At 40.4% G+C, this 115,343-nt stretch carries 95 protein-coding genes and 2 CRISPR repeat arrays (1 of these 97 running past the window's edge); of the genes, 37 read left to right on the forward strand and 58 right to left on the reverse strand.

Going from position 1 to position 115,343, the window contains the following annotated elements; genetic code table 11:
* Nucleotides 1–790 precede the first annotated feature (790 nt).
* From ACKTT2_RS41715 to treY, 5 genes are all read left to right on the forward strand, one after another.
* Nucleotides 791–1,480 carry an alpha/beta hydrolase family protein gene (locus ACKTT2_RS41715; protein ID WP_407897628.1) on the forward strand — a complete coding sequence of 230 codons (690 nt, stop codon included), beginning with the start codon at nt 791–793 and terminating at the stop codon, nt 1,478–1,480.
* Between the two features lie 104 nt (nt 1,481–1,584).
* Entirely contained in the window at nt 1,585–2,661 is a 1,077-nt protein-coding gene (cax, locus tag ACKTT2_RS41720) for a calcium/proton exchanger (RefSeq protein ID WP_407897630.1), read from the forward strand.
* 269 nt (nt 2,662–2,930) lie between these two features.
* Entirely contained in the window at nt 2,931–5,057 is a 2,127-nt protein-coding gene (gene glgX, locus ACKTT2_RS41725; protein WP_407897632.1) for a glycogen debranching protein GlgX, read from the forward strand.
* A gap of 10 nt (nt 5,058–5,067) precedes the next feature.
* Nucleotides 5,068–6,915 (forward strand): malto-oligosyltrehalose trehalohydrolase, encoded by a 1,848-nt coding sequence (gene treZ / locus ACKTT2_RS41730; RefSeq protein WP_407897634.1) that lies wholly within the window; start codon nt 5,068–5,070, stop codon nt 6,913–6,915.
* 176 nt (nt 6,916–7,091) lie between these two features.
* Nucleotides 7,092–9,881 (forward strand): malto-oligosyltrehalose synthase, encoded by a 2,790-nt coding sequence (gene treY, locus ACKTT2_RS41735; RefSeq protein ID WP_407897636.1) that lies wholly within the window; start codon nt 7,092–7,094, stop codon nt 9,879–9,881.
* Between the two features lie 1,603 nt (nt 9,882–11,484).
* On the opposite strand, the gene ACKTT2_RS41740 is transcribed toward treY, so the two are convergent.
* Nucleotides 11,485–11,637: a hypothetical protein gene (locus tag ACKTT2_RS41740; RefSeq protein ID WP_407897638.1), complete on the reverse strand. Its 153-nt coding sequence runs from the start codon at nt 11,635–11,637 to the stop codon at nt 11,485–11,487.
* Between the two features lie 337 nt (nt 11,638–11,974).
* On the opposite strand from ACKTT2_RS41740, the gene ACKTT2_RS41745 reads away from it, so the two are divergent.
* Nucleotides 11,975–13,084 carry an alkene reductase gene (locus ACKTT2_RS41745; protein ID WP_407897640.1) on the forward strand — a complete coding sequence of 370 codons (1,110 nt, stop codon included), beginning with the start codon at nt 11,975–11,977 and terminating at the stop codon, nt 13,082–13,084.
* 26 nt (nt 13,085–13,110) lie between these two features.
* Here ACKTT2_RS41745 and ACKTT2_RS41750 read toward each other — a convergent pair whose 3' ends face one another.
* On the reverse strand, nt 13,111–13,317 hold the full coding sequence (locus ACKTT2_RS41750; protein ID WP_407897642.1) for a cyclic nucleotide-binding domain-containing protein: 207 nt from the start codon (nt 13,315–13,317) through the stop codon (nt 13,111–13,113).
* A gap of 179 nt (nt 13,318–13,496) precedes the next feature.
* Nucleotides 13,497–13,712, reverse strand: a complete 216-nt coding sequence (locus ACKTT2_RS41755; RefSeq protein WP_407897644.1) for a DUF3122 domain-containing protein — start codon at nt 13,710–13,712, stop codon at nt 13,497–13,499.
* A 651-nt stretch (nt 13,713–14,363) separates the two neighbouring features.
* On the opposite strand from ACKTT2_RS41755, the gene aroF reads away from it, so the two are divergent.
* The 6 genes from aroF to trpD all read left to right on the forward strand — a co-directional run bounded on the left by aroF (nt 14,364) and on the right by trpD (nt 22,045).
* A complete protein-coding gene (gene aroF / locus ACKTT2_RS41760) occupies nt 14,364–15,464 on the forward strand; it encodes a 3-deoxy-7-phosphoheptulonate synthase (RefSeq protein ID WP_407897646.1) in 1,101 nt (366 codons plus the stop codon).
* 77 nt (nt 15,465–15,541) lie between these two features.
* Nucleotides 15,542–17,737, forward strand: coding sequence for an anthranilate synthase (locus ACKTT2_RS41765; protein WP_407897648.1), 2,196 nt, complete (start codon nt 15,542–15,544; stop codon nt 17,735–17,737).
* 142 nt (nt 17,738–17,879) lie between these two features.
* A complete protein-coding gene (trpC, locus tag ACKTT2_RS41770; RefSeq protein WP_407897650.1) occupies nt 17,880–18,722 on the forward strand; it encodes an indole-3-glycerol phosphate synthase TrpC in 843 nt (280 codons plus the stop codon).
* A 47-nt stretch (nt 18,723–18,769) separates the two neighbouring features.
* A complete protein-coding gene (gene trpA, locus ACKTT2_RS41775) occupies nt 18,770–19,582 on the forward strand; it encodes a tryptophan synthase subunit alpha (protein WP_407897652.1) in 813 nt (270 codons plus the stop codon).
* A gap of 106 nt (nt 19,583–19,688) precedes the next feature.
* Nucleotides 19,689–20,918, forward strand: coding sequence for a tryptophan synthase subunit beta (gene trpB / locus ACKTT2_RS41780; RefSeq protein WP_407897654.1), 1,230 nt, complete (start codon nt 19,689–19,691; stop codon nt 20,916–20,918).
* A 26-nt stretch (nt 20,919–20,944) separates the two neighbouring features.
* Nucleotides 20,945–22,045, forward strand: coding sequence for an anthranilate phosphoribosyltransferase (gene trpD, locus ACKTT2_RS41785; RefSeq protein ID WP_407897656.1), 1,101 nt, complete (start codon nt 20,945–20,947; stop codon nt 22,043–22,045).
* Between the two features lie 65 nt (nt 22,046–22,110).
* Here the strand turns inward: trpD and ACKTT2_RS41790 are convergent, their stop codons facing one another.
* From ACKTT2_RS41790 to ACKTT2_RS41835, 10 genes are all read right to left on the reverse strand, one after another.
* A complete protein-coding gene (locus ACKTT2_RS41790) occupies nt 22,111–22,542 on the reverse strand; it encodes a type II toxin-antitoxin system VapC family toxin (RefSeq protein ID WP_407897658.1) in 432 nt (143 codons plus the stop codon).
* Nucleotides 22,539–22,817 (reverse strand): DUF2281 domain-containing protein, encoded by a 279-nt coding sequence (locus ACKTT2_RS41795; protein ID WP_407897660.1) that lies wholly within the window; start codon nt 22,815–22,817, stop codon nt 22,539–22,541. The genes ACKTT2_RS41790 and ACKTT2_RS41795 overlap by 4 nt, the downstream gene beginning before the upstream one ends.
* 211 nt (nt 22,818–23,028) lie before the next feature.
* Nucleotides 23,029–23,151, reverse strand: a complete 123-nt coding sequence (locus tag ACKTT2_RS41800; RefSeq protein WP_407897662.1) for a hypothetical protein — start codon at nt 23,149–23,151, stop codon at nt 23,029–23,031.
* Nucleotides 23,152–23,274: 123 nt separating this feature from the next.
* Nucleotides 23,275–24,771, reverse strand: a complete 1,497-nt coding sequence (locus tag ACKTT2_RS41805; RefSeq protein WP_407897664.1) for a ThiF family adenylyltransferase — start codon at nt 24,769–24,771, stop codon at nt 23,275–23,277.
* A gap of 68 nt (nt 24,772–24,839) precedes the next feature.
* Entirely contained in the window at nt 24,840–25,325 is a 486-nt protein-coding gene (locus ACKTT2_RS41810) for a hypothetical protein (protein ID WP_407897666.1), read from the reverse strand.
* Nucleotides 25,326–25,380: 55 nt separating this feature from the next.
* Nucleotides 25,381–25,578, reverse strand: coding sequence for a hypothetical protein (locus tag ACKTT2_RS41815; RefSeq protein WP_407897668.1), 198 nt, complete (start codon nt 25,576–25,578; stop codon nt 25,381–25,383).
* Between the two features lie 40 nt (nt 25,579–25,618).
* Nucleotides 25,619–26,005, reverse strand: coding sequence for a hypothetical protein (locus tag ACKTT2_RS41820; protein WP_407897855.1), 387 nt, complete (start codon nt 26,003–26,005; stop codon nt 25,619–25,621).
* Between the two features lie 41 nt (nt 26,006–26,046).
* Nucleotides 26,047–26,619: a LabA-like NYN domain-containing protein gene (locus tag ACKTT2_RS41825; RefSeq protein WP_038079029.1), complete on the reverse strand. Its 573-nt coding sequence runs from the start codon at nt 26,617–26,619 to the stop codon at nt 26,047–26,049.
* A gap of 161 nt (nt 26,620–26,780) precedes the next feature.
* Complete coding sequence (locus ACKTT2_RS41830; protein ID WP_407897670.1) at nt 26,781–27,383, reverse strand: PIN domain-containing protein; 603 nt, start codon at nt 27,381–27,383, stop codon at nt 26,781–26,783.
* Nucleotides 27,380–27,853 carry a hypothetical protein gene (locus ACKTT2_RS41835; RefSeq protein WP_407897672.1) on the reverse strand — a complete coding sequence of 158 codons (474 nt, stop codon included), beginning with the start codon at nt 27,851–27,853 and terminating at the stop codon, nt 27,380–27,382. The genes ACKTT2_RS41830 and ACKTT2_RS41835 overlap by 4 nt, the downstream gene beginning before the upstream one ends.
* Nucleotides 27,854–28,008: 155 nt before the next feature.
* Between ACKTT2_RS41835 and ACKTT2_RS41840 the strand changes: the two genes are divergently transcribed.
* Nucleotides 28,009–28,611, forward strand: a complete 603-nt coding sequence (locus ACKTT2_RS41840) for a hypothetical protein (RefSeq protein ID WP_407897674.1) — start codon at nt 28,009–28,011, stop codon at nt 28,609–28,611.
* A gap of 110 nt (nt 28,612–28,721) precedes the next feature.
* Nucleotides 28,722–30,085: direct repeats of the CRISPR family, unit length 37 nt; unit sequence GTTTCCAATTATGCGCCTCCACATTGTTAGTGGAGAC.
* Nucleotides 30,086–30,351: 266 nt separating this feature from the next.
* Here the strand turns inward: ACKTT2_RS41840 and ACKTT2_RS41845 are convergent.
* The 10 genes from ACKTT2_RS41845 to ACKTT2_RS41890 all read right to left on the reverse strand — a co-directional run bounded on the left by ACKTT2_RS41845 (nt 30,352) and on the right by ACKTT2_RS41890 (nt 43,825).
* Nucleotides 30,352–32,091, reverse strand: coding sequence for a hypothetical protein (locus tag ACKTT2_RS41845; RefSeq protein ID WP_407897677.1), 1,740 nt, complete (start codon nt 32,089–32,091; stop codon nt 30,352–30,354).
* A 54-nt stretch (nt 32,092–32,145) separates the two neighbouring features.
* Nucleotides 32,146–34,101 (reverse strand): RAMP superfamily CRISPR-associated protein, encoded by a 1,956-nt coding sequence (locus tag ACKTT2_RS41850; RefSeq protein WP_407897679.1) that lies wholly within the window; start codon nt 34,099–34,101, stop codon nt 32,146–32,148.
* Between the two features lie 112 nt (nt 34,102–34,213).
* Nucleotides 34,214–34,702 carry a hypothetical protein gene (locus ACKTT2_RS41855; RefSeq protein ID WP_407897681.1) on the reverse strand — a complete coding sequence of 163 codons (489 nt, stop codon included), beginning with the start codon at nt 34,700–34,702 and terminating at the stop codon, nt 34,214–34,216.
* A gap of 59 nt (nt 34,703–34,761) precedes the next feature.
* Nucleotides 34,762–35,652, reverse strand: coding sequence for an RAMP superfamily CRISPR-associated protein (locus tag ACKTT2_RS41860; RefSeq protein WP_407897683.1), 891 nt, complete (start codon nt 35,650–35,652; stop codon nt 34,762–34,764).
* The gene (locus ACKTT2_RS41865) at nt 35,652–36,695 is read right to left on the reverse strand and encodes a type III-B CRISPR module-associated Cmr3 family protein (protein WP_407897685.1); all 1,044 of its coding nucleotides are present in this window, start codon (nt 36,693–36,695) and stop codon (nt 35,652–35,654) included. The genes ACKTT2_RS41860 and ACKTT2_RS41865 overlap by 1 nt, the downstream gene beginning before the upstream one ends.
* Complete coding sequence (locus ACKTT2_RS41870) at nt 36,662–38,428, reverse strand: Cas10/Cmr2 second palm domain-containing protein (protein ID WP_407897687.1); 1,767 nt, start codon at nt 38,426–38,428, stop codon at nt 36,662–36,664. Before ACKTT2_RS41870 ends, ACKTT2_RS41865 begins: the two co-directional genes overlap by 34 nt.
* Before the next feature lie 272 nt (nt 38,429–38,700).
* Nucleotides 38,701–39,525, reverse strand: coding sequence for a hypothetical protein (locus tag ACKTT2_RS41875; protein ID WP_407897690.1), 825 nt, complete (start codon nt 39,523–39,525; stop codon nt 38,701–38,703).
* Between the two features lie 385 nt (nt 39,526–39,910).
* A CRISPR array of direct repeats spans nt 39,911–41,031; the repeat unit is 36 nt; unit sequence GTTTCCAATTATTCCGATTTAACCCAATCGGTGGGG.
* A gap of 218 nt (nt 41,032–41,249) precedes the next feature.
* Entirely contained in the window at nt 41,250–41,525 is a 276-nt protein-coding gene (gene cas2 / locus ACKTT2_RS41880) for a CRISPR-associated endonuclease Cas2 (RefSeq protein WP_407897692.1), read from the reverse strand.
* A gap of 168 nt (nt 41,526–41,693) precedes the next feature.
* On the reverse strand, nt 41,694–42,698 hold the full coding sequence (gene cas1 / locus ACKTT2_RS41885; protein ID WP_407897694.1) for a CRISPR-associated endonuclease Cas1: 1,005 nt from the start codon (nt 42,696–42,698) through the stop codon (nt 41,694–41,696).
* A 176-nt stretch (nt 42,699–42,874) separates the two neighbouring features.
* A complete protein-coding gene (locus tag ACKTT2_RS41890; RefSeq protein WP_407897696.1) occupies nt 42,875–43,825 on the reverse strand; it encodes a reverse transcriptase domain-containing protein in 951 nt (316 codons plus the stop codon).
* Nucleotides 43,826–44,143: 318 nt separating this feature from the next.
* Between ACKTT2_RS41890 and ACKTT2_RS41895 the strand changes: the two genes are divergently transcribed.
* Nucleotides 44,144–45,175 carry a M48 family metalloprotease gene (locus tag ACKTT2_RS41895; protein ID WP_407897699.1) on the forward strand — a complete coding sequence of 344 codons (1,032 nt, stop codon included), beginning with the start codon at nt 44,144–44,146 and terminating at the stop codon, nt 45,173–45,175.
* Between the two features lie 354 nt (nt 45,176–45,529).
* Here the strand turns inward: ACKTT2_RS41895 and ACKTT2_RS41900 are convergent, their stop codons facing one another.
* From ACKTT2_RS41900 to ACKTT2_RS41940, 9 genes are all read right to left on the reverse strand, one after another.
* Nucleotides 45,530–47,032: a TIGR03985 family CRISPR-associated protein gene (locus ACKTT2_RS41900; protein WP_407897701.1), complete on the reverse strand. Its 1,503-nt coding sequence runs from the start codon at nt 47,030–47,032 to the stop codon at nt 45,530–45,532.
* Between the two features lie 89 nt (nt 47,033–47,121).
* Nucleotides 47,122–49,197 carry an AAA family ATPase gene (locus tag ACKTT2_RS41905; protein ID WP_407897703.1) on the reverse strand — a complete coding sequence of 692 codons (2,076 nt, stop codon included), beginning with the start codon at nt 49,195–49,197 and terminating at the stop codon, nt 47,122–47,124.
* 134 nt (nt 49,198–49,331) lie between these two features.
* Nucleotides 49,332–49,736: a hypothetical protein gene (locus ACKTT2_RS41910; protein WP_407897705.1), complete on the reverse strand. Its 405-nt coding sequence runs from the start codon at nt 49,734–49,736 to the stop codon at nt 49,332–49,334.
* A 280-nt stretch (nt 49,737–50,016) separates the two neighbouring features.
* Complete coding sequence (locus ACKTT2_RS41915) at nt 50,017–51,489, reverse strand: C2 family cysteine protease (RefSeq protein ID WP_407897707.1); 1,473 nt, start codon at nt 51,487–51,489, stop codon at nt 50,017–50,019.
* Nucleotides 51,490–52,036: 547 nt separating this feature from the next.
* Nucleotides 52,037–52,894: an MBL fold metallo-hydrolase gene (locus tag ACKTT2_RS41920; RefSeq protein ID WP_407897709.1), complete on the reverse strand. Its 858-nt coding sequence runs from the start codon at nt 52,892–52,894 to the stop codon at nt 52,037–52,039.
* Nucleotides 52,895–53,095: 201 nt separating this feature from the next.
* A complete protein-coding gene (locus tag ACKTT2_RS41925; RefSeq protein ID WP_407897711.1) occupies nt 53,096–54,106 on the reverse strand; it encodes an SDR family oxidoreductase in 1,011 nt (336 codons plus the stop codon).
* Nucleotides 54,107–54,485: 379 nt separating this feature from the next.
* On the reverse strand, nt 54,486–55,520 hold the full coding sequence (locus tag ACKTT2_RS41930; RefSeq protein WP_407897713.1) for a hypothetical protein: 1,035 nt from the start codon (nt 55,518–55,520) through the stop codon (nt 54,486–54,488).
* A 420-nt stretch (nt 55,521–55,940) separates the two neighbouring features.
* Nucleotides 55,941–56,969 carry a metal ABC transporter solute-binding protein, Zn/Mn family gene (locus ACKTT2_RS41935; RefSeq protein ID WP_407897715.1) on the reverse strand — a complete coding sequence of 343 codons (1,029 nt, stop codon included), beginning with the start codon at nt 56,967–56,969 and terminating at the stop codon, nt 55,941–55,943.
* Between the two features lie 271 nt (nt 56,970–57,240).
* Nucleotides 57,241–59,454, reverse strand: coding sequence for a GAF domain-containing sensor histidine kinase (locus ACKTT2_RS41940; RefSeq protein WP_407897718.1), 2,214 nt, complete (start codon nt 59,452–59,454; stop codon nt 57,241–57,243).
* An 813-nt stretch (nt 59,455–60,267) separates the two neighbouring features.
* Between ACKTT2_RS41940 and ACKTT2_RS41945 the strand changes: the two genes are divergently transcribed.
* Nucleotides 60,268–65,676, forward strand: coding sequence for a trifunctional serine/threonine-protein kinase/ATP-binding protein/sensor histidine kinase (locus ACKTT2_RS41945; protein ID WP_407897720.1), 5,409 nt, complete (start codon nt 60,268–60,270; stop codon nt 65,674–65,676).
* Nucleotides 65,677–65,713: 37 nt separating this feature from the next.
* Here ACKTT2_RS41945 and ACKTT2_RS41950 read toward each other — a convergent pair whose 3' ends face one another.
* From ACKTT2_RS41950 to ACKTT2_RS41960, 3 genes are all read right to left on the reverse strand, one after another.
* Nucleotides 65,714–65,992: a hypothetical protein gene (locus ACKTT2_RS41950; protein WP_407897722.1), complete on the reverse strand. Its 279-nt coding sequence runs from the start codon at nt 65,990–65,992 to the stop codon at nt 65,714–65,716.
* Nucleotides 65,993–66,079: 87 nt separating this feature from the next.
* Nucleotides 66,080–67,153: a WD40 repeat domain-containing protein gene (locus tag ACKTT2_RS41955; protein ID WP_407897724.1), complete on the reverse strand. Its 1,074-nt coding sequence runs from the start codon at nt 67,151–67,153 to the stop codon at nt 66,080–66,082.
* A 197-nt stretch (nt 67,154–67,350) separates the two neighbouring features.
* Entirely contained in the window at nt 67,351–68,322 is a 972-nt protein-coding gene (locus ACKTT2_RS41960; protein ID WP_407897726.1) for a CobW family GTP-binding protein, read from the reverse strand.
* Nucleotides 68,323–68,793: 471 nt separating this feature from the next.
* Between ACKTT2_RS41960 and ACKTT2_RS41965 the strand changes: the two genes are divergently transcribed.
* Both ACKTT2_RS41965 and ACKTT2_RS41970 read left to right on the forward strand, forming a co-directional pair.
* Nucleotides 68,794–69,732, forward strand: coding sequence for an all3515 family Zur-repressed PEP-CTERM protein (locus ACKTT2_RS41965; protein WP_407897729.1), 939 nt, complete (start codon nt 68,794–68,796; stop codon nt 69,730–69,732).
* 674 nt (nt 69,733–70,406) lie between these two features.
* A complete protein-coding gene (locus ACKTT2_RS41970; protein WP_407897731.1) occupies nt 70,407–73,271 on the forward strand; it encodes an MFS transporter in 2,865 nt (954 codons plus the stop codon).
* A gap of 287 nt (nt 73,272–73,558) precedes the next feature.
* Here the strand turns inward: ACKTT2_RS41970 and ACKTT2_RS41975 are convergent, their stop codons facing one another.
* Together ACKTT2_RS41975 and ACKTT2_RS41980 are read right to left on the reverse strand one after the other, a co-directional pair.
* Entirely contained in the window at nt 73,559–74,098 is a 540-nt protein-coding gene (locus ACKTT2_RS41975; RefSeq protein ID WP_407897733.1) for a hypothetical protein, read from the reverse strand.
* A 9-nt stretch (nt 74,099–74,107) separates the two neighbouring features.
* Nucleotides 74,108–74,296, reverse strand: coding sequence for a CsbD family protein (locus ACKTT2_RS41980; protein ID WP_407897735.1), 189 nt, complete (start codon nt 74,294–74,296; stop codon nt 74,108–74,110).
* A gap of 496 nt (nt 74,297–74,792) precedes the next feature.
* Here ACKTT2_RS41980 and ACKTT2_RS41985 point away from each other — a divergent pair, with 496 nt between their 5' ends.
* On the forward strand, nt 74,793–75,779 hold the full coding sequence (locus ACKTT2_RS41985; RefSeq protein ID WP_407897737.1) for a beta propeller repeat protein: 987 nt from the start codon (nt 74,793–74,795) through the stop codon (nt 75,777–75,779).
* A gap of 113 nt (nt 75,780–75,892) precedes the next feature.
* On the opposite strand, the gene ACKTT2_RS41990 is transcribed toward ACKTT2_RS41985, so the two are convergent.
* Nucleotides 75,893–76,039 (reverse strand): hypothetical protein, encoded by a 147-nt coding sequence (locus tag ACKTT2_RS41990; protein ID WP_407897739.1) that lies wholly within the window; start codon nt 76,037–76,039, stop codon nt 75,893–75,895.
* A 124-nt stretch (nt 76,040–76,163) separates the two neighbouring features.
* Between ACKTT2_RS41990 and ACKTT2_RS41995 the strand changes: the two genes are divergently transcribed.
* Nucleotides 76,164–76,781, forward strand: coding sequence for a hypothetical protein (locus ACKTT2_RS41995; protein WP_407897741.1), 618 nt, complete (start codon nt 76,164–76,166; stop codon nt 76,779–76,781).
* Nucleotides 76,782–76,791: 10 nt separating this feature from the next.
* Here ACKTT2_RS41995 and ACKTT2_RS42000 read toward each other — a convergent pair whose 3' ends face one another.
* On the reverse strand, nt 76,792–77,697 hold the full coding sequence (locus ACKTT2_RS42000; protein WP_407897743.1) for an alpha/beta fold hydrolase: 906 nt from the start codon (nt 77,695–77,697) through the stop codon (nt 76,792–76,794).
* A 74-nt stretch (nt 77,698–77,771) separates the two neighbouring features.
* Nucleotides 77,772–78,194, reverse strand: a complete 423-nt coding sequence (locus tag ACKTT2_RS42005) for a SufE family protein (RefSeq protein ID WP_407897745.1) — start codon at nt 78,192–78,194, stop codon at nt 77,772–77,774.
* 226 nt (nt 78,195–78,420) lie between these two features.
* On the opposite strand from ACKTT2_RS42005, the gene psaK reads away from it, so the two are divergent.
* Nucleotides 78,421–78,684 (forward strand): photosystem I reaction center subunit PsaK, encoded by a 264-nt coding sequence (psaK, locus tag ACKTT2_RS42010; protein WP_407897747.1) that lies wholly within the window; start codon nt 78,421–78,423, stop codon nt 78,682–78,684.
* 236 nt (nt 78,685–78,920) lie between these two features.
* On the opposite strand, the gene ACKTT2_RS42015 is transcribed toward psaK, so the two are convergent.
* Nucleotides 78,921–79,301: a hypothetical protein gene (locus ACKTT2_RS42015; RefSeq protein WP_407897749.1), complete on the reverse strand. Its 381-nt coding sequence runs from the start codon at nt 79,299–79,301 to the stop codon at nt 78,921–78,923.
* Nucleotides 79,302–79,727: 426 nt separating this feature from the next.
* Here ACKTT2_RS42015 and dapB point away from each other — a divergent pair, with 426 nt between their 5' ends.
* The gene (gene dapB / locus ACKTT2_RS42020; protein ID WP_407897752.1) at nt 79,728–80,558 is read left to right on the forward strand and encodes a 4-hydroxy-tetrahydrodipicolinate reductase; all 831 of its coding nucleotides are present in this window, start codon (nt 79,728–79,730) and stop codon (nt 80,556–80,558) included.
* A 20-nt stretch (nt 80,559–80,578) separates the two neighbouring features.
* Complete coding sequence (locus ACKTT2_RS42025; RefSeq protein ID WP_407897754.1) at nt 80,579–81,268, forward strand: DUF8619 family protein; 690 nt, start codon at nt 80,579–80,581, stop codon at nt 81,266–81,268.
* A gap of 166 nt (nt 81,269–81,434) precedes the next feature.
* Here the strand turns inward: ACKTT2_RS42025 and ACKTT2_RS42030 are convergent, their stop codons facing one another.
* A complete protein-coding gene (locus tag ACKTT2_RS42030; protein WP_407897756.1) occupies nt 81,435–82,052 on the reverse strand; it encodes a precorrin-8X methylmutase in 618 nt (205 codons plus the stop codon).
* A 109-nt stretch (nt 82,053–82,161) separates the two neighbouring features.
* The gene (locus ACKTT2_RS42035) at nt 82,162–82,971 is read right to left on the reverse strand and encodes a TPM domain-containing protein (RefSeq protein ID WP_407897758.1); all 810 of its coding nucleotides are present in this window, start codon (nt 82,969–82,971) and stop codon (nt 82,162–82,164) included.
* Between the two features lie 336 nt (nt 82,972–83,307).
* Here ACKTT2_RS42035 and ACKTT2_RS42040 point away from each other — a divergent pair, with 336 nt between their 5' ends.
* Nucleotides 83,308–84,894 (forward strand): NCS2 family permease, encoded by a 1,587-nt coding sequence (locus ACKTT2_RS42040; protein WP_407897760.1) that lies wholly within the window; start codon nt 83,308–83,310, stop codon nt 84,892–84,894.
* A 451-nt stretch (nt 84,895–85,345) separates the two neighbouring features.
* Here ACKTT2_RS42040 and ACKTT2_RS42045 read toward each other — a convergent pair whose 3' ends face one another.
* The 3 genes from ACKTT2_RS42045 to ACKTT2_RS42055 all read right to left on the reverse strand — a co-directional run bounded on the left by ACKTT2_RS42045 (nt 85,346) and on the right by ACKTT2_RS42055 (nt 86,678).
* Complete coding sequence (locus tag ACKTT2_RS42045; protein WP_407897762.1) at nt 85,346–85,804, reverse strand: hypothetical protein; 459 nt, start codon at nt 85,802–85,804, stop codon at nt 85,346–85,348.
* A 14-nt stretch (nt 85,805–85,818) separates the two neighbouring features.
* The gene (locus ACKTT2_RS42050; protein ID WP_407897764.1) at nt 85,819–86,166 is read right to left on the reverse strand and encodes a YtxH domain-containing protein; all 348 of its coding nucleotides are present in this window, start codon (nt 86,164–86,166) and stop codon (nt 85,819–85,821) included.
* Nucleotides 86,167–86,348: 182 nt separating this feature from the next.
* Entirely contained in the window at nt 86,349–86,678 is a 330-nt protein-coding gene (locus tag ACKTT2_RS42055; RefSeq protein WP_407897766.1) for a hypothetical protein, read from the reverse strand.
* 260 nt (nt 86,679–86,938) lie between these two features.
* Here ACKTT2_RS42055 and ACKTT2_RS42060 point away from each other — a divergent pair, with 260 nt between their 5' ends.
* Nucleotides 86,939–87,169, forward strand: a complete 231-nt coding sequence (locus ACKTT2_RS42060) for a hypothetical protein (RefSeq protein ID WP_407897768.1) — start codon at nt 86,939–86,941, stop codon at nt 87,167–87,169.
* A 49-nt stretch (nt 87,170–87,218) separates the two neighbouring features.
* On the opposite strand, the gene ribD is transcribed toward ACKTT2_RS42060, so the two are convergent.
* From ribD to ACKTT2_RS42080, 4 genes are all read right to left on the reverse strand, one after another.
* Nucleotides 87,219–88,409, reverse strand: coding sequence for a bifunctional diaminohydroxyphosphoribosylaminopyrimidine deaminase/5-amino-6-(5-phosphoribosylamino)uracil reductase RibD (gene ribD, locus ACKTT2_RS42065; protein ID WP_407897770.1), 1,191 nt, complete (start codon nt 88,407–88,409; stop codon nt 87,219–87,221).
* A gap of 519 nt (nt 88,410–88,928) precedes the next feature.
* On the reverse strand, nt 88,929–89,546 hold the full coding sequence (gene mreD / locus ACKTT2_RS42070; RefSeq protein WP_407897772.1) for a rod shape-determining protein MreD: 618 nt from the start codon (nt 89,544–89,546) through the stop codon (nt 88,929–88,931).
* 2 nt (nt 89,547–89,548) lie between these two features.
* The gene (gene mreC, locus ACKTT2_RS42075; RefSeq protein ID WP_407897774.1) at nt 89,549–90,361 is read right to left on the reverse strand and encodes a rod shape-determining protein MreC; all 813 of its coding nucleotides are present in this window, start codon (nt 90,359–90,361) and stop codon (nt 89,549–89,551) included.
* 100 nt (nt 90,362–90,461) lie between these two features.
* Nucleotides 90,462–91,469: a rod shape-determining protein gene (locus ACKTT2_RS42080; protein ID WP_407897777.1), complete on the reverse strand. Its 1,008-nt coding sequence runs from the start codon at nt 91,467–91,469 to the stop codon at nt 90,462–90,464.
* Between the two features lie 371 nt (nt 91,470–91,840).
* Here ACKTT2_RS42080 and ACKTT2_RS42085 point away from each other — a divergent pair, with 371 nt between their 5' ends.
* Nucleotides 91,841–92,203 carry a single-stranded DNA-binding protein gene (locus ACKTT2_RS42085; RefSeq protein ID WP_407897779.1) on the forward strand — a complete coding sequence of 121 codons (363 nt, stop codon included), beginning with the start codon at nt 91,841–91,843 and terminating at the stop codon, nt 92,201–92,203.
* Between the two features lie 168 nt (nt 92,204–92,371).
* Here ACKTT2_RS42085 and ACKTT2_RS42090 read toward each other — a convergent pair whose 3' ends face one another.
* Nucleotides 92,372–93,118 (reverse strand): SIMPL domain-containing protein, encoded by a 747-nt coding sequence (locus ACKTT2_RS42090; protein ID WP_407897781.1) that lies wholly within the window; start codon nt 93,116–93,118, stop codon nt 92,372–92,374.
* 163 nt (nt 93,119–93,281) lie between these two features.
* Here ACKTT2_RS42090 and ACKTT2_RS42095 point away from each other — a divergent pair, with 163 nt between their 5' ends.
* The 5 genes from ACKTT2_RS42095 to murI all read left to right on the forward strand — a co-directional run bounded on the left by ACKTT2_RS42095 (nt 93,282) and on the right by murI (nt 101,772).
* Nucleotides 93,282–93,713 (forward strand): EVE domain-containing protein, encoded by a 432-nt coding sequence (locus ACKTT2_RS42095; RefSeq protein WP_407897783.1) that lies wholly within the window; start codon nt 93,282–93,284, stop codon nt 93,711–93,713.
* 65 nt (nt 93,714–93,778) lie between these two features.
* Nucleotides 93,779–95,194: a cation:proton antiporter gene (locus tag ACKTT2_RS42100; protein ID WP_407897785.1), complete on the forward strand. Its 1,416-nt coding sequence runs from the start codon at nt 93,779–93,781 to the stop codon at nt 95,192–95,194.
* A gap of 841 nt (nt 95,195–96,035) precedes the next feature.
* Nucleotides 96,036–97,994: an N-acetylmuramoyl-L-alanine amidase gene (locus ACKTT2_RS42105; protein ID WP_407897857.1), complete on the forward strand. Its 1,959-nt coding sequence runs from the start codon at nt 96,036–96,038 to the stop codon at nt 97,992–97,994.
* Between the two features lie 772 nt (nt 97,995–98,766).
* Nucleotides 98,767–100,788, forward strand: a complete 2,022-nt coding sequence (locus ACKTT2_RS42110; RefSeq protein ID WP_407897787.1) for an N-acetylmuramoyl-L-alanine amidase — start codon at nt 98,767–98,769, stop codon at nt 100,786–100,788.
* A 144-nt stretch (nt 100,789–100,932) separates the two neighbouring features.
* Nucleotides 100,933–101,772, forward strand: coding sequence for a glutamate racemase (gene murI, locus ACKTT2_RS42115; RefSeq protein WP_407897789.1), 840 nt, complete (start codon nt 100,933–100,935; stop codon nt 101,770–101,772).
* Between the two features lie 100 nt (nt 101,773–101,872).
* On the opposite strand, the gene ACKTT2_RS42120 is transcribed toward murI, so the two are convergent.
* Entirely contained in the window at nt 101,873–102,046 is a 174-nt protein-coding gene (locus ACKTT2_RS42120; protein ID WP_407897791.1) for a hypothetical protein, read from the reverse strand.
* Nucleotides 102,047–103,110: 1,064 nt separating this feature from the next.
* On the opposite strand from ACKTT2_RS42120, the gene sds reads away from it, so the two are divergent.
* Nucleotides 103,111–104,082 carry a solanesyl diphosphate synthase gene (gene sds, locus ACKTT2_RS42125; protein ID WP_407897793.1) on the forward strand — a complete coding sequence of 324 codons (972 nt, stop codon included), beginning with the start codon at nt 103,111–103,113 and terminating at the stop codon, nt 104,080–104,082.
* 124 nt (nt 104,083–104,206) lie between these two features.
* Here sds and ACKTT2_RS42130 read toward each other — a convergent pair whose 3' ends face one another.
* Nucleotides 104,207–104,680 (reverse strand): hypothetical protein, encoded by a 474-nt coding sequence (locus ACKTT2_RS42130; protein ID WP_407897859.1) that lies wholly within the window; start codon nt 104,678–104,680, stop codon nt 104,207–104,209.
* 95 nt (nt 104,681–104,775) lie between these two features.
* On the opposite strand from ACKTT2_RS42130, the gene hetZ reads away from it, so the two are divergent.
* From hetZ to gmk, 5 genes are all read left to right on the forward strand, one after another.
* Nucleotides 104,776–105,966: a heterocyst differentiation protein HetZ gene (hetZ, locus tag ACKTT2_RS42135; protein WP_407897795.1), complete on the forward strand. Its 1,191-nt coding sequence runs from the start codon at nt 104,776–104,778 to the stop codon at nt 105,964–105,966.
* A complete protein-coding gene (locus ACKTT2_RS42140; RefSeq protein WP_407897800.1) occupies nt 105,959–106,942 on the forward strand; it encodes a PatU in 984 nt (327 codons plus the stop codon). The genes hetZ and ACKTT2_RS42140 overlap by 8 nt, the downstream gene beginning before the upstream one ends.
* Nucleotides 106,943–107,195: 253 nt before the next feature.
* On the forward strand, nt 107,196–109,505 hold the full coding sequence (locus ACKTT2_RS42145; protein WP_407897803.1) for a transglutaminase TgpA family protein: 2,310 nt from the start codon (nt 107,196–107,198) through the stop codon (nt 109,503–109,505).
* Between the two features lie 423 nt (nt 109,506–109,928).
* Nucleotides 109,929–110,195: an extracellular matrix/biofilm regulator RemA gene (gene remA, locus ACKTT2_RS42150; protein WP_038079793.1), complete on the forward strand. Its 267-nt coding sequence runs from the start codon at nt 109,929–109,931 to the stop codon at nt 110,193–110,195.
* 175 nt (nt 110,196–110,370) lie between these two features.
* On the forward strand, nt 110,371–110,970 hold the full coding sequence (gmk, locus tag ACKTT2_RS42155; protein WP_407897806.1) for a guanylate kinase: 600 nt from the start codon (nt 110,371–110,373) through the stop codon (nt 110,968–110,970).
* 82 nt (nt 110,971–111,052) lie between these two features.
* On the opposite strand, the gene ACKTT2_RS42160 is transcribed toward gmk, so the two are convergent.
* From ACKTT2_RS42160 to ACKTT2_RS42170, 3 genes are all read right to left on the reverse strand, one after another.
* A complete protein-coding gene (locus ACKTT2_RS42160; RefSeq protein WP_407897861.1) occupies nt 111,053–111,571 on the reverse strand; it encodes a photosystem I reaction center subunit XI in 519 nt (172 codons plus the stop codon).
* Between the two features lie 343 nt (nt 111,572–111,914).
* Nucleotides 111,915–112,046 (reverse strand): Photosystem I reaction center subunit IX, encoded by a 132-nt coding sequence (locus ACKTT2_RS42165; RefSeq protein WP_407897808.1) that lies wholly within the window; start codon nt 112,044–112,046, stop codon nt 111,915–111,917.
* Between the two features lie 89 nt (nt 112,047–112,135).
* Nucleotides 112,136–112,633 carry a Photosystem I reaction center subunit III gene (locus tag ACKTT2_RS42170; RefSeq protein WP_407897810.1) on the reverse strand — a complete coding sequence of 166 codons (498 nt, stop codon included), beginning with the start codon at nt 112,631–112,633 and terminating at the stop codon, nt 112,136–112,138.
* 323 nt (nt 112,634–112,956) lie between these two features.
* Here ACKTT2_RS42170 and tsaD point away from each other — a divergent pair, with 323 nt between their 5' ends.
* Complete coding sequence (tsaD, locus tag ACKTT2_RS42175) at nt 112,957–113,997, forward strand: tRNA (adenosine(37)-N6)-threonylcarbamoyltransferase complex transferase subunit TsaD (RefSeq protein WP_407897812.1); 1,041 nt, start codon at nt 112,957–112,959, stop codon at nt 113,995–113,997.
* A gap of 52 nt (nt 113,998–114,049) precedes the next feature.
* Here the strand turns inward: tsaD and ACKTT2_RS42180 are convergent, their stop codons facing one another.
* A complete protein-coding gene (locus ACKTT2_RS42180; protein ID WP_407897814.1) occupies nt 114,050–115,000 on the reverse strand; it encodes an alpha/beta fold hydrolase in 951 nt (316 codons plus the stop codon).
* 93 nt (nt 115,001–115,093) lie between these two features.
* Nucleotides 115,094–115,343 carry the final stretch of a hypothetical protein gene (locus ACKTT2_RS42185; protein ID WP_038105829.1) on the reverse strand. It continues 470 nt past the right edge of the window, so the window shows 250 of its 720 coding nt (coding positions 471–720); its start codon lies off the right edge, out of view — the gene reads right to left on this strand; it ends in the stop codon at nt 115,094–115,096.

The raw sequence follows: 115,343 nt of genomic DNA on the forward strand, positions 1-115,343 counted from the left end.
AGCCAGGATCAAACTCTCCGTTTTGAAAAGTCTTGTAAAAACTTACATCGTATGTCTTTACTTCTTGGCTACTTTATCTATATTTTTGTTTTGGGTTGGCACCCGCCACTTAATTTCTTGACGAGGATTTGAATTGCTTGGCTTTCAAACTATTGCTTTATCTTGGTTCGGTTGTGGAAGCGTTGTTCTCGCTCGCTTCTCACTTTATCTAGATTAACAACCCGCTTTGGGTTTGTCAACCTTTTTCTCAAACTTTTTTTCCAAATCCCAGATAAACTCGCTCAAACCCTTACCCATCAAAAATTCCAAAGCTTAGTTCTTTTATAGGAATCTGTCTGCGCTCGGAGGACGCAATGCCCCCGCGCCTCTACAAAGGTAAATATTTTTCAGAAATCGCTTTACATTTATATGCGATGATCCTGGTACGGCGTGCTTGTACAATCTTGTTTTTAGCACCCCCTCAGTATAACTGAACTATCTAGAGGGTATAGAAAAAAGTGTACTCAATTTTAGTACATTACTGACTGACCAAGGCAGGAGAGCGAACAAATTAGTGAGTTTTTGGCATTCCATGTAGTTGTCTATCTCTATAGACCCATAGATAGAGGCTACTTCTTAATGCTGGATGGAAACTGGATACAAGTTTAAAACATATGGAAAAAATTTAGAACTCATACACCAGAGTTGCTCTAGTAGAAAATAGTGCAACTTCAAACTGCTAATTGATATTTGTGTCAGCTTACTTTCAGTTTAATACGATCGCAACTTCAGAAATTAGGAGGAAGGTTTCGTGCAACCTATCTACGATGAATCATTTGAGATGATTGTTGAAAAGGCTGAAGAAAGACCCCAAGAGGAGGAATACCACCCTGTAAGACTAATAACAAGCAGGGGTTCTATTCATTGCCGCTACTATTTAGTAGAGAACGCGAAGAAAGCAGCGATTTTGGTAGGAGGTGTAGGTGGTGATTGGGATACACCTGCTCGAGGGCTGTATCCATTATTAGGAGAAGTTCTACGGAAAGACGGAATAGCTTCTCTACGAGTACAATACCGCAATTCAACAGATTTAGTAGAATCTACTTTAGATGTTTTAGCAGGTCTAACCTATTTACAAGACAAAGGTATTGAAGAATTTGCTTTAATCGGTCACTCTTTTGGAGGTGCAGTGGTTATCCAAGCAGCTGCTCAATCAGCAGATGTTCGCACTGTTGTCGCGCTCGCCACCCAATCATACGGTACAGATCCAGCCAGCGAACTAGCAACGAGATGTTCCCTTTTACTGTTACACGGTACATCCGATCCAGTCTTGCCATCTTCGTGTTCGCAATACGTCTATCAAGTTGCACGCGAACCAAAACGTATTGTTTTGTACCCAAATGCGGGGCATGGTCTTGATGAAGTTGCTGATGAAGTATACCTCGTAGTACGGGATTGGATCGTTCAACAACTTAATCGTACCACCGCTAGTGTGTCGTAATGATTTTATAGGGAAAAGGAAGCTTTGCATAACTGCAAGCTTTTTTTATCTAATCGATTGGCAGTAAGATTTTATAGTTGCCTGCCGATCGCTAAGCACTGAATATGAAACAGAAAAATCTAATTCTGCTATCAATGCTAGTTTTTGTGCCAATTTCAATAGCAGCACAAGAGCTACACTTAAACCCCTTAATTATTTTTGCGACTTCTGGTTTAGCAATTATTCCTTTAGCAGCATTAATAGCGAACTCTACAGAAGCGATCGCATCTGTAATCGGTCCGGCGTTAGGAGGTTTACTCAATGCGACCTTTGGCAATGCGACTGAGATGATTATCTCAATAGTTGCTCTTCGCTCTGGCTTAGTTGATGTAGTCAAAGCTAGCTTAACTGGGGCAATAATTGCCAACTTGCTCCTAGCACTGGGACTAGCGATCCTGTTTGGTGGCTTACGCTTTAACGAACAAACATTTCAACCTGCTGTTGCTCGTATTAACTCTTCTTCTCTAACACTAGCAGTCATTGTTGTGCTTACACCTGCTGCCATTCAATTTACGTCAGATGGTTTGCCACCTTCTACTCTAAATAATTTTTCCTATGCAGCCTCCTTATTACTACTGACATTTTACTGCTTGATGCTCTTGTTTTCAATGAAAACTCACAAGTATCTGTATCTTGTAGATGAAGAAAATGAAGAACCTTTAGAATCATCAAGCGAACACAAAGTCAATATAGGATTACAAATAGTAATACTTCTAACTTGCACTGTAGTTCTTGTTTTTGTTTCTGATATTTTGGTTGAAAGTCTAGAAAAAGCTATTTCCACTCTAGGATTGACCAGTCTCTTTACAGGTGTCATTCTTATTCCCTTGTTTGGTGGCTTTGTAGAATATATTACCTGTATCTCCTTTGCTATTAAAAACAAAATGGAATTAGCTGTTGCTGTAGCAATAGGGTCAAGTCTACAGATAGCTTTGTTTGTAGCTCCCGTACTAGTGCTAGTGGGTTGGGTACTGGGTCAACCCATGAATCTCAGCTTTAATCCTTTTGAACTTGTAGCAGTTGCGATGGCTGTAGTTATTACCAATTCCATTAGTAATGATGGACGTACCAACTGGCTAGAGGGAGTTTTGTTACTCATCGCCTACGCTGTATTAGGAACGGCATTTTACTTTCATCCTTAACCTGTCTCGAGAACAAATAAAGTATAGGAGAATACTTATTTGTAATTAGCAGAGTTAGTTATTAGGAATTAGAAAAGAGTTGGCTTTTTACTCCTTAAGATAAATGAGTCTGCTATGAAAGTACCAGAGCCCAGTTAAGCTAGTTCTATCTACTTAGATATAAACATCCTCCTATGGATAGGCTCACAAAGAACCATTTGTAGCAAATAATTAACAGAAGTTACTCTGCACCATCTTCATAAACATAAGTTTATATCTGCGATTTATCTATGTACTTAGCACTTTGGCCCGGAAACGTTTATCCCCTAGGATCGACTTGGGATGGAAAAGGCACAAACTTCGCCCTATTTTCAGAAAATGCAACAGGTGTTGAACTTTGCCTCTATGATAAAGACGATCGAGAGACCCGCCTAGCTTTAACTGAAGTTAGTAACTTCGTTTGGCATGGTTACTTACCTGGGGTGGGACCCGGACAAAGATATGGGTATAGAGTGCATGGTCCTTACGCACCGCACGAAGGGCATCGCTTTAATCCTAATAAACTGCTGATCGATCCTTATGCAAAAGCTATAGATAGTGACGTTGGGAACGGTCCAGAACTATTTGGTTACTCTTGGGACTCTCCAGAACAAGACCTTTCTTTCTCAGATTCGGATAGCGCTTCTCTAATGCCGAAATCTGTAGTTATAGACCAGTCTTTTGATTGGGAAGGCGACCAACTTTTACGAACCCCTTGGCACGAAACTGTAATTTATGAAACTCATGTCAAGGGATTTACCAAAAAGCATCCAGATATACCAGAAGAAATGCGAGGTACTTATGCAGGTCTGGGTCAGACTGCAGCGATCGAACATCTTCTCCGACTTGGGATTACAGCAGTAGAACTCATGCCCGTGCATCATTTTCTCTCGCATCCCGGACATTTGATAGATAAAGGGTTAAAGAATTATTGGGGTTACGACTCTGTTAACTATTTTGCTCCTTATGCTGGATACAGTTCTAGTGGAACTTTGGGAGAACAAGTCACAGAATTTAAGGAGATGGTTAAAGCCCTTCATCGTGCTGGAATAGAAGTTATTCTAGATGTTGTTTACAATCATACAGGAGAAGGCAATCACTTAGGTCCAACACTAACGCTCCGAGGTATTGACAACGCCATTTATTATCGACTGGTAGAGAACGACCCGCGCTATTACATGGACTACACGGGGTGCGGAAATTCTTTATACGTGCGGCAACCACAAGTTCTAAAACTCATTATGGATAGCTTGCGGTATTGGGTTTTGGAAATGCACGTAGATGGTTTCCGCTTTGACTTGGCTTCAGCTCTAGCACGAGAGTTGTATGAAGTCAACAGTCTGGCAGCTTTCTTTGATATCATTCATCAAGACCCCGTACTTGCTGGTGTGAAGCTGATAGCTGAACCTTGGGATTTGGGAACTGGTGGTTATCAAGTCGGTCAATTCCCAGTTCTGTGGTCTGAGTGGAATGGTAGATATCGCGACACGGCACGAGACTTCTGGCGCGGAATTGATGAAAGTTTAGGGAAATTTGCGTACTGTTTCACGGGTAGCCCCGACCTATATGCACTCAACGGGCGACGGCCTAATGCAAGTGTTAACTTCATTACAGCACATGATGGTTTTACCCTAAACGATCTTGTTAGCTACAACGACAAACATAACGAGGAGAATGGGGAAGGGAACAATGATGGGGAAAGCCACAACGGTTCTTGGAACTGCGGATATGAAGGTGAAACAGACGATGTAGAAGTCTTGCAATTGAGAGAACGCATGAGGCGAAACTTCTTAGCAACATTGATGTTATCCCAAGGGATTCCAATGTTACTAGGGGGAGATGAAATGGGACGGACTCAAAAAGGCAATAACAATGCTTATTGCCAAGACAATGAAATTTCCTGGTTCGACTGGGAGTTACCTCAAGGAAATGAGGACTTAGTAAATTTTGCCCGCGAACTCGTCTACTTCCGCAAACAACATCCCGTTTTTCGACGCCGTAAGTGGTTTCAGGGCAGACCTATTTATGGAAAGGGTATCAGTGATATCGAATGGTTCAACCCTGATGGCAGTGAAATGACTCAAGAACAATGGGATATTGGTTATGCTAAGTCAATTGGCGTGTACTTAGATGGAAACCAATTGCCGAGTGTTGGCCCTAAAGGCGAACGTATCAGCGATGATAGTTTTCTCCTATTCTTTAACGCTCACTATGAAACCATTGAATTCTCGCTACCAAACGCAATGCAACATAGAGAATGGATAGTTGTGATTGATACCAAAGAACCTCGATTCCTTCAAGAGGAAAGACGTTATACAGGCAATCAAGCTGTTCCTGTTGTAGCGCGGTCAATGGTTGTATTAAAACGCTTAGGTTAGGAGTGGGGTTATGAAAATTGGCGCACAGTACTTAGGTAACGGTCATTGTGAATTTAGCGTTTGGGCATCGAATGCAGAAACGGTGGTAGTAAAAATTGTCTCGCCTCAAGAACGCATACTTCCGATGCAGCAAAAGGAAGGAGGCTACTGGCAGTTGACTGCTACAGATATTGACCCAGGCACGCAATACTTCTATCAATTAAATAACGGTGAAAGCAGACCCGATCCTGCATCAAATTACCAACCTTTGGGCGTACACACTGCTTCAGAGGTTATTGACCATAATTTTGACTGGAATGACAGCAACTGGTCGGGCATTTCTTTAGAAAATTTGATTATTTACGAGTTGCACGTTGGAACCTTTACCCAAGAAGGAACCTTTGAGGCAATTATTCCCCGACTTAAAGATTTAAAAGAGTTAGGGGTTAACGCAATTGAAATCATGCCCATTGCACAATTCCCTGGTGACAAACCGACAGATAACGGTAGTGCGTATCGAAACTGGGGCTATGATGGCGTTTATCCATTTGCGGTACAAAACTCTTATGGGAGACCGGAAGCGTTGAAGCGGTTAGTAGACGCTTGCCATCAACAGGGAGTAGCAGTGGTGCTAGATGTGGTTTACAACCACTTTGGTCCGGAAGGGAATTACATGAGCCACTTCGGTTCCTACTTTACACACGCTTACCGCACCCCATGGGGCGATGCCATGAATTTTGATGATGCTCACAGCCCTGATGTGCGTAGCTACTTTATCCAAAATGCTCTGTACTGGCTGCGGGATTATCACATTGATATACTCCGCTTAGACGCCATTCATGCTATCTACGATTTAGGGGCTAAACACTTTTTAGAAGAACTGGCAGAAAATGTTACTGCTCTTTCAAAACAACAGAACCGAAAACTTTATTTGATTGCAGAAAGCGATTTAAACGATCCTAGAGTCGTTCGTCCTGTAGAAAACGGCGGATATGGCTTGGATGCTCAATGGAGTGATGACTTCCACCACGCCTTACACGCTTTGCTGACAGGAGAACAAACAGGATATTACGAAGACTTTGGTAAGTGCGAACACTTGGCAAAAGCTTATCGAGATACCTTTGTGTATGACTGGAAGTACTCGCCCCATCGGAGACGCTTTCATGGTAACTCGGTACGCGATCGCTCTCCCAATCAATTTGTCGTTTGCACTCAAAATCACGACCAAGTTGGAAACAGAATGCTAGGCGAGAGGCTTTCCCATCTTGTCTCATTTGAAGCTTTAAAATTAGCAGCAGGTGCTCTCATACTCTCTCCAAACATACCCATGTTATTTATGGGTGAAGAGTATGGAGAAGAAGCTCCCTTTCTCTACTTTGTTAGCCACTCCGATCCAGATTTAATTAAAGCCGTTCGACAAGGACGAAAACAAGAATTTGCCGCCTTTCATGCTGAAGGTGAACCACCCGATCCAGAAGCATCCGAAACATTTCTAAAGTGCAAGTTGAATTGGGAAAAACGCAAAGAGGGAAAACATCAAGCTTTGTGGTCATTGTATCAATACCTCATTCAATTGCGAAATACAATTCCTGCTTTAGTAGAGCGAGAACGTCAAAATATGGAAGTAGACTTTCTAGAAGATAAGAAAGTCATTTGGTGGCGGAGATGGAGCCAAAACAATCAAATCCTTTGCTTGATGAACTTTAATCAAAGTGATATTCATCTTGGTTCTGCCATGCTAGGAGATGGTTGGAAAAAGATTGTAGATTCTGCCGATGAAAAATGGCAAGGTTCTGGCTCTCAACTACCAGAAGAACTAAGTAACGGCAAAGAATTAATTTTACGTCCTCAAAGTTTTGCAGTTTATCAACTCTCCTAACTTTTACACCTCTCTTGTTACCCTTGTTCCCAGGCTGAGCCTGGGAATACATTATAAGAGGCTCTGCCTCTTTTCATAGCTTAATAGAATAACCATAATATGAGGCAGAGCCTCATCATACACATTCCCAGGCTAAGCCTGGGAATGAGAAAGACACCAACCACTAACCACTAAACATGAGAATTCCAACAGTCACTTATCGAATTCAATTTAATTCTGCCTTTGGTTTTGACTCAGCAAAAGCAATTACCAAATACATAGCCGATTTGGGAATTTCCGATCTTTATGCTTCTCCCATTTTCAAAGCAAGAGCGGGAAGTACTCACGGATACGATGTTGTCGATCCCACTCAAATAAATCCAGAATTAGGCACAGAAGAAGCTTTTGAAGCTCTAGTTAAAGAATTACAACAATATAACATAGGTTGGTTACAAGATATTGTCCCCAACCACATGGCTTATGACACCCAAAACCAGTATTTGATGAATATTCTGGAAAACGGTCCTGATTCAACCTATGTTGATTACTTTGATATTTCTTGGAATTCTCCTTTTGCAAGTAGCAACGAACCTATCTTAGCTCCATTACTAGGTAATTTTTTTGCAACTAGTTTAGAAAATGGCGAAATTCAGTTGAAATATGAGGAGACTGGATTAAATGTTAACTATTATGGTTTAAAATTACCTCTGAAACTTGAATCTTATGCCAGATTTTTGAATCAAAATATAGGCAAACTAAGCAAAAATTTAGGAAGAAATCATCCAATTTTTGTGAGATTACTTGGGATCCTCTATATAGTAAAAAACATTCCTTCAGAGGTGACAGCACAGCAAAGACGAGACCAAGCAGCTTTTGTGAAAGGGCTTCTTTGGGAACTTTACACAGATAATCAAGAAGTTAAAACATTTATTGACGAAAATCTTCAACTTTTTAATGGCGAACCAGGAAAGCCAGAAAGTTTTAATCTTTTAGAAAGTTTATTATCCGAACAGTTCTTCCGCCTCACTTACTGGAAAGTAGGCGCTGAAGAGATGAATTACAGAAGATTTTTTACGGTTAATGAACTGATCTCAATGAAAGTTGAAGATTTCAAAGTCTTTAAAAATACTCACGCTCTAATTGGCAAGCTGGTTGATGAAGGTAAGTTTACTGGTTTGCGAATAGACCACATTGATGGGTTGTACGATCCAAAGCAATATTTAGATCGGTTGAGAGAAAAGACAGGTGATACATACATTACCGTTGAAAAAATCTTACAACAAGGAGAAGATTTACCAAGCAACTGGTCAGTTCAAGGTACTTCTGGCTATGATTACTTAAATTATATCAATGGCATTTTTTGTCAGAGTGAAAACGAAGAGAAATTTACTCAAATTTACTCTAACTTTACAGGCATTAAAACTGATTACGAGCAAATTATCCCAAATAAAAAGCACTTAATCATAGATAGAAATTTAGCTGGTGATATTGATAACCTGGCTTTTCTCTTAAAAACGATCGCTGGCAACTATCGCTATGGTAGTGACTTTACAATCAACGGTTTAAAACGAGCACTTGCAGAAGTTTTATCTCGCTTTCCTGTTTATCGAACTTATACTAATCAAGAAGGAATTTCTGACATCGATCGCTCCTATATCCAAGAAGTGGTTGAAGCTGCCAAACCACATACACCATTCTTGCACAATGAATTAAACTTTATTCAGAAATTACTGTTGTTAGAATACGATGATTTTCTCACCCAAGTAGAGAAAGACCAATGGCTGTACTTTGTTATGAGAGTGCAACAATATACAGGGCCATTGATGGCAAAAGGTGTTGAGGATACGGCTCTATACGTCTACAATCGCTTCTTATCCCTCAATGAAGTTGGTGGTGAACCTGGTAAATTTGGCATTACTCTTTCAGAATTTAATGAATTTAATCAGCACCGACAAACTCGTTGGCCTCTTGCAATGAGTACTACCTCAACCCACGATACTAAAAGGGGCGAAGACGTTAGAGCAAGACTCAATGTTCTCTCAGAAATTCCGGAGGAATGGCAAAAGCAAGTCTATACTTGGAGCGACATCAATCGTTCGCATAAAAAAACTATCAAGCGTTTTGCTATGCCAGATAGGAACGATGAATACCTTTTCTACCAAACACTCGTAGGGGCTTTCCCATTTTTAGACCATGAATATGGAGACTTTGTTGAGCGTGTAAAGGATTATGTACTCAAAGCCATTAGAGAAGCAAAAGTTTATACGGCATGGTTGCGACAAAATAGCACTTATGAAGATGCATTTGTCGATTTTGTCAAGTCTGTTTTAGAAAAATCGGATAATAATCTTTTCTTAAAAGAATTTATTCCTTTTCAACAGAGAGTGGCTTTCTATGGCATTTTCAACTCACTCTCTCAAGTCTTGTTGAAAATCGCCTCTCCTGGAATTCCAGACTTCTATCAAGGAACTGAACTCTGGGACTTCAGCCTTGTCGATCCCGATAACCGTCGTCCAGTTGACTTTGAAACTCGACAATCTTATCTCAAAACCATTCAAGAACAAACTAAGACAGATATTCTGAAATTGATAGAACAACTACTATCAACAAAAGAAGACGCTAGAATCAAGCTGTTCGCGATCGTTCAAGCTTTAAAAGCAAGAACAGAGAATATAAAAGTTTTCAATGAAGGAAATTATTCTCCTCTAGAAGCAAGTGGTCAGTTCAAGGAGCATATAGTTGCTTTTGCAAGAAGTCATGGTAATAAAACAATTATCGCCATTGCTCCTCGCTTCTTCACTAGCTTAATTCAACCGGGAGAGTACCCACTCGGACAACAAGTTTGGCAAGATACTTCTCTAAAATTACCTTCAGGAATGCCATCAGCATGGAAAGATGCTATTACAGGTCAAACAGTTCAAGCCAGTGATACAGTGTCGATTGGCGAAACGCTAAAATATTTCCCCATAGCATTACTCGTGAGTTAAAGCTAAAACCTTTTTGCGGTAGTGTACACACAAGTAGATTTACCCCCCTTAGTCCCTCCTTGTAAAGGGGAGAAACAAGAAAGCAAGTTCCCGCTTGTAAAGGGGAGAAACAAGAAAGCAAGTTCCCGCTTGTAAAGGGGGGAAACAAGAAAGCAAGTTCCCGCTTGTAAAGGGGGGAAACAAGAAAGCAAGTTCCCGCTTGTAAAGGGGGGAAACAAGAAAGCAAGTTCCCTCCCCAATACATCGGGGAGGGCTAGGGTGGGGTAAAACTGAAACCAGAATTTCGCTCTGTTAGTTATAGCGGTTTTCGGTTGGGTACAATACATAAATAAAGTTATGGAACCGCAGATGAACGCGGATGCACGCAGATAAACTTGTACTTTATTCAAGCGAAAACTGCTATATTTTAGACTTTGGTATACTGTAGCTTTTTAAATAAGGATCATCTATCGCTAAAAATTGGAGAAACAGCGCTATCTAACTTTTTATTTTTATAAATAATTAAAAAGAATATAAGGTAACCAATGATATTAAACAAATCATCAAAAAGAAGAGTAAGCCATAGGGAGATATAACATCTGGAGAGTAACTGCTAACTTTTTTTAAATCTGATTCAATCCAGTTTAACATCGGCAACCACGGTCCTCTAATGATATATGTTACGATGTAAACAACTATAAAACCGCGATCGCAAAAAAATCTGACTGATTCGGAGCCAATTAACCCAGCCGATCCCGTTAAACAATATTCATGACTCTATGCTTATTCAATAAAGAGTAATTTCAGTAATTGCTTTTGGCAGATGTTATTAGAGTACAGTCCTATCCTCTGCTTATGTAAAAAATATTTAACAAAACAGATAACAATGTTCAAAGTCAGTGGATAGTATTTAGTAGATTAACAGAGTATCAAGCTTAAATATTGCCATTGATACACTATTGAAAGAAGAAAAAACTCAAGCTAACTATGTGATTTCCTTTAAAAAGGGTGTTATATTTAAAACAAATAATCTCTAATAAAAGATAACACTGTATATAAAATTTAAAATTGTTTCGTGATTTACAAAAACTTCAAATTTTTCTCCTCCTATTAAATTAGGGTCTTTCAAAGAAAAAAATGTAAGAGGATGTTTTAAAAGTGATAACTGAGGTATCTAATATTCCCGATTCCCCTAAATCTCCCTTAAAAAGGGGGACTTTTAGAACATTTTCCTCCCTTTTGAAGGGGGACTTTTAGAATATTTTCCCCCCTTTTGAAGGGGGGCTAGGGGGGCTCTTGATACAATGGTAGACTTTACAAACATCCTCTAAGATGAGGTTAACTGCAAAGACATGAAGATAGCAAAGTTCAAGAGAGTAGCTCATCAAATCACAAAAAATCCCGAAAGGATTTCTCCACAAAGGCATTGGGGGCTGTAGTAAAAAGCGTGAAGAACCCCTCCGAGACCAGCTTAACACCCTTTAAGATCTAACTGCTTTCAGTTAAGATGCACTTCTCTCTTTCGATAGAAGCAATTGTTACATATATATGTGTTATAGAATACAAGACGAAGCCATTGAACTAATTCACCCAAGCTTGGCGATCGCATTGTTCATAAACCCCGCTAGGGTAGTAAATTCTGCACGTTTAAGCGATCGCTCAATCGGACACGAACCCCATCGCTCGCACTCCAGTCACCGTCAATTGGTGTAATGGTGATAAAACCAGAGACAAATTGTTCTCTTAAAATATGTTTGAAGTAAAAAGTATTCAGCAATGGTAGATCCTCTCAAGATGAAGTTTCAGAGTTAGCAACTACAGATTCATCACTTCACCTTACAATTGCTTTATTAAACGGTTTTTAAGGACTTGTTAAGGGACTTCCAAATAAAAAAATCTACAATTTTCTCTTGTGGTGCGGGCGTCCCGCCCGCCACCAGTTGGTTCAATTAAATGTTGGGTTTCGTTCCTCAACCCAACCTACTTGTTGTATTCGCAATTTTAAGAAAATAATAAAATCGTATTCTTTTTCACAAGAACGGGAAAGAATAATGTAAAGTATTTGTGTAAGATGCTCGCGAAGTCGTTACTAAAAAGCAAAAGGAGACTTTTTCGTGAGTTCCAATCCCAATCTCTTTTCATCCATTCAACTAGGAGCCTTAACACTACTCAATCGAATTGTTATGGCACCTATGACTCGCTTACGTGCTGGAAATGAAGGAGTCCCGATTGCAGCAAACGCCACATACTACAGTCAACGAGCATCTGCAGGATTAATCGTGACAGAATGCACCATGATTTCGCCCCAGAGCCAAGGATATATGAACTGTCCAGGTATTTATTCTCTAGAGCAAATAGAAGGATGGCGATTGGTAACAAATGCCGTACACGAACAGGGAGGACGGATATTCTTACAACTTTGGCATTGCGGGCGTATTTCCCATCCTGCATTGCAAGTTAATGGAGAGTTACCTGTTGCTCCAAGTGCAATACCAGCTGAAGGTGAACTCTATACTCCCAATGGAAAACAATTAATGGTTGCACCCCATGCTTTAGAAATCCACGAAATTCAAGAAATTATTCAAGATTTTCGTAAAGCTACAGAGAATGCTCGTGCTGCTGAATTTGATGGTGTAGAGTTACATGGCGCTTTTGGCTATCTCATCGACCAGTTTCTCCAAGATGGTTCTAACCATCGTACTGATGAGTATGGCGGCTCAATCGAGAATCGTGCCAAATTTCTCCTAGAAGTTGTTGAGGCTGTTTCGAGTGTTTGGGGAGGAAACCGAGTTGGTATTAAGCTCTCACCGAGCAACACCTATTACAGCATGGTGGACTCCGATCCCAAAGCCACATTTAGTTACACTATTGATGCACTTAACCGTTTTGATTTGGCGTACATCCATCTTATGGAGCCTGAAGCAAAAGATTTGGCAACCCGTGATGTCTTACATCCTGTTGTTCCAATGTTCCGCCCCATTTATAAAGGTACTTTAATTGCTAATGGTGGTTTTACCAAAGAATCGGGAAACGCGATTTTAGCAGCAGGTAATGCAGATCTTGTCTCTTTTGGCAAACCATTTTTAGCAAACCCAGACTTACCCAAACGTTTTGAGTTAGGTGCTCCATTGAATTCACCTAATCCGAAAACATTTTACGGTCAAGGTAGTTATCAACCTGAAGTGGGTTATACGGATTATCCGTTTCTCGATCGGGCTGCTTGAAAACTTCTTTGTGGAGAGGTACAAACTTATGAAGCATTGAAAAGCTGTTTTATTCTCGTTTGTACCCAAGCAATAAAGTTATGATGCTGCTCGACCATACTCAAAATTCCTAAATCTTGTAATTGTTGACGCAAGTCAGAATATTCTTCTTCTTTAGATAGTTCTTGAGCAAATGTTTCTGCCAATTTTGGACAAGTTTGTAAAAGTTTTTCAAAATTACTTTTAGAAATCACAAACACACTCGTCTCAGTAATATTTACTCAACTAATATAGTAATCCTATCTGATTTCTGAAAAAATCTCAGTACCGTAGGGTGGGCAATGCCCACCAATAGAGTTTCGGTGGGCAATGCCCACCCTACTACATATATTTCAAAAATCAAATAGGAGTCCTATATCAAATTGTATACATTTCAAGATTTTTCATCAAAATCATTAATTAACCACTGCCATTCCGTTACAATTTCTTTAGGTATTTCCAATATTAAATGTGGATCTATTTCTAATGGTAAGTAAAGTTTCAACAAGTCAATAATCTTTAGCTTAGGTAGTACATCTGTAAACTGATACTCTCCTACATTCGGTGCTGGTGACGATTCTGTATAGACATCAGATGCAGTTAATAGCATTTAAATAAATAACATAGAGCGATCGCTAGAAATTTATTAAAAAATTAGTTCTATAAAAATTGATATTAAATTGAAAAAGGATGCGATAAATATAGCGGTTTTCGATTGGGTGTAATACCTTAAATAATTAAGGAACCGCAGCCTGTAGCAGATGAACGCAGATAAATTTGTTCCTCGAGCGAGTGAGAACTACTATAGATAGTTGGTTGAGATGAAGTCTACTCCCTTTGGGCTCTTAAATTACCGATCTTTGTAGGTAGGGCTATGCCACACAAAGCGCGAATGGTGGGCTGTCTTCCCTACCTACGTGTTTAAGTAATCTTCTGGCGGGAAAGGAGTAAGTACCACTCACTAATCCAAAATCCAAAGTGCGATCGCTTAACAAATCTCAACAATTCACATAATCATCGATCGCAAAGCAACTTTTTCTGACAGTGACTTTTTCTGACTTTACAGTTATGACCTAATATGACTTTTTCTGACTTTAATACCTGACTTATTATGACTGTTTTTTGGCGATTAAATTTGGAAAACTAGAAAACAAGACTGTAGTACTTTTCAGCAAAACAGATTCGTAGTTAAAAACTTAAAACTATCCTGTTCTACAAGTTACATAACCTAGTAAAGTAAAACATTTCAGGAGAGCGAGACATGATTATAGTAATGAAAACTGGTACGGCTACACAAGAGATTAACCAAATTATTCAAGATGTCAGCCAGTGGAACGTCAAACCAGAAACAATTGAGAGTAACAATAAAGTTGTCATTGGTTTAGTAGGTGATACCTCCAGTTTAAATATCGAGCAAGTTCAACAACTCAGTCCCTTTATCGAGCAAGTTTTACGGATCAATAAGCCCTTTAAACGGGCTTCGTTAGAATTCCGTCATGGCAAACCCAGCGAGGTAATTGTACCAACTCCAAGAGGACCGATCGCTTTTGGTCAAAACCATCCTCTTGTTATCGTAGCTGGACCTTGTTCTGTTGAAAGTGAAGAAATGATTGTAGAAACAGCGCTAGCTGTTAAAGCAGCAGGTGCTCAGTTTTTACGTGGAGGAGCATACAAACCCCGTACTTCACCCTATGCTTTCCAAGGTCATGGAGAAAGTGCTCTAGGTTTGCTGGCTAAAGCAAGAGAAGCCACTGGATTGGGGATTATTACCGAAGTAATGGATACCGCCGATTTGGAAAAAGTTGCTGAAGTTGCGGATGTCATCCAAATAGGTGCTCGCAATATGCAGAACTTTCCACTGCTAAGAAAAGTCGGTCCCATGGGTAAACCCGTTCTCTTAAAGCGGGGACTGTCAGCCACTATTGAAGAATGGTTAATGGCTGCTGAGTATATTTTGGCTTCTGGTAACCCAAATGTGATTCTGTGCGAACGCGGTGTTCGTACCTTTGACCAAAAATATACCCGCAACGTTCTCGATCTTTCTGTACTTCCCGTGTTGCGTACATTGACTCACCTACCCATCATGATTGACCCCAGTCATGCTACAGGTAAGTCAGAATTTGTACCTTCTATGGCAAAAGCTGCGATCGCAGCCGGAACAGATTCCTTGATGATAGAAGTTCACCCCAATCCAGCAAAAGCTTTATCAGACGGTCCTCAATCTCTAACATTTGAAGGGTTTGAGAAAGTCATGCAAGAGATAACTCCTCTGGCTCAATTTTACGGTCGTTGGAACAGATTACCTTTTGCAGTAGCAACACCAGCCCATCTTTCCAAAAGTTTTTCAACTCCGTATTTCTAATTGGAGATTGGGGACCCCGAGTTCCCCAATCTCCAATCCCCAATCCCTAATCCCCAATCACCAAAGAGGAACAACCAGTGTATCTAGATATTCATTGCTACACAACCAACGGCGGAATTTTTGTGTCTCGTTCTGTAAATAAGACTTCCATTAAAACTGGTATTGAAGAAGTTTTACTACGTCTTGACTCCCAACGCGGGGGTGTATTGAAAAGTAGCTACGAGTACCCTGGACGTTACAAAAGATGGGAAATTGGTTTTGTCAATCCACCTCTAGAACTAGCAACTCGCGATCGCTCTTTTACAATTACAGCACATAACGAGCGGGGAATGGTTTTGCTACCTTATCTAGCAGAACTCCTTGGCAAAAACCCACACTTACAAGAAGTCCATAGAGAAGACAATCGCGTTACAGGGTCTGTCCAACCCACACAACAGTTTTTTGCAGAAGAAGAAAGAAGTAAACAGCCGTCCGTTTTCAGTATTGTACGAGAGCTTTTATATACCTTCCACAGCCCAGAGGACGAGCACTTAGGACTTTATGGTGCTTTTGGCTACGACTTGGTTTTCCAATTTGAACAAATGCCAAAGCGTATAGAACGTGCTGACGACCAACGAGATTTATTACTATACTTACCTGATGAAATAGTCATTGTTGACCACTATTTACAAAGTGCATTCCGTTTGCAATACGAATTTGTGACCCAGTACGGTAGCACTCGCGGTTTACCTCGCACGGGTGAAACCATAGATTATCGAGGTAAACGCCTAACTCCCAATAAAGCTTCCGACCACGAAAAAGGTGAGTATGAAAACCAAGTAGAGACAGCCCTTGATTACTTCCGCCGTGGCGATTTATTTGAAGTTGTACCCAGCCAAAGCTTCTTTCAAGCTTGCGAACAGCCTCCCACCGAACTTTTCCGCACATTGCAACAAATTAACCCTAGCCCTTACGGATTCATTTTCAATCTCGGCGGAGAGTATTTAATTGGTGCATCGCCTGAAATGTTTGTACGAGTTGAAGGCAGACGTGTTGAAACTTGCCCGATTAGCGGTACAATCAGACGAGGAAAAGATGCAATTGACGATGCGGCTCAAATTCAAAAGCTTCTGAACTCTCGCAAAGACGAATCTGAATTAACAATGTGTACGGATGTAGATCGCAACGACAAGTCGCGAATCTGCGAACCGGGTTCAGTTCGAGTCATTGCTCGTCGCCAAATTGAAATGTATAGTCATTTAATCCATACTGTGGATCACGTTGAAGGTATAGTGCGACCTGAGTTTGATGCTTTAGATGCATTCCTCACTCATTTGTGGGCGGTTACAGTGACAGGCGCACCCAAACGGTCAGCAATGCAGTTTCTCGAACAACACGAACGGAGTGCGCGCCGGTGGTATGGTGGTGCAGTTGGATACTTAACTTTTAAAGGAGATTTAAACACGGGTTTAATTCTCAGAACTATGCGGTACGTGGACTCCATTGCAGAGGTGCGCGTGGGTGCGACAGTTCTTTATGATTCAGAACCAGAAGCCGAAGCCCAAGAAACAATTACTAAAGCTGCTGCACTCTTCCAAACTCTCAACCAGAGTAAATACAGACATTCTAATCCTAGCGATCGCGTTACTGCTGATTCCTCTCAAGTAAATTCTGGGATAGGTAAGCGCGTTCTACTGGTTGACCATGAAGATTCCTTTGTTCACACCCTAGCAAATTACATTCGTCAAACCGGAGCAACAGTTATCACATTGCGTCATGGTTTTTCAGAATCCGTGTTTGATACAGAACGTCCAGACCTTGTTGTTCTTTCCCCAGGACCGGGTAGACCCAGTGACTTCCAGTTAGCAGAGACAATTGTAGCTTGTAAAAAACGTCGAATTCCCATCTTTGGTGTTTGTTTGGGATTGCAAGGAATTGTAGAAGCACACGGTGGCGAACTAGGAATTCTTAACTATCCCCAGCATGGAAAAGTCTCTGGTGTTTCTGTTGTTGCTTCAGACTCCATCACTTTTAAAGGTTTACCGCAATCATTTGAAGTCGGTAGATATCATTCCTTATATGCTCTACCCGAACAATTACCTGAAGAGTTAAAAGTGACAGCACTTTCAGATGATGGTGTGATTATGGGAATTGAACATCGGGTATTACCGATTGCAGCCGTTCAATTCCATCCTGAATCTATTATGACTATGGCTGGAGGTGTTGGGCTGGAAATGATTAAGAATGTTGTCCATGCATTCACTTCAAAACCTTCTGCTGCTCTTGTTGCGTAACAGTGACCAGTAACCAGTGACCAGTAATCAGTGACCAGTGACCAGTGACCAGTTAGTGAATTAGATATTTATCAATAGGGGTTTGCAGTGTGTACTGACTGGTCGTTCATTTTTCATTCTTGAGCCTTCGGACTTTATTCTTATGCTTCAAACAGATAATCAAACCGCTCTATCGGTAAAACCACGTCATATTCTTGAAGAAATTGTACGTCACAAACAACAAGAAGTTTCTAAAAGACGCGAGATATTACCTTTCACAAATTTACTCAATCAAATTGGTACTGCTCCTTCTGTTCGAGATTTTCTCTTTGCTTTAGAAAATAGTTCCAATAAACCCAGTTTAATTGCGGAAGTTAAAAAAGCTTCACCTAGTAAAGGTGTTATTTGTGCTAATTTCGATCCAGTAAAAATTGCTCGAGCTTACGAACGAGGTGGTGCTTCTTGTTTGTCAGTACTAACTGATGAAAAATTCTTCCAAGGTAGTTTTAGAAATTTACAGATTGTCAGACAAAATGTAACATTACCTTTACTTTGTAAAGAATTCATCATTGATGCATATCAAATTTATTTGGCACGTGTAAGTGGTGCAGATGCTATTCTATTGATTGCTGCTGTTTTGTCAGATGAAAGTCTTCAAGAGTTTATAAATCTTGCTCGATATCTTGGTATGACTGTTCTGATTGAAGTGCATACTCTTGCTGAACTCGATAGAGTACTAGCACTGTCAAATGTACAATTGGTTGGTATCAATAATCGCAATCTTGACAACTTTACTGTTGACTTAGAAATTACTCAACGTTTACTCGCACAGCGTGGAGAAAAATTAAACAGCATGGGTATTACAGTTGTCAGCGAATCGGGATTGTATACATTTACCGATTTAGACGTAGTTGCTAAAGCTGGTGCTAGATCTGTCTTGGTAGGAGAATCTTTAGTCAAGCAACCTAACATAGAACAAGCTGTCAAAAAACTGTTGCAAGGTTAAAAATAACCTCTTCTTCATAATTCATCCTTCATAATTCATAATTCACCATGACTTCTATCTCTCAACGTTTTGAAACCTTACGCAAGAATAACCAGTGTGCTCTAATTCCTTTTATCACGGCTGGTGACCCTAATTTAGAAACCACAGCACAAGCTTTACAAATTTTAGACTCAAATGGTGCTGACTTTATTGAATTAGGAGTTCCTTATTCAGATCCGCTAGCAGATGGACCAGTGATTCAAGCAGCCGCAACTCGTGCTTTAAACCGAGAAACTCGCTTAGCTCAAGTTTTAGAAATGGCTCAAGGAATCACCCCTAATTTGCGATCGCCTCTCATTTTATTCACGTACTACAACCCCATTTTAAACCTAGGTATTCAAACATTTCTCAAACGAGTTGCTGCTGCAGGAATCAAAGGATTAGTTGTACCCGATCTACCTCTAGAAGAAGCCAATGAACTATTAAATTCAGCCAGTGAAGTCGGAATCGAAACCACATTGCTAGTCACACCAACTAGTTCCAAAGAACGCATAGAAGCCATTAGCCAACAATCTCAAGGATTCATTTACTTAGTCAGCGTCACAGGAGTCACAGGAGTGCGATCGCAACTGCAAGGACGAGTCAAAGACGTATTAAAAGAAATCCGAAACGTTACAAACAAACCCATCGGAGTTGGTTTCGGTATTTCCGGAACAGAACAAGCTCGCCAAGCCATTGACTGGGGTGCAGATGCAGTTATTGTAGGAAGTGCTTTTGTACAACGTTTATCAGAAGGAACACCACAACAAGGACTAGAAACAATTAAAAACTTCTGTCAAGAATTAAAAGCATCAATATCAGTAGCAAATATGCGCTATTAGTCATTAGTCATTAGTCATTTGTCATTAGCTACCTACAAATATATTCATCAACGTCCGTCTGCGTTCATCTGCGGTTCAATATTCTCTAAATAAAAAGGAAATTTCAATGTTAGCAAACGACACTTCCCTCTTCACCCAACAACCCGATACACTAGGACGATTTGGTCGATTTGGCGGTAAATACGTCCCAGAAACATTAATGTCCGCCCTTAGCGAATTAGAAATCGCCTTTAAAAAATATCAAAACGACCCCCTCTTTCAACAAGAACTTCAACCACTTCTCCGCGACTACGTTGGACGCGAGACCCCTCTTTACTTAGCAGAACGACTCACCGCCCACTATCAAAAACCCGATGGAACCGGACCGCAAATCTATCTCAAACGCGAAGACTTAAACCATACAGGAGCACACAAAATTAACAATGCTTTAGCGCAAGTGCTGTTAGCAAAGCGGATGGGGAAAAAGCGTATTGTTGCAGAAACAGGAGCAGGTCAACATGGTGTTGCAACTGCTACAGTCTGTGCTCGTTTTGGCTTGCAGTGCGTGATTTATATGGGTATTCACGATATGGAAAGACAAGCCCTGAATGTCTTCCGTATGAAGCTTATGGGAGCAGAAGTCAGAGGTGTAGAAGCAGGAACTGGAACTCTAAAAGATGCAACAAGTGAAGCCATTCGGGATTGGGTTACAAATGTAGAAACGACACATTACATCTTAGGTTCTGTGGCTGGACCCCATCCTTACCCCATGATTGTCAGAGAATTTCAGGCAATTATTGGTAAAGAAACTCGTCGTCAATGCAAGGAAAAATGGGGCGGGCTTCCAGATATTGTTCTGGCTTGTGTCGGCGGTGGTTCTAATGCTATTGGGCTGTTCCATGAATTTTTGAAGGAAGAATCTGTACGTATCATTGGCGTTGAAGCAGCTGGTGAAGGTATTGAGACTGAAAAACACGCCGCAACTTTAACAAAAGGGCGTATTGGTGTTTTACATGGTGCAATGAGTTTTGTGCTTCAAGATGAAGATGGTCAAATTGTGGAAGCACATTCTATTAGTGCTGGTTTGGATTATCCCGGTGTCGGACCGGAACATAGTTATTTGAAGGATATGGGACGTGCTGAATATTACAGCGTTACGGACTCTCAGGCTCTAGCAGGGTTCCAACGTCTGTCTCAATTGGAAGGGATTATTCCAGCACTAGAAACATCTCATGCGATCGCATTTCTAGAAACTCTGTGTCCGCAATTAACGGGTAGTCCTCGAATTGTCATCTGCTGTTCTGGACGCGGTGATAAGGATGTACAGACAGTTGCCAAGTTTTTCAACCCTGCTTAATTCTGGAATAACAAGGAGTAAAGATTATGGTAACAGCACCAGCTCAAGTTGTAAAAAATCCTTCCAACTACGAACCTCCCAATTGGTCTGCCTTATTACAGCAATTACTCGATGGTCAATCACTGTCAGTTTCTCAAGCATCTGATTTGATGTATGGTTGGCTAGCAGAGGGTATTCCTCCCGCACTTTCCGGTGCAATTTTAGCAGCTATTCAGGCGAAGGGTGTATCTGCTGAAGAACTGTTGGGTATGGTTAAGGTTCTATATACTCAGTCGATAAAAGCAACTTTGCGTGATAGTGTTGTTGGTAATTTACCACTCGTTGATACTTGTGGAACTGGTGGCGATGGAGCATCAACGTTTAACATTTCTACTGCTGTTGCTTTTACAGTTGCAGCCAGTGGGGTGAAGGTTGCAAAGCACGGAAATCGTTCGGCGTCTGGTAAAACTGGTTCGGCTGATGTGTTGGAAGCTTTGGGTTTAAATCTCAAGGCGAGTAGTAAGAGAACTCAAGAAGCTGTTGATGCGGTTGGCATTACTTTTCTATTTGCACCAGATTGGCATCCTGCTTTAAAAGCGATCGCACCTTTGCGAAAAACTCTCAAAGTCCGCACTGTTTTTAACCTTCTCGGTCCACTGATTAATCCCTTGCGACCAACCGGACAAGTGATTGGGGTGAATAAACCCGCTTTGGTGGAAACTTTTGCTAAAGTTTTGTATCAATTGGGGACTCGTCGGGCTGTTGCGTTGTACGGTCGGGAAAAACTAGATGAAGCTGGGTTGGGAGATAAAACCGATTTAGCTATTGTGTCTAACAAACAAATGCACTTGCTAGAACTCGATCCGCGAGACTTGGGTATTACTCCTGCTCCTATTAGCGAACTCAAGGGTGGAGATGTTCTGGAAAATGCAGAAATTCTCAAAGCGGTTCTTCAAGGGAAGGGGACGCAAGCACAGCAGGATATTGTTGCTCTTAATACAGCTTTAGCTCTGTATGTTGGCGAAGCCGTTCCCGATACTAGCGATTATTTTAAGACTTTGACTCATGCTGTTGCGATCGCGAAAGATATTCTTCAAAGCGGTCTTGCTTGGAATAAGTTAGAGCAACTTTCTCAATTTCTACAGTAAGGAACCTCCAAATAAAAATCATTAACTTTCTCTTGTGGTACGGGCGTCCTCGCCCGTACTATCTATCAACGATCGGAGTGTAAACCCCAATTTTCAATCATCAAGCCATCAAAATCTTGAAAATCTATCACATTATTTGTTACTAAAATCAAATCATTCGTAACTGCAATAGAGGCAATTTGACCATCAATAAAAGCAGGGCTTTTACCAACCTTGGATAACCTTGCTCTCTCCTGAGCGTGATATTGTGCCGCTTTGAGATTATAATCAAATAAAGGCAGTTGTGCTAAGATAACATTATTTATATAATCTTCTAGATCTTGACGTTTTTTAGACAGAGGAAGACGTAAACAACCATATAGCATTTCATGGAGAACTACAGTAGCTGTGGCTGTTTCTTGTCTATATAATTTTAGCTTTTCCATTATCTTCTCATTTGGTTGAGGACGTTTAGCCTCCGATAAAATATTAGTATCTAGTAAATACTTGAGACTCATAAATTAACTTCTCTTCCTGGAGATTTATCCCGTAAATTTTCAAAAATATCGTCATCAATACTTTCTAAGTCTGTCCTTTGTCTGAAGTTTTGTAAAGCTGACCAAAAATCATTAATTTCTTGATTTTCTGTTAAAACTTCTTGCTTATCAGATATAGCATCTGTTGTTTTAGCTAATGATTTATATTTGAGAAATTGAATAAAATCTAAAACCTCTTGTTGTTTATCTGTGGGTAATTCTCGGAAGTTGTCTAAAACTGTTTGTTCGAGAGTCATAGTTTTACCTCTACTATTTGACGTTGAAGAATGCTCAGATGATCTGTATCCAATAAATATTTCATAGCTCATCTTGTGTTTCAAGAAGAAACTCATTCCCTTGGCGAATAGCTCGTCCGTAGGCAAGCACTTCTTCAAAGGCTGGTTCACCTCTGAAAGATCCTGTAATTTGTTGCAGCCAATTTGGCGGTTGAGAAGCTGCAACTTGCTTCTACAAATCAGCGATCGCAGCTTCTATTGCCGCAAGTCGTTCTTCTAAAGAAGTATTAGGTGTCATTTGAGTTCCTCCTATATCGAACTGCCATAGGCTTGACTTTGCTTCAACTGTACCCATTCATTTTAACTTAGTCGATCGGTTTTATTGGTTGAGAAAGGGAGGCACGATGAAAAAAATTTCAAAACTTGGCCTCCATAGTAACAATAGTTTGGAATCTTCATTTTTCAGAGTGAAAAGAGTTCAAAGCCAATAGTCCATATTGTTAATATTGCTTTCATTGAAAAATTCTTCACTTTTTGCTGTAAAACCATCAAAGTTAGAACAAAAATAACAATCGGGTGTTTCTAAATACTCTATGTTGGTCTGATGCCAAACACTATTAGGAAACTCGTAAACCCAATCAATTCCAGCATCTACATTCAGAAAACCACTGACTATGCCATGAATCACACCAACTGCGGTACTAGCACAAATACTATTCAACCAAAATACGGCTGGATCGTTGACTCCTTCTAAATAACCAGCGTTTGCAACCATTTGATTGATTTGTACTGGTGCGGATTCTACGGCGGCTTTTTGCAAATTAATGATATTGCCACACATCAAGCACCAACCACCTCCTAAAGGTGGAATAGTGATGCGACAAAACATTCGCGGTTTACCCTCGCATTGATTCATATCGATGTGAGTCCCAAGGCAAATGAGAGGATGCATATATTCCAATGCAAGTTCTTGGGCTATCTTCCGAGAAAGATGATTATCTGTTGCTACTACAATTAAATCAGATGTGGATATAGCCAATTTAGCGACTTCATTATCGATTGATGTTGGTATTGTAGTTATACAAGAGCCTGTTTGATAGATTTTCTTGATTAAGTGTTTTACGTAATCAATTTTTTTCCATCGCTGTTCAACCATTTTTTGAGTAGCTCCTGGCATTCGATTGAGGTTGACTGCTTCTATGCGATCGCTGTCTATTAATGTCCAGTTTTTGACACCCAATCGTCCTAATAATTCGGCAAAGATTGAGCCTATTCCACCACATCCGATGAGACTCACTTTCAGTTCTCCGAGGTGTTTTTGACAGGTTTCGCCAAATACCTTTTGCCTAGCGAACATTAGATTGCGATCGTTGGGTATAAGCTGTGTCATATCGATTGCGCCATAATTCTGAATTGTTGATGCAATATTATGCTCTTTAAAGTTGCCTTCCAGAGAATCCATTGTTTCTAAGTAATTAGTAGAAAATTTTATATCATGGGATTTTTTCCCTTTTCTATCCCAAATACGAAATTGACTTTGTTGTAATGACTGATTGAATACTCCAGAAATCAGCCGAGGCTTTTTAGGGAAATTCTGAGCCAGAAATCGAGCATAATCCGCTTCATAGTAATTATCAACAGAAGAAAATTCTGGCATTATCTCCCCAACATGAGTATGAATATGAACGACGTGCAAACCTTCTTTAAGATACTGTTTTAACAAGTAGAAATGAAATTGTTGTGTTAAAACTAATCCACTAACAGATTGCATCTCATAGCAATCGGGAGAAGGAACAACCCAAGCTTTAGGAATATAGCGAATTTTTCTTTTTGACACTTGATGAGGTTTACAAAAAAAGAAACCGATCACTTCTTCACTAGAATTTCGGTAATCCAACATATTTTGACGAAACTCTTGCCACATTTTCGGCGGTATATACAAAGAATACTCTACTAGTCGATTTTGATGTGTCATATAATTTAACCCTCAATACAATTCATCACTGGTCACTGGTCACTGGTCACTGGTCACTGGTCACTGAATTACTCATCAGTATTAATTGCATGACGTGCAGTTACAAAGAGTGTCGCGAGGTTATGTCCTTTATCAACTTGCTGAGTTGGCTTCCATGAATTCAACCATACCTCTCGATTGAAGCCTCCTCCAAGACCCACACAATACCAGTACCATCCTTCATCACTTAAGAAAGGTGCTCCATAATAGCTTTGTCTTGTAAAGTGATGATCTCCTTCTCCAGTTGTGTTCCAAGGATAATTGAGATAACAACCAATAGGAGGTAATTCAGGATATTCTGGAGGCAATAAGAACAAAACGTCGGTATTGGAAACTGTAAATTTCTGGGAAGACAAAGGCATTCCTTTCACTAGAATAGCCATGTATTTAACATTCTCAACGGTTTTAGTGCCAACAACAATATTTTTTGCTGCTTTTTCCAAAAGTTTGAGTTCTTCTATCAATCTTGAAGTTGGGCGAAACTCAAATTTCTCTTGACTAATTGTAATTGTCATACTTCACCTACATAAAATTATGGTTGACTTACGTTGACTGATATAGGGCTTAGATTTACCCTTTAACGATTTTGGGTACAGTCCATACTTTTGAGCCTTCTTTCAGGGCTTCATTATTCTTCAATGGTCTAGTTCTACCAAAACCTTCTTCCATAACATCGTCGTTACCAATTTCTGGCAGTTTTTTTCTCAATTGTTCTACTGTAGTTCCTTGTGGTAAATCGACTAACTTTCCATTGATGACTGCTCTCATGTTGTCTCCTTTTTTTGTGAATGATTGGGTTGTTTTTTAATCAAGAATTGTGTGATTTGAAGTTACTTGTAATATATGAAATACCCAATTGTGTTTGAGATTTTGGTTTATGAGGAGTGTCAAACCAGTACCACAAACAAAATAAGCTAAAGAGACTACTACAAATATTGACAATAATGAATTGAACCAACTGTCTGGAAATAGATTCCTCAAGAAGAATGCATCTTTTATCCAATTGATTGAGATGATTTTTAATGGTGTTGAGTTCTTGTGCATATTTCTGCTCTTGTTGCTGACTTAGATTAATCATTTGTGCTTCTAAGGTCTGAAAATTCTGCATGGTATTTGTTGTTTTCTGCTTGAGCGTATCTAGAGTGTCTAAGCAATCGCGTCCTTGAGTAATTAGTTTTCCATTAATTGTTGGCATAATCTTCACTGGTCACTGGTTACTGGTCACTGTTCACTGGTTTAATCAAATATGCTGGTGTTACCAATTCTGTGAAAGGTTTGGCTACTATTTTGAGGATTAAATGAATCAAAGACTTCTATTAAATCCACGATGCTATTAGCTGCATTTTTTAACTCACTACCTAATGATTGTTCCACGGATGCAACTTCAACTCGCATTCCTCTTCTTCTCAATTTTTCTGCTAAATAAGCAAAATCAGAATCTCCAGTTACTAATACAACGATGTCGGGCTTCACTTCTAAAGCTAATTCAATTGCATCCATTGCCATAACGATATCAATGTTACTTTCATAGTCTTCTCCTTTCACTTTTCCTTCTTTAGTGACGACTAAAAAACCATTATTTCTAGCCCAGTAAACGAACTTTTCTTTGGTTTTTCGCTGTTCTTCAAATCTTTCTCTAGCTGGCGGTAATCCTACATAAATTACCATTTCTATCAATTCTCTACCTTCTTTGGGGTCGGCGAGATAGTGACAAATTTTTTGCCAGTCTATTTTCCTATTAAAGCTTTGTGCTGCTAAGTAGGTATTATCACTATCTGCAAAAATCAGGACACGACGAGTTGTTAGCATAGGTTTTCCCTAACTGCTTTCGATTTGGGTTTGATTTGTATATGCTTTATTAAAGCCTATGCTCGGAAAGGCGGGTTTCCAATGGTATTTAGATAGATGACTTCCAAAGAAAAAAACTCTACAAGTCGCTGTAGTAAAGAGATAGAGAGAATCGTTACAGACTACAGCTGCGATTGGATGTAATCATAACCGCGATCGAAGCGCGGTATCATCCTACAGTTAAATTTATTTAGTTCATTAACAATATCAGAACTATCAAAATCTCTTGAGTTTCGATTCAGGAAACAAGCAATTGTTGGTCTATCGTGACAAAGATGAGAAATAACGGATGCGTAAACAAGAGCATCTTGTGGTTTTAAGTCAAAAGGGTCTTCATATACTGCTGCTTCAGTAAGAATATCAGCAGTGACTGGAATGACTTCTGTATTCTTCAAAAGCCGATTTCTATAGTTTACAAAGCGTTGACTTTCATCTTTGTTACTCTGAATCAGTAAGTTTGCAATATCTTGAATGCTATTGATGCGAGTTGTGTAAGACGCAGTGCGTGCTAATTGCTGTAACTCAGTATTCAGTATTTGCTGGATCTCTCTACGACTCTTTGCTTGACGGCTCAATTTCTCATGCGGTTCAGCTAGACTGTATGCTGGTATAATTAGCTTAATACGTCCACCTTCACTAAGTTGCAGAATTTGCTCGCAACTAACAAACTGCTCTTGCTGAAAAACAAGTTCCAAAACAAAGTTGGTTTCAACGTAAACGTTCACGCTACTGCCTCGCGACCAAAACTTCCTCCAGAAATAGCAGCATAAAGACCTGAATCAACCAGCCATCGTTCTGGTTCATCCGTTTTATTAAGAGGCAACTCGTTATAAATAATTTTCGATAGCCAAACTACCACTATGAGTTCGAGACTCTGGCGACTTACTTTTTGCTCTTGTGCTATTCCAGCTCTATCAAGATAAGGCTGAATAATGGGACGTGCATCAACAGCATAAGTTGGTTCGCTGATGTCAAGTTGTGCATCTTCATTAGCCCATAGATAAAATTTGTCAGGGAAAACCATGAGGAAATAAGGGGCTTTCGGGTAAAGGCCGTGGGCGAGGATATTGCTTCGCAGTTGGGAAGCCCACTCTACCGTGGTATTAAGTTTACCCTTGACCTGAACGGCAAGCACCAGTTGACCGTTTTTGTTATAAACTGCTATGTCCCAGCCAGTGTCTTGTTGAATAAACACAATCTAATATTTTCTTGTATGACTTACCATCTACTATTCTGACTTAGGACAAGATATTCGTCACTAGATTATATGGGTTTAGTTATATGTCTGGCAGCAAGAACTAATATAAAATAGTTTTACAAGAGGTTGAAATTAGGCACAAGTAGCAAGCTATGCCATACAGTCAATTTACCATCGAACAAATAAAAAGTAACTTTGGAATTGTTATTTCTGAGCAATTTGGAGTTTTTGATGATATACCAGAAATAACTTATAGTGATTTTCTTGCTCAATCTCTTAAAGAATATTTACCTCTGGCATTGGCGATCGATACTGAAAAAGCACGTTCCGAACTAATTGTTATGCCTATTTTAGTAGAGATTAAAAGACAAATGGCATCACAAATTAGTATATTTTCTGGTAAAGACTTTACTGTAGATGTTACAAAAGGATTAAACGGATTTTGTGATTTTTTAATTAGTCTTTCTTCAGAACAAATAGTTATTGAAGCACCTGTTGTAACTCTAGTGGAAGCGAAAAATGATAATATTCAATCGGGTTTGGCACAATGTATGGCAGAAATGATAGCTGCTCAAATTTTTAATGAAATTAAAGGAAACCCAATTAGTATGATTTATGGTGTAGTGACAACTGGCACTAACTGGAGGTTTTTGCGGTTGAAAGGTAATACTATAGAGATAGATTTTAATGAATATTTTATCAGTCAGGTAAGTAAAATACTGGGAATTTTGAAAAGTACGGTTACTGCTCAGTGAAAACTATATAACTCACGTAACTGCTGTTGTTCTTTGTATTTTCAGTTCTTTTTTAGCTTCTTCCCATGACACTGAGCCTTCAGCTTTTAACTGCAAGTGCTACTATTCTTGTTTCCAATTATGCGCCTCCACATTGTTAGTGGAGACGCTGACTTATTACGCGATCGCCGCCGTTAATCCCGTTTCCAATTATGCGCCTCCACATTGTTAGTGGAGACTAGTGTAATAAATTTGCATTCAGCAACTTATACACTGTTTCCAATTATGCGCCTCCACATTGTTAGTGGAGACCTGCACCAAATAATTTTAATATCAAGGGTTTAAGAATTGTTTCCAATTATGCGCCTCCACATTGTTAGTGGAGACCAACTGACCTTTATCTCTTTACCTCTCAACTATTAGTTTCCAATTATGCGCCTCCACATTGTTAGTGGAGACCTAGGGAATTTCTATTGCCTTAAGGATGATACTGCGTTTCCAATTATGCGCCTCCACATTGTTAGTGGAGACTTTACTAAAAGCTATTGAGAAGAAGCCTGGGGTCACGTTTCCAATTATGCGCCTCCACATTGTTAGTGGAGACTTGCTCATGGTTCCTACGCCTCTTGCTTACTTAAGTGGTTTCCAATTATGCGCCTCCACATTGTTAGTGGAGACCCAGTAGTAAGACAATAACCATTAGCGCACTATAGGCTGTTTCCAATTATGCGCCTCCACATTGTTAGTGGAGACGATTTAGCAGCTAATCTCTACACCTGCTACAAGTCTGTGTTTCCAATTATGCGCCTCCACATTGTTAGTGGAGACGCAACTCCTTGTATGCTTCACGAGTGAACTCTTCTCGCTTGTTTCCAATTATGCGCCTCCACATTGTTAGTGGAGACATCTTGCGGTGTAATAGATGAGGTGTTACTAGATTGCGTTTCCAATTATGCGCCTCCACATTGTTAGTGGAGACGACGACGGGTTTACTCAAGTTGTCGAGGTTGCGGGTGTTTCCAATTATGCGCCTCCACATTGTTAGTGGAGACGGGCGTTTCACCTATTCCCAGCTTCGCCTTCGCCTTGGAGTTTCCAATTATGCGCCTCCACATTGTTAGTGGAGACGATGGATTTTCATGGTACGAGAAAATAGTATCCTTCGTTTCCAATTATGCGCCTCCACATTGTTAGTGGAGACTCGTAGGATACGTTCCCGGTGAAGGTGTCATCGATAGTTTCCAATTATGCGCCTCCACATTGTTAGTGGAGACCAAACAAAAAATATACTACGGAACATCATATGAGTTTCCAATTATGCGCCTCCACATTGTTAGTGGAGACAAGATTCGGGTAAGGTATTTGATAATCCAGAGTCAGAAGTTTCCAATTATGCGCCTCCACATTGTTAGTGGAGACCCACTTGAACAAAAAAACTCTAGAGTAGATAAATCCCCTGTTTCCAATTATGCGCCTCCACATTGTTAGTGGAGACTGCGGGAGTTTAGAGAGCTTGCAGAACAAGACTTTTGACTACCATTTGCGCGAATCAAATAAAAAAGTACTGTTTGGGCGATCGCCTGTCAATATACCTCCTAAGAAAAATCTCTGTAAATCCAATCATAGCAGGGCTTTTGGAGTTTGCGCGAACCCCCATTTCAAGTAAAATGCTTCAAAGCTATGACTGATAAGCATTTGCAGGTTATATAACAAGCGTTCGATAAATACATCCCCTGACTCGCTGTAAGAATCTTGCTTTATTCATCTAAGGCTATCAGCAATTTTCTTCAATTTTTCATACAATTTATCGCGCTCGTAAGGTATTCCTAATACATTAATCGCTGCTAAAAAGGGTTGTTTCACATCCTGATTGTAAACATCCATTACATTAATGGTACTTGGTCGATCGTCTAAACCAAGCAAATACTTAACAGTACTCATCTCATTCATCCCGCGCAGATTGTGCATCAATTGATTTCGCAAGTCATTTTCATGCTCTCTAGCATCATTACACGACCAAATGAGATTTTTCCATAGATTTAATTCAGGTCTGAGTTGCTGTAACCACTTTAGCATTATAGAATTTTTGTTTGTATTAAATTTTGACTCCTGAGTTTTGCGATCGCGATAACTAGCTTTATCTATATTGAGAGGAAATTTAAGTTTCTTCATTATATTTTCTTTAATTGTATTTAAGTCATCAAGAGGAGATAACTGTAGTTTTTTGTTCAACTCAGTCTCTGTTATCAGAAATAAACCTTTTTCATCCCATTGTAAAAAATCCGATAGAGAAACTCCTTGATACGAATCAGATAAGTTACCCACTTCATGGAGAATAGCTGTCTTTAAAAAAGTTTCTTGCGTTGCAGCCAGTAAAGCAACTCCCTGAAGATAATTTTTTTGTTTTAGGCAAAACCCAATTAAATCTAAACTATTAACTATTCGTTGAATAGCATTTAAGATTTTAAAGTCCTCTTGACTACCCACAACACTTTTTAAGTCGTCTTCACTATTTATTACAACACTATTTAAATCGTCTTCGCTACTTTTAGTTACATCATTTAAATTAAAAAACTTTATTATTTTTTCTAATTCATCTATGCTTTCTTGGGAAGATCTTCCTGCATCCAGAACAATTTTAAGTGCTGCACCGGGAAACCCACTGAAAACGAGTTGTTTAGCTTTTTCAATTTGAAGACTACGCCGATATTCTGAGGTTTTGTTACTAACTTCTTCTGGCTTAGATTGTTTTATAGTTTCTGATTCAAATTTTACTTCATCTGCTTCTATCTGTTTTTTGGATGTAATATCATAATATTGATTACTTAATATAAATTTAACATTTTGAAATCGATTTAAACCAATGAATTGTATGGCCGATGAAATAGCTGGTGTACCAGCTTGATGGCTAATATAGACTTCTGGTTGTTTCAGTGGAAGCTGAGGAGAAATATCTTGCTCAAAAAGATTTTCAACGAGCGATAATGTCTCATTCCAGTGGTCTAATCCTTTTCCAAATTTTGGTTGTAAGCAGAAAAAACTCTTTTCTGGATTGAAGGAAGAAGTCAGAATATTTTGAAACTTATTTTGGAAATACCAAGTCAGTATTTTTCTGAGTTTACAGGTATCTTGCCAAAATGGGCAATAATCTTTCTCTCTTTGTTGAGCTTGAAAAATATCTTCTTGATCGGTTAAAATAACAATAATTCGATCTAATTTAATATTATTTTTATCAAAATATTGAAAATAAGTATTGAAAAGTGGAAATTCTAAATCCGATATATAATTCTTAGTTTTCTCTTCATAGACTATACCTAATACTCTTGATGGTACGGGATACAGCCTTGTGATTCTGTCTCTTTCAACACTGATAAAAATATCGATATCGTAACTAATTTCAGTATTTCCTTTTTCTAATACTTCATAATAAAATTCTTCCCAATTCTGATTATTTTTGAGTTGAACATCGCTGTTTCCAGTTGTCACAATCCAAACTTTCATAAGACTGACTCCTTGACTGTTAAGAAGTTAAATAGAAAGGCTGTGCCGCACCAGCTACCAAACTCGACTGAACTCACTTTCATTCTCTAAAAACTCTAGAAATTTTAGTGTTTGTTGAGATGTATCGGGGAAAATAGTCAAGACTTCAATGAACTCTTTATCTGTTTTACTCAAAGCCTTTTCATTAGTCACAAAATTAGGATACATACGATGCCAAATTCGTCCTGTTGACATAGGTTTTGAATTTTGTTGACCCCCTGCTAAAACATGAGGGTTTCTGATTGTGTCTTTACCTCTATATTCATAGTGTAACCAATCAATTGCAAGACTTTTCCCATCTTCCACTTTACGTCCCCAAACTTGTACTTTTGGCGAGTACCAAGCTTCACGCCATTTTTCTATACCAGTATTACTAGTCTCTGTACTTAAATTAACTATTGGATTTTGTGGACGTTTAGGACGGGATATCAGCCCAATATTATTAACTTGTTTAGGTGAACCAGGTGTATTTATAGAAGGATTGTTTGATAATTTTGTAGATTGAGTCAGATCTCGATTTACTTGTTTATCTTTTGGAATCCAAAGACGGAGTAAATTACGAGTGTGGTTAATCAACTCTGCAACATCTTCTTTTAGGTTAATAATAGGATAATATACAGTATCATCAAGAAACTCCCAATGGCAACCAATAGTTTGTCTTTTATAAGAGCGATAAAACTCCTTATGACAAATTCTTCTCCATGACTTTCCGAAACCTCCAAGCATAAGCGAAAATTGAATTAAAGCTTTAGCTGTTTCTCGTAATCGTTGTCTTTGAACATCATCAATTTGACGATGCATACAAAATATTTTTAAGACTCCTGTATGTAATTGATAATATCTTTTTTCATCTTCATACTTAATTTGAGATGGATCGAAGTCAAAATTAACTCCTAGCAATCCGACAATCGAACCATCACCAGAAAAACCACCCCATAATTCTCTTGTAATATCTTTAGCGGTTGCTTCGTTAGTTAATCCTCCTAATAAGCGCAAAGTATGACCTCGCAAAGCTGCTTTAAACATATTAGGTCGAAATTCTTTGGTTCTATCAACTAATTGTGATGTTCCTCCTTGTCCTTTCAGCTTTACTTGGAATAATAGATTATCTTTAACAACTTCTTGCTCGATTTCTTTAAAGTATCCATAACCAGCACTAACCCGCGAACCAATTCCCATCGCTAAGGTTTTTTTCCATATATTTTCAATTTTCTTCCATTCATCTTCTGATAATTTCTGAGTACTGGAAATACCAAATCTTAATTTAACTTGACGCAAAGATATTTGCGTTTTTGCGCCATCTTTGAAATCATCACTAATGACTTGTTTTTCTTCCTGGCAATGGATAACATCTACTAATCCTTGTGTCCAATCCATACTAACTGGGTATGCACCGTGAAAGCGTAAAATACCGGGTTTACTACTGCCATCAGCTAATTTTTCTCCGCAATAGCTGTTTGTTTGTTGGTTTCCATACATATCAATACAAACACGTCGAAAAGCTCCTTTCATACTTGTACCAGGAAAGTATGGAAAGCCTTTAGCATTTATTACTGGAAGAATTACGCTTTCATCTTGTCCGCTATTGGTTACTAAACGCCAACTAATTGTATATTCCCATGTTTTCACATTTAAGCCAAATTTAGGGAATTCTAATGGGGTGTCTTGTGATAATGTTGGAGCAGTAGCTTGAGTGGGACGTGCAAAAGCTGGATTATTTGGAGTAGAGCGTGCTGTTGCAGGGTTGGTTGCTGGATTTTTTTTGTGGCGGGGTTGTGGACGAGAGACAAATGAGGAAGTAGATGGATTTATATTGGGTTGTTGGTTTCCTGTTGGAAAAACTCCCTTTGTCCATTCATTGACCCATTTATGAGCATCTTGATATGTTCCTTTATTTCGCTCGATTCGATGAATTTGACAGCGACTATCAATTTGGGCGCGAAACATCATGGGGACGTTATCTTGATTCATTTTGATTACCTTAATTCATGAGATAATAATTATTTTTGAGAGGAAATTTGTAGAGTTGGGTTTTATCGAGCAAATGTTGGGTTGAGGAACGAAACCCAACCTACTCTATGATTTATTTCTCTGGCTTCTCTGATTTTTTATAACGCTGCGTCCACCAAATTAAACTATCGCAAAATTGAGTTAAGACTGCTAAAGTGACTCTTTGATGTTCGATAGGGAAATGCTTTTTATCCCAAAGCTGATTTGTCATATTCTGAATATCTTCAGTCTCAAAATTTCCGTTGCGATCGCGACGTATAGATTCTCCGTTCCGAAGATTATTTTTCTTATCGTTGGGAATTTCTGGTTCTGGAACTTTTATTCCAGCAATTTTCATAATTTTGACTAATTCTTTCCATGTTGCTAGCCAAAATTCTCCTTTTTTATAATCATCTTCATTCTTGGGTTTATTCATCAAGCGCAAATGCTCTCCCCAAAAGCGTTCTAAACCATAAGTTACAGTCACGCGCATTTTATGGGATTCGTTTAAAACATCTTTGTCACGATATTTGAGCGTAAGATCTTGTGCTTTTCTATCTAAATCAAATGAATGCCAAGCCATATTTTTCCTTTACTGTATACTTTGATAACGCACAGGACATTTAATTATTATTCTTATTGTTAAGATTCAATCATTTTTACTGTTACATAACAGTGACCAAAACCAATTGATTCTAATCCACCTAAATAAATTTCACCTTCCATTTTCCCTTCGATGGGTTTCCAATCTTGAGGAGGATACTTTTTATCTTTTTTAATAGCAATAGGAAATGCTAAAATAGTTCCTTCTGGTAAAGCTTCAGTATTAAAGAATTGTCCTTGCTTCGCCTTTTTCTCATTATCCTCTAAAGCTACACGGCTTTGACGGTACAAAGCCATATCATGAATCATTGCCATATCATTATCATCAACTAAAACAGCAGGCAATTTTTTCTTCTCTCCATTTTCCTCTAATGGAAACCAATCTGATAAATCTTGGTGAGATTCTAATTCTAAAAATCCAAGATTAAAGAAGAGAAATTTTTTGCCTTTGTCTTCTCCATTTTGAGATATTAATGCTTTCTCCCACAATTTTGTAGAGGCGGTATAAGGATCGGGTAGTTTTATCTCTTTGCTTAAACCAGCAATACGTTGATATTTCTTTAGCAAACTCGGACAGCTAACCCAAACAATAGGTTGTCCCGGACAGAATACAGGTAGCCAAACAATTGAAGCATGCTCTAATTTAATTAAAGCTTCACTAGTACTATCTTTTTCACCTTGTCTTGACTCTCTCCCATACCATATTTCTTCATGGATTGCTGGTAAAATATTATTTTTTTCTTCTAAAAATTTACGATATTGTCGCATCTCAGAACGAAAACGACCGCGAATTGAACTTCCAATAATCAATCCTGTGTTTGTAAATTGGTCGCGGAAAATCAAGTTTAAATTACCATTTTCTTCCCCTGCTGTTGCACCGACATGAACGGGGGCTAAAGTTTCAATAATACCGTAGGCTTTCTGATACATTAAGCAACTCCTTGTTCTATTTTTTCAATATCTAAACCAGTAATATGAATTGGCAAACACAAGCCAGAACCAATACGTTTTAAGCTAAAACCTTCATTGGGAAACCAATTATCTGGAAATTGACTCCAAGACAAACCAAGTGTTTTATCCAATATATACACGCTTCCTTGGGGAACTGCATAACGTCCGCGTCCGAGTCTTCCGGCTGTACTGTAACGATGAGGTATTGGTTTATCTGTTAATAGCTTGGGATTATCTTTGTCAATGGGAAAATCGGGATGTTGGGGAGTCCGAAAGGAAAAGCGTGTAGAACCCCAAACAGCAGGTGTTATTATTGCAAAAGCTCGTTGAATGGGTTCTTGTAAAAGTTTATTCAGTTTCTCATTTTTTATTTCCTGTGATTCTATTTCTACAAGATGTTTTTCACCACCAAATCGATACCAACCATCTGCTATTTTATGGCTTGAAAGATATATCAAACAGGTATCTTCCTTCATTTGTACTGCATTTTCTAGAAATAAACCATTTTCTTCTAAAGTATGGCGCTCTTCGTCTTTCATCTTGGGATGAAGCATAGGAATACTATACCAAGGAGCTTTTTTACACGTTGGGTTTTGAGATCCCCAAGAATTAATGGTCTGCCATGTAAAAGCTGGTTCTAATTTGTCTTCGTCTTCTTGATACTGTCTGTGACGTTGCCAATCTCCTTCTTGATTTAATACCCATTCATCTTTTTCTTGGTCTTTACCAATTATTTGATGCCAAGGAATTGGTACATAAAAGTTTTGCTCTTGTCCAGATTGCGCCCAAAATGCTCCTGCTACATAGAGGTTTTCTTTTAAATCTTGATGATGTTCGTCTTTCTCCGTTTGACTAATGTCATTTCTGTTCTTATTAGCACTAAAAAATATACCAGATAAGGTTGCTGCACTTGGTGGAAATTTTTCTCCAGAACGTCCAACTAAATTTTCTGGTGATAAAAATGCACCTGCACTCCCATATAAAAAACCTAAAGGTTTGAGGATGATAAGGTATTTGAACATAAGTACCAACCAATTGTTATTAAATTCTCTATCCAATCAATCATCATTTGTGCGGATATATAAGTATCTGTATCATCTTTAGCTCCAACAATGGATTTTTCATTTTGCTGTAGTATTTGACTCCAATTAGGAAAGTAAATTTCCAAAAAGTTAATGAAAGCTCGACGATTTTGAATTATGACATTTCTATTTTTGTTATCGCTTGCTTGACTTTCAATGTCGCTAGAACGACGGTTTTCTGCTAGTCCAAAGGCATGACGTGCTTTGAGTTGGGCTAAATCGCTAAATATATGCGTCCAATTGGGTTCGTATTTGGGATTTCGCCCTCTGCGTTCCCATTCTGGATATGTGTTACCATCGCGATCGCAGTAACTTTTGAGGATATGCAAATACTTCCAAGGACAAGTCCACTCTACATATTGTCCGCTATTAAACACGACTCGGATTGTAACGCGATCGCGATTTAATTGTTTGGCTGTTTCTTGTGCTTGACGACAGTGTTGTAGCACATCCCGTTGGGGAACACTTCCTGCTACCCAAACAAAACCGACGCTGACATTGATGTCTTGTCTGTGTTCTTGCCACTTATTCTCTAGTGTCATCAACCATTCCAAAGCAATTAATCCAGAAATGGGTTTTTTAGAGTTTTTGCTATAAATTACACCTAAAAAATCATCACCACCTGCATAGATTACTCTTCCTAGCTTATGTTTTGGCAAATATTTATAAAAGTTTTTGCCCCAGTTGCGTAATTCTCTAGTAAATGTCCTAATCTTCTCCTCTGCATTTTCGCTGTTAGCAATTTTCTTCAATTTTTTTCCAACTTCATCCCCATCCCCTATAAACCAACCAGTCCATTTTCCGGATTGACTTTCCGTTGGTTTGCGAATAATTTCTTTAAATCCTTGCGGTAACTTCCCAAAATAAGAGTTCTTTTCTCCAAGCGATATTCCTATATTTTTTCTAACATTTTCATATGTCACCAAACGTTTAACTAATTCAGGAATACTCAATTGTTCTTTGAGTGCAAAGAATTTACCTTCTACCTGATGTTCCTCCTGGTAATTTTCTTCTTGTCCTAATTCCTCTACTTCTGATTCCTCGTCTTGTGAATCTTGTTGATTTTCAGTTATATCGGCTAGGTCTTGATAAAACTTTCTGATAATATCTTTTTCCGAACCATAGGTTAAATCTTGAGGATTGCGTTTGACTCCCCCCAAGCCTGGAAATGCAATGCCATCTGTACCCGTTAAACTCGAACTTTCCCCAATCCAATTAATTGCCGTCCAAGTACGAGAAAGTTTACGAGTTTCCAAATCCTCCATTGCAGATCGGATCGAATTTCCCTTTCCCCAGAAGATTTCCCAAGTATAGTTACCCCAATGTCCCCACTCACGTCCCCATTCATATTCATAATCGGGTAATTCTTTCTCAATCCAATTGCGACAAACTGAAAGTATATCCTTCCAAGCTGTCAATAATACCTCTCGTGCTACCTCTTCAGTAAGATGACCTTGAAGTAGGATGCGGTTCGGCATTCCTTTTTGGACATTGATGTTAGCAGGGGAAATGACTGTCACATTATCTCGGCTATCTGCTGCTAGGACTATCTGCTGACTGAGATAGGACAAAATTAACGATGCACCATACAAGTCCCTCAACTTCCGCGATTTTTCGATAAATCCTTGCACTGGTGCAAAGGAAATTGCTGTATAAATTGCTTTATCACCCATACTCAGACTTTCAGGGATAAATAACTTGAACTGAGATATCCAAACACAGAAGAATCGTATAATGAGCAACTTGAGATTGCTAAAAAATACTGATTTTTTTTATCTATGTAACAATACGTAAAGATGAAAAGGCACAAAGTAAAAAGAACTGGTTTTCCTTTTACTTGTTAATCTTCAGCCTATCGCTCGTCATCTCAAGTGTTACAGAAATGACTAGAATTGCAGCCGTGTGTGATGCGAATGACGAAAATGTAACTTTTCCCACTGTCAAGCTATTGACCGAGTACCATCCTGAGAGCTGCTGCTGCAAGGTTTAGCTCAAATTTGTCTGCATTCTCTAATGCCCATTCGCCAGAGTTCTTGAGTCGTTTGAACGTCTTGGGCGTATCATTTTGCTGTGCAGCTATTTCTGCTGCTGCGATCTCTCTTACTGCATTTATTTGTTCTGATGTGACTGCGTTTTGCTGCATTTTCTGTTTTAGGTCACCTAATTCCAGAGCCAAACTACTTAAATCGGAATCGGCTTTCGTATAATTTTCCTTTGCAGTGTTAAAAATTGACTGAACAGTTTCTTTATCGTTCATAACTCGAGCAACTGCTGCTTTGAGATCCTCTTCTTTAACTTGTCCTGCACCTCTATTTTGAAGTAATGCTGCAAGTGCTTTCATATAGATATAGCCTGCTGCGATCGTAGCTGCATAAACTGTTGCGCTCATTAAAGCGTAGGAAGCAACTGTACCAGGTCCGGGTAAAAATTTCAGAGCAGATCCGAGTCCAAAGACTGCCAGTATTGCCGCATTCGATGCCAAATTAGACAAAATTCCTGTGGCAATACTTTTGACTAGGTTTTTGGTAAAAGGCAGATTTAGCTCTTTATTGATGCGTACATACATCGTCCATGTATTCCCAAAAGCTGCAAATAAGTCTGCCCCAGGTACTGGAATAAAGATGCACCCAACACCAATTCCTGCATGAATCTTTACTATTCCAGCTAGTTTCCCTGGCAGATTTTCATCTGTGACTTGATTGATTGCCTTTACCAACTCAAAAGCCGCTTGAGTTAATTGCCCTTCTCTTGCTGATTGATACCCGTTCATAAACTTACCTTTTATATTCTGATAATTAATGTTCTAGAATCTAACTATTAACGATCAACTTGAAATCACTTGAAAATATCGATTCTCTTTATCGATGTAACAATTACGTAAAGGCGAAAAGTCACAAAGTAAAAAGAACTGGTTTTCCTTCTACTTGTTAATGTTCAGCCTATCGCTCGTTATCTCAAGTATTGCAGAAGCAATTGGAATGGCAGCAGTGCATGATGCGAATGACGAAAAATGCAGTTCTTGAGAAAGATAGCCTTTAGCGTTAACTAGAGACTATCGGTTTAATTAGTTATCAAGACTATAACAAACTGTTAGAATGCTGCAAGCCATGAAAAAAACAGCAGAAATAAAACCGTTGAAGAACTAAGGAAAACCCTTTCCAATTTATTCCGAATTAACCCAATCGGTGGGGGTGATTCTTGGGAATCCTCCGTTCGACATCCTCCTGTTTCCAATTATTCCGAATTAACCCAATCGGTGGGGATAAGACTAGGACTTGATTCACAGCAATCAGAAGTTTCCAATTATTCCGATTTAACCCAATCGGTGGGGGGATATAATCAAGGCACATCCAACCCAACCCAAGTTTCCAATTATTCCGATTTAACCCAATCGGTGGGGACGTTATTAGAGCTGGAAACTGTAATCAAACATCCGGTGGTTTCCAATTATTCCGATTTAACCCAATCGGTGGGTAATGCTGTTGCAAACGTTATTAGAGCTGGAAACTGTAGTTTCCAATTATTCCGATTTAACCCAATCGGTGGGGCGTACTACATCCATCCGGACCTAATCTATCCCTTTCGTTTCCAATTATTCCGATTTAACCCAATCGGTGGGGGGAACAATTTTCCGACACGAAGTACTCGACGATTTCGTTTCCAATTATTCCGATTTAACCCAATCGGTGGGGGGCTATCCCAACCCGGCCCGAAAGCAATCTTTTTAATGTTTCCAATTATTCCGATTTAACCCAATCGGTGGGGTAGTAAAACTTACTTTGTGGGGGGCCCCTTTAATATAAAAGTTTCCAATTATTCCGATTTAACCCAATCGGTGGGGGGTAACCGTAACTCCTTTCCCAGGGAATACGGTAGGTTTCCAATTATTCCGATTTAACCCAATCGGTGGGGATAGTTCTAAACTTGATTACTTAGGAGGTAACCGTAACGTTTCCAATTATTCCGATTTAACCCAATCGGTGGGGAACGCATACTCCCTTTTCAATAACTTTTCACAAAAATAGTTTCCAATTATTCCGATTTAACCCAATCGGTGGGGTGTTGGTGGATACGGCTTTAAAACTCTTGAAAATGTTTCCAATTATTCCGATTTAACCCAATCGGTGGGGTCGCTCTTAGTAACCGAAACAAAAATTACTTCTTGTGTTTCCAATTATTCCGATTTAACCCAATCGGTGGGGTCTTAGTTTTTCCTGACGCCCCTTTTCAAACCTGAAAAGTTTCCAATTATTCCGATTTAACCCAATCGGTGGGGAGTTCGTCTAGCAGCCCTTACCCAGTAAGGATTTCAGACTGCAAATCGACACACCTCTAAAAAACATTGTAAATCCTGTCGAAAATTTAGGAAAACACATACTTCAAACCCTTACACAGCAAGCAATCGACACACCTCAACGAAAAATATAGGGTTTCAGCGATTTGCCGAGGTGTGTAGATGAACTAGTAAAACTTCCTCTTCAATTCGCCTCAAACCTAGATGACGTAATAGTTTGGCGGTGGTTGAGGTGATTCACCTCCAATGGTTAACACTCTCTCAACAGCTTCTTGAGATATCCAATAAAATCGGACATCATCTTCCACTGGTTTCACTAATTTTTTCACCTTTTCATAAAGTTGTCGCATTTCCTCCAAACTTAAAAAACATTCAAATACGGAAAACTGAACTCTTCGCCCATATCCCTCTAGAAAATTGGATAACTTAGTTCGCCTCTTATCATTAGGAATATCATAAACAACAACGACTAGCATTGAGATACTTAGAAAGTATAAATTAATGAAAGTATAAGTTATTTTACTAAAAATCCATAATCGATTGCCATTCAAAATTATTGACAAAATATGCTAGTTTAGCCTGTGCTTGTAGACAATAACCCCAACTTTGAGAAAAGTCGGGTTTATTCCTTCTGTGTAAAATAATTAAGCAGGTCTTAAAAATGCTTCGTAGGGAATTTCTGATAGTAAATGACGCTTATAACGTCTGACTTGTAATTGAATCGCATGACGATAGGTAACTTGAGATTGCAAATCTGGATGAGATGTTTCCTCATTCATACGGGCTTCAAACTGTTTTAGAAAAATTCGCCTAGAAGATTGATTTAAATACACTCCTCCCGTACTCGACAATATATCAAAGTCTTGAGTTTTAAACACAACGTTATTGACAATTTTTAAAACTAAACTATCGACAATAACAGACCTAAATTCCTCCATAAGGTCAAAAGCTAAATAAGGCTTTTGCCTTTCTCCATAGTGAAAATTACCAATATAAGGAGAAAGCCCTTCGGCAATAATAAAACTCAAGACATTATTAAACAAAAGAGTATACCCAAAACTTAATAAAGAATTTATCGGATCGGTAGGCGGTTGACGATTGCGAATAGAAAACTCAAAATGGGGGTTAGTAATTAACTCACCAAATGCTGGAAAATATCGAGCGGCTGTAATCCCTTCATAACCGCGTAGAGAATCTAAATCATCAACTAGATTTAGAGAATCAATATCTTGACTAATACCATATATTGCCTTTTCAACTGCTGCAATTTTCCGTCTGCGGTTAAATCGCATTAATAGCTGCTTAGAATTGATTAATTTTCCGTAAACAATTGCTTTTGATACATAAAATTGAAATTCGTTATTGTTCCGTCTTTCCATTTGTACTAAATGATTATCAAGGTTTGTTGACTCTTCACTTGCTAAATGTCCGTGATATTGACCCGATTGATTTAGAAATAATACGGCTATTTTTTCTTGTAAGCAGGCGTTAATCACAGGAGTGGAGAGTTGAATATTGCCAAAAATCATAATTTGCTCGACTTCTCTAATTGGGATTTCGAGTTTTGGCTTTTCGCTGACATGAATAACAAAACGTTGATAGTCTTTATAAATACTCGTTCCTTGTTCAATCAAATAAATTGCAGCCATTTCCCGATTCCAAATGTTCTTTTGTAGAGGACTGTATCGATCGCTGTTATCTTCTAAAACTACTTCGGTGTCTGTCTCTGATAGAAAGGGTTGATGTAGAAATGCAACATTGCGTTGCTGTTCTGGAAACTGTTGTTCTAAAAACTCTTCTGTTTCTAGCTCTGTTTCTATTTCTATTATCTGTTGTTCTGGTGATAGGATAGTGGCAGTTTTTTTTTACGTTTATTTTGCCGTGACGGTTGTTCGGCTTCGGATTTTAATTTTGGTCGATTTGTGTCTACTGGAAAAATAGCATTATCTAAAAACCCATGACCGAGAAAACAAAAACCTCGTTCAAAAGTGGTAATTTGAGTTTTCTCTGCATTAAGCGTCAAGCCCATGGAATCTAATAAATTAATAACTTCTATTTGGGCTTGTAAAATCTCTGTTTGAGTACGAGCTAAAACGAGAAAATCATCAGCATAGCGCACGAGTTGTAATTGACTTGCAGCGATCGCTTCGTCAAATTCATGTAAATAAATATTCGCTAATAAAGGTGAAATCACCGCACCTTGAGGAATCCCTTTTTGGGGTAAAACTAAACCTTCATTAGTTAAAACACCAACTGATATCCACGATTTTATCAAACATAAAATCCCAGGATGGTCGAGATACAACCGAACTTGTTGTAATAACCTAGAATGCTCTATGTTATCAAAAAACTTGGTAATATCAGCATCAAATACCCAACTATAACCATCATCCCGCAAATCGGCAACTTTTTCAACTGCATTGAGATAAGATAAATTAGGACGATAGGCAAAACTCACAGGAGAAAACTTTGCCTCCGTAATTGGAGCAAGCACATTTAATAACGCTTGCTGAACAATGCGATCGCGAACAGTTGGTATTTTTAATTCTCGCAAGTTTCCGTTTCTTTTAGGTATGATAACTTGTTTGCAAGGTTGTGGTTCGTAACCACCATTAGCGACAGCATCGCGTAATTGATAAATATTCATTGCTTGGTTGCGAGCGAAACCGTCGATAGTTTCCCCATCCATACCCGCACACCCGCGTTTTTCGGCTACCTTTTCCCAAGCACGTTGAAAATTGTGCAAAGCGAGAAACTCGCTGATGATTCTTTCCATTGGAACAAATTCGATTTTGGATTTGACGAACCAGGCTTTAGTTTAGTTTGTGCTTGGAAAGGCGAGTTTCCAAATAACAAGGTTTTTTAAAGGATGTTTTAAAAGTTTTGGGCGAATAGAATTCGCAACTACACAAACGAAGTTTGCCTACACAAACTAATCCAAGAATCAAGGTGAAACCCACGTAGGTGGGTTTTGCTTGTATAGCCGCGAATTCATTCGCAAAGGCAATCTCGGAAACGCGAGTTTCCATTGGGATGGTAAATTACAGCATCTTGAATTTTCAAGACTAGTCATTTATCCCAATGGAGTCAAGCCATGAAATTTAAAAATGCTCGTGGGAATTTAGCAGTCATTGCAATTATGACTATATTTTGTTTCAGTGTTTTCATTTATGGCTTCTATGCGAGTTATTACGGAGTCCTCCTTTTTCAACAAGGTGCATTCTGTTTTGTCCTTGGTTTGTTTTTCCTAATCTGTATTGGTTTACCAAGTCTTTACTGGGTTGTAACCACAACTTACAGATATTTTTCCGCAGTCCCAACGTACATCAATCAAAGAAACATACGGGTGATTAATCCATTTTTACTCGATGAGAAGGGACTCTATTCAAACGAGGAACAATGGTTATGTACCACAATTCGAGATATTGCGATCGCCGAAAAAATACCTAAGCCTCCTGTAGTCGGAATTGAATTGTGCGATGAGAACCCCAATGCTTACGCAGTAGGTGCAACCCGTTCCTACTCAATGGTGGTTGCAACGACGGGTTTAATGAAGCACTTAAAACGAGAACAGATTGCAGCAGTTATGGCTCATGAAATCGGTCATATTGCTAACTTAGATACCATGGCAAAAACCTTACTTTCAGCAGCTTGGAGTGGAGTCATGATGATACTATTTACACCGATGCTGCTCGTGGTGTGGTACTTAGGAAGATTTGTAGCGTTGCTAATGTTAGGTGCGGGTTTAATTTATGGCTTGTTCGGAAGTTGGCAAGAAGCGATGGGGTTTTTCACAGGTGTTATCATTTGGATTGTATTGATGCTATTACCATCAATGACCCAATTTTTGGTAACACTATTGACTTTTTGGCATAGTCGGTGGAGGGAGTATCATGCTGATGCGGTTGCAGCAAGACTGACGAGTGTTGATGCAATGGTATCAGCCTTAGCAACCCTCGATAGACTTCCGTTTCAACCACCGAAAAAAGACCGAGAACAAATGTCAACTCTATGGGTGCGAGTCCCAATCAAAGAAGAAACGGGTACTTTTCACTGGCTCAAACACACCCATCCACCAATTCACAAACGCATTGAAGCTTTGAGACGAGGAATTTATATTAAGTAAAAAATTGCTAATCAAAAATCTCCCAAAATTTCTTGTGGTGCGGGCTTCTAGCCCGCCACCTGTATAGGACGGGCGAGGACGCCCATCCCACAAGATTGGATAATTTATTTCTTGGAAATCCCGAATCAAAAACTGGAACGAGACGAAAGCAAGTAAAAATAATGTTCTAGATAACGTAATTCATACATAGGATTCTATCGTTATACATCTGCGGCCAGAATTGCGGCGATGTCATCATCGGTATAGTTTCCCCCTTGAGCGATCGCCTTCGTCACGTGCTCGCGCAGAACCGTTAGCGTAGAGACTGCCAGGTTTGTTTGTTGCTCTACCCGTGGTGAGAAGATGAGTTTATGTTTATTTCAATGTGCAGCTTGCTCGACTTTCCTCATCATGATAAAACTTATGTGTCTCGCGAATATTCTGAGCGATTTGTTCCCGTAATTCCATCGGTAATAAAACCTCGACATTTGCACCCCAAGCCAGTAAACGCATCATTACGTTATAATCGCGATCGCGATACATGACGGTGTAATATGCATCCTTGGGGTATTTATTCAAGATTCCATGTAATAATTTTGCTTCTCCATCGCTATTTGCATACTTGCGAATAACTTCTGCAACCTTGTCTAGCGATTTTATTCTGGTAAATGTGTCGTGGCGAACGGTATTTTGGATATAACGTCGGTGATAATCAGCATTAAATCGCAGGAGCATTAAGCGAGAAACGTTATTGACATCGAATCCCCAAGTCTTTGTCATTTCTACTTCAACGTCTTCTGGTTGAGGAAGTTTATTTGTTAAATATTTCTCTAATAATTCTGGAGGAATTATTCTGTCCGTCCAGTCAACAAAAAATAATGATTGAATTCTTTCTAAACGATAATTATACCAATTCACATCTCCACGAGGATTTACCCCATAAGCACAAAGATATTTTGCTCTTTGTACGTAATAAATACATACCGGATACACCAAACATTTTTTAGCACCTAAACGAGCGCTTGCATAGTTAAAGAATATTGGTTTAATCTCCTGCTCGTGCCAATTCTCTTGTAGTTGCTCTTGTAAATTATCAACATGAATTTGAAAATCTTCTGGTAAAATATAATCAATATGTAAAAATACCCGTCGAGTTCCATAAACTTCTGTAGAAATTTTATCAGCGATAGGTGCTAGTTTAGGGTCGAGAAAAGTCAGCATATCTAATGCTTGAGCTAAATCGGCGAGTTCGCTAGCATTTAATTCTGGAATAATGGTACTCGATACTTGTCTCTTGTTTGATACCTTTGTTGATATCCATTCAGGTAATTTTTTAACTCTATAGATAATATTATGTTTATGAAATAACGAAGTTTCGCATTTAAGACACTGTTTGGCTATCAGGAAATTCATGTCCGCCTGTAGTGTTTTCCGAACTTTGACAAATAAGCGATCGCGAATAACTTTAGTAATCGTTACTTCAGATATATAAATATTTTGCTGTAAATTTTCTAACCAATCATCTACGCTAAAATTGTAAAACCGCAACCAATCTACAGTTGTTTTATAACAAGGACAGAGTAGATGATGAGGTCTTAAGATTTCGTCATTTTTCTCTAGTAAATTCCCTAGTGGGTGTCCCGATTGAAATGATGGTTGTAATTTTAATAAGTCTTGGTTAAAAAAAATTTGACTCCATTGATTAAATGTCAATCCACTCCTTCGCTCGCAGTCAAAATCATGACTTTCTTCTCCATAAAACCAATTGATTAAAACCCATCGTCGCATTGCTGTAATTAAGTTTTGACATTGGTTGAGAGAACCATCTACTAATCGTTGAAGAATGAAGAAGTGAGGAAACAATTGGAATTTAGGCATTGTAGAGTCCTGATATTATGTATGCGATCGCATCTATCTACTCAAACAATCAAATCGCTGAAACCTTGTAAATCATAATCAACTAACGCTCAAAAAGTACAATCATAAGCTTTCACAATTCCCGTACCAATTTCTTTCACTTTATTGACTAACTCCGGTGGTTCTATAACTTTTACGTTTCCACCAAAACCTACAATCCATCGCCATAAATCAAAATCATTCAAAGACCACTTTGGTAGTATGACCTGAAAACGATTGGGAAATAGTTTATCTCCTGTTTTATCTTTAAAACAAAATATTGATGGGGGAAGTTTTTGTTTCATACTGGACTCCGGACAGTACATTTTTATCCGTGCAAACCGCTTTGTTCCTTCCATGATAAATTTGTATACTGCGTCATTGAACCAAAGTTCTACTGTCACGCAAACTTGGGAACGCTTCTTTTTATCTTGGTTGAGAAACTGGCGTTGGTCAGCAACACTGTAACCTAAAAATAATCCCGCACCGGCTTTTAACAAAGTTTGCAATCGCTGTAAAGATTTTTCTTGTTCAGGTCGCGATCGCACTTGGTTCTGCGTTCGACCTAAAAACAGACGATCCAACCTCTCAAATCTGAGCAATCCAGGTTCTTTCCCACCAACGCACTCATAACCCAAGTACCAAGCCAGGTTATGAAAAACAATTTGCAAGGGATAGACTAAGAAAAAACTTTTTTCATCTCCTGCATAGCGACCGCCATCAGTGAAGCGATTTAATTCGAGCAATTGACCGCTCGCGATCGCTTCTTCTAATTGTGACTGCAATTGCTTATTTGCCAATGCATCGCTGTGTAAATACTGGTTGTTAATAATAGAATGGTGAGCAATAGACCGAACTGGATACAGATTTTCGCTAGCATTCAGCAGTTTAGTCTGTATCATTCGTTGCCTAAACTCTTCATAAAAATCTAATAATATTGGGTCATCAAGACTCTTAGCTTGTGACTGGAGCATTTCAAAAACCTTAATTAATTCTTGTTTGGAAAGAATTCCCGTACCAGAAAAATAACCATTTCGCATAGGAAAATCAGGTAATATCTTATAGGGTTTAAGAATTTTCTCAATATCTTTGCGGAGAGTTGCCAAACCATCTCCGTAAATAACTCCGGCTTGCACGAGTGCGTTTGCTAAGGTTGATAAACTTCCACCACTGGTATCGGGAAGGAAAGGATTGTGGAGTATAAATTGAATAATTCCCATCAACCGCTTGAAGGGTTCGAGATCGGAGTATGGATGAGTAGATGTTATGGGTGAGTCGTCAGCAGGACTTTCTACTGTTAACTGTTCATTGTAGGTAATGACTCCATTCTTTCCGAGCCACTGTAAATCGGCTGCGATCGCATCTTCACAAGCATAGATTTGACCGCGCTTTTTTGCCATAATAGCTGCTATTTCAGCAATATCACTATTAAAATCTGGTACGCAACCAAAAATAGACTCTAGCAAACTGGAATTGGTTGCATGCAAGTTACCAATACCGGGATACTCAATAATCAGGGAAATAAGATGTATTAAGCGGTCAAAATCAAGTAACTTGCTGTAACGATGGAAAACGATGTTGGCGTGTTGCGTTCGGTTCTTGTGGTTAATAATGCGGCGTTGCAGTTGGAGGCGCTGTTGAAGATGTTTTTGAAAAGTTTGAGTCTTAGGTTGAAATGCTGTCATATCAATTTTCTCAACAACTGCAAAACCTTCAGCAGCCAGAGGAGGAAAGTTATGCAGAGATTTGGACATACTTTCAATTATCTCCTGGGGGACAACGCGATCGCGCTTTTGATTCCGCTCCATGCATATATTTATAGGTGTATCTAAGTACCACGCTACCCAAGTAGGATTTTGTAGAGGCTCGATCGTTGAAACCTTTTGCAAGAAATCCATCCGAAAGCTACGTTTGCAGTTCGTTGCATCATAAATGACACCCTTTTGAGATTGTAGGGCTGCGGAGATTTGTGCGATCGCCTCTGTTTCAACTTCACTCCACACGCCCTGTATGGTAGCATCACCATAGAGTTGAGCACGAATTTCGTCAGTGGAGACAATAATGTAATGACCATTATTTGCGAGTTCAAGCGCCAAGGTTGATTTACCGCTCCCAGGAACACCAATGAGGAAGTGACAGAGGTGCATAATTAGAATTGTAAAATTTGAGGATGAGTTTATCGTAGAGGTGCAGGAGAGTTTAGTCTAGAGTGTTCGTGCGAATGACAAATCACTCATCCACAAGAAACAGTTACATTTAGTGTTATTTTATAGTCAGAAGGTCAATTTCGCTCTACTTCTACAGGAGCAGAAGTCATAGCATTGACTCGCTCCCCAATTTGATAAGTCACAACTGCTTTGACTTTATCTGTACCCACATATCCTGTTTTATTTGTTAAATGGAATGCTTGCTCGGAATTTTCTAACGGACGCATTGTAATTTTTTGTGGAGAATAACTGAAGTGTTGCGATCGCCCATTACTCACATTGATAATTTTAATGTTTTGAATGGTAACTTGATAATTGGCTTCTAGAGGATTTTCTAAACGGAGAAAAACAGAAGCAAATCCAATGTCTCTGTTGGGAGTTGGTGGTTGTCCAATTGGTAGTGTTTTTTCTTCCCTAGCCAATAGAGTCACTCGTGTAATTTGTACGCTTTGAGATTGTTTAGTTTTTTCAGCAGCCATAACTAAGGATGAATTATATATGGGAGATGTGTGAAGTAAATTTACAAAAGGCTTGCAAAAATATGCAATTGCAAGCACACATGATAGCTTGAAAACAGATATTTTCATCTGATTAAATACCTCATTTTTGTGTCTTTGTGCGAGTTGCGATAAGCCGGGTACGGCTTGCGCTTCGCGAACGCTTCCCTCTTTTAACCTTTCAAAGAAATTGTTTGAGGGGTGATTAGCCCCGACAGCTAATCATGGGAAAACCTCTCTTCCCCTACTCCCTACTCCCTACTTAAGTTGTATAACTCCAACTAGCAAAACTTGCTTTTAATTCATTGAAAGAAAGTTTTACAGTACCGGGCTTGAATTTGTTTTCATAATCTCCTCCATCTAATCCCCAAGGGTTATAGAGAGTGAATTGCTGAGTAGAAGAGTCGTAGTTTGTGACAACATACACATGATTGGGAGCAATATTAGATGCAACTCCAGAATTATAAGAACTTACACCCATAAGGTTACCAGCCTTATAAGCGTTGACCATAGAGTTGAAATCTAAAGAACTGGAACTTGCATTACGTCCTGTAATGTGAGTTATAACTTTGTTATCAAAGCCAGATTCAATACCTAGATAGGAATTGGTATTATCTTGACCTATCCATCCAGACTCGTTGACTTGAGCATAGGCTTTTTCTGCTAGAGCCACCCACAATTCATTGGACGAATCATTGTAGTAACCTCCATTAGACTTAGCTTGTTGAGCATAAGCAAAAGTCCCTGATGAAGTTATTGGTAAATACTTGTCTACCGTTACATAATCAGCAACTCCATTATTATAAAAACGCACCGTATATGTACTGTCACCATTGTCTGTAAACATACTCTGAATTTTACTGGGTGAATGTAAAGCCACTTCAGCTAAACCAGCCATAAAGTAGCAGTCCCCAAGTGCGCCTTGGTTAACATCCTGATAACTCACACCATTTTGGAATAAAGAGCCACTAGCTTGTCGATAAGTGTAATTTACAGGGATTGTCGGGCGATCGCTACCCAAAAACCACTTACCAATGAGCTTTTCCATTTGGTCGCTAGTGCTACCAGCAGACAAATTCCCTAGATTTTGACCTTGATATTTTAGGTTAGCAGCATTACCATTAACAATCTTATTAGACAAGACACGAACATAGTCTGGCATATTAAAGCGATTAGCATTGCTGACAAGCGTGCGTAAGTCTTTTAATTCATGAGCATCAATGACATTACCATCTTTAGCATCGCGGAAAATCGCTATCATATCGTTACGATTGAACAGACTATCAGCAGCTAGCGCTCTTGCTTTTGTTATTAATTGTGAGTCGCTCAAATTTTGACTAAACCAATCAGTGGTTGGAGTAGAGCTATTACCATTACCAAACTCATTACTAGATTCAGCCGAATAACCTGTCACACCAAACCAATCAACAGGTTGAAACAATGAAGTTTCCCAAGTCATTTGAGTATATCCAGCCTCTACATTATTAAAATTAAAGCCTGTTATATCTTCACCTCTGTTAACTAGAACATAAGGATCGGAGCCTTCAATCAATGGTGTATACTCATCTATTGAAAAACTATTAAGCATTAAATTAGAACTGCTACGACCGCCAAAACTTAGGCTGTTTAAATTGTTAGGGTCTGACAGCCCAACTAAATCTTTATAGCTTTGCGTGCTAGCTGTCAGACCTAAACCTTGATTTAGCATGCGATCTGTACTATCAAGCTCAAACATACACAGATGCTCCTGTATTGCTAGTTGTTTAAAATGTTGGAAGTAGTAGCAGAAACACTTTTTGACAGCATTTTTCACCGTAAACTACACTGTTTGTAAGGGTGCGATGACTAGCGCCCCTACCACTGCGTTATTTAAAAAGGCTGTAAATGCTTCTGAGAGAATTTATCCTGACAACAACTAGACTACAGGCTCCAATGCGATCGCGTTACCCATTTTACGCGAATGAGAAATTTTTGTGGCTAAGCATTAAAACCCTCAAATACTTCTGAAGGTCTTACAAAAAAATCTAATGAGTGTGCTAATCAGTTAACCAAAAATATTTAGAAAGCTATATAATTCTATAGAAAGCACAGTAAAATCTATAGAAACTGAAAAAGTATTTAGCTATTGGAGAAGTCGCAAAACTCTGCATGAGTAAGAGTAGAAACTGTCAGAGATTGGAGCAACTCAGGAAAATCTGAAATCACAAATTCCAAATTTTCAGCTATTTTCAGTACGGGCGTCCTCGCCCGTACCACAAGATCCCGTACCACAAGAATATGATTCAGCGCGAATAGTCTTCCTGCAATTGCGAATTATTTTGGTCAGTAAAAGCTTTAAACTCAATAGCATCATGACTGCAAAAGAGTCGCACATCACTACCGCGATCGAGAGATAATGCTCGCAATCGTTTTTGATTGTAAAGGCGAGCCTCACGGTCTACTTCCATCAACCATTGATAAGCACGCATACCGGGCGTGCATTGTGGATTAGGGCTTCTCATTTCATGTCGATAAAAGTAGGCATCGCCTGCGTGTAAAAGCCAACCTTCGGATGTTTTGATGGCAATACCAGCATGACCGCGTGTGTGACCAGCAAGGGGGATGAGAAGAATTTCTGGTGGTAGTCCATCAAGGTCGCGTACTGCTTCAAAACCAAACCAAGGTTCGCCTTTTGCTGAATAATACTTCCATTGTTTTACTTCGTCCCATTGACCGGGACGATAGCGTTGCGATGAAATAAAGCCTCGCCGTTCCCGCGCTGCTTCAATCTCAGGAAGCATCACATGCACAGTAGCTTCTGGAAAATCTTCTAACCCGCCCGCATGGTCGAAATCAAGGTGTGTCAGCACTATGTGGCGAACATCACGGGGGTGAAAGCCTAACTGCTTAATAGCTGCGATCGCCGTATACTTCTCTTCAAACTGAATGCGATTCAAATTCATGAAGAACGGGCTGAGCCTTGATAATGGTGCTTTAATATCGCGCTGACCAAAGCCTGTATCTATGAGAACAAGCCCCCGATCTGTTTCGACAAGCAAGCAGTGACATACGAGGCTAGCGGTTAGCCCGCGACTAAAACCATCAAAGAGCGCCCCGCCAATCGGACACATACAACCGCAATTAAGATGATGAATACGCATAAATAACTCCACGCTCGTATAATCTCTCTTAAAAACGAAAAAGCGTGGAGAATCACCATACTTAGGGGTGAGAAAAACGCTCCGGATCTAACCCCACAGTGGATCTAGTTTTTTGTAGTGCTGGTCTCCTCGACTGCTTCTAACATAGGATGGGCGAAGGCGTCCATCCCCCGATATGGATAATTTATTTCCTGGAAGTTCCTAAACAACGGATGTTGCAAGAAACCAAATAGCCACACCCAAACCAACGACAGCTATGGTTGTGAAAACTGGATGTTTTGAAGCTTTCACGTATATGCTGCCCGATCTAATCCATCCTTGATGTGTTCCTCTTTCGTGCATACCATACCCAGCCCGATAAAGTGCGTTATCCTCTCTGTCTCGCGAGGGGCGATCGGACTGTTGGGAAGGAAACATCCATATCTCCATTAGCTTGTCCATCAGACGTGGAGATATGCCACCTAGTATGGCGAAGAACTTAGCTTGGAAACCAACGTACATATCCCGCTTCGGATGCTCTGCTGAATACAAAATCGCTTCAGCCACTGCTTCTGGTGGGTAAATCATACCGCGATGGGCTGGTTGTTTAGGCATATAACTGCGGGCATGCTCGTTATATGGAGTATCGATTCGTCCGGGATGAATTAACGTCACTGAGATAGGAGCCTTTTGAGCTTCCAACTCCATCCGAAGGGCATCTGTCCAGCCATGAAGTGCATGTTTTGAAGCTGAATAGGTAGATTGAACTGGTGTTGCTCGATCGCCAAAAAAGCTACCGATGTTTATCAGCGCCCCGCTCCTCCCGCGCTCCTTAAAGTGTTTGACAGCAGCACGCGAGCCATAAACGGTTCCCCAAAAGTTGGTATCGAACATACGCTTCATATCTGGAATTGAAACCTCTGTACAGAGACCAAAAATAGATACACCCGCATTGTTAACCCAGGTGTCGAAACCAGAGAACTCAGCGATCGCTTTTTCGGCTATGCGATTAACGTCTTCTTCTTTCCCTACATCAGCAACGACATAGATCGCCTGACCGCCTTTGCTGCGAATTTCGTCAACCAGCTGACGGAGAGCATCTTCATTACGAGCTGCAAGAACAAGCTTTGCACCCTTTTGTGCTGCCATTCTGGCAGTTACTAAGCCAATTCCACTAGAGGCACCGGTAATGACAATAACTTGGTTTCGGAGAGGTTTGAGTGAAATAGTCATAGCTTCTAACTTGAAACGAAATCTTTATATAGGAAACCTATATTTGTTCATAAATCAAACTAACCTTTAAAACTTTAACAAACCTCTTTTTGAAGAAGTAGATTGATGTTCAATCTACTTGTAATCGCAAATACAAATTAGTAGTAATCTTAGAACTGACAAAGAAACACGGGGACGCGGGGACATAGAGAAGTTTTTATTATGAGCAATTAGACGGACTTGATATAAGGCATTTTCAAACAACTCATTTAGCCTCCCAATTTTTTAGATCCTCCCAAATTCCCCTTAAAAAGGGGGACTTTAAGAGTATCGTAACTCCCTTGATTAAGCAAGGCTGTTTCATTCGCTTGGTTAGGGATTTTGTCAGTCACCTGTGGAATTATTGTCCTTGCTGAAGTTTCACTGCTCCTAAATTAACTGAAGGAGTATCAAGACCTCCTTCGGTTTTAGTCTCTGAAGGAAAACAGGAATTCTTTACATTAACAAGCTCTTGTGATGAACACGTCACATCCGGACCGAAAATTGAGTAACCGTAAATTGTCTGTCCTGGGCTCACAAGTTGGTTTGTTTTGATAACAACACCTCCAAGAGTTTGTCCTACAGGAACTGTTAGAGCAGGATTTTGAGCAGTTCCCGTCCCTCCATCAGCAATATTGTTGAGGAAATAGGTTTGAGGAATAGGTGTAACCAAAGGAACTTTTCCCCAAGTATTTACGGGTACTATGAAGACAGAACCGTAGCCTATTGGTTTACCAGAAGGACTCACTTTTGTTATTGCAGCAATTCCAAAACCATCGTGACCTGTGACTGCTCCTCTTTCAAGGACAACGAAGCCCGTATTGTCGTTAGCTTCGACAGAAGAATGCAAAATAAAGTCCACGCGCTCAATACTTGCGTTTCCGTTATAAAATGTACCGCCAACATTGGCTCCTATGTTGGTAAAAACGTTATCAAAGCCTGCAAGTATGTTATTCTCTGAAAACAATCGCTCTTGTGAAAGTGGGCCGAAAGCCAAAAATGTAAAGGTATTGTTGGAAGAGTTGAATGTACCAAAATACCAAGCTAACTGTCTGTCATCTGTATACGGTTTGCGGCGAACGTATACCTTTGCAGGTATGGCGTCATTTACAGTAGCTTTTCCTCCATTAAAGGAAAACTCAATAATGGATTGAGTTAAGCCCAGGAAATTTAGGTTGTAAGTACCACCTTCAAATTCACTATCACCTTTAACATCAGAAACAGAGTTGACAGAACCAGCTGTTGTTTTAACGGTAAGGGAGGTTATATCAGTACCTGTGAGTTGTTCCTGAGCCAGAGAACGGCTAGAAAAACAGCTCGCGAGTAAAACTGGGAACAAGCCAAGAAATAACAACACCCTAGTGCTCTTACAAATACGATCGCCAGAATAATTCATAACTTTCTCACTCTTCTACAAAGGTTGTTGAATTTGTCATTTACACAACACGAACAGAACTGATTCTACTATTACTCAGAAAATCTTCATTACAACTACGTATGCAACTTAGTCACCAAACACAATTAAGAATAAGGCACGTAATGAACGTTTAAACAAGTTATTTATAAATTTTTAATGAATTTTTCTTAGTTTACTCAAAAATATTTTGGTATAATATATTACTCTAATTTGTTTAAAAATAATAAGTAAGATAAGTAGGTTTTTTATATATAACGATTGTATTTGATGTGTGAAATATGTGTTTGGTAGGCATTACCCATCAAAAGCCTTAGTGGTGAGCATTGCCCACCCTACATGATTTAAAATTATTTATCAATAATTTAGGATTACTATATCTTCTATTCCGCGCAAACAGACTTACTCCTGACTTATATTTTCAGCTTGCTTTGTAGGAGTTGGTTCAAATATCAGATATGTCCCTCCCAAACCTTCTACAATTGTTCGCGTATTAGCAATCATCATTTTTTGATAAGTGTCTGCTTCTGTTCCCGGTTCGCCTAAACCATCAACAAACAATTGCCTTTCTGATACCTTTACATTTGCCTGTTCGGCAACAGTTGCGATCGCATTACTATTATTTGTTGCTTCAGTAAAAATTGTTGCTATCTGATTTTTCTTAATGTATTTAGCGAGTGCTTTTGTTCGCCTAGGAGTTGGCATACCATCAGGATTTGAACCTCTTAAAACAACTGCATACCTCAGTTCGTATGCTTTAGCATAATAAGCCATAGCATTACGAGTTGCAATCAATTTGCGGTGATTTTCAGGAATACTTTCAATCCGTGCTGCAATCCAAGTGTTCAACTGCTTTAGTTCTTGTTTGATTTTTTGTGCGTTGTTATCATATAGCGATGCATTTTCAGGAACCGTTTTACCTAAATTTCGACTGACAACATCTACCATACTGACAACATTTTTTGTATTGTGCCAAACATAAGGGTTAATTATCGTCTTTTTCTCTATCTTCAATTTTATTGGCTTAGAAACAGATCGCTGAGCCACTGCAACTCTCAACCCCTTATTATTACGCGATCTAATCAGTTGGACAAGATTTGGCTCTAGATCGTATCCATTGTATAAAATGAGTTGAGCTTGTGCGATCGCATCACCGTCTTCTGGTTTCGGTTCATAAACTACAGCGTTAGAATTTGGAGGTATCAAGCAAGTCAAATTGACTGTTTCTCGTGCAATTTGTTTGGTTAAGTCACACAAAATACTTGTTGTTGCTACAACTCTAGGGAGATTGTTGGTAAGTTCGTCAGATGTAGCTGTGTTAGCCGAAGAGATGTTTGTCACTTGACTTGGATTATTACACCCAAGGAATCCTAGAGTTAGAGCAATAAGTAACGTTCTTAAGGATTGAGTTAATAGTAACTTTTTTGACATAACAACTTTTTATATGCACTCACATAATATAGCAATTCCCACTTTCATAAAATGTGGGAAAAAAGAACTACTCCCTTCGGTACCATTCGATTACCATTACATGTAGGGTGGACAGTGCCCACCCTACGCTCTTATCGGTAATTTTAGAGCCCAAAGGGAGTAACCCTAGCCTATAGCGAACGGACGCGGATAAATTACCTCAGCAAACAAGGAACCGCTATAATAATGGCGCATTTTTAAGATAAAAGTTGTTTTCACGAGCTATTTTTCATTAAGTTTGCCGTTGGGGAATGACAATAACAAATTCTGTCCCCCGATTGAGGCTAGAATAGCACTCAAGTTTACCTCGATGCTTTTCAACAACAATATGGTAACTAATGGATAGCCCTAACCCTGTACCTTTGCCAACAGTTTTAGTTGTAAAGAAGGGATCGAATAAACGGTTTTTGATAGATTCGCTGATTCCCGAACCGTTATCAGCGATAACAATTTTAACACTATCTTCTACAACTTCCGTATAAATACGAATCTTCGGGGTGTTTTTTTCATATTCCGCGTTCCTTTCAGTGTACTTTTCTTCTAGAGCATCAATGCTGTTAACCAAAATATTCATAAACACTTGATTCAGTTGTCCTGCATAGCACTCTACTAAAGGTAACTTGCCATATTCTCGGATCGCTTCAATAGGATATCTATTTGATTTACCTTTTAATCGATGTTGCAAAATTAATAATGTACTATCAATTCCTTCATGAATATCAACAGATTTAATTTCTGCTTGGTCGAGTCTAGAAAAGTTTCGCAAAGACAAAACAATTTGTCGAATGCGATCGGTACCAATCTTCATGGAAGATAGCGTTTTGGGTAAATCTTGAGTAATAAAATCCAAATCTATACCATCTACTAACTCACGAATTTTTAAATCTGAATTATAAAATTGATTTTGATAGAGTTCTAGCAATCTCAGTAAATCGTAAACATATTCTTCAATATGAACGAAGTTGCCATAAATAAAGTTCACAGGGTTGTTAATTTCATGCGCCACCCCTGCAACAAGTTGTCCCAAACTAGCCATTTTTTCGCGTTGAACGAGTTGCATTTGCGTAGCTTGTAACTCGTGAAGTGCTCGAGTTAACTGTTCTGCTATTTGTTGTAGTTTAGCCGTGCGTTCTTGAACTTGTTGTTCTAAACTGGCATTGAGTACCTCAAGTGAATGACGCATTTCATATTGCTGAATGGCAGTAGTAAAGTGAGTCGCTAGTGTTTGAGCAAGCTCAATCTCAATGGTTTTCCACTGTTGAATTTGTAGTCTATCGGATTGTCTCCATACGGCAAATGATTGGCGGGGGTAAAGTTGCCTCTCATCAGGATCGAACTGTCCAGCCCATAGAATATCAGTTTCAAATTCATTACGGAAAATGGTAAGATATCCAAATTCTTGTTGGCGATATGAAAGCGGTACTACTAAAAGACTCCGAATTTTTGTAGACTCAAATAATGGCTGTAGATTGCGGAAGCTAGAAATAAGATGAAGGTCTGAAATTGCCCAAGCTTGATAATTATTAGATTTAAAATGTTCTTGCCAGATGTGGTACTCTTCCAACATTTGGTATTTAGTGACTTTATGTGTCACGGGTTGCTCTCCACACGTATAAAGTCGGATAGCATCTCTTTTTGTTGCTAGGAACTCTGCAAAAGTTTTAGCAGAATTCTTCTCAAGCTCTAACGCTTCCGATCTAAAGCATAGCCGACCTCCAGACCCGCTAAATGCAGCAACCGTTTCTTCTAATGCTACTTGTAATTCTATAGCTAACTGGGAATGGAGTAGCATAGCAACGCGATTGATAACAGCTTCGCGTTGTGCTTTTTCTTGAGCCTCAGCAAGTAAAATAGATTGAGCGATCGCAACACAAAGCTGATCTGTAACTAACTGAACAACCGTGAGTTCGTATTCTGAAAATATATGTGTTTCAGCATGGTGAGATACCAGGAGTCCCCAAAGTTGGTCGTGATGCAGAATGGGTAAAACTAAAGAAGTTTTGACTCCCATTGCTGTTAAATATTCCGCATGACAAGGATCGACCGGACGAAAACGCAAGTCTTCATACACAAACTCTCCAGTTTCTGGATCTCTCAAGATACTTTGACCGAGTTGGCAAGAATCAACATTCACTACCACTCGCACTTGAGCTTTAATAAACAGTTCGCGTGCTGATGGAGGAATATCATCTACAGGAAAATTTAATCCATAAAGAGATGGTAACTTTTGCTCGCGTATATATTCTGCTATAACCTGTCCGCTACCATCCGGATGAAATTTATAAATCTTTATTCTATGAGTCTTTAAAAAAGAACTGAGTTCTGCTACCGTAATGCTGAGGATTTCTTGCAAGTTTAGCGATCGCCGAATTCGATAAGTAATGCGGCGCAGCAAACTTTCTCTATCTACAATGAAAGAGTTGTCTTGTACAGATGGAAGAGTCATAGTTTACTGCTAATTAAATCTAGAGGGTGTCGCTATTAGCAGTATTCCCACAATACGAGGGGAAACAACATTTTTTGGAAAATAGGGCAATGGGCACTGCCCACCCTAGTAGGTGGAAATAAACCAAACTACAAGGTACAAAAATTACCCCCCTCTGTCCCCCCTTTCCAAGGCTACGGTGTACACACAAGTTATATTTACCCCCCTTATAAAGGGGGGAAACGCGAAATCTAGTTCCCTCCCCTTTCACGCATGGAGGGTGCAAGATATCAGTGAACTAATACCAATTCTCTATATTAAAGCAACAGATTCAGATCCCCCCTAGCCCACGCCAGTCGCTAACGGAGGGAGACCCTCCTGCAGCGCTGGCTCCCCTTAAAAAGGGGGGAAAGTAACTAAAGTCCCCCTTTTTAAGGGGAGCCACTGCGGTGGACGGGTTCCCTGGCATAAAGCAAGTGGTGAGTCCACCCTTGTAGAAAGGTCTCCTTTCGTAGAGGAGTGGCGTTCGCGTTCGCGGAGCGTGCGCTTTGCGCTTAACGTGTGCCTTGGACATACCCGTAAGGGCGTGGATTTAGGGGAGCGTGTGTAGCAATCATTTGGAGAATTGGTATAACATGAAGTCCTTGTCTTGCGGACTTCGTTTGTATAGCTCCAGAATTCTATTCTGAGGGTAATTTTGACAAAACGAGAGTTCCCTGTAAATCTGCCTGAAATCCTTACCAATGACGCTCTTACTTGGGAATTGATGTTAGAGAGCCAGGAATTTTGGGAATCATAAGTAACGTAGCGTACTTATAAATACATATTTTAACCATGCTGGTATCTCCTCAACTCCCAGGATACAACTTTACTGAAACTATCCACTCCGGAGTCAACACAATTATTTATCGATATCAATCGCAGCTAGGCTCTCAACCTATTATTCTTAAGTTACTGAAAGCAGTCTACCCTACTTTAGAAGCGATCGCTCGGTTTAAATACGAGTATCAGATTCAAAAGAACTTAGAGCACTCAAATATTGTTAAGGCAATTAGGCTAGAAACCTTTAACAACCAATTGGGGCTTGTACTTGAAGATTTTAACGGTTTTTCCTTGGCACAACGACTAAAAACTGAAAAACTGAGTCTAGTTAGCTGTTTAAGTATTGCCATTCAGATTGTCCAAGCTCTAAATTACCTACACAAAAACCAAATTATTCATAAAGATATCAAACCTAGCAATATCATTATTAACCCAGACACTGGAGTGGTAAAACTCATAGATTTTGGGGTTGCGTCACAACTCAATCAAGAAAATCCTCAATTCAAAAATCCTAACTCACAAGAAGGGACTCTTGTTTATATGTCTCCCGAACAGACTGGGAGAATGAATCGTAGCCTCGACTATCGCAGTGATTTTTACTCTCTTGGGGTGACTTTATATGAAATGCTTGCTGGGAAATTACCATTTTTAAGTCACGATCCTTTAGAGGTGGTTTACAGTCACATTGCGACTCAACCCACATCGCTACAGTTACTCAATCCAGAAATTCCCTCAGCCGTCTCAGAGATCGTTATGAAGCTGATGGCTAAAAATGCTGAGGACAGATATCAAAGTGATGAAGGGCTTTTAGCAGATTTAGAAATTTGTCACCAACAGCTTGCAACTAACGATCGAGTCACTGATTTTACTCCAGGACGTTTAGATATTTTGAGTCAGTTGTTAATTCCACAAAAGTTATATGGTCGAGAAACTCAGGTACAAGAATTATTAGCAGCTTTTCAACGGGTGACACAAGGAAATAGCGAACTGATGTTAGTATCTGGTTATTCGGGTATTGGGAAATCAGCCGTTGTTAATGAAATTAGTAAACCTATTACCAGACAGAAAGGTTACTTCATTAGTGGGAAATTTGACCAATTTCAACGTAATATTCCCTATGCTTCCCTAGTCCAAGCTTTTAGTTCATTGATGCGTCAGTTACTAACGGAAAATACGGAGCAAATAGAACAATGGCGGACAAGAATATTAGCAGTTTTAGGTAAAAACGGGCTAGTTATTATTGATGTAATTCCCGAATTAGAACTAATTATTGGTAAACAGCCAGAAGTACCGCAATTAGGAGCAACAGAATCACAAAATAGATTTAACCGCTCATTTCAAGAATTTATCGGAGTTTTTACTCGAATAGAAACTCCATTAGCGATATTTTTAGACGATTTGCAATGGGCTGACTTAGCTACATTAAAGCTAATGCAATTGTTGATGAGCGATCGCGATCGCAAGTACTTACTATTTATTGGCGCATACCGCGATCGAGAGGTAAATCCTACCGATCCCCTCATGCAAATATTAGAGGAAATGAAGAAATCTGGTACAGTTGTAAATAACATTGTGCTACAACCATTGGCATTGGAGCACGTAACACAGTTAGTTGCTGAAACCTTAAATGAGAAAGAGCAAAGTTACTCTCTTGCCAATCTACTCTATAACAAAACAGCTGGTAACCCGTTTTTTATCACACAATTACTCCAAGCACTCTATCAAGAGAAACTCTTGACATTCAACTTTAAGAGTACGCATTGGCAGTGGAGTATAGAACAGATTCAGGCAATTGGTATTACTGAGAAAAGCATAGTAGAACTGATTGCTAGCCGTATTGAAAAGCTACCAGAAATAACACAGAATGTCTTAAAATTAGCAGCTTGTGTGGGAAACACTTTTACCTTAGATGTGCTATCTATTATTAGCGAACAATCATCACTAACAACCGCCGAGCAACTTATAAATGCGATGGTCTCAGGGTTAATTCTTCCCTTAAACGAAGCTTACCGCCTTCCCTTAGTTTTGAATGAAAAAGAAGCAATCCATTTTAAACTTGATAGTTCGCGAGTTCGATATAAATTTCTTCATGACCGAGTTCAGCAAGCTGCTTATTCTCTCATTCCTGAAGAACAGAAGAAAAAGACTCATCTCAGAATCGGTCAATTGCTCCTACAAAATACTTTATTAGAGGAAATAGAAACTAATATTTTTGATATTGTTAATCAGTTAAATATAGGTATTGATACACTCACAAAACAGAATGAATTAAATGAATTAGCAAAACTTAATTTAATTGCTGGACGTAGAGCAAACGCTGCTGCTGCTCATGAACCTGCTCTCAAATATTTAAGGCAAGGTCTAAAATTATTAACAAATGATAGTTGGCAAAATCAATATAAACTAACTCTTAATTTATATATAGAAACAATGGAAGCAGAATTTCTTAATGCTAATTTTGAGCAGGTAGAAACTCTTGCAGAAATCATTTTAAACAATGCTGTTACTCAACTCGATCTATTAAAGCTATATGAAATCAAAATTCAGATGTATATTAACAATCAGCAAGTCCATAAAGCCTTCAATACTGGATTACAAGCTTTAGAAAAGCTAGGGTACTCTCTATCAAAAATTCAAAGTTATGCTCGTCCAAATGTCACAATACCCAATCTAGATGATTTAGAATTGTTACCTAAAATGACTGCTCCAGATGAATTAGCAGTTATGCGGCTTCTTATATTAATAATCGATCCAGCTTTAAATGTAAACCCAGAGATTTGTTTCTCGATTGTTCTAGCTCAAGTTAATCTTTATAGTGAAAGAGGCTACTCAGCATTTTCTGCTTTTACTTATAGTTATTATAGTATGTTACAGTGTGGGTTTGGAGAGATAGAAAAAGGATATTATGCTGGTTTACTAGCTGTAAAATTTTTGGAACAATTTAATGTTAAATTTCTCAAATGCCAGGTTTATCTAATATTTAATTCTTTTGTTAAACCTTGGAAAGAACATATTAGAGAAAGTATAAAGCCATTAATTGAGGGATTGCAAGCTGGACTGGAAGTTGGTTGTTTAAATTTTGCTGGTTACTGTGCTGAAAATTATAATACCCTATTATTCTTAAGTGGAGAAGCACTAGAAACAGTAGAGATAAAACAATCGGTTTATACTAATTTAATGCAGAAAATTGGTAATGACTATATTGTTAGTAATATAAGTATCTGGAGACAACTCAACTTAAGTTTACAAAATTTAAGAGTTTCCCAGCATCAGCCAATCTGGTCAAGTCTTGATGAAACTATCTCCCTGCAAAAGTTGCAAGAAACTAATAATGGTTGGCCTTTGTTTAATTTCTATTTAGCAAAAGCAATTCTTCTCTATTTATTTAAGGATTCTAAAGGGGCTGTCGCTCATACATCTTTAGCTAATAATTACGCTAAAACTCTGGGTGGTTTTATACCTATCGCTATTAATAACTTTTATAACTCTCTGTCTCTTTTAGGTCATTATTTTCATGCACAACATAATGAACGGCAAAAATATTTAAGCCAAGTCGAGACCAATCAGAAAAAAATGAAAATTTGGGCAGAATATGCTCCCCTTAACTTCAAGCATAAATATGAGCTAGTGGAAGCTGAGAAAGCAAGAGTTTTGGGCAATAATTCAGTTGCAATAGATTATTACGATCGAGCTATTAAAGGAGCTAAAGACAACGATTATATTCAAGACGAAGCACTAGCCTATGAGTTAGCAGGAGAATTTTATAAATCTTTTCGTGAAGAAACAATGTTTCAAAGCTATTTAACAAAAGCATATTATGCTTACATCCATTGGGGAGCAGTTGCCAAAGTTAAAGATTTAGAGTCAACATATCCCTTCTTGTTAGCACAAACACGTGTTGATACTAAAACATCAGTAGATGATATGACAACCATCATAACTAATACGACAACTACTGATGGTTTAGATAATGCTTTGGACTTGAATACTTTTATCAAATTTTCTCAAATTATTAGTAGTGAAATTGTTTTAGAAAATTTACTGAGTCAGTCAATTAAAATTTTGATAGAGAATGCAGCAGCCCAAAAAGGAGTTTTGCTATTATTTAAAGGTAACTCGCTCCATATAGAAGCAATGGCTGAGGATAATAGGACGATTGTGTTACAATCTATTCCTTTTGAATCAAGTCACAGTTTACCTATTTTGATAGTTAATTACGTTGTAAGAACTCAAGAACCCCTTGTTTTAGAGAATACGAATCTTTCTAAAATTTTCTCTATAGATCCCTATATTCAGAGAGAAGAACCAAAATCAATCCTTTGTTTACCCATTCTTTATCAAGCAAACATACAAGGAGTCATTTACTTAGAAAATAAATTAGCGGTGGGAGTTTTTACATCTAAGAGGGTAAAAATCTTAAAAATTCTAGTTCCGCAAGTTGCGATCGCTATTGAAAATGCTCGCCTCTATGCTAGAGAACAAGAAAAATCTTTGCAGTTAGAGCAGTCTCTAAAAGAACTACAAAACACCGAGTCAAAACTCCTTCTCTATGCTAAAGATTTAGAAAAAACTCTCCATAAATTACAAAAAACTCAAACTCAACTCGTGCATACAGAAAAAATTTCCTCTTTAGGACAATTAGTTGCAGGTGTAGCACATGAAGTTAATAACCCTGTAAGTTTTATCAATGGTAATTTGTTTCATGCCAAACAGTATATTGAAGACTTGATGAATTTGTTGCATCTTTACCAAAAATATGTTCCTCAACCACCCGCAGACATTTTAGAAGAAATAGAAGCAATTAATTTAGAAGACTTGCTAGAAGATTTGCCTCAAATGATTTCCTCCATGCAAGTAGGAACTAGCCGTATCCGAGATATTATGCAATCTTTACGGAATTTTTCTCGCAACGATGGTGATGATAAGAGGGCTGTCGATATTCATGAAGGAATAGAAACAACCCTAATGATTTTGTCCCATCGTCTGAAAGCTCAGCCTGCGCGTCCTGCTATCCAAATTATCAAGAACTATGGCTCCTTACCACAAGTGGAATGCTATCCCGGACAACTCAACCAAGTGTTTATGAATATACTGGCAAATGCCATTGATGCTTTAGAGGAATCAAATCAAGATAAAACTTATGCAGAACTACAACAGAATCCCAATGTTATTACTATTTCTACCACTACACAAGACAGTTACATCACTATTAATATTGCAGATAATGGAATTGGAATGACGAATAAAGTTAGGCAACAACTGTTTAATAATTTCTTTACAACTAAGCCAGAAGGCAAAGGGACGGGATTAGGACTCTCAATTAGTTATGAGATTATTACCGAAAAACATAGTGGTACGTTAGAATGTATATCTTCTCTAGGAGAAGGTACAAAATTTGTAATTCAGATTCCACAGAAATAAGGTGGGCATTGCCCACCAATACTGACGGTAGGAATTATCAAAGAGATGGTAATTTCCCTTGAAGGAGTTCCTGTCCAGCTTTGATACAACTAGGGCATTTGCAACCGAGTTGGTCTAAGATAGGATTCGACTCTTGGGCAGTATTGGATATAACTATCTCAGAATCAGATTGACTGGGTGCAGATTGCACAATTGCTGCTTCTGCTCGATTTGCCATCAGCAGTGCAGAAGCAACAAATATGGGGGAGGCTATCAAAATGAATTTGGCTGCTTTCATAATTATGATTATGGCTATGCGATCGTTTGGATACAGCATAACCTATAATTCTTTTCCCAGTCCCCAATCGCCATTACCCCTTATCCCCAGAGGGGACCCCGAGTTCCCCAATCGCCAATTCCCAAATCAACCGCGCCCAAATCCTCGACCGCGAGAAGTTTTTGACCAAACAAGCAATTCACCGTACTTACCACCCGCAGCCAATCGCTTACCTTGCGGATGCCATCCCAAACAAGAAAACTCAGATGCTGCGCCTGTCAGAATTTCCGAGAGTTGTTTGGCGTCTTTCCAAAGACAAATCCATCCATCAGCACCAGCTGAAGCCAGTAGGAAACTATTAGGTGCAAAAGCAATTGCTTGTACGATATCAACATGATTGGTTAAAATTCTTGCTTCCCAACCTATAGAATCATCAGCTTGTTTTTCCCAAACAGCTATACCATCAACGCTAGAGCATGCCAACAGAGGTGCTCCTGACGTGCTAACATCCGACCATGCAAGTTGACGAATTTTACCAGGAAAGCCCCGCATAATCCAAGGTTCAGGGCTACTTCCAGATATTAATAGTTGAGATTCGACAACTGCGATCGTGCGATCCATATTACCAGAAGCAAGAAATTTGCCATCGGGCGACCAAGCCATAACTAAGCTAGCAGATGGAATTTCCAAGACGTATGGTTCGTTATCCCAGTTTTGACAATCCCAAACTTTAACACCGCGAGCGCCACTAGTAGCAAGATAGTTGCCATCACAGCGCCAATCGATACCTAAAACTGAAGAATTATCAAATTTGAGTGTAACCTTTATTTCGCGAGTGTCAGCATCCCACACCTGCACGTAACGTCCCAAGCTAAAAGCTAATAGATGACTGGTGGGACTCCAAGCCAATCTATCTACCCAAGCAGGCGCATTTTCTAGCGTCGCGATGAGTTCCTTATCTCGCCAAATTTTTACCTTGCCATCTTGTCCCCCAACAGCTAAAAATTCCCCATCTTTAGAAAAGGCAACACAATCGACTGATTCTCCTTGTTCGGTTTGTAAAGCTGTTAAGTTACCATCTTGCCACAACACAACTTCTCCGGCTGCTGAAGTAGCAGCAAAAACTGTACCTTGCCCAGACCATGCGATCGCTGTAACGTATTCTGCAAGTATCCCGGAATATTGTTCTTCAAAATCCTTCGATTTTAAGGAGGTGTTCATAATTTTATTAAGGGACTGGGGATAAGGGGCAATGGGAATTGGGGACTGGAGATTAGGGAGTAGGGAGTAGGTAGTAGGTAGTAGGGGTCTGAGGAATATAGGTATCAGCAATTACCGAATAATTATTCATTCAGCTATTCCCCAATCCCCATTGCCCCTTATCCCCAAAGGGGACCCCGAGTTCCCCAATCCCCAATCTATGCTTTACAAGCAAGAAAGTCCTGCTTGAGTTGGGCTTCATCAAGGTTACGCCCTATAAAGACGAGTTCGTTTTTCCGAGTTTCGCCCGGTTTCCAAAGACGATCTGGTTTGCCTTCAAACAGCATATGGACTCCTTGGAACACAAAACGGCTATCTTCACCAGCAATGTTTAAAATGCCTTTCATTCTGAAGATATCCGGTCCTTGGGTACGCAGTAACTCTCCCAACCAATTATTTAACTTATCTCCATCGAGTGCGCCTTGTTCCACTAAGGCAATAGAGTATACACTCTCGTCATGCTGGTGAGCATCTTCACCTAAAAAATTTGGGTCAATTTCTAATGCGCGATCGAGATCGAAAGCTTGGACTCCTAACAAGACATCCATAGATACTTCAGAATTGTGAGTTCGGTAGATTTTTGCCATGGCATTCATTCCCCGAATCCGCTTTTCTAGTTCCTCAAGCTGTTCTGGTGATACCAAATCGACTTTATTTAATAGAATCACGTCAGCAAAGGCAATTTGTTCTTGTGCTTCATCAGCATCCCAATGTTGCCAAATGTGCTTGGTATCTACCACCGTTACTACAGCATCTAAATTGAGCTTATCCCGCATATCCTCATCGACAAAGAATGTCTGAATAACTGGTGCGGGATCGGCAAGCCCGGTAGTTTCAATAACTAAGTGGTCAAATCGATCGCGGCGTTTCATCAAGTTACCGATGATGCGAATCAAATCGCCACGCACCGTACAACAGATACAACCGTTGTTCATTTCAAAAATTTCTTCATCTGCATCGATAACCAATTGATTATCAATACCAACTTCTCCAAATTCGTTAACGATCACGGCGACCTTCTTACCATGTTCGTAAGTTAAGATGCGATTGAGAAGTGTTGTTTTACCTGCTCCTAAATAGCCAGTCAGAACTGTAACGGGAACTGAATCTGTTAATGCGTCAGCTACCATGCCTTAAGCGCCTCTTACTATACGATTAAGATAATCATTTTTAATTATTTTAATCTTTTTTTCCTCTATAGTTTACCTAGAGCCGACAAGATTTCCGAACAGAATTATTCTATTGACCTCCAAAATACTGAAATTTTTCCAATTTATTAGATTTACAAATCTTAATATAAGCATTTCGATTCAGAGGTTTGTGAATTTACCCCACCCTAACCCTCCCCTTAGTAAGGGGAGGGAACTTGATTTTCAGTTTTACCCCTTGTTTAAGGCTACGGTGTACACAGATATTTATAGAGCCCCCTAAATCCCCCTTAAAAAGGGGGGTTAGGGGGGATCGAAACTGCAAGAAGGCACTTCAGGAGATTTGTGCGTACACCTCATTAGCTGTAAATATTTCTATCCTATCGCGATAACGAAATTCAATCTATGATAATGGTTATTTTGTTCGTGAATATAAGTTGGTGGAGAAACATAGTGGTAGCAACCGATAGAACAGGCTTAACAAGGCAAGAAAATCAAAAAAAGAAAGCATTTGTGTTGACTGCAGTGAGTTGTCTAATAACTGCACCCATAATCCTATCTACTGCTTTTACACCTGCTCAAGCGCATGATGCTTCCGGGCATAGTGATGAAACTGAGTATTTTATAGGGCTAGATTCATTACAAGTTCTCAATAGAGGAACGTATACTGGTTCAGACAACCCCAACTATGGTCGTTTAACCTTCCTATTTGCACACCGGGAAGAAGACCCAACAACAAACCATTTTCACGGAATTGGAGTCTACAGCTATTCAGGTGATGCAAACAATCCAACCATTACTCCAACAAGTATAAGTAATAGAATTCCAGAACTTTACACGCAACAGCCTCCCTTATCGTTACTACCAGGGACGGGAAATTTTGCTAGTCGTTTGATTAGCACTGCCACAGATGAAGAATACAGCTATCTCACAATACAGCCCATATCGACTCTGAAAGAGTCTACAGAATCAGAAGACCAGTACTTATGGAATAGCAGTGATGGTCGTTGGCAAGCCTCTTTAGAAGGAGGAACAATCGGTTTACAACTGGTATCAATCAGCGAAGGCTTAAATGTTGCTAATGACTCAGGAGCAAATATTTTTAACTCAGTTGGGGATGTATACGCCATTGGTAGTGGCAATGGTTTTTCTTTCACTCCTACTTTCTGGACTAGTGCAACCGCACCATTAGGAACTTACTCTGCCACATTTAGACTTGTTGATTTAGGCAGTACGAATAATCGCACATCTTTTAAGGAGTCGGGTACTTTTAGTTTCGATTTTAAAGTCGAGAAAATACCTGAGCCATCAGCAAGCCTTGGATTAAGTGTATTTGGGTTACTAACATTTTCTCTATCTTACCAAAGAAGAAAAGTAAGCAGTAAACAGTGACCAGTGACCAGTAATCAGTTAAGCTCGTCACATTTTATATAGAAAAATGCGGTTGGGAACTGAGGATTGAGAAATTAATACTACTCCCTTTCTGCTCTAAAATTACCGGTATTTGTAGGGTGGGCTATGCCACATAACATCTAATGGTGGGCAGTGCCCACCCTACGTGTCTGTGTAATCATAAGAGTGGGAAGGAGTGGGAAGGGAGCAGTTGCCGATCGCTTCTTCAATTATTTAAAGCATTAACATAATTTAATATTATTTAGAATAATTAAACTATATTTGAGAACCACGACTTCTTAAAGAAGTTGGGGTTATAACGCAAACAAGTACCAAAATAATTAAAGTCAATCTTCAGGAAGATAAATTACAAAGAAATATTTTTTAGCTTATAGATAGGAAGTAAAACTGAGATTTGATTTTCGGGAGATAATTGGCAAACACGTTGAAACTAAAACTATAAGAATCATTAATAATTGATGAACAATTTTAAGTAGGGTGGGTATTGCCTACCATAAGTATCATTTGGTGGGCAATGCCCACTCTACTTGTATTTCAAAAATCAAATATGATTCTTATAGAGAGATTACGGTTTCAATTCAAGAGAAAATACTTCATCTATGTAAGAACCGATGACAACAGTATCTAATTGAACTAAATTGAGGATAATACCTATGTTTTCAAGTGCATTCATTGCATTGAAATTGTGCTGTGTACAAGGATTGGCACAAATTCCAGTAGTTAACGAAGTGTTAACGCCAGAAGAAGTATCAGTTGCTTTTTCTAGTCCTAAATTTTTAGTAGCATTGCTTGCAGGCGTATTCATGGCATTTGCTTTCCAACTCCTATTAACTAACTTTTCAGTAGCTGTGGGAATTTCATCTTCGGGAACTGATTCTTATAATGATGAGTCAGAAAGTTCAGGTAGTACAATTCGCAAAGTTGAAACAGCTGTTGGTCTTTGGGCGATCGCAACTGCAACAATTGCATTATTTAGCGCCTGTTTTTTAGCAGTGAAACTCAGCTTAATTGAAAGTGCGTTTTTAGGAGCGATTATTGGTGTAGTCATCTGGTCTGCTTACTTCTCACTCATCATGTGGCTTGGTTCAAAAGCAGTAGGTTCCTTAATTGGATCTGTTATTAGCACTGTAACATCTGGTTTGCAAGGAATCATGGGTACAGCCACTGCTGCTTTAGGTGCGAATGCTGCTAAAAATCAGATAGTTTCTACTGCAGAAGAAATTAGTGCAGTTGTTCGTCGCGAACTCGTATCGGGACTTGACCCCGATCCTATTAGAAATACATTGCAAAATTCTTTAACTTCCATACAATCGCCAAAGCTAGATGTTAAAGAAATTCGCTCGCAATTTGACAAACTACTGAAAGATACGGATTTGCGATCGATTGCTGATAGCGACCTCCTAAAAAATATTAATCGTCAAACATTTGTCGATTTAATTAGCAGTCGCACAGACTTTTCCAAAGAAGATGTTAATCGTATTGCTGAACAACTACAGAATGCTTGGAACCAAATTCTGGATCGCCAAAATCCTACAGAACAAGTCATCCGTTTAATCCAACAAGCAACACCAGAAGATTTGCAATCCGACCGTTTGGGAGAGAAAGTTCAGCAATTAGCGACAGTTGGTGGTGGAAATAGCAAGCAAAGCAATGGTATAGTCAAACAAGCTCTAGAAATTGGCTTAGGTGTCACTTTACCTACTGTGTTAAAACAAGTAGACTTGTCTCAACTAGATGTAGAACGAGTTAGCCAACAGCTACAACAGATAAGAGAAAAAGTTCAAGATGTAGATGTAGAGAAAATAACACAACAGTTGCAACAAATTAAAGACCAAGCAACTCACCAAGCTGAAAAGTTTGGCGGTGCTGTAGCCGAAAGATTACCCGTATCTGTAAATAATACAATTAAAGCAGATGTAGAAGAATACATACTGAATTCCTTTCCCTGGCATTTCAACCGCATTACTATCCAAGATGAATTCAAAGAAGTTATCTACGATCGCGATGCAAATCCCTCAAGTGTAAGACAGCAATTGGAAGACCTCAACGAAGAGTATCTCACCAATTTATTGCAACAAAGGAGCGATCTGAGCGAAGCAAGGATTAAGGAAATTAGTGAATTACTTCAAAGCACTAAAAACGAAGTTTTAGAAACTGTCAAGCAGGCGGAAGCACGAGAACAAAAGCAAAATCTCCGCACCCGTTTAGAAGACTACTTGCGATCGACTAACAAAGAAGAACTCAACCCAGAAGGAATTGAGCAAAACTTGACAAAGCTACTAGAAGATCCAGAAGGTGGTTTTGAAGATTTGAGAGAGCAATTTTCACAAATTGATCGCGACACATTGGTGGGGCTATTAGCAGCACGTTCCGATCTCAACGAAGAAGAAGCCAATAATATTGTCAGTCAATTTGAACAGACTCGCGATAATCTTTTAAATCGTGCTAGGGAACTACAAGAACAAGCCAGGGCTAAAGCTGACGAACTGAGGCAAAGAGTAGAAGACTATTTGCGGAATACTAACAAAGAAGAACTCAATCCTGAAGGCATTAAACGCGACTTGAAAACATTGCTAGAAGATCCGGAAGCAGGTATCTCTGCTTTCAGGGCCCGATTATCACAATTTGACCGAGATACTTTAGTGAAATTATTGAGTCAACGTCAAGATTTGAGTGAAGAACAAATTAATCGCACTGTTGACTCAATACAACAAGCCATTGAGAACATTGTTAAAGCGCCTAGACGCTTTACAAACCGCACAACACAGAGGATCGTGGAGTTTGAAGCAAATTTAGAAAACTATTTGCGTAACACTAATAAAGAAGAACTGAATCCGGAAGCCATTAAACGAGATTTACAATTGTTGCTGTCTTCTCCTCGTGCGGGCGTTTCTTCTTTAGGAGAGCGAGTTTCTAAATTCGATCGCTCTACACTTGTCAGTTTACTGTCCCAACGGGAGGATATCTCCCCTGAAGAAGCTAACAGAATCGTCGATCGTATAGAATCCGTTCGGGACTCGATTGTTGAACAGTACCAGCAAGTCCAGAAAAGAGTGCAATCAATTATTGATACAGTTTTTGAGAGAGTGCGTAACTATCTCAACTCGCTAGACCGCCCCGAACTTAACTACGAGAGCATACAACAAGACTTCGCCAAATTGTTCGACTCTCCACAAGCAGGCTTCGAGGCTTTGCGAGATCGCCTGTCACAATTCGATCGCGATACTTTAGTTGCTCTCATTGGTTCTCGCGAAGATATTTCAGAAGAGCAAGCCAATCAGATTGTCAACCGTATAGAAGCCGCACGGGATAGCGTACTAAAACAAGCCGAACGCATCCAACAGGAAACTCAAAAACGGCTAGATGCAATCAAAGAGCAAACTAAAAAGCAAGCAGTAGAAACCAAAAAAGTTGTTGCAGGTGCAGCTTGGTGGTTATTTAACACAGCTAGTATCTCTCTAGCGGCTTCAGCACTGGCTGGGGCTTTAGCTGTATCGGGATTTAACCTATTTGGTTGAAAGTTTAACCAAATGTCCAAGAAATAAATTATTATCTATCTTGTGGTACGGGCTTCTAGCCCGTTCTTTATTAGTGACGGGCTAGAAGCCCGTACCACAAGAGAAAATTGGCTATTTTTTTATTTTGAAGTCCCTTAGTGAAAATCAATTACGGGTTGAAGAAGCAAGGTAATGGCTCCCACAACTACAAAGGATAACGTTACCCAAAATAGAACAAGATTAAGTTTCACGATATTCTTCTCCTTACCAACTAAGGTGTATGCACAAGTCACAAAACAACTTATAAGTTAACTAGAGACGATCTCGTCTCGTACTTCCCAACGAACAAGCCTAGGTAATTGCGACAGATCGAGAGCGTAGTTTCCAGTCCATAAGACAATCTCTATCAATAGCAAATTCCGAATCCACTCCAACTCACTCACAGAGTTTAGAAGCATTAAGCCCTGATACAACTGCCAGACGCGGTAAGGCAAGTACAAGTAGGGTATCATTACAAATACAAATGAATGAAACCATCGAAGTGACAAGCTTTCAGAGAGGATTTGCAATACCAGCATGACAAAGTAAGATACCAGCACGATCGCCGCATTAAAATAACCTTGCCAAATAACCCATACAAGTCCCACTAGTGGCAGGATTATTCCTCCAATCTGCATTGTCAAAAACCAAATTCTAAACCAACCGGGCAATGGTTTTGGCAAATCGTATGGTTTTGCATTTCTCCACGCCCAACCTATCAATATAAAAAATGACGTAGCGAGCGCGAAGAACAGAGAGTTTTCTAGAACAATATTGAAAATAGCAACGTCACTTTTTAAAACAGTCACTAATTTATTTTAATTCCTATCTATAACTTCTTTTTTGTCATCTTTAATATTTTCCACAGTATGCTCAACAGCAGCTTCCCTCTGTTTTGCCTGACCCTCTGCTTTGTCTTTAGGATTGCCAGTCACCTCACCAACAGCTTCTTGAATTTTACCTTCAATATTTTTAGCAGTTGCTTCCACTCTATTTTCAGTACTCATTACTTAACTCCTTGTCAAAACTATTCACTTGCAACTTTTTGGAAGTTACAAAAGACTAAAGATAGCATTTCTCAATATTTAGCTTATCAATCCAGTCGAGTAATCAGCCTCTGCCGTAAGCCTGATTACTCCCTTTGGGCTCTAAAATTACCGAACTTTGTAGGGTGGGCAGTGCCCACCCTACCTGTAATGGTAGTCTTCTGGCGGGAAGGAAGTAATATATCAATACCTTTTCCAATAAAGTGGTAATCTGTTCTAATCTACTGAAGTACAAGTTTATCATCAGCGTCCATCAGCGTTCATCAGCGGTTAATTCTTTTTTTCTAAACCTTAAGAAAGTGGAAATTGCCTATTATATTTTACCTATGATTGAGTTCTTTATTGAACGAATTCAGTATACTAAGCATATACCTAATGTTGCGGAACAGAGCTATTTAGCATCAGGGATAGATGCTAACTATAGTGGCAGCATGGATCAGTCAATGAGGTTCAAATCATGAAAGATACTACACGGCAATTAGCAGAACCCATCGCTCGCAAACAAACAGATACAGACTTTGCCAATGCTGAAGCGATACACCAACCCCAGATCGTAGTAGGAACATCTGAAGGTTTGCTATTTATCGATTCCGAACAGCATATTGAACTCGAAGGTAATTCCATCACAGATCTTGCCTTGAGCCAGGATGGGTTGTGGGCGATCGCCAACCGCAACTCAGTGTGGCATCGCAATTCTACCAATCGGTGGCATCAAGTTGCCTCAGTCAACGATTCACAACTAAACTGTATCCTACCAATTGAAGGTGAGGTTCTAGTCGGAACATCTGGAGCTTGTCTCATCCGCATTGCAGATGGAAATATGCATCGCATTAATTGCTTTCAAACCGTTGAGGGACGGGAAGAGTGGTATACGCCGTGGGGCGGTCCTCCTGATGTGCGATCGATGGCAGTGAGTCAATCCGGAGAAATCTATGTAAACATACACGTTGGTGGTATTTTGCGCTCTAGCAATCGAGGAGAGTCTTGGCAACCTACCATTGATGTTCATGCAGATGTTCACCAAGTCCGAACCCTTCTAGATCGTCCCGAACTCCTATTAGCAGCCACAGCAGAGGGATTAGCAATGAGTCGAGATAGAGGAAATTCATGGAGCTTCGATCGCGCAAATCTCCATGCTGCTTATTCGCGAGCCATAGCAGTGTGCAAAGATACAATTTTGATGACTGCTTCTACAGGTCCCCGTACTAACAAAGCAGCTATTTACCGCCGTCCGCTCGAAGAGTCAGGAAAATTTGAGAAATGCGATCGCGGGTTACCAGAGTGGTTTTCAAGTAATATTGACACGGGAACTGTTGCTACTCTAGGAAATTGCGCTGCATTTGGAACGAGTGATGGTCAGATTTTCCTCTCAAACGATGCAGGCTTGACATGGAAACAGATTGCCACAGGTTTGGCTTCAATACATTGTGTTTCTCTCGCTTAAACAGACCTGCTATTTCTTCTGAACATAAATTGTAGTATCAATGTAATCATTGTTGGTGCGGGACCGACTGGTTTATTTTTAGCACATAGATTGCTAGCGCGAAATCCAAGCTATCAGGTCAAAGTATGTAAATCTAACCAAAATCCTACTGCTTCAGAGTACTGTGACAGTAAAGAATTTGGCTTGGGATTGGGCGCAAGAGTCCAAAATTGGTTGAAAAGCATTGATGGTCTGAGAGAACAGTTAGTCTCTGAAGGCATAGACTTTCCTAATGCACGTGTGTAAAGTACTACAATTACCCGTACAGCCAGAACTACAACAACATCCGCCTCGCATCATTCGACTTCAAAAGCAATTACCTACTATTTAACGCCACCCAGTAACATGACCAGAGCCAGAATTCTCGATCCATCCGAGAGCTATACTTTCAGCAAATATGCCGAATTAGCCTACGATAGCGCTGATATTCTAGCTGAATTTGGCGTTCACTTGAGTCATAATAATCTCCAACTTCCACAACAGTTACCAATAGATCCAGAACCATTAAGAATAGAACTGCAAGAAAATCTGACCTTAGTAGACCCTACTTCAGAAATAGCTCGACGCGAGGCATTAATCTTTCCAATTCTCAAAACAGTTTGTAAGTTTATTCAAGCACCACTTAAAATTGAGTACCCCATCAGGGTAAGCAATTGGCTTAAAGGCAGTTTTGATTATTTCATTCCTACTCCGCAAAATTTATTAGTCATCGAAGCTAAAAATGCTGATTTAGCAAGAGGTTTTACTCAGCTAGCAGTGGAATTGATTGCTCTGGATCAATGGACTGACTCAACAGTTCCAATGCTCTATGGTACAGTAACAACAGGAGATACTTGGAAGTTTGGAATTTTTCAACGCCAAGAAAAAATAGTTTATAAAGATATAAATACATATGCTATTCCTAGCGATCTTAAGCAAGTACTTTCTGCGCTCTTTGGTATTACTTTAACAACCAACAACTAACAACTAACTATTAGGCGTTACGCAAAAAATCTTCAATTGCTTCTACAATTGCGGACGGGTATTCCTCATGCATTCCCAAAGAACCAGGTAAAACAATCGATCGCACTCCCGGTAACTCAGCCAAAGCATCCATGGAAGCACGAGATTTGGACGGGCTAGATTCTCCAATGATAACCATTAAGGGAACCGATAGATTCTTCACTAGCGTTAAAAAATCATTTTGGTTATTAATGGCGTCGAGATTACCAGTTACAAAAGCAGCAGGTGCAAACCTCGCGCCTGGTTGTTGAGTATTGTTCCATTTGTACTGAATGAAGCTTGGTGTAAGTTTTGCTTCATCTACATACACATGACGGCGGTACATCAAACTTAAGAAAGATGGAACAGTGTTAAGCTTGTAAAGAAGCTGTCCGATGATAGGCGATCGCACCATTCCTCGAAAAAATCCGGCTACTTGGTTGTTGACACCCATAGTACGTAAAGGACCGCGCCAAGTTGGAGCTACCAAGACAATCCGTGAAAATGCTGTTGAGATTTTATTGGCAACTTGCAGAACATAAGCTGCACTGTGACCTGCTGCAATAACAGTCACTGGTTTATCGAATACAGAAGTGACAAAATCGTATAAAAATTGTTGATATAAAGCGGGTTGGTAATCTACTGGAATCCGTGAAGATTGACCGAAACCGGGCCAATCTACCGCAATCACTTGAAAGTAGGGAGATAGTAGCTTGCCAATTTCGCCCATTTCCGACCGCATAGAAACGGTGCTAAAAGCAGGAAGTAGTAGCAGTGGAGAACCCGTACCTAAACATTCATAAACAACACGAATTGTTTGATTTTCCCACTTCCAAGTAAATTCTTGAACAACTCCACCAATTTCACTTTTGGTAGCTGATAATACATTATTTGGCATAACTTTACCTTTGTTAATTGCCAATAGCTAATTGCTAATTGTTTTTCCGTTAGCCATCAGCCATTAACCATTTTCTAACATTCCAATGCTTTTTTCTGCATTGTTTTAAAAATATTGTAAAACCCGTTAGCACGAGAAGGTGTCAGACTAACATTTAAACCTGTTTCTTGAATAAAATCTGGAGTCAGTTGCCCAATTTCACTAGGAGTGAGACCGTTTAAACCTTCAATTAACAGCCCTACCAATCCCTTGGTTAATTGAGAATCGGAATCACCTTGGAATATAACTTTCCCGTCTTCTAGTTTAGCTGTGACATACACTTGAGAAACGCACCCAGGAACTTTGTTTTCCAAAACTTTATCAGATTCTGGCAGTTCACTCAGTTTCTGACCATACCAAATGAGCTGTTCGTAACGCCGCTTTTGGTCAGAAGACCTTTGAAAGCGCTGCACAATCTTAGCAAGATTGGGCGGTAAGGAATCGAGAGTCGAGGACATAGTACGGGACAGGACTAACGAGCGATATTACATTGAGTTTAAATTATTTGAGAGACCAGTAACCAGTGACCAGTGACCAGTGACCAGTGACTGACCCTAGTTCATATTAAGCAATGACAATAAATGTAAAAAAATCATGCAAAATCAAACTTTAGATAGATTTTTTTGATAATTAATTCACGTAGGAGCTTAAATCATTCATCAATAATAGCAAGGAGAAAGCCAAGTGTTGACATCTACTTTACTGGCCACAGTTGCTACAACACCTTTAGTATGGAGTCCCACTGTTGGGTTAATCATGATTATCAGTAACATTGCGGCGATCGCTTTTGGTAAATCCAGCATTAGGTATCCCGCTAAAGATCCCCAACTACCTGCATCGAATTTCTTTGGTGGTTTTGGTATACCTGGGTTGTTAGCAACAACTGCCTTTGGTCATATCTTAGGTGCTGGTATTATCTTAGGTTTACACAATATTGGTAGGCTCTAGCTATCCGCAACATTTGTATTGGTAGGCTCTAGCTATCCGCAACATTTGTTTTCATATGTAGACAGTACTGTAGGGTGGGCACTACCCACCTACGTGTATTTTACAAATCACATAGGATCTCCATATCCGCAACATTTGTTTTAAGAAACTACTAGAACCCCGACTTCTCCAAGAAGTCGGGGTTCTAACTACTTATAGGAACTTGTAATTAAGAAACTATATGCAGTTTCTCAAACCTACACAGCCGGAGGTAACCCTCTCATTTGACGGACAGCATTGATACACGCCGGACAATCACAGCCAAACATAGCAACTGCTGTATCGCTTTCTTCTTCTGTGAAGTTAAATTCAGCAGACGGATTCTGTTGATTTTGTCCTCCTGTAGACGCCGCAAATTCCACAGAAGAACGAGTCGATGGAGCTTGAGCAACTTTGTTAACCTTCATACAGACCAACTTAGGAGTTGGTGCGTGAGGATTTTTTACACAGGAAGTTTGAGTTCCTGGAGAATTCAGTGTTTCACTTGCTCTAGCTGGTTGTGTCATCATCACCAATGATAGGACGGATGAAAATAACACGGGACTGGAAAGTAATGTAAGGGCAAATTTCTTGTTCATTTACTGAAAAATGTATGTGGCTATATGCGGTCTGGCTCTAATCTTTTCACATTAATATGACTGTTTCAGTAATTTTTGTGCAAAGTTCTCCAACCGACTATAGATAGTGCTAATAGATTGGGCATCATTTTAGCAGAGGCAAATTCCCACGTCCATAGCATAAATTCCGAAAAGTTGAAAATCATTGAAAACAGAGGAAGACACACCTGAAATGCTAAGTTTCAATATCTCTGTGTTTTTACCGAACCTGACTTTTGACTTGCTTTTTAAAACGTTCTCTTAGAGAGAGACGCATCTAATATCAGCTAAGTTCCCAGAAATTTTATCCCAATTGAGTAGAAATTATTTATAATGATTCCTATATGGCCGCTCGCAAGCTGATAAAATAGCTACTTACTGGCTCATATAATAAGTATATTGAAAACTATGTCGAATCAAGCTCCTATTCCAGTTGTCGTTATTGGCGCGGGCGGCAAAATGGGTCGTGAGGTCGTTAAAGCAGTAGCACAAGCATCCGATATGAATCTTGTTGGTGCTATTGATACGAGTCCAGAACTTCAGGGAAAAGATGCAGGAGAACTCGCTGGTTTAACAGAACCATTGGAAATTCCCATCACCAATCAACTCGAACCCATGCTGGCATTTGCAGCTCAAGACAGACAGCCAGGAGTGATGGTGGATTTTACTCATCCCAAATCAGTTTACGATAATATTCGGAGTGCGATCGCTTACGGTGTTCGTCCCGTCATTGGAACCACTGGGTTAACTCCAGAACAAATTAGCGAGTTAGCAGAATTTGCTGATAAAGCAAGTACGGGCTGTTTGATAATTCCTAATTTTTCTATTGGAATGGTGCTGCTACAACAAGCTGCAGTCGCTGCATCCCAGTATTTTGAACACGTTGAAATTATAGAACTGCATCACAATCAAAAAGCAGATGCGCCTAGCGGTACGGCAATTCAAACAGCTCAATTGCTAGCAGAAATGGGTAAAGAATTTAACCATCCTCTTGTTGAAGAAACCGAGAAATTACTGGGAGCAAGGGGAAGTCAAGCAGGGGAAGGTATCAGAATTCATAGCGTGAGGTTACCCGGTTTGATAGCTCACCAAGAAGTCATTTTTGGCGCAGCAGGTCAAATATACACTCTTAGACATGATACAAGCGATCGCGCCTGCTATATGCCGGGAGTACTACTGGCAATTCGCAAAGTCTTGCAGTTAAAGTCGTTAGTATATGGATTAGAAAAAATCTTATAATTTTAAATCTAGAATCACCCATGATAGTCCCGTTGACCCGCCAGAAATTTGAACAAATCGTTCCTCTCATCGCTACAAGTTCGCAGTACAAGTATTATTGGGGAAAATTCCCCGACTTTTTACAACGGCTACTCCTGTCTGTAGTAGCGGCTGCTGTTGTTTTACTGATAAGATTCCTTTTTGGAGTCAGTGAATTAACTCCCATACTATTTATATTAGGGTTGACAGGTGCTCTTTATTGGCTGTGGGGACCTGTATTTTGGGCAAGTATGCGGAATGCAAAATATCGCCGTTATAAATATGGTGGTTTTTTTCAGGGACGAGTTCTGGATTTCTGGATTACAGAAGAAGTACTGGGTAAACAAGAGACTGTAGACAACAAAGGCGATTTAGTTATTATAGAAAACAGAGAAAAACGAATTAACGTAGAAGTCGGCGATGAAAGCGGATTCACTGTTGAGTACAAAGCACCATTACGAGTTTCTTATAAAGTTATTGCTCGAAATCAGATGGTAGAAATGGTAGTGGCGTCGAACCAACCTGATTTAAGCAGAATCGAAGAAATTTCCGATCTTTACATTCCTAGTCGCGATGTATGGATTAGCGATTATCCCCTTATACGAAGAGACTTTTTTACCGAAGTGAGTCGCCGCTTGCGCGATAAATATTCAGATAGACCCCGCCGCCGTCGTGTCAGAGAGGAGTATTAGCTACGTTGTACGCACAAGTCTCTTAAAGGGCGTTCTCGCGGCTTCGATCCCCCCTAGCCCCCCTTAAAAAGGGGGGAAATGCTTAAAGTCCCCCTTTTTAAGGGGGATTTAGGGGGATCTGAAAAATTAGGAGATTAAACGAGTTGTTAAAAAAATATACCTTTCCCTATTTCCTTTCCCCATAAGCTTGCCATGCCAAGTCTACAAGTCCATCAACAATAGCGACTGCTATAACAGCATTTCCCTTACGGCTGTCAATTGTAATGTTAGGAACTAAAGATTCTCGCAAACGTTCTTTTGCTGCATCCACATCTAAAAATCCAGCTGGTGTGGCAATTATTAAAGCAGGTCTAATTTCTTCAGCTTCAATAAGATCGACAAGTGTTATGAGGGCGGTTTGAGATTGACCAACTACAAATATTCCCTCTGGGTATCGCTTGGCTAAAGTCTCCATTCCCAATGCAACGTGAGTTTTTTCTTTTTGAGGATGGGTGTAGGAGTCCGTACTGCAATAAACTGGATTGGCAAAGGTATTTTGAATGTCTTGAAGAATACCTACTTGCACCATTTGAACATCGACTACAATAGTCGTGCGTGCTGCTAATGCGGCAGCTGCTGCTTGCAAGGCACGTTCGGAAAAGCGAATTAAAGATTTATACTCAAAGTCTGCTGTAGCATAAACTACCCGTCGGACAATTTCGTACTCCGCTGGTGAAAATATATGCTCCCCCATTTCATTGTCAATAATTGCCAAACTTTGAGCGTCAGTTATATGCCATTCCATATCTATGCAGCAGTCAGCTTTTTGCTAACAGCTTAGCAGCTTTTATCCCTGCTTCATTCATGTAGCATACAAATCTTGTGGTACGGGCATCCTTGCCCGTACTCTTGAACTAAGACTCAGCACTGGGAGTAGAACGACTGAAAATCAAAGACAAGTAAGCAACTAAAGCGCCAATGCAAAACCCTGCAACATTGCGAATGACTGGTAACCAATCACTTGTTCTAGTAACAACTGGTCCGATACCAAAGGCGAGAAACAAAATTCCCCACAAAGGTGAGAAAATTAAAGCCCATTGCCAAGCAATAACTTCTCCTTCACGTCGAGGTTGAGCGGCTAATCCACAGATAATCCCTCCAATGGTAGAGGTAATTAAAGTCAGAATCCACTGTTCTCGCGGTAATCCCGGAACAACGCCGCAACCTCCTTGTAGTAAACAGGTTTTCACTGTTTCCATAGCTTGTAAGATTGCTTGGTCTTCGCCTTGTTCTCTCACAAAGTACAAGTTTCCAAAGCGGGTCTGCAATTCAATCCAAAAAGTACGTGGCAGTAATTCATAAACAGCGTCACCGACACTAAAGCTGAGTATGTTTCCACCACGAGAGTCAGCAACAAGTAAAACACTTTTGTCATCTAGACCCCAAAAGTTGATGACTGCACGACCTGGGGTGCGATCGTATTGTGTCAACACTCGCAGTTTCCAGCCCGTATCGGCTTCAAATTGTTCAAAATCTTTGACAAGCTTTTCTTCTTGAATGCTGTTGAGAGATTTCGCTAAGTCTACAACTGGGGTTGGAGTATCCGGTAGTAACTCGGGATTGTCATAAGCGTATGCGTTGGAAGATTGTGTTATCCAAATCGATCCAGCTAAAAACAGTACTGCTGCAAATGCTAAAAACCTTCGCCAAATACTATGCTGCATAAGCTTTTTTATACGGTTATATCCAGTAGAAGTGAACGAGTTGTTTTAAAAGAGTACGTGAAAAGTGAAACTTCTTTACACTTTTTAACTTTAATCTAATCTAACACTCTAAATCAAATAGAACTTCTTGGAGTGTTGAGGCTTGGGGATTAGAAATACACGGAAACGATCGCGCTCATTCCAACAGAAGCAAATCCTGATATCCTAAAATCCAAACGCTACTACGAAAAGATTCTCATCTTTAGACTATTTTTGAGAATAATACTTATTTTTACACGACCTAACCTCTTCCCAATCCCATTTCATTTCTAATGTTTTTTCTCAGAGAATTTAAAAATGGAAACTGCAACACCCAAAGCAAGTCGTTGGTTTATTCGTAGAGACATAGATGGTTTCTTCGGATTAGCTCTTGATAACTTGATTCAAATTTTGTTGATTGTTAACCTTTGTCAAGGAGTGCTTGGCTTTTCTACTTCCTTAGTGTATGGACGTATCTTGCCTGGAGTAGCTCTCAGTTTAATCGTAGGCAATTTCTATTACAGTTGGTTAGCTTACCAAAAAGGTCAACGCGAGCAACGGGATGACATAACTGCTTTACCTTATGGGATTAACACAGTTAGCCTGTTTGCTCATATTTTTTTAGTTATGTTACCTGTTCGACTAGCTGCGATCGCACAAGGTGCATCTTCAGAACAAGCAGCTGAGCTAGCATGGCAAGCGGGGCTTGTTGCTTGCTTGGGGTCTGGTTTGATTGAACTGTCGGGTGCGTGGATTGGCGATTTTCTTCGGCGCTTGACTCCACGTGCAGCGATGCTTTCCACTTTAGGCGGTATTGCCATCACCTTTATTGCCATTGGATTTCTTTTCCGAACTTTTGCCAGCCCTGTTGTAGGTTTAGTTCCCCTAGGCGTCATCCTGATTACTTATTTTGGAAAAGTTCGATTTGCCATACCTGGTGGTTTGCTAGCAGTTCTTTTAGGAGTTGGTCTTGCATGGGGAACAGGTTTAGTCAGTTGGGACAGTGCCAAATTTAGTGCTGCGGTACAACCTATTGGGGTTTACATTCCAGGGTTATGGATTGGGCAACTGTGGAATAGTCGGTCAGTGTTAGTGGAATATTTCAGTATCATTTTACCAATGGGGCTTTTTAACCTTGTTGGTAGCTTGCAGAATTTAGAAAGCGCTGAAGCTGCTGGAGATACTTATCCTGCTGCCCCAAGCCTTGCTGCCAATGGTATTGGTACGCTAGTTGCTGCTGTTTTTGGTTCCTGTTTTCCAACGACCATTTATATCGGTCATCCTGGTTGGAAAGCATTGGGCGCAAGAGTTGGTTACTCGGTTCTTAACGGCGTTATTATGGGTTTGCTTTGTCTCACCGGCACTGTCGCTATAGTTTCTTACTTTGTGCCAATTGAAGCTGGAATGGCAATTGTATTATGGATTGGGATTGTGATTGTTGCTCAAGGTTTTACAGCCACTCCACCTCACCATGCTCCTGCTGTTGTTGTCGGGTTGTTACCTGGTATTGCAGGCTGGGGTGCTCTGATCGCTAAAAATGCACTGAGAGCAGCAGGTTTGGGAACACCGGAAAAACCCATAACACCAGCGTTAATTCAGCCATTTAAGTTAAGTGACACTTATATTGATGGTGCTTTTGCTCTAGAGCAAGGTTTTATTTTTTCTGCCATGATTTTGGCTGGGATCGTAGTGTATATTATTGAACGAGATTTTCGTAAAGCTGCTTATTGGTCTATTGCAGCTGCTGCGCTTTCTTGGTTTGGCTTAATGCACAGTTATCGTTGGACTGTATCAGATACTGTAGTAAATTTAGGTTTTGGCACGGGAGTTGCTTGGGCAGTTGGTTACCTTTTACTCGCAATTCTCTTCTTTTATACTGAGTGGCACGTTCGGCATAAACAGTAACCAGTGACCAGTGACCAGTGACCAGGTATTCTTTAATAATGATTAATAATTAATAGCTTGACTGTTATGGCGCTTTCAGGTAACTGGCAAGATTGGTTAACTGTGTTGATATATGTATCTTTTACCTGCTTTGTCATTTGGCGCATTTTTTTGACTAAATGACCATTTATTGTAGGGATCGTAAGTCATTTATGTAAAAGTCTCTGTACTGTAGGGTGGGCATTGCCCACCAATAGCTTTATATGGTGACAATGCCCACCCTACATCTATTTCAAAAATCAAACAGGAGTCATACATACTGAATCTTTAAGCAAGAAATCATCCATCCCACAAGAAATTTTGAGATATTTTTTATTTCAACTATCAGGGTCGATTAATCCCTGGTCACTGGTCAGGTGGTCACTGGTCAGGTGGTCACTGGTCAGGTGGTCACTGGTCAGGTGGTCACTGGTTACCGATCGCTGATACGCCGAGCTTCTCGTTCTTGCAATGACAGTTGCGCTTTCTGAGATTGAGGCAAACGCTCGACTGTTCTTCTTGAAGGTTTTGAACGTGTGAAGGTCTTCCAAGCAGCTTTCATCCCTACCACAATACTGCGGGTTCCGACTTGAACGCTTTGCGCTTGTTGTTTGGCGCTATCTAAACTTCGATCGACTTGCTGGACAACTTGACCAGCGCTTTTGACTCCTTGACTGACATCATCAGTTAAATCAGTGATTTCTAAGCTTGTCAGACGAATGGCTTCTAAAGTTGATGGTAACTCTCTTGAAAGGGTGTCAAATAATTTTTCTGCACTCCGAGCAGCCCGTGCTACTTCTAGTAACGCGGGTAGAGCCGCTACCAAAACCGCAGTAAGGCTAGCGGCCACTAGAAGTATAGATAGTCCTAGCCAAAAAAGGGGGTCAATCACTTTGGTATCGTTTACTAGCTATCTAAATGTGGTGTAACAGGATCTGAGTTTTGTTCTGTGTTGTGCCGCTTTAAAACTTGGCTTTCTCTCTGGGAAGCGTCTATACCGGCTGCGATCGCATCTCGCAATCGATCTAGTGTTTCATCCCAATTAGTACGTGCGTTAGCAGATAGGCGGTCTGCCTGCATTTGAACACTTGTTGAAATATCTTCTGCTAATTCTGGTAGAGCACTGGCAGATTTTCTTAATAGCTGTCGTGTTTCACGTCCCGTGCGAGGTGCCAAGAGTAATCCGGTTAGGGTACCAATGGCAGATCCTAACATTAATCCACCGAAAAATAATCCTGAACGGTTGTTAGACATTTGCTTTTTTTCTCCTTATACACATTCTATGTGGGTTTCCATACTTTGCGAAATCCCAACTTTATAATTCTGTTGACAATTTGTGACGGCAAAAGGTTGCTATTACTCTCTTTGTGTTTTTTTAGTAACTATCTATAGTGATAATTCTACTGAAATTCTGAGAATTTGAAAATGCCTAAATTTTAAATTCTTTGTTTTACACGTATTCTTTGGAATCTAAAAAAGTAACGACGCCATATTTTTTCACCAAAAGCAAGAAGACTAAAAATTTCCCTTACCTGTTGAATTTGTAATTGTTTTGGTTGGTTTCCTTGGCGTAAGTTATGAATATTTCTCTGACCTACGTAAATTGCTGTAGGAGCTTTATGTAATACAGCATGAGTACTGCGTTCGGCAGCACTTAAAATATCAGCAATTCTTGCCACTCGCCGTTTTAGCAGCCAAATTTGCCAAGCCATATAGAAAAGCGTCAGAGATATGAGCATATTAAGCACAACAATAACGGTGACCATATATTATCTTTTTGCACCCTTAGTAGCTAGTTTAAGATCGCTAAAAGCGATAGAATTTAAAGTTATCCAAAAAAACAATTTTTTCTCTGGTAGTAGCTAAAATATCAGTGAAACTTATACATTATTAACCATTATCAACTTATAACTCGATATATTAAATTTTCAATAACACTTGTGTCATGTTGTACATTCACACCGGAAGCAATTGCCGGAATTGTGTATTCTGAAAACAGCTAGGCTAATGTTTAAATGGAGGTCGAATGACTCCTACGATTATGCGTCAACTTTGGTCTGTGGTAGAAACCGCCCAAACCAAGACGCTTTTACAGCTTGATGACGCCACCTTGGTGCAATGGTTAGTAAAGCAAACCACAACCCAAGCTCTGCTAGACCATCATGAAACCGGTTTCTTGAGCGACTATATCAAATCCCGTTTAACCCTGATTCGGGATATGGCCCAAGAACGCCGACCAGTGACCAGTGACCAGTGACCAGTGACCAGTGACCAGTGACCAGTGACCGGCGATTGGTGAGCGATAACTAATGATTGGTAGATAAATAACCCTCCACTACACAATCAGAACCCACAACTCGCATCTCTACACGTTCTAAAGATAACGCTTCGGTCATGGTGCTAAAACCAAGATCGCCCACGGGTGTAGGAGCATTGTTCCCACCGATGATTTTAGGAGCAATAAAGGCAAGAACTTTTTGCACGGCTCCTTCAGCGATCGCACTAGCAGCTAAAACCCCACCACACTCCCAAAGGACGCTGCAAAAACCCCGGTCATACAAGTAAGCCATTGCCCGAGTTGGTGTGAGTGGTGTTAATTCCACCACTTCCACCCCAAGCTTACGTAACAGTTCTTGAAAGCTAGGGTTAGCACCTAGTTCTGTTAAAACTAAAGTGGGAGCCTCAGAAGTTTGCCACAAGTGAGCTTTTTCAGGTAATTCAAGACGGCGACTCATCACAACACGCAGAGGATTGTGTGCTCCTTCTTGATGGCTAGTAAGATGGGGATTGTCGTGTCTAACTGTATTACCACCAACAATAACTGCATCACAAGCCGCTCTAACTTGATGAACTCGATAGCGAGCAGCTTGACTTGTGATCCAAGCACTGTGACCTGTAGAAGTGGCAATTTTACCATCTAAGGTCATGGCATACTTCAAAATCCCAAAAGGTCGTTTGTAAAGAATGCGATGGACAAAGCCCTCATTCAACTTCTGACAAGCTTCCTCCTCAACTCCAGTCAAAACTTCTATTCCCGCTGCACGCAGACGAGCAATACCACCACCCGCGACAAGTGGGTTGGGATCGACCATACCTACCACAACTTTAGACACCCCAGCAGCAACTAATGCCTCCGAACACGGGGGAGTCCTCCCGTGGTGATTGCACGGTTCGAGACTAACGTAAATAGTAGCACCACGAGCATCGTCACCAGCTGCTTTTAATGCAAAAACTTCTGCATGAGGCTCGCCAGCACGGGGATGAAATCCTTCCCCCACAATCTTTCCATCTTTAACAATAACTGCTCCTACCATGGGGTTTGGAGAAGTCCTTCCTAGGGCTAAGCGGGCTAATTCCACACACCGTTGCATCATAGCCCGGTCAAAATTAGTTCCTACAGTTGGCACTACTTGTGAATTTTGTCCAATTTCTGACACGACTTGAGTTTCATTAAATTGTAAGATGTCCTGTTGAGGAAGCAATGGGGAGTTATTCATACAAAATAACTTTATAACTATTCCATTCCAACAGGTTACCTTAGAGCTCTACAAAAAGTTAGTAGTGTGGGCGTCCTCGCCCGCCTTTCATAACTGTAGTGCGGGCGTCCTCGCCCGCCTTTCATAACTGTAGTGTGGGCGTCCTCGCCCGCCTTTCATAACTGTAGTGCGGGCGTCCTCGCCCGCCTTTCATAACTGTAGTGTGGGCGTCCTCGCCCGCTTTTCATAACTGTAGTGTGGGCGTCCTCGCCCGCCTTTAATGACTTGCGGGCAAGATGCAAAGCACCACAAGATTGGAAGCCCACAAACAATAAACCCAGCTTCTTAAGAAAACCGGGTTTGTTATAGCGCTTCACTCCTGTCTGGGCATACATACCCAAAATACTCACACTCCGCCACTTGTTAGTTGCTAGTAGGTGGGGCTATGCCCTACAACATCACATGGTGGGCAATGCCCACCCTACTAACTAACGATGACAGGCGAGACGCCTGTCCTACACCACTAACCACTAACCATTTTCACAACTGTTCAGCTAGCTTAAAGTTTTGCCACCAACGATTCAAAGGAAAATAGACAACTGGTGCCCATAGACTACTAAGAATAGCAGAAGCAAGGGCAACTTTCTGGAAATAAGCCCAGATATCTGCCGCCACAGCATTGCCCATTAAAGTTAACTGTGACGCAAAAATTGTTTCTGCCAGAACTGCCATACCAAATGCAATTAAGGCAATAGAAATAAAATCTTCTTGAATAAAACGTTGTTTTTGGAGCATTCCCGTAAGCCCCCCCACAATACCTAAACTCAAAGCATGAGTTGGGTCTGGTGAAGTCATAGCATCTTGTAACAGCCCTAAAATTATCCCGGCACAGATTCCTTGAAAGGTTGTACGTTTTACGCTCCAGACAACTACCCAAATCACAGTCCAATTAGGTCCTATGCCTAACAATTCCATACCGGGAAAACGGGTAGGAAGTATCATTAAGCATATGAATGCTGACCCAGCTGTAATCGCCCAATCAACCACTTGACGTAGAAAGGGATTCCAACGAGAAAGCGGACTAATTTTTACTCTAGATTTTCGCTTTTTTGGTTTTGGTTTGTGCTGCCTGCCACCATTTAATTGTATAAATTGCATCTTTAATTAGTTTTTTCTAACTGTGTATTTTCTGAAGTGGGTTTTTCTGGCTCTACGTTTTCAGGCTTGGGGTAGACAGCTACCCAATCTAAGGACCGTATGGGAGGGAAAAGTTCTACTTTTGCCACTGAAGCGGGTAATTTTTTCAAATCTAAAGATTTCACCTTTCCTACAGCTAAACCTGATGGAAATTTTTGGCTATAAGTAGACGTAGCAACCAAATCTCCAGGTTTGACATTTGGAACTTTTTCATAAAACTCCAGCACGGCATCTGCAGAAGCATCTCCCCGCAATACGCCTTTAGCACCAGTGCGGGTAACGGTGACACCTACTTGGCTCTTGAGGTCGCTAATGAGCAGCACGCGACTCGTGTTAGGAGTGACACTTTCTACTAAACCTACTAACCCACCATCAGCTTTAACAACATAACCTTCTTTAATTCCGGCGATCGCACCGCGATTGAGGGTAACTTGTTGCCACCAATTATCAGCACTTCGCCCTACAACCCTAGCGGGAATTGGGCGTGCTGATAAAGGCTGCTTTTCTACATAACTCAATAACTGTTTTAATTTTTTATTTTGATTTTCTAAATCTTGTATGCGGGTTTGAAGTTCTAATACTTTAGGAGTGTCTCCGGAACGTTCTTCTGGTGCTGATGCTGTTTGCAACATCTGGAACGGACGAGTGATACCCTCGTAAACTTCGATAAGAAGCGCACCTTGGGTTTGTCTGAGCACCCAAGCACCACCGATAACTATACCTAACAAACCAATTTGTAATCCTCTACGCTCCCACCAGCGGCGTGCTGTAAACATAATAACCTTCTCTAGCCGTAACTTTACATAAGATAAAGAATTCTATATCTATAATAAATATAGAATAAATATAGAACTCCATATCTGAAAATCTATTGTTTTACATATTTCGAGAACGTCCACTAAATACACGTTCCAATTGTTTGAAGTTTTCTAACACCCGTCCTGTTCCCAAAACCACACAGCTTAATGGATCGGCAGCAACGTGTGTAACTATACCCGTTTCATGACTAATAAGGGTATCTAACCCTTTAAGTAACGCGCCTCCACCAGCAAGCATAATTCCTCGGTCGATGATATCTGCTGCTAGTTCCGGAGGTGTCCGTTCCAGGGTTCGCTTCACCGCTTCTATGATGACTGACAGTGGTTCGGACATACTTTCGCGAATTTCTGGACCTTTAATGGTTACAGTTCGCGGTAAACCAGAAAGCAGGTGTAAACCTCTAACTTCCATAATGGCGTCATCATCATCGTGAGTGGGATACGCCGAACCAATGCGAATTTTGATATCTTCCGCAGTTCGTTCTCCAATCACTAAGTTATGAACTTTCTTCATATACTGCATGATAGCTTCCGTCAGTTCATCTCCAGCGATGCGTACTGATTCTGAAAGTACCGTACCTTGAAGACTGAGCACTGCGACTTCTGTTGTCCCACCACCAATATCAATAATCATATTGCCAGTTGGTTCTGCCACAGGTAACCCAGCCCCAATAGCTGCAGCCACAGGTTCATCAATGAGGTAAACTTCTCGTGCGCCCGCTTGAGTAGCAGCGTCCATCACAGCTCGTCTTTCGACCCCTGTGACTCCACTAGGAATACCTATGACTATACGGGGTAAAACTAAGGCTTTACCTTCGTTAACTCGCTGAATAAAACTTTTTAACATCAACTCAGCCGTGTCAAAGTCAGCAATTACACCATCCCGTAAGGGACGTAAGGCAATTACATTCCCTGGTGTTCGACCGAGCATTTTTTTTGCTTCTTCTCCCACTGCTAAGGCAACTTTCTCGTTTTGATCGATCGCCACTACAGAAGGTTCTTGAAGAACAATCCCTTTACCAGATACATATACAAGGGTGTTGGCAGTACCGAGGTCGATACCCATATCCCGCGATAAGGAAAATTTACTAAAAAGACCCACGCGTCTCTACGCCCCCTAATTCCAATACTTTTTACTACAAACGCAAGAGAGAATCGTGCTGGATTCTATTACGTATTTTGCCCTGAGTCTAGTAAAGCAGAATATCTTTTCATATATTTTTTTTTATTCCTTCAACCAGCCCCAAGCTTCTACTGTTTTATATTCTTTAGCTTCATATGTGTATCCGTATGCTTTTGTAGTTTACACAAAATATTTTTCATCAGTTCTCTCAGTATTTATAATTGTTATTTATTTAACAATATTTTTTTAGCGATGTAATTCGCTATCATAGTAGTCAAACTTAACAAGTACATCTGTACTGAAGGAGGACGATTTTGAGTATTAACATTGTTACTTTAGTGGGTCGTGCTGGCATGGACCCTAAGCTAACTTGTTTCGAAACAGGGAAAATGAAATGTCAGTTTTCTCTAGCTGTCAGACGCCCCACTAGTAGAAGTGATGAACCCGATTGGTTTAACTTAGAACTTTGGGGAAACGAAGCACGAGTTGCCACCGATTATGTGAAAAAAGGTAGTCTAATTGGCGTTAAAGGTTCCCTCAAACTCGATTCTTGGGTTGACCAGAACGGCAATAAACGCTCTTCGCCCGTTATCCGCGTGGACAAGCTAGAGTTACTTGGTTCCAAGAAAGATGTCGAAACTGACGGAATCGATAGCAATCCCGATCGTTTTGGTTGATGGTGTAGGATAGGCGTCTGACTTATCATTCAACCACTAAGGGACTTCCAAATAAAAAAATAACCAACTTTCTCTTGTGGTACGGGCGTCCTCGCCCATTCTTTATTAGTGACGGGCGAGGACGCCCGTACCACAATATGGATAATTTATTTCTTGGACATCCCTAAACTAATAACTAATTTGCAATGTTACTGTAGCTTCCACTTGTTGCTCGCCACCAACTATAGGAGTGGAAGCATCTTTTGCCGCCAACTGTCCTACCTCTGCTCTGAACGGTCTTGGTGGTGGCGTTGGCGCATTTGCCCCATTGACTTCAATACTAACAACTTCTTTGGCTTGGAATCCTAATGCACTCAAAACAGCACCCGCTTGCTGTTGTGCATCTTGAGTTGCTTCTTTAAGGGCTTGTTGTTTGGCAATAGCAAGAGCATCTTCGCTAGCAGTAAAACTGATGCTGTTAATTTGTGTTGCCCCAACCTTGACAGCTTCATCTAATAAAGTACCAGCACGTTCGGTAGGCAAACGAAAACTTACAGTGTTAGTTGCTGTATACCCAGTTAGACGTTGTACGTTATTATTGTAGCTGTAAACTGGGTTAAGACTAATACCTGTAGTTTGTAATTTCTCAACTTTTCGAGTTTTCAAAAGTTCTACCACATCTGACGATCGCCTAGCTGCTTCTTTCTGAACTTCTTGTGCTGTTTTCCCCTGAACTTCCACTCCTAAAGTAATTTGAGATAAAGTTGTAGGAATCTCTTGCGTTCCGCGACCGCTAACAGTTAAAGTCCGCAACATTCTTTGTTTCTCTTGTGCCAAAGTAGATTGGGAAAGAGTGACACATAAAAGCAAAGCTATAGGTACAGTTTTCCATAGATTTCTGGGATTCAATCGAGAACCAAACGTAACGGTATTCATTTTTCACTCCTCAACGATTTAGAGAAAATTAAGTTAGTCCAAAATGGTAGCTTCCACCCCTTACCTAGAGATGCCTACCCTATGAATCTTGCAGTAAGATATGTTGTTAATTTGGCATTGATAAAATCAAAAAGCAGTGTAGTTACGTTTTTGGAAACTGAAAATGGCATACTGGTTGCTGAAAACTGAACCAGAAGAGTACTCTTATAGCCATCTAGAAAAAGATGGTGAGGGAGTTTGGGATGGAGTGAACAACGCTTTAGCTCTCAAGCATCTACGGACAATGAAAATTGGCGAGCTGGCATTTATCTACCACACAGGCAAAGAGCGACAGGTTGTTGGTATCGCAGAAGTTGTGAGCCTGCCCTACCCCGATCCAAAATTAGATGATGCCAAACGAGTTGTTGTGCGGTTAAAAGCAGTGCAGAAGGTCAAGCATCCAGTGACTTTATCCGAAATAAAACTTGATAGCCATTTTGAAAACTTTGATTTGTTGAGGCTTCCTCGACTATCTGTAGTGCCTGTATCAGAGTTTTACTGGCAACGCCTTCTACAATTAACGAAGAGCGATCGGTTAATTCAGTCGTTTTCTTAACCCATGAATGATAGTTGCTCTCAACAAACTTGTAAATTAAAGAGAAGGGTTTTTTTTGGTAACCAATGCAGTTAAGTTTAACAACCTTCTCATTCCCATTACCTCTGTTAGCAACCGCAACAGAAGCAGCAGATAGTTCAATGGTTCTGGCAGCAGTGCTGCTCAGTTTAGTTAGTATCTATCTTGCCAGTAAAGTTGGTGGAGAGTTATCCAACCGCATAGGTTTACCTCCTGTTTTGGGTGAACTTGTAGCTGGCGTAGTTGTTGGAGTTTCAGGGCTACATCTTTTGGTGTTTCCTGAAGGGGGCGCGGACAGTTCTAGCTCTCTGATTATGAGCTTCCTCCAAACTACAGCTGGTCTGAATCCAGATGCAGTTGATGCAGTGTTTGCAGCACAGTCTGAAGTTCTGACTATATTATCAGAATTGGGTGTTATTGTTCTTCTGTTTGAAATCGGCTTAGAGTCGAACATCAAAGACTTGATGGCAGTTGGAATACAAGCTACTGTCGTCGCATGCGTAGGAGTAGTTTTACCCTTTGCTGCTGGTACGGCTGGCTTAATGGCTTTATTTGGCATCTCAACTGTACCCGCAATTTTTGCTGGGGCGGCTCTCACGGCTACCAGTATAGGTATCACTTCCAAAGTCTTGTCAGAATTGGGGCGTCTCAATTCAAAAGAAGGACAAATAATTTTGGGTGCTGCCGTTATTGATGATGTGCTGGGAATTATAATTCTGGCAGTGGTCGCAAGCCTTGCTAAAGAAGGCACGGTGGATTTGGGTAAAGTCGTTTACTTGCTGATTAGCGCTACCTCTTTCCTTATAGGATCGATTGTCCTAGGTAAGGTTTTTAGTAAGACTTTTGTCGCGATCGCTAAAAAGTTAAAAACTCGTGGTGAATTAGTGATACCAGCATTCACCTTTTCCTATATGATGGCGTACCTTGCGGCTGTTATACAGCTAGAAGCCATTTTAGGTTCTTTTGCTGCTGGGTTAGTTTTAGATGAGACCGACGAGCGCGTCCAACTGCAAAAACAAGTCACGCCTATTGCTGACTTACTAGTCCCTATTTTCTTTGTCACCGTTGGTGCAAGAACCGATTTGGGGGTGCTAAATCCAGCGATTCCCGCCAATCGTGAGGGCTTAGTCATGGCAATCTTCCTGATTACTGTTGCGATTATTGGGAAAGTTGCCACGGGTTTGAGTGTTTTTGGAATCCCTCAAGTCAATCGTTTGGCAATTGGTGTTGGAATGATCCCTCGAGGTGAGGTAGGATTAGTTTTTCTTGGTATTGGCTCCTCTACAGGAGTTCTCTCCAAACCTTTAGAGGCAGCAATAATTATGATGGTTATTCTGACAACATTTTTAGCCCCACCTTTGTTAAGATTTGTATTTCCAGAACCCGATGAGACAGCTACCGATACAGAAAAATTAGTTTTTGACGGTTCTGGTAGCAATTCTCTTGTAGAGAAGAGGGACTAGGGACTGGGGACTAGGGACTAGGGACTAGAGACCAGGGACTGGGGAGACAGGAGGGACAGGGTAGAACGGGCTTTTTTCCCAATCGCCAATCGCCAATCGCCAATCGCCATTACCCCTTATCCCCAGAGGGGGCCCCGAGTTCCCCAATCTCCAATCCCCATTGCCCCTTATCCCCAGAGGGGGCCCCGAGTTCCCCAATCGCCAATCGCCATTACCCCTTATCCCCAGAGGGGGCCCCGAGTTCCCCAATCGCCAGTCCTCATTGCCCCTTATCCCCAGAGGGGGCCCCGAGTTCCCCAATCCCCAATCCTCAAGGAACTTCCGTTCCCAAAACTACGTCTCCAGAGATGGAATTTTTAGAAGTTTTTCTAAAAAGAATCGACTTTAGGTATGTTCTTTTTGTCCTTCCATTCCGCTGCTCTCTAGTTCAACCCTAGATATTCTCTAGCCTTTAATACAGTAGGACTTAAAAGTCAATACCACAATGGAAAATAGCAGCCAACAATTGTCAGTTGGTGCATCAAATACCAAAAATTACACAACTCGATAAATCCCTTGTCGATTCAAGTGTTACCTATAGGGATTGACTGCTGTTAAAAATGCTGGTTATCTCATTAGTTAGTGTAGTCTAGTGTTTTAGAAAAATGGACTTTTTTGATGTCATAACGGCATAGTAAATAGGGTGGACATACTAGATTCGACGCCACTATTCCAATTCCTAGTAAGGATTTGATGCTTTCAGCATTAAAACCAGGTGTGGGCGGTGATAGTGTGAGGATGTGCTAACACTTTGAAATTTTGACGGCTCTATGAATGCGAATCAGGAGAAAACACTGTGAAAATGCACTGGTTACTACCTGGTACCTTTGTAACTACTTCATTATGTATGCTGGCTGCGCCTGCGGAAGCAGCGAAGTTACAGTCTTGGCGTTTTGATGCTAATCAAAATAGATTGGAAATCAATACCGAAGGTGCTGTTCAACCTCGAGCGCAACTGGTTTTTAACCCCACGCGCTTGGTTATCGATTTGCCAGGAATTGAATTTGGGCGTCCACAATTGACAAAATCAGTTGGCGGTGCTATACGCGCTGTTCGGATCGGTCAATTTGAGAAAGCGATAACTCGTGTTGTTGTCGAGTTGAGTCCGGGTTATACTCTCGATCCAAAACAAGTGAAATTTGAGGGAAAAACTGCCAGTCGCTGGATAGTACAATTACCAAAACCACAAACTGAGCAAATAGCAACCTCGAATGAAAGTGAGGAAGTTAAAATTACAACTTCCAGAACTGTTTTACCTCCCAGAACTGTTTTACCTCCCAGAAATGTTTCATCTCTGAAAAATGTTTACAGCGTTGTCACGGTAGACTCGCAGGAAAACAAACCAGAGTTTTCAAAACAAGTTGTGACTATCCCTGAAGCTACAACTCAAATTGAGAGCTTGCAAGTCACGGGGGACGGTTTATTTGTCCGTATAAATGGAGAAATACCCAAATTTCAAATTATTCGCAGTCGCGATCGCTCTACTATTTTTGTTGATATCCCCAGTGCTACCCTAGCGTCCAATTTTTCCCAGCCAGATGTTAAAGCTAACCAGTATGGGATAAACCGCATTGAGTTTAACCAACTGAGAACAGCAAGACCAACTGTAAGATTAACGTTACGAGTCGATCGCGGTAGCCCTGATTGGCGAGTTAGTACGAGCCAAGGTGGTAGTAGTAGTGGTTTGGTGCTGCTACCCAATCGTTTTGCGAATAACTCCTCTAGAGAAAATTATTCAAATAATTTAAACTCTCCAAGTGAGAGTCGATCTATACCTTTGCCAGAATCATCAAGCAACGACTCCATTGCGACAATTCAGTCAGTGGATGTTGCTGGAACTCAACTGCTGATTAAAGGCGATCGTACTTTATCATCTGCTACCAGTGGTTGGGAAAGGGCTTCTGGTTTCTACCGAATTACTATTCCCAATGCTAAGTTAGCTCCTTCAGTCAAAGGTCCAGATTTTAGTGCTAGCAGCCCCATTTTGCGAGTCCGCTTGCAACAGCAAGATTCCCGTACAGTAGTTATATACGTTCAACCCGCATCAGGAGTGAGATTTGGACAACTCAACCAATCAAACGAGCGCCTGCTAGCTCTAGAATTAGAACGCACCCGTACAATATTGCCTCCTACAGGCTTACCGCCTATATCCCGAACCACCCCACAACCTCTACCACCGAGGTCGGCTACGCTTCCATCTCGAAGTCCTCGCGTCCCCAAAGGAAAAGTCATTATTGTTGTTGACCCCGGACATGGCGGACAAGATCCGGGCGCACTTGGTATTGGAGGAATTCAAGAGAAGGACGTTATTTTACCCATTAGCTCGAGAATAGCTGAACTTTTGCAGCAAAAAGGCGTACAAGCAGTGCTAACCCGAAATTCTGACTACTTTGTAAGTCTCCAAGGGCGGGTTGACATAGCAGATAAGGTAAATGCTGATGTGTTTGTTAGTATCCATGCTAACTCAGCAGGAGCAGGGCGTCCAGATGTGAGTGGTTTGGAAACATATTATTACGATAGCGGTTTAAGTCTAGCGAGAACTGTTCACAGCAGTATTCTCCGCAGTGTTAATGTTAGAGACCGAGGAGTCCGAAAAGCAAGATTTTATGTCCTTAGAAAAAGTTCTATGCCTTCGATTCTTGTAGAAACAGGTTACTTAACTGGTCGTGAGGACGCTGCTAAGCTAGGTAACCGCCTGTACCAAAATCAAATGGCAGAGGCGATCGCGAATGGTATTGTAGAGTACCTCAGACAAAGATAACGGACGCATGACCGTTTATTTTGTCCTCTGAGAAAAAATAAATTTTCGATGGGCTATTACCAAGAGCGCGATCGCGCTCTTGGTAATAGCCCATATTCTTTTATATATATTCTGTAAAAAGTGTTTCTTTAGACTTCAAAGTGGGAATAATGTGTGACATCACACTTAACTTACCAGATGGTGATGGATATGAGTACGGTTATAAGACCCAGGATTGCCAAAAAATTCATAACTTCTGACTTTTGTCACTTTAAAGATTGACGGTCATATGATATATTACACAACCGCTCGTGAAAACCTCTCTTCCCTAGTCCCCAATCGCCAATCCCCAGTTCCCATTTTCAAGAGGGGACTATAAAAAGAATAAATAGACAACTGACCCTTTGAGATAAACTTTGTAATGGTAACATTTTCCATAACTTATAGTGACTGATAAGGGTTTTCGCGAGTTCAACCCAAGTATTTATATTTTTTCAGTTATATATCAGTGGTGTCTGTGAATCGGTACCATATCAGTCAACTGTATCGAGCATATGAAGTGTGAAGTATGAAATATGAGTAAATTCCACAAAAAAATTAAAGATTTGTACCGAGTTATACTACTTTTTTCATTCTTTATCCTTCATTCTTATAAATTTCATCCGCTAAGAACTAAGCGCAAGCTTTACTTCTAAAGTGACTTTCTTAATAATGCTGAGCGGTGACGGTATGAGTCTTTACCAAAGCTTTGGCATTTTGACAGCTCTTATAAGTACGAATCTGGAGAAAAATTGTGAAAATTAACTGGCTGTTATCTGGTGCTGTTGCAACAAGTGCAGTGTTCATAGCTTCGTCGCCAGCACAAGCAGCAAAACTGCAATCCTGGCGATACGATCGCGATCTAAACCGATTAGAATTTCGCACAGAGGGACCCGTTCAACCCCAGGCGCAACTTATTTTTAACCCAACTCGCTTAGTCATCGATTTGCCTGGAGTAAAATTTGAACGCCGCCAGCTGATACAGCAAGTTGGTGGTGCTATTCGCATTATCCGTATTGGACAATTAGACGAACAAACAACTCGTCTTGTTGTAGAACTAAGTCCTGGTTATAGCCTCGATCCAAAGCAAGTGAAATTTGAGGGAAGAACTCCCAGTCGTTGGTTCGTACAATTACCGACGCCAGAAGCCGAACAAGGAGTTCCCTCTTCACTCAATGTTTACAGTGTTGTTAAGCCTAACTCCAATACAGCACAAAGACAGGAACCAAATGCTAATTTATACAAAGAACCCGTTGCCAATACAAACATTGAGCCACTTCCAAGACGAACCATTATTAGTAGTCGTACTAATAGTAATCTTGCCGGAGCTATGGCTCAAATTGAAAACTTACGTGTCACGGGTGATGGGTTGTTTGTCCGTACCAGTGGTAGCATTCCCAAGGTAAAGATGTTTCGCAGCAAGGATAAGAGTGCTATCAATATTGACATCTCTGGTGCTGCTTTATCATCTGATTTCGCAATGCGGGATATACCTGTTAACAAACATGGTGTCAGACACATAGAATTTACCGACCTCAGAAGTGAGCCACCTGGTGTCCGAATGACATTATGGGTAGAAAAAGATAGTCCAGACTGGGGAACAAATGTTGACTCTAATGGCGATTTGGTAATTCTGCCAAATAGTAACGGAGTGAGAGTAGCAGAGAATAACAGTAGAAATAATGATGACAGTAACTCGCGTCGTTATTCAGATAGAAATAATGATGATAGTAACTCACCCCGTTACTCCGACAATAACCCGCGTTCATACGAAAGTACAAATGACTCGCTATCTACAATTCAATCCATAGAATTAGGGAGTGCAGGCGCACAGCTATTTATCAAAGCTGATGGTGCTCTAGGATATATTGATAGTAATTGGGATAGATCGTCTGGATTTTTTAGAATCACGATACCCAACGCTAAATTAGCAACTCCCGTCAAAGGTCCCAGTTTGGATGCAAGCAGCCCCATTTTTCGCATTCGACTGCAACAGAAAGATTCTCGTACAGTTGTTATGTACGTTCAACCAGCACCGGGCGTGCGAATTGGACAACTCAATCAACTAACAGAGCGAGTTTTATCACTACAATTACAGCGCACTCGTTCGGTAACTTCTCCATTTTCTTTACCGCCTTTAGCAAGACCATCGTATCCGCAACCCATGCCTAACGGACCGATGACAATCAATCCAACTTATGGCAGACAGCCAGTAGCACGACGAAGAGCACCTAATGGGCGCGTTGTAATTGTTGTTGACCCCGGACATGGTGGTAAAGATTCTGGTGCTCCTGGTATTGGTGGATTGCTGGAAAAGAACGTAGTTCTACCTATCAGTCAAAGGGTAGCATCTGTTTTGGAGCAAAACGGCGTACAAGTCATGCTGACTCGTAATTCTGACTATTTTGTAGAACTTCAAGGACGGGTAGATATAGCAGACAGAGCGAATGCCGATTTGTTTGTTAGCGTTCACTCTAACTCTATTGATGGTCGTCCTGATGTTAATGGTTTAGAAACGTATTACTATGACAGCGGTTACGATCTCGCTCGTGTCGTCCATAATACTATCCTTGAAAGCATCCCAAGTCTCAAAAACAGAGGAGTACGGAAAGCTCGATTTTACGTTCTTAGAAAAAGTTCTATGCCTTCAATTTTAGTAGAAACTGGCTATATGACTGGTGTAGAGGATAATCCCAGATTGGGAAGCCCCGAATACCAAAATCGCATGGCGGATGCGATCGCTCAAGGTATACTTCGGTACTTACGTCAAAGATAGTTAATAGTAGGGTGGGTATTGCCCACTCTACTTGCGTCAAAGTATCCTAATGAAGGACTTTTAACAATTAGCCATTAGCCATTAGCTATTAGCCATCAGTCATTGTATATTCAATCGCAAAACATAAATTAATACTTTCTGCCTGTGTTCAGCTATTCTCATTTTGATAACGAACCTCAACGTGCCGCAATTGGCATTTTTGATAGTGGTGTAGGTGGTTTAACGGTACTGCGACAACTCTACAAGCAACTCCCCCAGGAATCTATTATTTACTTTGGGGATACGGCTCGACTTCCTTATGGCATTCGTACACCAGGTGAAATAGTACAATATGTCCGTGACATCCTCGATTGGATGCAACAGCAACAAGTGAAGATGGTTGTTATGGCGTGTAACACTAGTTCTGCTCTAGCTCTAGAGGCAGTGCGGGACGAATATCCTTTTCCCGTCCTGGGAATTATCCTCCCTGGGGCAATGGCAGCAGTGGAGTGTGGTAAACGTATTGGAGTCATTGCCACTCCCGCAACTGCCAAAAGTAATGCATATCGACATGCTATCCTAGAAGTAAATCCCCACACTCAAGTCTGGCAAGTCGGTTGTCCGGAGTTTGTGCCACTCATCGAACAAAATCGCGTTCGAGATCCCTACACCATAGAAGTGGCACGCTCGTACCTCGAACCACTAATACACCATCAGATTGACACCTTAGTTTACGGCTGTACTCACTATCCTCACTTAGCACCAGTATTGCGATCGCTTCTACCGTCCCAAGTACAGTTAGTCGATCCTGCTGTACACGTTGTTGCTGCTTGTGCTCGAGAACTAGATGTGATGGGTTTGAAAAATACTCATCCACCAGTCCCAACACGTTTCGCTGTCAGTGGATGTCCGCAACAGTTTGCTCAGTCCTGCTTGCAATGGCTGGGGTATACACCAAGCGTTGAAGCAGTCTATTGGGCTGAGGAATTAGGGGTTAGGAGTTAGGAGCTAGGGATTAGGGATTAGGGGTTAGGGACTGGTGAAAAATATATTCCCAATTCCCAGTCCCCAGTCTTTAATCCCTCTGTTGACTGTTGACGCTTAACTAGTGTAAGCTAGTAGCCTCAGTCACATTTGACCTTAATGCTACATCCTCTTTCTTTGTTTGAGAAACTCGCAGAGAGTTCTCGCTAGCTGTCTTATTTCCAGTTCTCTTTGCTAGTGCCAACAAGAGGTAGACTGCTAACAAGTAACCAGAAGCTAATATAAAAATCATCATAGGCATTTTTCCGTAAATCATCTTCTCTACCAGGTCTTGTGTCCAAGGGTTATAAACTTAAATAGATAATGTAGAACTTCAGCCACAAACTACATTTTGTAGTGGCTGTCTACGTAACAAATTTTTCGGTAGAGCTAAATGCTCTCCCTTGCAATCCACTTATAAGGAATTTTTTTGCAAACTATACCTACAGCAACAAATAGTTGGTTTGCTAAAAGGCAAACGCAATCTGTTGTTTCAGCAGTCTACCCAGTCTGCATTATTTCACACGCACTTAATCCCGCACTTGCAAAGCAAGTGCTTTTTCTGTGCTCTGAACTACAACGTTTCCCCTAAAGGAAGCGCATGGCTTTAACCTTGAGGTTTTGGACACGAGGGACTCAACCAACGAATAATTCCCTTGATCGAAGCCCACGATACTCTATTCACTCACAACACCAGTAGAGGAAAACACCTCTTGGTGATTTTCTCGCCGGATGGTGAACTCTCAATAACTTAAAATCCCTTGATTTTAGCGTAACACAACCACCCTGACTTTTTCGCCAATTTTTCTGCTAAATTTAAAATTTTCTACGGTTAGTTACATAGGAATCGAATATATTATTTTTTACTTAAAAGTGACTAATGTATAAGAAACAACTATATTATACCTAAAAAATCAATTTACCCTTGTTTTCAATGTCACTAGTAAAAACACTACAGTAAATCTACTGAAAATTAAAGTTTTTATGAAGAAAAGCGCTTTTATTTAGAATAAAGAAGAGCTTAAATTTCTTAAAAAAGTATTAAAGATTGCTTTTAAGTGCGAACATATACTCAAAATTATCTCAGTGTGCTTTCTTCTTCATGAGAAAAAATGACAATTTTATCCCTAAGCTTTTTGAATACACATTAATACCTTAAGAATTGTAACAAAGTACTTCCTTAGTGACTAGTGCTCAATGCCTAATGCCCATGCCCAATACTTAATGTTTTATCCCTTTATCTCAAAAATGACTAGATTATCTTAAAATGAGTAGAAGATATGTAAACTTTCGTAAATTAAAGCCAGAGTCTGCCCATCCATGACCCCAGCCACCTCCCTTTTTTCCCCAGTGGAAGCTGACCTGCTTTTACTAGCAGACAATTTGAAGCAGCTAGTCGGAAATGGTCACCCCATCCTTTGTGCAGCCGCCGAACACTTATTTGGAGCTGGGGGAAAGCGTATTAGACCAGCCATCGTCTTACTCATCTCGCGGGCAACAATGCTCCAACAGGACATTACGCCTCGCCATCGTCGTCTAGCTGAGATTACAGAAATGATTCATACGGCTAGCTTAGTACACGACGATGTGGTTGATGAATCAGAAATGCGGCGTAATGTTCCTACAGTTCACAGTTTGTTTGGTAACCGAATTGCTATTTTAGCAGGAGATTTTTTGTTTGCTCAAGCTTCTTGGTATCTAGCAAATTTGGACAATTTAGAAGTAGTGAAACTACTGTCGCAAGTGATAATGGATCTGGCAACTGGCGAAATTCAGCAAGGATTAAGTCGATTTGATAACAGTATAACTATTGAGACTTATTTAAATAAGAGTTATTACAAAACTGCTTCTTTAATAGCTAACAGTGCTAAGGCAGCAGGAGTTTTGAGCGAGGTTTCTCAAGAAGTTACTGAGCACTTGTATAACTACGGGCGTCACATTGGTTTAGCGTTTCAGATTGTGGATGACATTTTAGATTTCACCAGTTCGACAGATACTTTGGGTAAACCCGCTTCTTCAGATTTAAAAAGTGGCAATTTAACAGCACCCGTTTTATTCGCGTTAGAAGAACAACCGTACTTGGAAGTTTTGATAGAAAGAGAATTTGCCCAAGAAGGAGATTTAGACCAAGCCCTCTCCTTAATTGAAGAAAGTCAGGGTCTACAGCGATCTCGGGAACTAGCAACCCATCATGCTCGCTCAGCAGTAGAGCACATAGCAGATCTACCTCCTTCTGATAGCCGTCAAGCGTTGATTAAAATGGCTGATTACGTGTTGAGTCGTCTGTTTTAGGGACTGGGGATTGGGGACACCCCAATCTCCAATTTTCAAGACTTAATAACTAAATCATATACATAGACCAACTCATTGGTTTAGCATGAGAGTATACACGCTAATACCTGATAGCTGATAAAATTTATGCAATGTCCGGAGGAATTTGCATATTCTTTCTGTTCTGTTGAAGCTTCTGCTGAATTAGGTTTTCCAGGTCAGCTCGTCTGATTTCTACTCCATCACTGTTAATGCCAGAAGTTTCAAAAAAAACTATACTATCTACGGGTTCCATTGCTACCAGTTGGAACAGGATGTGAGTGACAGGGACGGGTGTAGCTACCAATTGAGGGTCAAGCCCAGCATTTGATTTGCGTGGGACATCCTGTAATGTAGGAAAAGCATAAATTACGCGCTTTTCTAACTGTGGATTTGCGCGGTTGCTTAAGGTAGTCAAAACCCAGCTTCCATCCAAATTTTGGAGTATGTAGTATTGGGAACGGCGTAATTTCTGAGCGATCGCGATCAGGACAGGAGCGATTGCTGTGACAAGTTGCGGTGTTACACCATCTTTGGGTGCATTGTCAATCAGCAATTGAATTTGTGCTTGTAAATCCATCATTATCTGTAAAACTGCAAGTGGTTATATAAGCAATTAAAAAGCAGGCTTACAGGTTGTACTCAAGTATGTTAGGGTCTTTTTAAAACTTGATTATGAATTCAGCCGCAACCGTAACAATTCAGGGAGTAAGTTCTATCGGCGTGGAGGCGATATATCAACTCCTATTTAAGGAGCTTCAGCACTCAACAAAAGCTTCGGAGCACAACTGTCGAGATGTGTCAACACGAATAGCCGCCGAAGTCAATAGAATTTGCAGTGAGAGCAAACGCATCCAAGCCACCGGGGCTGTGGAAAACTCCGCGATCGCTCTAGCCAAACATAGGCTGCAACAGTGTCTCAGGTACTACGAGTTGGGTTCTAATCGAGGTAGGGTCGAATTACATAGCACCTTAAGTGCGATTATTTATCGCTACATAAATCCTCCTCAAAGACAATTGAGTTATCAAGGACGGCTCGTTGTCATTGAAGATTTCTTACAGAGTTTTTACTTAGAATCCCTAAACGCTTTCCGAAGAGAAAACCAACTAAGTGCTAGTTATCGTCCGCAAACTCTGTTGGAATTAGCAGAGTATATGGCATTTACCGAACGTTATGCCAAAAGGAGGATACCCTTACCAGGACGCCAACAACAACTCATTATTCTTCGAGCACAAACATTTTCTCAACAACAGCCACCGGAAACTTGTGTTGATATAGAACAAGCCGCAGAGGGAAGCGGAAATGAAGGCGATGGTTCTTGGGAAGATCCCGCCGTGCAGCAATTGCGAAGTGCAATGGCAACACAGCCAGAACCCGAACCCCAAGAAGATACTTTACGTTCTGTAGTTGTTACAGAATTAATGAACTACCTAGAAGAAAAACAACAATCAGACTGTGCTGATTACTTTTCCCTCCGCCTGCAAGATTTATCAGCACAGGAAATAGAGTCCATCTTAGGGTTAACGCCGAGACAACGGGATTATTTGCAACAGCGATTTAAATACCACTTAATTCGATTTGCACTGTTGCATCGTTGGGAGTTAGTGCATGAGTGGCTAGAAGCCGATTTGCGCACTAATCTAGGATTGACACCACAACAGTGGCAAATTTATACAGCAAAACTGGACGATAAGCAAAGGTCTCTATTAGAGTTAAAACAACAGGGAATACCTGACGAAAAGATTGCCAAAACTTTAGGGTTATCAATGGCACAATTACAAAAACGGTGGTTTAAAATTCTTGAGCATGCTTGGGAAATTCGTAACTCTTTAATATCCGGATCGGGTGCATCTACTCATGAATAGTGACTCAGAATCCTTACAAAACCAGTTGCTTACTTGGTTATTGGGCGACCCTCAAGAAACTGAAAAAGAAAACTTGGGAGATTGTAAGGACGTTCAGGGGGTAAACAATCTAGATGAAACAGCCGCCGCGACCAACGGTGGCGATTTTCGATCGAGACCAAAACCCCAAACCTTTCAACTGGGAGAAATTCCTACTGTGCAAGAACGTTTCCAAGCCGTCCTTAAACGTCGGTTACAAATTCAAATTGAAAATCACCCGCCGCTATTCCCCTGGGAAAACCAACTGACAGACTACCCCGATTATGTAGACAAACCGTCAGTTGACTTGGTTCCGGTTTGGGGGTGGGCGGCACAGCAAGTCAAGCTGAATTTGCCGATTCTATTACCGGAAAGAGTTTTCCAGATGTTACTGGAAAAGTGCCAAGGGTTAGTGTCGTCTTCATTACCGTTGGGGACTAAATTGGTGCAAGCGGTGGAAAACCTATTCCCTGCAGAACCTGAGATTGTAAATGACATAGCCGGATTGGTACTCAGAAGTCCCTATAGATCCGCTGTGGATGCTATAGAGACCATGCCAAATCTAGAAAGTAGCTACTCAGATTTACAGCCCCGCCAACAAATGGCACTGTCATTAATGGCGGCCAAACAGCTGTTAGAAAATTTGACGCTACCTGTTTCATCAACCGAGCCACTTGTAGAAAGACAATGGTTAACGAGCGCGGGTGTTCTTACTTTAAAGGTGGAATACCAAACCCAAGGATCGATCTCTAAACTACGGGTTCATTGCGAGTTACCTGGAGCGGGAATTTTAAACCTTCAGGGAGAAGCCTCTCAAGCAATGGTAGAGTCTTCAAGTCCGGGAGCAGTCGATGTCGAATTAAATGACATACAACTCAACCAGACCTACACCCTAGAAGTGGAGTTAAAAGAAATAGACAATAGACCACTCGTTTTTGTAATTGTTCCCACGGCGTAAACCGCTTTTGCCATCGCTAGCACCATGAATTAATAAAACGCCATTGTGACGAAATGAAAATCCTGGTTTTGAGCAATTCTCTTTTCAACATTAAGCGTCATTAGGGCGTCTACAGAAAGCTGCTATGAGGAAGACACGAGGAGGAGGAAACGGTTTTACCAATTCACCGATCGCTTGTAGCGTCTAAGATTGCCGCTTTGATTACATTACCCATAGACTGCTTTCTTGCTTTTCAATGATTAACAAATCCAGGATGAATTGGCGTCTACCTGTTGTCCATCTCTTGCGGCAAAGTATGCAGGAGACGCCGTTGGTGGAAGTGGAAAATACAATTACCTTACGGGTGCTCGTGCTAGCGTTGGTGGTTGTTGGGATTATCGCCACGGATATTGCTGCAGAAACTAAATTTAGTCTTTGGGCAGTACCCCTTTCAATCGTTGGCGCGATTTGGAGTTACCAACGACGCCGCGAACGTAATGTCTCGGTTAAGTTCTGTATCGCCATCGGAATGTTAGCAGCACTTGGTGCTTTCTTTGGACGATTATTTGGCGAGCTAAATGATACGCGCTTGGCTTTGGCAGAGTTATTAATTCAGCTCCAAGTGCTTCATAGCTTTGATACGCCTCGTCGCAAAGACTTGGGTTATTCAATTGTCATTGGGTTGATTTTGCTTGGTGTCGCCGCAACACTCAGTCAAACTCTGGCATTTGCGCCCGTGCTGCTTCTATTTCTGGCAATTGCTTTGCCGACTTTGGTACTTGATTACCGTTCCCGGCTAGGATTCCAAAAATTGGTTTCGTTCCCTGGTTCAACTAGGGAACAACAAAAAACAACTCTATTAAATTGGAAATTTCTTTTCTTCAATTTTTTAATCGTTGTGGTAGCGGGACTGAGTATTTTTGCTGTTTTACCCAGAGTTCCCGGCTATCAACTCCGTATGTTTCCAGTCAGCGCCCCCATTGATGTGAAAGGAGAGTTTACAGGGCGTAGTATTGTTAACCCAGGTTATATACGCCGAGGGAATGAGCAAAAAAACCGAGGTGCTGTCTCAAACAGTAGTGGATTGGGAGAAAACCAACCTGGGGCTCCAGGAAAACTCAACGATAATTTTTATTACGGTTTTAGCAGTCAAATAAACCAAAACCTCCGGGGAGAGATGAAACCCAAAGTGGTAATGCGAGTACGATCGCAAAGCCCTGGTTTTTGGAGAGTTTTGGGATTTGACCGTTACACGGGTAAAGGATGGGAAATTTCTCGCACCGAACAACTTGAGACAGTTAAACGTCCTCCTTGGTCTTTCCAAATTTTTCTACCAAGAGCTGTCTTTGGGGGTCAAAGTAAAGATATAGTACAAACATATACAGTGGTGTCGGATTTGCCTAACTTAATTCCAGCGATGGCACATCCTAAAGAAATTTACTTTCCGACACCAATGGTCGCGGTGGATAAAGAAGGCGGGTTGCGAGCACCCGTCGAATTATCAGAAGGTCTGACTTATACGGTAGTTTCAGAAGTCCCTCAACGCGATCGCACTTTGTTGAGAACAGCTGCAACCAAGTATTCAGAAAGTATTAAAAAATACTACTTACAAATCCCTGATGGAATTGCCGACAAAATCAAAAAACACACCGAAGGAATACTAGCCAACTACAATCTCGAACGGGTAGGCAAATCCCAAAAAGTTTTGGAATCGCCCTATGAAATAGCGCTGTACTTAGCTCAGTATTTAAAGCAACACTATACTTTTCCAGATAGTCCTTTTGGGTTACCTTACTTAAGCGAAAAAGAAGACCTAGTGGAAGCTTTCTTGTTCGAGCACAAAGGAGGATACCCAGACCACTTTTCCACAGTGTTAACAGTGATGCTGCGTTCCATTGGAATACCAGCGAGGTTAGTTGCAGGATTTAGTCCGGGTGAGTTTAATCCATTTACAGGAATGTACGTTGTCCGCAACACCGATGCTTACGCCATGACAGAAGTTTACTTCCCTCAATATGGCTGGTATGCTTTTGACCCAATCCCAAATCATCCTCTGATTCCCCCTTCCGTAGAAGATACAGAAACATTTGGCGTTCTCCATCAATTTTGGAACTGGGTTGCAGGATGGTTACCAACTCCACTCAAAGGTTTTCTCAACACTGTATTTGGAACAATATTTAATTGGATTTTCAAAGCATTGTCGTGGTTTATCTCATTATTCAGCCAAGGTTGGGCTGGTGCGATCGCGGGTTTAACAATAGGAACAGCATTCGCCTTTTGTAGTTGGATGGCATGGCGTTTGTGGAGACAGTGGCGGTATCGTTGGAAACTAAGAAAATTACCGCCAATGGAAAGCCTCTATCAACAAATGCTTAGGTGGACAGCTCGAAAAGGTTTAGGTAAACATCCAGCACAAACACCATTAGAGTTTGCTCGCATATCATACGACCATCATTCCTCTGGGATTGCTGAAGTCATTGATGAAATTTGCCAAGCTTACGTAAGTTGGCGTTATGGTGGCTATGCGCCTGACTTAAATCGATTGCAACAAAGATGGCGGGAGTTAAATAAAACACCCAGGTAGGTAGGGCTAAAGCCCACCATTGAGTAATAAAACACCTAGGTAGGGTGGGCAATGTCAACCATTCGATGTTGGTGGGCTTTAGCCCTACCTACTTGTGGAACTGCATACACCAGGATGTATAAAAATGGGCATAGTGGGCATAGTAAGAAATATATTGCCCAATACCGGTAAAGATGATAAAGAATTAAGTTACAGTTCCACACCCTATTTTTAAGTCAAGTTAATAACTTGACTCAGTACACTTTACCTATATCCTAAGATAGATTTTTAATGATGTTCGGGCAGAAATCGCTAAAAAAAGCGTTTCTTAGGTAATAACTTGAGCAAGCTTTAATTTATTCGTTGTAACTCTCGTTCTTTATGGATAACATGGAGAATAGTTGAAATTAAGCTTCTCACACCACGTTTGGCTTCAGTTTTGTTATGGACATTCAGTTAATCAACATCGGTTTTGGCAATATTGTGTCTGCCAACCGAGTCGTTGCCATAGTTAGTCCAGAGTCTGCTCCAATCAAACGGATCATTACGGATGCACGCGATCGGGGTCAGCTCGTAGATGCAACTTATGGGCGGCGTACTAGGGCTGTTATTATTACTGATTCAAGTCATGTTATTCTTTCGGCAATTCAGCCAGAGACAGTAGCAAATCGCTTCGTGATTACTCGCGAACACCAAACTGTAGATAATTAACAAAAGAAGGTTAGTAATCCCTAATCTATTTTGACAACATCAGCAGTACCATGTGGATTAAACTAGTTCTATGTCACTAAAACTACAAATACGTTAGTTGATAGTCACCCTGCCAGCCCATGAAAGACTAATGACTCTTGAGCTAGGTTTATCGATCAATTCACAGGTTAAGCGGATGATGCAAGTTCTATCCACCAGAAGTGGTGCTACTACCAAAGAATGCCCGCCTGTTGGCAGGCTGATTATTTTAACTGGTCCGAGTGGAGTAGGTAAAGGCACTTTGTTGCGAAGTCTCCTACAGCGTCATTCGGATCTGCATTATTCCGTATCCGTGACGACTCGTTCTCCTCGTCCTGGAGAAATAGACGGACAACACTATAATTTCATCAGTCGTGGTGAATTTGAAAAATTAGTCGCTGCAGGCGAATTACTGGAGTGGGCAGAATATGCAGGTAATTATTACGGGACTCCTCGCGAAACCGTAATTAACCAAACTCGCTCTGGAAAATCTGTCGTATTAGAAATTGAGTTAGAAGGAGCTCGACAAGTTCGCGCTTCTTTTCAAGGTGCTTGTAGCATTTTTATTTTGCCGCCCTCTCTTGAGGAGCTAGAAAAACGGATACGCGGTCGCGCTCAAGATTCAGAAGAGGCGATCGCACGTCGTTTGCACCGCGCTAAAGAAGAAATCAGCGCTGCTAATGAATTTGATCTTCAAATCGTTAATGACGATTTAGAATCCGCACTAAAAGCTATAGAGGTGGCTATTTTTAGATAACGAAGGGATTGGAGACTAGGGATTGGCAATTGGGAATGATTTTTCCAGTCCCCAGTCCCTAGTCCCCAATCCCTATTAACTATTAACGAAATAGACCTTGAATCAGCTCTAAGTTACTAGTTAACAAGTAAGCGACAACCGCACCGCCAATACCACCGATTAAGAAAGCACTAGCAAAGTTGTTCCAACCTTCTCCAGATTTAAAAGCCTCTGGAGGATTGGGTGTGGTAACAGTAACGTGGGGCTGAGAAGGATTGCTGTTGCCATATAGAGATAAAGAACCAGTTGCAATCACAATCAAACCCAAAGTTGCTAGTAAACCAGCTAGGTTAGCATCAGCGGTATCGCGCAGAGGACCTAATTTGGCAAAAGGACCAAAGATCCAATAACCATGAGCCATACCAATTTCTAGCCCGCGTCTGAAAGTAGTGATTCCAGGACGATATGCAGGTAAGTTGTTGATGTACCACTTGGTTAGGGGAGAAGCATTGATTGGTGTTTCCAAGTTGCCTCTCTGAGGATCGCGCCATTCAGGAAAAACTACCTCGCGATTTCTAGCATCGCTTGGACGATTTTTTGATGCATCTACGGCTTGTGCTATATCTGCCATACTTTATGTTTGCCTCTAGATAAAATGATGGCTTTATTTCAAGTTAATAATAATTGTTAATCTTAGCTAAATTTCATTTTTACTACTGAACTTTATAAAAATTAATTTGAATTTTCAAATACCCAAACACCTACACCTTATATATTTCTAAGGCTCAAACTTTTTTATATTTAATTTAAGAATAGCGATTCTAATTGATTTTTGAAATAGATAGTAATCTTAATTCACTTAATAAAATACAAGTAGGGTGGGTAATGCTCACGACATAGGGCTTTTGGTGGGCAATGCCCACCCTACAGTACTAGAAATTTTTACAAATGACTGTTATCTCCGACTACGGCAGTGGGTGAAAAAGAAGGTCGGGGAAGAAGTAGTTAAACACAATCAACAAAACAGCGGTGAAAATCAAATTGGCAAACAACAGAACAGGTGCCAATGAAAGATATCCAAGAAAATTATTTTGCATGAAATGTCCTCCTAGGAAGTCAATTGATTGAGAATTACTTAGTAATCGGTTAGTGTACGGGCGCGGCGGCCTTGCGCCCCTACTAACCACTAACGTGGTGAAATGGGAATTTCTTCGTCCTTAGCGGTTAATTTACCTGAAAGAAATTCTTGCAGTGCAGCTACAGGCCAAGTAAAGCCAGAGAGCATGATTGGTAGCGCTTTAGGCACCTCAATCTTAACTTCCCGCCATTCCACGTCTCCACCTTCTGCCTTATTTTTCTGTATGTAGGTACGACCTACCCAGCCAATCCAACCAGCAATGTAGAGGAAGAGAATACTAGGAATGAGAAAGTCTCCAGCACGATCCAAACGACCATCCACAATTAGGTGAGGAAGACCTTCAGGACCGCACAAAGCTTGAGAATAACGCTCAAAGCGCTTTTCCCCTGATGCAGGGTCAAAATTAGTAGCGCGGGCGGAGTCCACCCGTTCTAGAAAAGCAGGCGATTCTTTGCAAGGAACTAGACCCGCGCCTAAAGCAAGAGCTTTAGGAGCAAAGTTGAACCAAACACAAATCGCTAAAATCAGAGCAAACAAGCATCGCATGAAGTTGTTTCCTTTTATTACGAAACAAAAAGTTTTTGTACAAAACGAAGCGGCTTGTACAACCTTGATTTGCAAAGTTAGCAAGTCATCACTAGGAAGTCATCATACTCTTGAGCGCGAACCGAGTAAAGTTGAAGTAAATAAAAGTTAAAGCTTCTCAATGGGGATTGGGGGCTGGGGACTAGCGACTGGGGACTGGGCATTGTAAAAAGTGAAGCATTGCCAATCCCTCATCCACACTCCAATCCCAATCCCCATTGCCCCTTATCCCCAGAGGGGGCCCCGAGTTCCCCAACCCCCAATCCCTTATTCCCTATTCAACAATGTCAACTGTTTTAGCTATTGAAACGAGCTGTGATGAAACTGCAGTCGCAATTGTTAACAATCGTCAAGTTTGTAGTAGTATTATTGCGTCTCAAATTTCTGTTCATCAGCAGTATGGTGGAGTCGTGCCGGAAGTGGCATCTCGCCAACATTTGGATACAATCAATGGAGCGATCGCCCAAGCTTTAGAACAAGCGAAACTCGATTGGGAAAACATCGATGGGATCGCTGCCACCTGCGCCCCTGGGCTAGTGGGTGCATTGTTAGTTGGGTTGACTGCTGCCAAAACCTTGGCAATGGTACGCAACAAACCATTTCTGGGAGTCCATCATCTTGAAGGTCATATTTATGCCACTTACTTGAGCGAACCAGCATTAGAGCCACCTTTCTTAAGTTTGTTGGTTTCTGGCGGACACACAAGTTTGATTTATGTCAAAGATTGTGGTATATATGAGACCTTGGGAGAAACACGCGACGATGCGGCAGGGGAAGCCTTTGATAAGGTTGCCCGTTTAATGAAATTGGGGTATCCTGGGGGTCCTGTTATAGATAGATTGGCTCGGGAAGGAAATCCACAAGCATTTATACTGCCAGAAGGGAAAGTTTCCCTAGCAACAGGTGGATATCATCGTTATGACGCTAGCTTTAGTGGTTTAAAGACAGCGGTGTTGAGACTCGTACAGCAGTTTGAGAAAGACGAACAGCCAATTCCTGTAGCAGATGTGGCAGCGAGTTTTCAAGAAACAGTAGCGCGATCGTTAACCAAGAGAACTATTGCTTGTGCATTAGATTACGGACTTTCCACGATAGCCATTGGTGGAGGAGTAGCGGCTAATAGTGGTTTAAGAAAACATTTACAACAAGCTGCAGAAACTCACAACCTGCGCGTAATATTTCCCCCCCTGAAATTTTGTACGGACAATGCGGCGATGATTGGGTGTGCAGCGGCTGACCACCTCAATAGAGGTCACACCTCAGCCCTGACACTAAACGTACAGTCAAGGCTAGCACTCACTCAAGTCATGAATTTGTACCAGTGAACAGTAAACAGTAACCAATGACAAATGACAAATGATACTTGACCAATGACAATTAACCATTAACCATTGACTGTTCGCTACTGATTGTTGAGTGTTGATTTTTGACGAGAGAGTGAATGTGAGTCGCAACGACATCTGGTTGTTCTAACATAGCTAGATGACCGCAATGAGGAATTTCAATAACATTGTCTCCACTGTATTGAAACAGTCGGTGAAAGCTAGCTAGATGACGAACGTATTTAGGTTCCATAACCTTGTCTTCTTCCCCAGCCAGGAAATAGACTGGTTGATTTAATCGGGAAACAAGTTGAGGTAAACGATTCACCTCTTCTTCTGTTGTAGAATCTAGAAGCGATCCCAAAGCCGCTTCTGGGTCTGCAACAACAAAATCTATCACTCGTTGACGCGCCCAAGTACGCTCTAAAGGGCGGGCTACATTTGCCCGTGTAAACAGCAAATCGATTAAAGGCAATTGGCTGAGCCAGCGAGGACGGACTTGTAAAAACTTTTGACCTGCGGAGCGGAACTGTTCAAAAGCTTCTTTAAGATAAATACCACCACCTGAATTAATACAGATAACGCCTTTAACACACTCAGGCACTTCAGATGCTGTCCAAAGGGCAATAGTGCCTCCCAAAGAATGACCGATTAGCCAAGCGCTAGAAATATTAAGTTGTTGTAAAAGACCGACTAAATCTTGAGCATATGCTGCGGGGCTGTAGAAAGAATCGAAAGGATTAAGAGTCGGACTTGTAGATTGAGCAGTCAGATTCAAATAAGCTAAGTCTTGGTTATAATCAGTCTTTATCTTGGGTTGGGATTCACCAAAACCCCTTAAATCGTAACAAAGACATTGAAAACTATCTGCCAACCGAGAGATGACAGGTTGCCAGTATCCACGACTATTAAGCCATCCGTGGATAAAAACGAGAGTGTGAGGGTAGGATGTAGGAGCAGTTAGCTCGTATGCGTGTGGAACGCCCAGGATTTCGATGGTTGCCATATTTCTATGGTATCCGTTTCGATTGAAAAATGGGGATTAGTCATTGGTCATTGGTCACTGGTCACTGCTCACTGGTCAGGTGGTCACTGACCCTCATCTCCCCATTAACCTCTGACGGACTCCTTCGGCAATTTTGTGACCCAAATACTCTGGGATTAGGCTTTCATTTGGTCCTAGCAAGTAGAGAATCAAGCGCGTGCGCCCTCTCCAAACTAGTAAATTGGCATTGACTACCAAAAGGTCTTCCTGCCAAATAGCGTACATAACTTTATAAAATAAGCCTGGTTGATTATCAGCTTCAATCACTAGGGCAGGAAGATGAAAGACAGGATCGACATAGAAC

The sequence above is a fragment of the Scytonema hankhaensis NUACC26 genome, from assembly GCF_045865695.1.
GTDB lineage: Bacteria > Cyanobacteriota > Cyanobacteriia > Cyanobacteriales > Nostocaceae > Scytonema.

What these genes read in the sequence shown, in the direction of transcription:
- cax (WP_407897630.1), top strand. Translation starts at nt 1,585, where the DNA reads ATGAAACAGAAAAATCTAATTCTGCTATCAATGCTAGTTTTTGTGCCA.
- glgX (WP_407897632.1), top strand. Translation starts at nt 2,931, where the DNA reads ATGTACTTAGCACTTTGGCCCGGAAACGTTTATCCCCTAGGATCGACT.
- treZ (WP_407897634.1), top strand. Translation starts at nt 5,068, where the DNA reads ATGAAAATTGGCGCACAGTACTTAGGTAACGGTCATTGTGAATTTAGC.
- treY (WP_407897636.1), top strand. Translation starts at nt 7,092, where the DNA reads ATGAGAATTCCAACAGTCACTTATCGAATTCAATTTAATTCTGCCTTT.
- ACKTT2_RS41755 (WP_407897644.1), bottom strand. Translation starts at nt 13,712, where the DNA reads ATGCTATTAACTGCATCTGATGTCTATACAGAATCGTCACCAGCACCG.
- aroF (WP_407897646.1), top strand. Translation starts at nt 14,364, where the DNA reads ATGATTATAGTAATGAAAACTGGTACGGCTACACAAGAGATTAACCAA.
- trpC (WP_407897650.1), top strand. Translation starts at nt 17,880, where the DNA reads ATGCTTCAAACAGATAATCAAACCGCTCTATCGGTAAAACCACGTCAT.
- trpA (WP_407897652.1), top strand. Translation starts at nt 18,770, where the DNA reads ATGACTTCTATCTCTCAACGTTTTGAAACCTTACGCAAGAATAACCAG.
- trpB (WP_407897654.1), top strand. Translation starts at nt 19,689, where the DNA reads ATGTTAGCAAACGACACTTCCCTCTTCACCCAACAACCCGATACACTA.
- trpD (WP_407897656.1), top strand. Translation starts at nt 20,945, where the DNA reads ATGGTAACAGCACCAGCTCAAGTTGTAAAAAATCCTTCCAACTACGAA.
- ACKTT2_RS41790 (WP_407897658.1), bottom strand. Translation starts at nt 22,542, where the DNA reads ATGAGTCTCAAGTATTTACTAGATACTAATATTTTATCGGAGGCTAAA.
- ACKTT2_RS41795 (WP_407897660.1), bottom strand. Translation starts at nt 22,817, where the DNA reads ATGACTCTCGAACAAACAGTTTTAGACAACTTCCGAGAATTACCCACA.
- ACKTT2_RS41800 (WP_407897662.1), bottom strand. Translation starts at nt 23,151, where the DNA reads ATGGGTACAGTTGAAGCAAAGTCAAGCCTATGGCAGTTCGATATAGGA.
- ACKTT2_RS41805 (WP_407897664.1), bottom strand. Translation starts at nt 24,771, where the DNA reads ATGACACATCAAAATCGACTAGTAGAGTATTCTTTGTATATACCGCCG.
- ACKTT2_RS41810 (WP_407897666.1), bottom strand. Translation starts at nt 25,325, where the DNA reads ATGACAATTACAATTAGTCAAGAGAAATTTGAGTTTCGCCCAACTTCA.
- ACKTT2_RS41815 (WP_407897668.1), bottom strand. Translation starts at nt 25,578, where the DNA reads ATGAGAGCAGTCATCAATGGAAAGTTAGTCGATTTACCACAAGGAACT.
- ACKTT2_RS41820 (WP_407897855.1), bottom strand. Translation starts at nt 26,005, where the DNA reads ATGCCAACAATTAATGGAAAACTAATTACTCAAGGACGCGATTGCTTA.
- ACKTT2_RS41825 (WP_038079029.1), bottom strand. Translation starts at nt 26,619, where the DNA reads ATGCTAACAACTCGTCGTGTCCTGATTTTTGCAGATAGTGATAATACC.
- ACKTT2_RS41840 (WP_407897674.1), top strand. Translation starts at nt 28,009, where the DNA reads ATGCCATACAGTCAATTTACCATCGAACAAATAAAAAGTAACTTTGGA.
- ACKTT2_RS41845 (WP_407897677.1), bottom strand. Translation starts at nt 32,091, where the DNA reads ATGAAAGTTTGGATTGTGACAACTGGAAACAGCGATGTTCAACTCAAA.
- ACKTT2_RS41850 (WP_407897679.1), bottom strand. Translation starts at nt 34,101, where the DNA reads ATGAATCAAGATAACGTCCCCATGATGTTTCGCGCCCAAATTGATAGT.
- ACKTT2_RS41855 (WP_407897681.1), bottom strand. Translation starts at nt 34,702, where the DNA reads ATGGCTTGGCATTCATTTGATTTAGATAGAAAAGCACAAGATCTTACG.
- ACKTT2_RS41860 (WP_407897683.1), bottom strand. Translation starts at nt 35,652, where the DNA reads ATGTATCAGAAAGCCTACGGTATTATTGAAACTTTAGCCCCCGTTCAT.
- ACKTT2_RS41865 (WP_407897685.1), bottom strand. Translation starts at nt 36,695, where the DNA reads ATGTTCAAATACCTTATCATCCTCAAACCTTTAGGTTTTTTATATGGG.
- ACKTT2_RS41870 (WP_407897687.1), bottom strand. Translation starts at nt 38,428, where the DNA reads ATGGGTGATAAAGCAATTTATACAGCAATTTCCTTTGCACCAGTGCAA.
- ACKTT2_RS41875 (WP_407897690.1), bottom strand. Translation starts at nt 39,525, where the DNA reads ATGAACGGGTATCAATCAGCAAGAGAAGGGCAATTAACTCAAGCGGCT.
- cas2 (WP_407897692.1), bottom strand. Translation starts at nt 41,525, where the DNA reads ATGCTAGTCGTTGTTGTTTATGATATTCCTAATGATAAGAGGCGAACT.
- cas1 (WP_407897694.1), bottom strand. Translation starts at nt 42,698, where the DNA reads ATGGCTGCAATTTATTTGATTGAACAAGGAACGAGTATTTATAAAGAC.
- ACKTT2_RS41890 (WP_407897696.1), bottom strand. Translation starts at nt 43,825, where the DNA reads ATGGAAAGAATCATCAGCGAGTTTCTCGCTTTGCACAATTTTCAACGT.
- ACKTT2_RS41895 (WP_407897699.1), top strand. Translation starts at nt 44,144, where the DNA reads ATGAAATTTAAAAATGCTCGTGGGAATTTAGCAGTCATTGCAATTATG.
- ACKTT2_RS41900 (WP_407897701.1), bottom strand. Translation starts at nt 47,032, where the DNA reads ATGCCTAAATTCCAATTGTTTCCTCACTTCTTCATTCTTCAACGATTA.
- ACKTT2_RS41905 (WP_407897703.1), bottom strand. Translation starts at nt 49,197, where the DNA reads ATGCACCTCTGTCACTTCCTCATTGGTGTTCCTGGGAGCGGTAAATCA.
- ACKTT2_RS41910 (WP_407897705.1), bottom strand. Translation starts at nt 49,736, where the DNA reads ATGGCTGCTGAAAAAACTAAACAATCTCAAAGCGTACAAATTACACGA.
- ACKTT2_RS41915 (WP_407897707.1), bottom strand. Translation starts at nt 51,489, where the DNA reads ATGTTTGAGCTTGATAGTACAGATCGCATGCTAAATCAAGGTTTAGGT.
- ACKTT2_RS41920 (WP_407897709.1), bottom strand. Translation starts at nt 52,894, where the DNA reads ATGCGTATTCATCATCTTAATTGCGGTTGTATGTGTCCGATTGGCGGG.
- ACKTT2_RS41925 (WP_407897711.1), bottom strand. Translation starts at nt 54,106, where the DNA reads ATGACTATTTCACTCAAACCTCTCCGAAACCAAGTTATTGTCATTACC.
- ACKTT2_RS41930 (WP_407897713.1), bottom strand. Translation starts at nt 55,520, where the DNA reads ATGAATTATTCTGGCGATCGTATTTGTAAGAGCACTAGGGTGTTGTTA.
- ACKTT2_RS41935 (WP_407897715.1), bottom strand. Translation starts at nt 56,969, where the DNA reads ATGTCAAAAAAGTTACTATTAACTCAATCCTTAAGAACGTTACTTATT.
- ACKTT2_RS41940 (WP_407897718.1), bottom strand. Translation starts at nt 59,454, where the DNA reads ATGACTCTTCCATCTGTACAAGACAACTCTTTCATTGTAGATAGAGAA.
- ACKTT2_RS41945 (WP_407897720.1), top strand. Translation starts at nt 60,268, where the DNA reads ATGCTGGTATCTCCTCAACTCCCAGGATACAACTTTACTGAAACTATC.
- ACKTT2_RS41950 (WP_407897722.1), bottom strand. Translation starts at nt 65,992, where the DNA reads ATGCTGTATCCAAACGATCGCATAGCCATAATCATAATTATGAAAGCA.
- ACKTT2_RS41955 (WP_407897724.1), bottom strand. Translation starts at nt 67,153, where the DNA reads ATGAACACCTCCTTAAAATCGAAGGATTTTGAAGAACAATATTCCGGG.
- ACKTT2_RS41960 (WP_407897726.1), bottom strand. Translation starts at nt 68,322, where the DNA reads ATGGTAGCTGACGCATTAACAGATTCAGTTCCCGTTACAGTTCTGACT.
- ACKTT2_RS41970 (WP_407897731.1), top strand. Translation starts at nt 70,407, where the DNA reads ATGTTTTCAAGTGCATTCATTGCATTGAAATTGTGCTGTGTACAAGGA.
- ACKTT2_RS41980 (WP_407897735.1), bottom strand. Translation starts at nt 74,296, where the DNA reads ATGAGTACTGAAAATAGAGTGGAAGCAACTGCTAAAAATATTGAAGGT.
- ACKTT2_RS41985 (WP_407897737.1), top strand. Translation starts at nt 74,793, where the DNA reads ATGAAAGATACTACACGGCAATTAGCAGAACCCATCGCTCGCAAACAA.
- ACKTT2_RS41990 (WP_407897739.1), bottom strand. Translation starts at nt 76,039, where the DNA reads ATGCCTTCAGAGACTAACTGTTCTCTCAGACCATCAATGCTTTTCAAC.
- ACKTT2_RS41995 (WP_407897741.1), top strand. Translation starts at nt 76,164, where the DNA reads ATGACCAGAGCCAGAATTCTCGATCCATCCGAGAGCTATACTTTCAGC.
- ACKTT2_RS42000 (WP_407897743.1), bottom strand. Translation starts at nt 77,697, where the DNA reads ATGCCAAATAATGTATTATCAGCTACCAAAAGTGAAATTGGTGGAGTT.
- ACKTT2_RS42005 (WP_407897745.1), bottom strand. Translation starts at nt 78,194, where the DNA reads ATGTCCTCGACTCTCGATTCCTTACCGCCCAATCTTGCTAAGATTGTG.
- ACKTT2_RS42015 (WP_407897749.1), bottom strand. Translation starts at nt 79,301, where the DNA reads ATGAACAAGAAATTTGCCCTTACATTACTTTCCAGTCCCGTGTTATTT.
- dapB (WP_407897752.1), top strand. Translation starts at nt 79,728, where the DNA reads ATGTCGAATCAAGCTCCTATTCCAGTTGTCGTTATTGGCGCGGGCGGC.
- ACKTT2_RS42025 (WP_407897754.1), top strand. Translation starts at nt 80,579, where the DNA reads ATGATAGTCCCGTTGACCCGCCAGAAATTTGAACAAATCGTTCCTCTC.
- ACKTT2_RS42030 (WP_407897756.1), bottom strand. Translation starts at nt 82,052, where the DNA reads ATGGAATGGCATATAACTGACGCTCAAAGTTTGGCAATTATTGACAAT.
- ACKTT2_RS42035 (WP_407897758.1), bottom strand. Translation starts at nt 82,971, where the DNA reads ATGCAGCATAGTATTTGGCGAAGGTTTTTAGCATTTGCAGCAGTACTG.
- ACKTT2_RS42040 (WP_407897760.1), top strand. Translation starts at nt 83,308, where the DNA reads ATGGAAACTGCAACACCCAAAGCAAGTCGTTGGTTTATTCGTAGAGAC.
- ACKTT2_RS42050 (WP_407897764.1), bottom strand. Translation starts at nt 86,166, where the DNA reads ATGTCTAACAACCGTTCAGGATTATTTTTCGGTGGATTAATGTTAGGA.
- ACKTT2_RS42055 (WP_407897766.1), bottom strand. Translation starts at nt 86,678, where the DNA reads ATGGTCACCGTTATTGTTGTGCTTAATATGCTCATATCTCTGACGCTT.
- ACKTT2_RS42060 (WP_407897768.1), top strand. Translation starts at nt 86,939, where the DNA reads ATGACTCCTACGATTATGCGTCAACTTTGGTCTGTGGTAGAAACCGCC.
- ribD (WP_407897770.1), bottom strand. Translation starts at nt 88,409, where the DNA reads ATGAATAACTCCCCATTGCTTCCTCAACAGGACATCTTACAATTTAAT.
- mreD (WP_407897772.1), bottom strand. Translation starts at nt 89,546, where the DNA reads ATGCAATTTATACAATTAAATGGTGGCAGGCAGCACAAACCAAAACCA.
- mreC (WP_407897774.1), bottom strand. Translation starts at nt 90,361, where the DNA reads ATGTTTACAGCACGCCGCTGGTGGGAGCGTAGAGGATTACAAATTGGT.
- ACKTT2_RS42080 (WP_407897777.1), bottom strand. Translation starts at nt 91,469, where the DNA reads ATGGGTATCGACCTCGGTACTGCCAACACCCTTGTATATGTATCTGGT.
- ACKTT2_RS42090 (WP_407897781.1), bottom strand. Translation starts at nt 93,118, where the DNA reads ATGAATACCGTTACGTTTGGTTCTCGATTGAATCCCAGAAATCTATGG.
- ACKTT2_RS42095 (WP_407897783.1), top strand. Translation starts at nt 93,282, where the DNA reads ATGGCATACTGGTTGCTGAAAACTGAACCAGAAGAGTACTCTTATAGC.
- ACKTT2_RS42100 (WP_407897785.1), top strand. Translation starts at nt 93,779, where the DNA reads ATGCAGTTAAGTTTAACAACCTTCTCATTCCCATTACCTCTGTTAGCA.
- ACKTT2_RS42105 (WP_407897857.1), top strand. Translation starts at nt 96,036, where the DNA reads ATGCACTGGTTACTACCTGGTACCTTTGTAACTACTTCATTATGTATG.
- ACKTT2_RS42120 (WP_407897791.1), bottom strand. Translation starts at nt 102,046, where the DNA reads ATGATGATTTTTATATTAGCTTCTGGTTACTTGTTAGCAGTCTACCTC.
- sds (WP_407897793.1), top strand. Translation starts at nt 103,111, where the DNA reads ATGACCCCAGCCACCTCCCTTTTTTCCCCAGTGGAAGCTGACCTGCTT.
- ACKTT2_RS42130 (WP_407897859.1), bottom strand. Translation starts at nt 104,680, where the DNA reads ATGGATTTACAAGCACAAATTCAATTGCTGATTGACAATGCACCCAAA.
- hetZ (WP_407897795.1), top strand. Translation starts at nt 104,776, where the DNA reads ATGAATTCAGCCGCAACCGTAACAATTCAGGGAGTAAGTTCTATCGGC.
- ACKTT2_RS42140 (WP_407897800.1), top strand. Translation starts at nt 105,959, where the DNA reads ATGAATAGTGACTCAGAATCCTTACAAAACCAGTTGCTTACTTGGTTA.
- ACKTT2_RS42145 (WP_407897803.1), top strand. Translation starts at nt 107,196, where the DNA reads ATGAATTGGCGTCTACCTGTTGTCCATCTCTTGCGGCAAAGTATGCAG.
- remA (WP_038079793.1), top strand. Translation starts at nt 109,929, where the DNA reads ATGGACATTCAGTTAATCAACATCGGTTTTGGCAATATTGTGTCTGCC.
- gmk (WP_407897806.1), top strand. Translation starts at nt 110,371, where the DNA reads ATGATGCAAGTTCTATCCACCAGAAGTGGTGCTACTACCAAAGAATGC.
- ACKTT2_RS42165 (WP_407897808.1), bottom strand. Translation starts at nt 112,046, where the DNA reads ATGCAAAATAATTTTCTTGGATATCTTTCATTGGCACCTGTTCTGTTG.
- ACKTT2_RS42170 (WP_407897810.1), bottom strand. Translation starts at nt 112,633, where the DNA reads ATGCGATGCTTGTTTGCTCTGATTTTAGCGATTTGTGTTTGGTTCAAC.
- tsaD (WP_407897812.1), top strand. Translation starts at nt 112,957, where the DNA reads ATGTCAACTGTTTTAGCTATTGAAACGAGCTGTGATGAAACTGCAGTC.
- ACKTT2_RS42180 (WP_407897814.1), bottom strand. Translation starts at nt 115,000, where the DNA reads ATGGCAACCATCGAAATCCTGGGCGTTCCACACGCATACGAGCTAACT.